This is a genomic window from Erythrobacter sp. AP23 (assembly GCF_001542855.1).
In the GTDB taxonomy this organism is placed as follows: Bacteria; Pseudomonadota; Alphaproteobacteria; order Sphingomonadales; family Sphingomonadaceae; genus Qipengyuania.
The window spans coordinates 165,672-275,394 of the sequence record NZ_LNBY01000015.1 but is presented as its reverse complement, the minus strand read 5'-3'; the positions used below and the strand labels follow the sequence as shown (position 1 = coordinate 275,394).

The following is a 109,723-nucleotide window of genomic DNA, read 5'->3' as shown; positions in this document are numbered from 1 at the left end:
AGCCGCGTTTACGGATTTTGGAAGCGATGGGAAGGCGCTTTTCGAGCAGCGCCCGCCGCAGATCAGCTCACCGCTTCGCGGCGCAGCTCGCGCGCCTTGGTGAGGATGATGTCTTCGAGCCTTTGCACGGTTGCCGCCTGTACCGGCGCATCCACCCACGTGCCGCTCTGGCTGACCTGGCGGCTGGCCGCCACGCGCAGCGCATCGGCGCGCAGGTCGGAATCGAGGATGGTGACGGTCATCTTGACCCGCTCGCCCGGATTGTTCGGGTTGGCGTACCAGTCGGTTACGATCACGCCGCCATTGCTGTCGACCTGCAGCAGCGGAGCGAAGCTGACCGCATCGAGCGCGGCGCGCCAGAGGTAGGAATTGACGCCGATCGTGGTGACCTGCGCTGCCGCGAGATCCGCCTCGGGACGCTCGCGACCGCCACACGCCGCAATGCCGAGCGATGCTGCAATCGCGACGGCGATGGTTGCTGGGCGGCGAAGATTTGCGAAAGCGCTCATGTCGGTCCTTGGTATCCTGCAGGGGTCTTGGCTCTATACTGCCTGCTCGCAGCGGAGCAAGGCAAAGGGCCATTCGCCCCGCACTCACCCCTTTTCGGGTGAATACGCGCTTAATCCGCCCGCGGGGGCGGTTGGCTCCGGCAAGTGCTTGTGGAAACTGCGCAACACTTTTCGCCAATTGCCACTGCAGCCTGTGGAAAAGCTGGTCAACCGATCAGGGAGTGCTAGTCTGATCGATGACAAGCAGGGACTCGGCAGCCTGCCCGGCAGGAGTCAGGAACCATTCACCGGCTTTCTGGCTTAAGAGTCCACGGTGAGAAGGAAAATCGGTTCGCGATGACACGTCCGGTCAAGAGTCAGGGTAAGGCGCGGTTCGTTCCCGCGGCGCTGGCTGCTGCCGGGCTCGCGCTGACCATTCCTGCGGCCGGTCTTGCCGTCGTCCAGACCAGCGCTGCGGCGGAGCTTCCGGAAACCGTTTCCTACCTTCCGTTCACTCCCGCCAAGGTCGACACGCAGCTCGCTGCGCGCGTCGCCGCCCTGATCGGCGAAGACGGCCTGCGTTTCACCCCGGCCAGCAAGTCGGCCCTCAACAAGGATCGTTCGGTCACTGTCGCGGTTCGGGTCAACGATGCCACGGCGCGGGCGATTTCGGTTCGTAGCGCGGTGGATTCGGTCGGCACCGCCAATTCCGGCGAGCGTATCCTCGCCATCAGCCCGACCAGCTACAATCTCGGCGTTGCGCGCGGCTATCAGAGCTTCGCCCAGCCCACCCGTCAGACCAATGTTTCGATCGGCCTGCGCGACATGGGCATGCCCGATCTGTCGACCTTCGCGCCCGATACCGACGAGAAGCCGGAGAAGCCGGGTCGCTTCGGCTCGCGCCTCTCGCTCGAGAACGAAGACAGGGCCGGCCGGTCTCCGCGCACTTTCGAAGGCTCGGGCAACCAGAGCGTCGATCTCAGCACCTCCTATCGCGTGGTGGGCAGTCTCAATCTGACCGCCGGGGTCCGTCTGTCGAAGGACAACAACCGTCTGGCACCGCTTACCGACGGGGTCGAAGACGATCAGGCCGTCTACGTCGGCACCCGCGTCAGCTTCTAAGACATATCCCGAGAATACGGTTGCGTCGGCGCCCCTTGCGGCGTTTTGGCTTGGCGCGTCTCGCCTTCATGTCCTAAGCCTGTGCCGACGCTACGGAAAGCTTGGGAGAATAGACTATGTCACGAGTTGCCATCGTAACCGGGGGCACGCGCGGAATCGGTCGCGCCATTTGCGAACGGCTGCGTGACGAACGCGGCTTCACGGTCGTCGCCAATTACGCCGGAAATGACGATGCGGCGAAAAAATTCACCGAAGAAACCGGCATTGCGACGACCAAGTTCGATGTCGGCGACTACAACGCCGTGCAGGATGCCTGCGGTAAGGTCGCGGAGGAGCACGGCCCTATCGAGGTGGTGGTCAACAATGCCGGCATCACACGCGACGGCACGCTGCTCAAGATGAGCTACGAGGATTGGGACGCGGTCATGCGCACCAATCTGGGCGGGTGCTTCAACATGGCAAAGGCGACCTTTGCCGGCATGAAAGAACGCGGCTGGGGCCGCATCATCAATATCGGTTCGATCAACGGCCAGGCGGGGCAGTACGGCCAGGTCAATTACGCCGCGGCGAAGAGCGGCATCCACGGCTTTACCAAGGCGCTGGCGCAGGAAGGCGCGCGCTTCGGGATCACCGTGAACGCCATCGCCCCCGGCTATATCGACACCGACATGGTCGCCGCCGTACCCGAGCCGGTCCTCGAGAAGATCGTCGCCAAGATCCCCGTCGGTCGCCTCGGCAAGGCCAGCGAAATCGCCCGCGGCGTGAGCTTCCTCGCGTCCGAACATGCCGAATTCGTCACCGGCTCGACGATGAGCATCAACGGCGGCCAACATATGTATTGACGGCAGCCGGGCACCTGCGCTGCGCGGGCGCCTGCGGTTGCCTTACTCGACCAGGATGCCGACGACTTTCCACGCTCCATCTTCCTGCTGGAGCGTGACCGTCTCGATGACCTCGTCCGTGCGGTTCGCGTAACGCGCGGTGAAGTGGACCTCCTGATAGCCGTATGGCGGCGCGTTGAGGTAGCGGACCGCGCGCAGTTCGCGCGAGACAAGTGCGCCGAGTGGGGCTTGCACCTGCTGTGCGGCGCTCGCCCAGCCCGACACGGTGTTGACATCGCGAAAGGCCTTGCCTGCCGCATCGAAACTGGCCTGCCAGTCCTGCGCATCGGTCAGGGCAAGCCAATCTCGCGCGGCCGCGACCACGGTCGCATCGCTCGCGGGCACGTCCACCGGCGCGCCCTGCCGTACGGGTTCGTCAAAGTGCGAAGCGAGAATAAGCCCGGCGGCAAACACAATCATCATGGCGAGAACTCCTGCAACGATGCGGCGGTTCAATCTTGCTGCCGCTTCCTGGCCATCCTCGCTCGCCGGAGTCCCGCTGGCATCCCCCAATTCGTCGTAGACAGAAAAATCGGGAGTGCCGCGCTCATGTTCCCAAACCAGCCGCGCGGCCTCGCGGCTGCTGGTCACCGCGAGCTTGCGCCGCGCGGCGCGAAGGCGTTCATTGATCGTATGCACCGAAAGCGCGAGCTCGCCCGCCATCGACTTCGCGTCATGGCCGCGAACCATCAGGCGCAGCGTCTCCTTCTCCTTTTCGGTCAGGTCGGCGTAGCCTTCGGGCCTGGTGGTGCGCGCTTCTGCCATGGACATCGCAGGGCTAGGCTGCGGACGGTGTGCCGGCCACCCCGAAAAATTCGTATCCGGAAGCTGCAAATATACCGATCGACGCACTTCGTCGATTGGGGGGTTCAGTTTGCGGATTCGCGGGGCTAGGAGCGCGCGCGATGCACATGCCCCCCTACCACCCCCCGAAAAAATATTCCGTCCGGATCGACGGACACCGCACCTCGATCAGCCTCGAACCCCTGTTCTGGGAAAAGCTCTGCACGGCCGCCACCGTGCGCGGGCAGTCGATCAATGCGCTGGTGGCCGAGATCGATGCCGAGCGTATCCGCGCCGAGACTCCGCCGGGCCTCGCAGGTGCGATCCGGATCTGGCTGGTCACGCACGAAAAGAGCGGCTGGATCGCTCCAGCCGCCCATCCGGACAGTCAGACTGTCTGATCAGTATTTCGCGGTCGCATCGCTCGCGGGGAAGGTCTCGTCGAGCGCTTCGTCGGTCGCGCTCATCGTGTCGCCTTCGGTCGCGGTTGCAGCCGCCCCCGCGTCGCGGAACTGGCCCTCGGGCTGGCCGTCGGCAAAGGCCACGCCGTTCCTGTCGATACGGTTCTTTTCGTAATAGCGATAGCCGGCGTAGCCGAGACCGCCGAGCACAAGCATCTTGAGTAACATATGCGGACTCCTTTCTTGCCGACCCAACGCCTGGGCCGCCGGAAAGGTCCGCAAATTGCCGCGTCAGTCGTCGCCCACGCGCTCGACGTCGGCACCGACCAGCTGCAGCTTTTCCTCAAGCCGCTCATAGCCGCGATCGAGGTGATAGAGGCGGCGAACGGTCGTCTCGCCCTTTGCCGCAAGGCCCGCGATCACCAGACTCATCGAGGCGCGCAAATCGGTCGCCATGACTTCGGCGCCGGTGAGTTCGACCGGGCCCCTGACCACCGCCGTGCGGCCCGTGGTCTCGATATCGGCACCCATGCGCGCCAGTTCGGGGACATGCATGAAGCGGTTCTCGAAAATCGTCTCCTTGAGCACGCTGGTGCCTTCGGCACGGGTCAGCAGGCTCATCAACTGCGCCTGCATGTCGGTAGCAAGGCCGGGGAAAGGCGCGGTGGTGAGGTTGTGCGCCTTGAGCCTGCCATTGGCCCTGACGTCGATCCCGGTCTTGTCGCTTTCGATTTCCACGCCGATGTTGCGCAGCGCGTGAATGGTCGAGCCCATGTCCTTCGCCTCGGCGCCTTCGAGCCGCACTTCCCCGCCCGTGATCGCTGCGGCGCAGGCATAGGAACCCGCTTCGATCCGGTCGGGCATCACACGATAGGTCGCGCCATGCAGCTTTTTCGCGCCGTGGATCGTAAGCTCGGACGTTCCGATCCCCTCGATTTCGGCGCCCATTGCCACCAGCAGGTTGCACAGATCGACGATTTCGGGCTCGCGCGCGGCATTGATCAGGCGGCTGGTGCCATTGCACAGCACCGCCGCCATCAGCGCATTTTCCGTTGCGCCGACCGAGACCACGGGAAAATCGAACTCTCCACCCGGCAGGCCTCCGTCGGGCGCAATGGCCTTCACATAGCCTTGGGCCAGTTCGATATGCGCGCCGAAAGCCTCCAGCGCCTTGAGATGAAGGTCGATCGGGCGGTTGCCGATCGCACAGCCGCCAGGCAACGACACCGTCGCCTCGCCCGTGCGCGCGAGCAGCGGGCCGAGAACGAGGATGGAAGCGCGCATCTTGCGCACGAGATCGTAGGGCGCGACCGAACTGGTGATCCGCATCGCTTCGAGCGTGACGTTGCGGCCGAACTCCTCGGGCCGCTTGCCCGGGATCGTATGGCTGACGCCGAATTGCGTCATCAGGTGCTGGAAACCGTCGATGTCTGCCAGGCGCGGGAGATTGCGCAAGGTCACCGCCTCTTCGGTCAGCAGCGCGCAGGGAATGAGCGTGAGCGCGGCGTTCTTCGCCCCCGAAATGGGAATCGTGCCCGACAGGCGCTTGCCGCCGCGAATGATCAGTTTGTCCATGGAAGTGTGCTTTACCCTTGGGCGCCCTGCTGGCAAGCGTCACGACAATGTCGTAACCCCCGCCGCGGGCGGTTTGTCGATTTGATCCTATGCACCCGCCGCACGAAAAGGCACGTGAGCACAGATGACTGCACATAAACCCATCAGGAAGGCCGTGTTTCCCGTGGCCGGGCTCGGCACGCGATTTCTTCCCGCAACCAAGGCGATCCCGAAGGAATTGCTGCCGATCGTCGACCGTCCGCTGATCCAGTATGCGGTAGACGAGGCGCGCGAGGCGGGGATCGAACAGATCATCTTCGTCACCGGGCGCGGCAAGACCGCGATCGTCGAGCATTTCGACATGGCCTTCGAGCTCGAAACCACGATGGAGGAACGCGGCAAGGACCTGTCCGTGCTCGATCCCACCCGCGCGACGCCGGGCGACATCATCACCGTGCGCCAGCAGGTCCCGCTCGGCCTCGGCCATGCGATCTGGTGCGCGCGCGCAATCGTGGGCGACGAGCCTTTCGCCATATTGCTGCCCGACGAGCTGATGATCGAGGCCAAGGGCGGCGGCACCGGCTGCATGAAGCAGATGGTCGAAGCATACAACGAGGTCGGCGGCAATCTCATCTCGGTGCTCGAAGTGCCCGAGGACGAGGTGTCGAACTATGGCGTCATCGCGCCGGGCGAGATCAGGAGCGATACGCTGACCGAGGTCACCGGCCTGGTCGAGAAGCCGCCGGTGGACGAGGCCCCGTCGAACAAGATCATCTCGGGCCGCTACATCCTGCAGCCCGAAGTGATGCGCGTGCTCGAGGACCAGGGAAAGGGCGCGGGGGGCGAGATCCAGCTTACCGACGCCATGGCGAAAATGATCGGCAACCAGGCCTTCCACGCGGTCACCTTCGCGGGCCGGCGCTTCGACTGCGGAAGCAAGACCGGCTTCGTCGAGGCGACGCTGGCGCTGGCGCTCGAGCGCGAGGACATGGGCGCCGAAGTGCGCGCGGTGATGGAGCGGCTGCTCGCCGGCTGATCGCCCCTGCGTAACCTTTCGGCGGCTTTGGTCGAACCGGTGACGGGAAGCATCGAGGCTTTCCATAGATCACTGGGAGACGAGAAATGAATTTTGCGAAACACGCAGCGCTGGCCGGCGCGGTCGCGGCCCTGGCCGCCTGCGGCGGGACCGCCGACGACAGCGCCGCCGATGGCGCCACCACCGCCCAGGGCGCACCGGCCGATCCCGAGCTGGTCGCCGCGGCGGAACAGGGCGAGATGGAGAAGTGCTACGGCGTGGCCAAGGCGGGCGAGAACGATTGCGCCGCGGGCCCCGGCACCAGCTGCGCGGGCACCTCGACCGTCGACTGGCAGGGCAATGCCTGGAAATATGTCGAGGCCGGCGACTGCGTCCCGATGGGCGGCTCGCTGACCGCAGTCGAGGACAACGACCCGCCGGTCCCCGCCTGACGCGGATATGAAAAAGGGGGCGCGGTGGGCGCCCCCTTTCCGTTCAAGCCGGCTCTGGTTCAACTGGCCAAGGCTTCGTCCTTTTCGCCAGCTTCGGCCTCGCTGTCAGCGGCTTCGGCTTCTTCGATCTGCTCGGCGATGTCGTCGAGCACCTCGGCAAGTCGCGGAGCATCCGCCTCGGCTGCCGCCGGGCCCTTGACCAGGCTGCCGAGCGAGGACCCGTCGAGGCCCAGCTCCTGCATCAGCCCGTCGAGCACTGGTGCCTGCGCCCGGTAGGCCAATGCGGCGCTCACCGCATCGGTCGCGAGATTGCCCGATCCGCCGCCAGCAGCCGCGCTGCCGTTGGCTGAAGCTTTGCCTCCGCCATTGGTAAGCCCGTCGACCTGGACGATCTTGATCGAATCGATCGCTTCCATCGGCTTTGCGCTCTCGCGGATGACCTCCGGCAGTACCTTGAGCAGCGCCATCTTGGTCTGCAGGCTGATCTGGTCCGAAGACAGGATATTCGCCGCCTCGTTGATCGCCTTCTGACCCGCAGCCTCGACTTCGAACCGGACCCGCGAGGCTTCGGCGCGCAGCTTCTCGGCCTCGGCCTCGCCCTGCGCCTCGAGACGCAGCGCTTCGGCGCGGTTGGATGCAGCCTCTTTTTCTGCCTCCGCCTCGACCTTGACGCCGATCGCGTCGCGCTCGGCCTGCTTGGTCGCCTCGATCAGTTCGATACGCTTCATGCGTTCCGCAATCTCGGTTTCGCGGCTTGTCGAAACCTGCTCTTCTGCGGCGACCGCCTTGGCGCGGGCTTCATCCGCTTCGGCCTTGGCCTGACTCTCTTCGCGGCTCTTGTTCTGCACCGCGATCTGCTGCTCCTGTCGGGCGATTTCGAGCGCTCGTTGCTGGTCGATCCGTGCTTCCTCGACGAGGCGGTCGGCCTCGATCTGCTGGGCATCGACCTGCTTTTTCGCCTCGATCCGCGCGGCGTCGGCCTCGCGGGTGCGTTCGGCCTGCTCGCGCGCGATTTCCGAGCTTTGCGCAGCACGGCGGACCTCGACCTCACGCTCCTGCGCAAGCCGAGCATATTCCTTGTCGCGCCCGATTTCGAAGCTGCGCGCGTCGGCTTCGAGATTTTTCGTTTCCATCTGCACGCGCGTGTCCTGCTCGATGTCGTTGCGCAGTTTCTTGCGTGCCTCGATCTGCTCGGTCAGCTTGGTCAGGCCCTCGGCGTCGAAGGCGTTGTTGGCGTTGAAATGCTCGATGCTGGTCTGGTCGAGGCCGGTCAGCGAGACAGATTCGAGTTCCAGCCCGTTCATCGCCAGATCGTTGGACGAAACCTGCTGCACCTTCTGGACGAAATCTGCCCGCTGTTCGTGCAGCTCGTTCATGCTCATGCCCGCCGCGACCGAGCGCAGCGCGTCGACGAATTTCCCTTCGACCAGGTCCTTGAGCATTTCCGGCTGCATCGTTCGCTGGCCAAGCGTCTGCGCGGCCATCGCGATCGAACTCGCATCTGGCTTCACCCGAACATAGAATTCCGCCTTCACGTCGATCCGCAGGCGGTCGAGCGTGATCAGCGCCTCGCCGTCGCGGCGGACGACCGAGAGCACCAGCGTGTTCATGTTGACGGGCATGGTTTCGTGGAAGACGGGCAGCACCAATGCACCGCCGTTCATCACCACCTTCTCGCCGCCGACACCGGTGCGCACGAAGGCGATTTCCTTCGACGCGCGGCGATAGAGCCGGGTGAGCGTGAAGGCGATGACGAGGAAAACGGCAAAGCCGCCTCCGGCCCAGATTGCGATTTCAGACAGGTTTTCCATTGCTTCTCCTTGGTTGTGAAATTTTGACTGCGCGTCAGCCTTGCGGCGAGAGGCGGCGCTCGGCGAGCGCGGTTGCGTAGAACTGGTTGGCTTCGCTGCGGACGAGCAACACCTCGTCACCCGCATGCAATTCCGACGATGCTTCGTGCGGTTCGACCATTACGTAATGCGCCTGGCCGTGGATGTCGTGCACACGGGCGCGGGCCGGCGAACCGGTGCGAGCGACGCCGTCGGTTATCGTGGCACGGCGCCCGAGCAGCGTGTCGGTCGAAACCGCACTCGTTTCGTCCTGCGGGAGGATCGCGCCCAGCGGGCGGGCCAGAACACCGGTCAGCGGCACAGAGGCCCCGGCTGCGAGCAACGCCGCCAGCCAGCGGTGAAGCGGGACCCCCGTGAGGCTTTCCGCCAGCGCCTGTGTCGACACGCCGATCGCGGCAAAGCCGAAGAGGAGCAGCGCCATCCAGATGGTCAACGGAACCCGGCCGATGCCCAACAGCGTGTACAGTCCGTCGAGCGCACCCGGCTGGATCGCCGCCTCTCCATCGACGCCAGCCGCCGGATCCACATCCGCGTCGCTGCAAAACAAGTCTCCAAGCCCCACCGCCTGAACTATCGCAAGCGCCACGACCAAGACGAACGCCACGGCAAACGGCATATTGTGTGCTTCAAATATCGACATGACCCCCCTTTTTCTTGGCTATAGAGCCATCGAAGAACACGCGCACCGCCTATAGGTCGGTCGCCCTGCGCTCCTACTTGCTCACATGCGCTTTTCTTAGCAAAAATTGCCGGATTTTGGCAGAAATATGCGACGAACCGAGTTCGATTTTCCTACTTGCGGTGCAACTGATAGCCCTCGATTTCCGCCATCCTCGTGCTCGGCGCACAGCGGACGGATAGGGTGCAGATAAAGCGCATCGAGCGCTGTCTACGGCAGTAAGGAGCAGGTCGGATCGAAAGTCACACTCTGACAGGCAGGCGTGGCGCCGCAGCCCCCAAAATCCACGGTGCCCGGCGGAAGGTCACGGTTTCCGGGAACGCGATTTGCGGTCCATTGTGCGGCCCTCGCCGGACCCGCGATCAGGCCGCGGTAAAGCGCAGCGGCAGCGTCTTCAGCCCGCCGACGAAGGTCGATTTGGACCGTGCGGGCTCGCCGGCCAGCTCGACGCTCTCGATCCGGTCGAGCAGCACTTCGAACAGGATGCGCATCTCCAGCCGCGCGAGGTGCAGGCCGAGGCACTGGTGCGCGCCCGCGCCGAAGGCGAGGTGGCGGTTGGGGCTGCGCGCGGCGTCGAAGCTGCGCGGATCGTCGAAATGGGCCGGGTCGTGATTGGCCGCGACATAGTTCATCATCAGCCAGTCACCCTTGGCGATGGCCTGACCGCCGACCTCGGTATCTTCTGCCGCGGTGCGCATGAAATGCTGCACCGGGGTGGTCCAGCGGATCGCTTCCTCGACGATACCGGGCAGCAGCGAGCGGTCGGCCTTCACGCGCGCCCACTGCTCGGGGTCCTGCGCCAGAGCAAGCATCGCGCCCGCGGTGCTGGCGCTGGTGGTATCGTGCCCGGCCGCGGCGACGATGATGTAATAGCCCATCATGTCGCGATCGTTCAGCGGCTCGCCATCGACCACGGCATTGGCGATGGTGCTGGCGACGTCTCCGGTGGGGTTGGCGCGCTTCTCGGCGGTGAGCTTTGCGAAATAGGCCTCGAAGTCCTTGACCGCCCCGGCCACGATCTGCGTGATCGCCTCGGGCGGCAGGTCCTTCATGCCCGACTGGTTGAGATCCTCGTCGCTGCCGCCGAACATCTGCTGGGTGAGCATCAGCATCCGCGGCTCGTCCTCTTCGGGCACGCCGAGGATCTGCATCACAACATGCAGCGGATAGGGCGCGGAGACGAGCTTGCAGAAGTCCACCTGCGGCCCGGCATCCACCATCCGCTGGACGGTCGCCTGTGCGATGCCCCTGATCTCGTCCTCGATGCCGCGCAGGTTCTTGGGCATGAACCACTCCTGCGTCAGCTTGCGATACTTCATGTGGATCGGCGCATCGAAGGTGACGAGGCTGGCGACCATATGCTCGCTGCCGCCGCTGAACTGCTTGGCGAATTCGAGCCCCTCGGTCAGGCTGAAGACCACCGAATGCGGGTTGTTGAGGAAGGTCGCATTGTCCTTCGACATGCGCATCACGTCGTCATAGCGCGTGACCAGCCAGAAGGGCGGATGGACGAGCGTGTCGTCGGGCTCGACCCAGGCGACGGGGGTCTCCTCGCGCAGCCGGTCGAAGATGTCGAGGATGCCGTCCCATTCGGCGTAGCTTTCCGGATCGATCACCGCGCGGGCGGTGTCGGGATCGAGGCGGGGCTTGTCCTGCGTCGCCATCACGCCTGCTCCGTCTCTTCCTCGGCCTTGCGCAGATACTCGTCGCGCAATTCGCGCTTGTAAAGCTTGCCATTCGCTTCGCGCGGCAATTGCGCGCGGAAGTCGAACAGCTTGGGCATCTTGATCTTGGCGAGGCTGGGGGCGAGGAAATCGCGCAGGTCGGCTTCGAGCGCTTCGCCCGCCTCGCCCATGTCCATCGGCTGGACAACCGCGACGACCTTCTCGCCGAAGTCGGGGCAGGGCGCGCCGATCACCGCGGCGTCCATCACCTTGTCATGGGTGACGAGCAGGTTCTCGATCTCCTGCGGGTAGATGTTGACCCCGCCCGAGATGATCATGTGGCTCTTGCGGTCGGTGAGGTAGAGATAGCCGTCCTCGTCGACATGGCCGATATCGCCCAGCGTCATCCAGCCCTTGGGATGCATCGCCTCGCGCGTCTTCTCGGGGTCGTTGTGATAGGTCGGAATGTTCTCGTTCTCGAAGAACAGCAGCCCGTCCTGCCCCGCCGGGAGCTCCTCGCCATTCTCGTCGCAGACATGCAGCGTGCCGTGGATCGCGCGGCCGACGCTACCGGGATGGGTCAGCCAGTCCTCGGCCTTGATCAGCGTCATGCCGATGCCTTCCGAGCCGGCGTAATACTCGTTGATGATCGGGCCCCACCACTCGATCATCTCGCGCTTGATCGGGACGGGGCACGGTGCCGCCGCGTGCAGCGCGCGCTTGTGGCTAGACAGATCGTATCGGGTGCGGACCTCCGGATCGAGCTTGAGCATACGCACGAAATGCGTCGGGACCCACTGACTGTCGGTGACCTTGTATTTCTCGATCGTCTGCAGCGCATGTTCGGGGTCGAACTTCTCCATCACCACCACGGTCCCGCCGAGCCGCTGCGCGGTGGTGCCCCAGCCGAGCGGCGCGGCGTGATAGAGCGGGGCGGGCGAGAGATAGACCATGCTGCCATCGGCGGGCATGCCCGCGCCCATGATCGCCAGCGCGACGAGCGGATTGGTGGCGAGGATATCGTCGTCCTCGGGCGGCGCGGGCTTGACGCCCTTGGGTCGGCCGGTGGTGCCCGAGGAATAGAGCATGTACTGGCCCGGCGCCTGGTCGGCGATCGGCTCGGCAGGCTGGGCGGCGAGCGCCGCCTCGTAATCCTCATCGCCCTCGCCGCCCACGATCAGCAGCGGCAGGTCGGCGCATTCGCCGCGGATGCCTTCGATCACTTCGGCGAACTTGGTCGTCGCGAGCAGAAACTTGGCGCCCGCATCCTTGAGGATGTAGCAAATCTCCGGCGCGGTCAGCCGGGTCGAGATCGGCACCATCATCGTGCCCGCGCGCTGCGATCCCCAGACCACCTGCAAATAATGCGCATTGTTTTCCATCAGCACTGCAAAATGGTCGCCGCGCTCCAGCCCGAGCGCACGCAGGAGCTGCGCGAAGCGGTTCGCATATTCGTCCATCTGGCCGAAAGTCACGGTCTCGCCGCTGCCGGCCATGATGATCGCAGGGTGATCGGGGCGCGTCCGCGCATGGGTGATGGGGTGCATCGGTCTGTCTCTCTCCTCTCCGGCGGTCCGTCATGGGTGCGAACTCGTCCGGTTTCGCAAAGAAACCTACCCAACCCACTCCTGCGGGCAAGAAAAAAGGCGGCGGGATCGCTCCCGCCGCCATTTTTGCAAAGCCCGAGGGGCCTATCGGCTCAGTTTTCGTCGCCGTCGCCCTGACCGCCTTCGCCGGTCGCTAGCGCGAATGCACGCTGCGCTTCCGATTCGACCATGTAGGGAACCGGGTTGACCGGCTTGCCGTCGATGCGGACTTCATAGTGGAGGTGCGGACCGGTCGAACGGCCGGTCGAACCGACGTAGCCGATGATGTCGCCCTTCTTCACGCGGGTGCCGGCTTCGACCGCAATGCGCGACATATGCGCGAAGCGGGTCTGCAAATTGGCGCCATGTTCGATCGAGACGTACTTGCCGTAGCTCGAGAACCACTGCGCCTTGCTGACATAGCCATCGGCGGTGGCGTAGATCGGCGTGCCGGTCGGCGCGGCGAGGTCGACGCCGTTATGCGCGCGGCGGCCACCCAGCACCGGATGCGTGCGCATGCCGTAATCGCTGGTGAGGACGGTGTTGTCGAGCGGCATGCGCGACGGCACCGAGACCCGGGCAGCAGCCGGAGTCGAGCGGTCGAGCTTGTCCCACTGCGCGAAAAGCTGCTGGAATTGCGCGTCGTCGCCGCCCTGGCCAGGCGTTGCGACCTTGCTCATGTCGATCGCGCCGACAGCGGCGGCATTGGTTTCCTGCGCCTGCACCGGTGCGGCGGCAATGCTGAAACCTGCCATAACTGTGAGAGCAAGCGTAGTGCGCTTGGAGATCATGCTAACCCGTCCATCCGGCGCTGTTTCGCGCCTTTCGATCCGTGGCGGAGACGGCGTCCCGTGCCGCTCGCGCCTTTTTCTGTCACTGCCGGAACCCCCCGGCGTCTCGTGAGTTTGGGTTAGCGGCGGAAATCTTAATCAAGCAATAGGCATGTAGAAGTCTCGCGGCAGACCGCCTGCGAAACGCGCCGAGTCGTTGAACGGCCCTTTCAGCCCTCCGCAAAAGTGCAGTTTTACGAGATTTTGCCACGATTCCCGTGGGTTCTCGCCACGCTCGGCACAGATCGTGTGAAAATGCTTTGACCCGGCCGCGACATGGTTAATCTCGTCGTCAAGGATTCGTTTTAGAATTTTCGCCCCGTTTTCATCACCTTGCGCCTGCACACGTTCCAACGTGGCTGGCGTGACATCGAGGCCGCGCGCTTCGAGGACCATGGGAACGATCGCGAGCCTTGCCGCAACGTCATGCGCGGTATCCCGCGCGGCGCTCCACAGCCCGTCGTGCGCAGGCAACGCCCCGTAGCGACTGTCGAGCGAATCGAGTTTGCGCGCGATCAGTGCGAAATGCATCGCCTCGTCGGCAGCCACCGCCAGAAAGTCCGCAACGAACGTCTTGCCCATCGATTCGCCGAAGCGCCCGGCCATGTCGAGTGCAAGGTCGATGGCGACGAATTCGATATGCGCGAGCGCATGCCACAGTGCGATCCGGTTGCGCGCGGAACCCATCTTGCCGCGCTTCGGCATTTGACTGGGCGGAAGAAGCTCGAGACCCTCAGGCAAGGCCGGACGATCGGGCATGGCCGCGTCGAACACGAAATCCAGCCGCCCGAGGCGCCAGTCGCGCGCCACCTGCCGCGCGGCGAAGACCTTGGCGGTCGGCTCCCCGGTCAGCAGCGCGTCGCGGATCGCAGCCGAAACCGAGCGACGTGGGGTGGTCATGCGGCGCGCGCGGCCTCCAACACTTCCTCGGCATGGCCCTTGACCTTCACCTTGGGCCAAACGCGCAGGATCGTGCCGTCCTCACCCAGCAGATAGCTCGTGCGGACCATGCCCATGAAGGTCTTGCCGTACATCTTCTTTTCGGTCCACACGCCCAGTTCGTCCGACAGCCCGCCTGCTTCCGAATCGGTGGCAAGGTCGACCGTGAGGTCGTGCTTGGCGATGAAGTTCTGGTGCTTCCTGGCCGAATCCTTGCTGACGCCAAGCAGGTAGGTGCCCGCCGCTTCGAACTCGGCTTTGAGCGCGGTGAAGTCCTTGGCTTCGGTGGTGCAGCCAGGCGTGTTGTCCTTGGGATAGAAGAAGATCACCGCCTTCTTCCCCGCAAGGTCCGCCTTGGTCACCTTGCCGCCATCGGGCGTTTCCATAGAAAAGTCGGGAAAGGCATCGCCTTCGCCATAGCTCCTAGTCATCAATCCACCTCCAGGGTTTCGCCGAATATGTCCTGCCACGCTACCGCGACAGCTCTGCGCGCCTCGTGCAATCGCTCGATCAGGCACGCATAGTCCGTGCACCCGCTCTGCCGCGCCAGCAAAGATGCGGCCGCCGCATTGGGCCGATCGAGATCGGGCGCAAGCAGGCGCGTACCCACGAGCAGACGGGTCATCAAGCCATGCGCCTCGATCAGGGCCGGCGGCAGGCGCCCCGCTTCGACCAGCCCGCCGATGGCCCGATCGAGATCGGGAGTCAGTGCGGTGCAATAGAGCAGCTGCAGGAAATGGACGAGGAACTCGATATCGACCAGCCCGCCGCGCAACAGCTTGGCGTCGAGCGGGCCCTTGGCGGGTTTGTGCGCTGCCATTTCGCCGCGCATTTTGAGAAGGCCGGCGCGCAGCCTATCGGAATCGCGCTCTCGGCCGAGGATCGACGCCACGACCTCGTCTACATCCTTGCGCGCCGCCTCGCTCCCTACCAGCACACGCGCGCGGGTCAGCGCCATGTGCTCCCACGTCCACGCATCTTCGCGCTGGTAACGCGCGAAACTCTCGACACTGACCGCCAGCGGTCCCTGATTGCCCTGCGGCCGTAAGCGTGTGTCGACTTCGTAAAGCGCGCCTTGCGCGGTCGGCACGCTGAGCGCGGCGGTGACGCGCTGTGCGAGCCGGTTGAAATAGAGCGTAGCGCCCAGTGGGCGATCACCGTCGGATTCGCCTTCATGGCTACCCGTGAAGAGGTAGATGATGTCGAGGTCGGAAGCGTGCGTGAGCACACCGCCACCCAGTCGTCCGAGGCCCAACACGACCAGCTCGCTTCCTGCGATACGTCCGTGCTTGGCGGCGAACTCTTCCTCCGCCGCCCCGACGGCTACCTGCAAAGCGGCCTCGGCCGTGCGCGACAGGCCTGCAGCGATCTCCAGTGGGTCGTGGGCGGCCTCGATGAGCTGGACCCCCAGGGCGAACCGGGTCTCGCTCGTCACGACGCGCAATCGGTCGAGCCGGGTCTCGTAATCATCACCCCGCTCGCGTCGCCCCATCTGCGCGGCAAGCGTCTCGACGCTGCCGGGCAGATCGAGCGCGGTCCGGTCGATCAGCGCGTCGAGCAGGTCCGGCTTGCGCGAGAGGTCCTCGGCAAGCGGCTGTGCAAGCGTCAGGCAATCGGCGATCAGCGTGAAAAGGCCGGGACGCGCCTCGAGCAGGCGAAACAGGTTGATCGCGCTGGGCAGGCGCGAAATGAGGCTTTCCCATCGCACCACGGCGGCATCCGGGTCGGGCGAACCGGCAATCGAGGCCAGCAGGTCGGGCCGGATCGCTTCGAATGCACCCAGCGCCGCGGTACTGCGAAGCGCCTGATACCGACCGCCCGTCCAGGCGTTGACGCGCTCGGCGAGGTCGGCGGAGATTTCAGGCGTCCCTTCGGAATCACCCATGACATGCGGCGCGCTCTTGGGGACCGATATGCGATCTTCGTCGAGCAGCGCATCGAAGCGCTCCGCGACAGGAAGGGCGAGCTCTTGCACATGCTCGACCAGCGCGGCTCCGTCGGAAAGGCCGTGCAATCGCGCGACATCGTCCAGAGCCTCGCCCGACGGCAGCGAATGCGTCTGCTTGTCGCCCACCATCTGCAGCCGGTGTTCGATTGTGCGCAGGCCGTCATAGCTTTCGCCCAGCGCCCGCGCGTCATCGTTCGATATCCGTCCCGTTGCTGCCAGCGCATCCAGCGCGGCACGCGTGCCGCGGACCCGCAGGGAGGGATCGCGCCCGCCATGGATCAGCTGATGCGTCTGCGCGAAGAATTCGATTTCGCGAATTCCGCCGCGTCCGAGCTTGAGGTTGTAGCCCGGTTCGGGAACGCCCGGTCCGCGCTGCTCGTCGCGAATGCGGTGGGTCAGGCGCCGCACTTCGTCGATGGCGCCGAAATCGAGGCTGCGGCGCCATACGAAAGGGCGGATGTGGTCGAGAAAAGCCTCGCCCGCGCCGATATCGCCCGCGCAGGCGCGCGCACGAATGAACGCGGCGCGTTCCCACGCCAGTGCCGAGCTTTCGTAGTGCGTGATCGCCGCATCGAGCGGGATCGCCAGCGGGCTGACTTCGGAGGCGGGGCGCAGCCGCAGGTCGACGCGAAAGACATAGCCTTCGCTGGTCACCTCCGAAAGCAGCCGTACCGTCTCGCGCGCATAGCGCTGCGCCGCCTCGCCCGGCTCGTCGCGGTCGCGGCGCGGCAGTGCATCGGGATCGTAAAGCAGGATCGGGTCGATGTCGGAGGAGTAGTTCAGTTCGCCCGCGCCGTGCTTGCCCAGCGCGAGGCCGATCAGGCCGCAAGGTTCCGCATCGGGCACGCGCTTGGCGATCGCGGCCGCGATCGCAGCGTGCAGCGCGCGGTCGGCGAAAGTCGACAGTTCGCGCATGACCTTGTCGAGGTCGAACGCGCCGGCAAGATCGCCCACCGCCAGCGCCAGCGCGAGCCCCAGCCGCTCGCGGCGAAGGGCGGTCGCGACGTCATCCGCATCGACCTGCTTGGCAAGACGCAATGCCGCCTCGCCCTCGCCCGCAGCCAGCCGTTCCGCCAAATCGGGCAATCGCTCCAACGCTCGCGCAAGGAACGGGGCATGCGCGCGGGCGCGGTCGATCGCTGAAGTCCAGTCGGCTGCCATCGCCTGCACCCCTGCCGCCACGAGGGCGAGCGTGCAAGCTTGCCCTTGCCCCGTCCAGCCGACTAGAAGCGCCCGCATATTCGCGAACACACCAGAGAGGATGTCCCCCGATGAAACGCCTCGCACTTGCCGCCTGTTCGGCACTGCTGCTCACCGCATGCCAGGATCTCGGCCAGGTCGACAACGGCGCGAACGCGCTCGACCTGCCCGATGTCGCTGACGGCACGATTTCCGAAGAGACCATGAAGCGCGTGACCGAAAGACTGTCCTCGGACGAGTTCGAAGGCCGCGCTCCCGGCACACCGGGCGGCGAGAAGACCATCGCCTATCTGATCGAGGAATTCGAAAAGGCCGGTCTCGAACCGGGCAACAATGGTAGCTGGGTGCAGGATGTCCCGCTGGTCGAGATCACCGGCAAGGAGTTCGCGCCGCTGACCATCTCGGGCGGCGATGGCGGCGACATGCAGCTCGCCTTTGCGACCGACTGGGTCGGCGTGACTTATCGCGAGGACGTCCGGACGGCGCTCGAAGACAGCGAGCTCGTTTTCGTCGGCTACGGCGTCAACGCGCCCGAGCGCGACTGGAACGATTACGAAGGCGTGGACATGACCGGCAAGACCGCGGTCATCCTCGTCAACGATCCCGACTATGGCACCGAAAGCCTCGAGGGTCCGTTCAACGGCAAGGCGATGACCTATTACGGCCGCTGGACTTACAAATATGAAGAGGCCGCACGCCAGGGGGCGGACGGCGCGATCATCATCCACGACACCGAACCGGCGAGCTATGGCTGGAACGTGGTCGAATCGAGCTGGTCGGGCCCGCAGGCCTATGCCTCGCGCGGCAACAACCCGCCGCCGATGACCAAGGTCAACGGCTGGGTGCAGAAGGAAAAGGCGCGCGAAATCCTCGCCGCCGCGGGTCAGGATCTCGACGAGCTGATGGCCGCCGCGCGCGAGCAGGATTTCGAGGCGGTGCCGCTCGGCCTCACCGCATCGACCAGCTTTCGCAACGACATCCGCACCTTCTCCTCGCAAAACGTGATCGCCATGCTGCCCGGCAGCGAACGGCCCGACGAATACGTCATGCATACAGCGCACTGGGATCACTTGGGTCGCTGCACGCCGGCACCAGATGGCGACGATATCTGCAACGGCGCGGTCGACAATGCGACCGGCACCGCGGCGCTGGTCGCCCTGGGCGCCGCGCATGTCGAAGCCGGCCCTGCCGACCGTACGCTCGTATTCCTCGCTGTGACGGCCGAGGAATCGGGGCTGCTGGGTGCGGAATACTATGCTGCCAACCCGGTCTTCCCGCTCAACAAGACGGTCGGCGGGATCAACATGGACGCCTTCCTGATGGCGGGCGCGGCACGCGACTTGACCGTGGTCGGCCCGGGCAAGTCGCAACTCGACCTGTTCCTCGACAAGGCGCTGATGAACGACAATCGCGTAACCACGCCCAACCCCAATCCCGAAGCAGGCTATTACTACCGCTCGGACCACTTCGCCTTCGCCAAGCGCGGCGTGCCGATGCTCTATCTCGACGGCGGCGAAGATCTGATCGAGGGCGGGCGCGAAGCGGGCGCGGCGGTTGCGGCCGACTATCGCGAGAACCGTTATCACGGTCCCAAGGACGAATACGATCCGAACTGGGACTGGTCGGGCGTGATGAGCGATCTGTCGCTGTTCTACCGCATCGGACGAATGCTCGCCGATTCGACCAGCTGGCCCAATTGGAACGAGGGCGACGAGTTCAAGGCCGTACGCGACGAGAATTGCGCCGAGGATGGCGCAGGCTGCGCACCCGCCTGACGCACGAAACGGAGAGCCGATCCATGCCTTTCGTGATGCCGCCCGAATGGGCGCCGCAGGACTGGCTGTGGATCGGCTTCCCGCACGATTCGAAAGAATGGCCCGAAATGCTCCCGCGCGCGCAGGAGCAGATCGCGGATTTCGCCAACGCAGTTGCCGAAAGCGGGCAGGAGGTCCGGCTGCTGGTACGCGACGCCGCCAACGAGGCGCGCGCACGGCAATTGGTGACAGGCGGCGTGAGGCTGGAGCGGCGCGTCTATGGCGATGTCTGGCTGCGCGACACGGGCCCGCTCGTCCTATGCGACGGCGAGGGCAACCGCGCGGCACGGCGCTTTGGTTTCAATGGCTGGGGCGGTAAATATCTGATGGAAGGGGACCAGACGGTGGGCGCCGAACTGGCCCAGGATGCCGGCCTGCCGCTCGAGGTGGCAGACTGGATCCTCGAAGGCGGGGCGATCGACGGCGACGGCACCGGTCTCGTCGTTACCACCGAGCAATGCCTGCTCAATCCCAACCGCAACCCGCAGCTGTCGCGCGAGAAAATCGAGGAGCGGCTGAAGCGCAACCTCGGCTTCACCCGCGTGCTATGGCTCGGCGAGGGGCTGATCAACGATCACACCGACGGCCATGTCGACAATCTCGCCCGCTTCGTTGCCGCGAACACGTTGTGCCTGCCGCGCGCGACGGGTAGCGGCGATCCCAATGCGGCGATCTACGCGGATGCCAAGCGGCGCGCCGAGGATGCGGGGGTCACGGTGAAGGAGATACCCTCACCCGGACTCGTCACCAGCGGCGACCATGTCGAGCCGGCCAGCTACGCCAATTTCGCGATCACCAGCCACCTCGTGGTGGTGCCGACCTTCGGCAGCCCGCATGACGACGAGGGTGTCGCAGCGATCGCCGAGCTCTTCCCCGGCCGCGCGACAATCGGTCTGCCGGGCGATGCGGTGCTGGCGGGCGGCGGCGGATTCCATTGCGCCAGCCAGCAAATGCCTTCTGCCGGCTGGCGCCCTTAACGCTTCATTAGGGATTGCAGTGGACAATGGGCGCATGGGCAAAACCATCGCTCTCGCCCGCTCCGAAAGCGCCGATCTCTCGGCTGCCAATGTCGCGCGCGCGCTGATCGTTACCTGCTGCGCCCTCGCACTCGTCCTCGCCGGACCGGTGCTGCCCTTCTAGGCGCCTTCTCGCGCAAGCGGGAATCTCAGGCAAACTCGCTGCAGTCCGACCGCGGCCCCCGCCGGCCCTGCGGGCAATCTGTCCTGGGCGGTCGGCTTGTCAGGCAGACTAAGGGCGGGGGCTCGGCGCGTTACTTGAGATCGGGCGGCGTGCCGGTATCCCTCAGCATTGCGATCGCCTCGTCGAGGCTCATCACCTTCTGCTCCTTTTCACCCAGCGTGCGGACCGCGACAGTGCCCTCCTCGGCCTCGCGCTTGCCGACCACCAGCAGGTGAGGGACCTTGGCGAGGCTGTGTTCGCGGACCTTGTAGTTGATCTTCTCGTTGCGAAGATCGCTTTCGACCCGAATGCCCGCGGCTTCCAGCCTGGCGACGGCGCCCTTCGCATAGTCGTCCGCATCGGAAACGATGGTCGCGACGACCGCTTGCGTCGGTGCGAGCCAGACGGGCAAGCGCCCGGCGAAATGCTCGATCAATATGCCGATGAAGCGCTCGTAGGAGCCGAAGATCGCGCGATGGAGCATGACGGGGCGATGCTTCTCGCCATCCTCACCGACATAGCTCGCATCGAGCCGTTCGGGCAGCACGCGGTCACCCTGGATCGTGCCGACCTGCCAGGTGCGGCCGATCGCATCGGTGAGGTGCCATTCGAGCTTGGGCGCGTAGAAGGCGCCTTCGCCGGGCAGCTCCTCCCAGCCATATTCGTCATTGTCCATCCCGGCTTCGCGGACCGCATCGCGCAGTTCCTGCTCGGCCCGGTCCCAGTCCTCGTCCGAGCCGAGGCGCTTCTCGGGACGCAGCGCCAGCTTTATCTCGTATTTGAAGGCGAAATCCGAATAAACTTCATCCGCCAGCTTGCAGAACGCGCGCACTTCCTCGACCACCTGCGCCTCGGTGCAGAAGATATGCGCATCGTCCTGCGTGAACTGGCGCACGCGCATCAGCCCGTGGAGCGCGCCATGCGGTTCGTTGCGGTGGCAGCAGCCCATCTCGCCCAGCCGGATCGGCAGGTCGCGATAGGAGGTGATGCCCTGCTTGAAGACCAGCACATGTGCCGGGCAGTTCATCGGCTTGATCGCCATCCAGTCGGCATCGTCGGCGATCTTGGGCGAGGCGGCCTCGTCCTCCGATTCCACATCGGGGACGATGTCGGGCACCGCGAACATGTTCTCGGCATATTTGCCCCAGTGGCCCGACTGGGTCCATTGGCGCACGTCCATCAGCTGCGGCGTCTTAATCTCGCGATAGCCGCCGCCGTCCATCTTGCGGCGCATATAGGCCTCAAGCTCGCGCCAGATGCGGTAGCCCTTGGGATGCCAGAAGACGCTGCCGTGTGCCTCTTCCTGCAGGTGGAACAGGTCCATCTCGCGGCCCAACTTGCGGTGGTCGCGCTTGGCGGCCTCTTCCAGCCGGTGCAGGTGGGCATTGAGTTGCTTCTTGTTGAGCCAGCCGGTGCCGTAAATACGCGTAAGCTGCGCATTGCGCTGGTCGCCGCGCCAATAGGCCCCGGCGACACGCATCAGCTTGAACGCCTGCGGATCGAGCTTGCCGGTTGAGGCAAGGTGCGGGCCGCGGCACATGTCGAGCCAATCCTCGCCCGACCAGTAGACCGTCAGCTCCTCGTCCTCGGGCAATTCCTTGGCCCACTCGGCCTTGAAGGTCTCGCCTTCGGCTTCCCACTTGTCGATCAACTGCTGGCGGCTCCAGACTTCGCGCCTGAGCGGCTTGTCGGCCTTGATGATCTCACGCATCTTCTCCTCGATCGCGGGTAGATCGTCCATGCTGAACGGCTCGCGCGTGTCGGGCGCCTTCACATCGTAGTAGAAGCCATCGTCGGTCGCCGGGCCGAAGGTAATTTGCGTACCGGGCCACAGCGCCTGCACCGCCTCGGCCAGCACATGCGCATAGTCGTGCCGCGCCAGTTCGAGCGCGTCCTCTTCGTCGCGGTTCGTGACCAGCGCCAGTTCGGCATCGCCTTCGAAAGGCCGATTGATGTCGCGCAGCTCGCCGTCGACTCGCGCAGCGATCGCGGCCTTGGCGAGGCCCGGGCCGATCGCCGCGGCCACATCGGCGGGCGTCGAGCCCTCTTCCATTTCGCGCACCGATCCATCGGGCAGGCTGATCTTAAGCAGTTCCGTCATGTCACTCGTCGTCCGTTTGCTTGACGCGCCCATGGCACAAGGGCGCGCATGCTTGAAGCGGCGTTCGAGGTAATTTCGATTTCGAGGGGACGCCGCGCCACCCGAAACCGGGTGGCGGCGGATGCGACTAAGCCGCGACCGACCGCCCCCGGATGCCCGGGGTGGTGGTAGTCGTGGTCGTAATCCGCATTTGCGTCATGACCTGCGAAGTAGCGCCGGTCGGTTAATTTCTCAACCCACGTCGAGCATGCGGTTCCCGGCGAGCGTGGTGACACGCTTGGTTGCGCTCACACTTGCGCCCTTTTCACGGACGCTCGACAGGAAGCGGAATTCGCACGAGGCGCTGCCCGGGGTCAGTTCGACCGCCATGTAGCCACGGCGCGAGCCGTCCATCCATTTGAGCTGGCGGTTGTGGGCCACGGTCTCGCGCTCGAGCCGGTCGCTGGCGATGTGCGAAGCATAGCTCTCCAGGCCGGGCGATGTAACGCTCTGGACGCCGAATTCGACGCCAACCCTCTCGCCCGCGTGGTCGAGATCGAAGGCCCAGGCATTGTGCGTGTCGCCCGCCAGGCTGACGAGGTTGGCATTCGCCTCGAGCGCGGCCTTGAACACGCGGTCGCGCGCAGCGGGATAGCCGTCCCAGGCATCCATGTTGAGCGGCAGTTCGGCGCGGCTCGCCATCGCCCCGGCGAGGATCCGCTGGCGGATGTAGTCGGGCAGGTCGCCCGGCAGCCCCTCGGCAAGGCTCGGCGCGGTGGCCAGATTGCCCATCAGCACCTGTTGGACCAGCACCTGCCACGGCTTGCCCGCACCGGCCGACCGTTTCAGGCCGCCCGACAGCCACGCCTGCTGCCGCATGCCGAGCAACTCGCGGCCGGTATCGCGATAATCGCCTTCGCGGAAAGCGATCAAGGCGGCCATGGCATCCTCGGCCGAAGTCTTGCCGGACAGGATATCGCCAAAGGAAAACTGTTCGGCGCGTGCGGTCAGCCGCGTTTCGAGCCGGAAGAGCGTGGCGAGATCGCCGACTTCGTAGGCGGCCCAGGGCTCGTCCGACACGGGCATCCATTCGCGATAGGCCTTGATCGCGGCGGCCTTGCGCACGGACCACTCGCCTTCGCTATCCGGCTGGTGGTTCTGCGCGCCGCCTTCCCACGAATCATTGGTGCTTTCGTGATCGTCCCAGCCCGAGATCATCGGGTACAATTGATGCAGCCGGCGCAGATCGGCATCCGCGCGATAGGTCGCGAAACGCAGCCGGTAATCGGCCAGGCTGACGGTCTCGCTCGCGGGGAACAGGATACGCCCCGGTTGGGCCTGTTCACTGGAGGGATAGGTGCCGGGGCCATATTCGTAGAAGTAATCGCCAAGGTGCAACACGCAGTCGAAATCGCCATCGGCGGCGGCGTGGGCATAGGCGTTGAACCAGCCGAAGCCGATGTTGGAGCAGGAGAATGTCGCCATGCGGAATTTCTCGGTCGCGCCGACCGGCAGCGTTTTCGTGCGGCCGATGTCCGAATGCGAACCGTCGGGCGCGGTGAAGCGGTAATAGTACCACCGCCCCGGCTCGAGCCCCTCGGCGAAGGCTTTAACACACCAGTCGTTCTCGGCGCTGGCCGAAACCGTGCCGCCCGCTAGCTGGCGGGCGAAGTCGAGCGATTCGCTGACCTCGAACTCGAGCGGCCTATCCTGCGCTCCGACGAAGCGTGTCCAAAGCAGCACCCGCGCCGGCCCAGGCTCGCCACTGGCGACACCATGCGTGAATCCGATCGCCCGGCCTTGCGCTGCGACCGGCACCCCGGCGGCGCCCAATCCCAGAAGCCCTCCCTTGAGCAACGTCCGGCGATCGAGCGCGGGCATGCGGGCGGCGGGCGGTTCGGTGGCGATCATAGTTGTCTCCTCTAACGCCGACATGCCTGCGCCCGATGACGGGGCGGTGACAAGCGAATTGCGGAACATGGAAAGCCTTTGCGTCTATTTGGAAAGCAAACTTGACATAAACGATCGTTTATGACAAATAACCTTTACATCAGGGAAAGGACCATTGCCATGTCAGCTAGAAAACAAGCGCTTTTTTGGGCGGGAGCGATGCTTGCCATCGCCGTGCTCGCGGTTCTCGATGTCGTCCCTCAGGAGGTCGCGCAATTCTCCGTTCTGGTGCTGCCTGTGCTCGCATGGCTGGGCATCATGCCGCGGAGCGGCTGTTGCGCGTTTTTGCAGAAAGGCTCGGCATGACCGAGGAGGCCAAATCCGCACTCACCCGCACGGTCCCTTTCTGGGCTGGGCTGACCTTTGCCGCATTCGGTGCGGTCGCGGGACTGGCGCTGAGCGACGCGATCAACAATGCGACCACGCTACTGCTGATGATAGTGCCCGCGGCGCTTTTCTTCCAGACCATGCGCGTCGCCAATCGTGGCGGCAGCTGCACCGGCAACCGCGAGGCGCAACGCCGCTATACCAAGCGCGTGGCACTGTTTACCTCGCTTTATCTCCTTGCGCTCGCGGTAATGACCATTGCCGACAAGAACGGCGTCGGTTTGCAGGCGGTGCGCGTGGTCCTCGCCACGCTCCCGGGCCTCGCGATAATCGGTGTATTCTGGGCGATCGGCAGGCTGATCGTCGAGGAGCGGGACGAGTTCCTGCGGATGCTCACCATTCGCCAGTCGCTGATCGCCACCGCGCTTGCGCTGAGCGCCGCGTCGGTCTGGGGCTTCCTCGAAACTGCCGACATCGTCGTTCACCTCGATGCCTATTGGTGGGCGGTGGTCTGGTTCGGCGGCATCGGCGTGGGAGCTGTCATGAACCGGATGAAATACGGTTCATGGGGGGCGATGTGAAAAACCGCCTCAAGGTCCTGCGCGCCGAGCGCGACTGGAGCCAGCAGGACCTCGCCACGCGCCTCGAGGTCTCGCGTCAGAGCGTCAACGCCATCGAGACCGGGCGCTACGACCCTTCGCTACCGCTCGCCTTTCGGATCGCGGATGTCTTCGGCCTCGCCATAGAAGAAATCTTTCTGCGCGAAGAATAGCGGTGCGGCGATTGACATGGCTCCTTCGATCCGTGAGCAACAGCCGCTCGGGTCGAAAGGGTTTTATTTCATGCACGGTATGCACGATAGGCAGGGCGCGGACAGTGCCTTCGTTTTCGAGGGCGATTGGCGCGAATTCGCCAGAATCGCGTTTCCCAACCTGCTGCTGACGATCGTTACGCTGGGAATTTACCGCTTCTGGGCGACCACCCGCGAGCGGCGCTACCTGTGGTCGCGCAGCCGCTTCGTCGACGAACAACTCGAATGGGCGGGCACGGGAATGGAGCTGTTTCTCGGTTTCGTGATGGTCTTCGTGCTGTTCGGCATTCCCTATTTCGGATTGAGCTTCGTCGCCCAGGCACTGATCGCGCGGGGCTACGAGGCATGGGGCGTGGCGCTCAGCTTCGGCGCGCTGATCGCGATCTTCTACCTGCTCGGCGTAGCCCGTTTCCGCGCGCTTCGTTACCGCCTGTCGCGCACCCGCTGGCGCGGCATTCGCGGCGGCAGCAACGACCAGGGTTTCGGATTCGGCCTGTCCTACATGTGGAAGACACTGGTCGGCTGGATCCCGCTCGGCCTGCTCGTTCCCTGGTCGATGACCAGCCTATGGAACGAGCGCTGGTCGAAAATGAGCTTCGGCCCCTTCGCGTTCGAAGCGAATGCCGAAGCCGGCGGCGTCTTCGGCCGTTTCCTGCTGTTCTATCTTGCGCCTTTCGTGCTGTTCGCGGGCGGGGTGATCATGGCCGGCATGGGCATGCTGGCAGGCTACGGTATCGGCGGCGAAGACGGCATGGCCGTGGGCGGAGTGCTGGGCATATTGGGCCTGATCCTGTTCTTCTATCTCGGCCTCGGCCTGATCGCGGTGGCTTTCTATGCCAAATTCTACCGCGAAGTGGTCGGCGCGACGCGCTGGCGCGATCTCGAATTCAGCTTCGAGGCCACCACGCTCGACTGGGTCAAGCTGCTGGTGGTCGATGCGCTGCTGGTTGTGTTTACATTGGGGATCGGGCTGATCTTCCTCTCCTACCGTCACTGGAAATTCTTCATGACGCATCTCGAGGCGAGGGGCGAAATCCTGCTCGACGAGCTGACCCAATCGGAAACGAAAACCGCCAGGCACGGCGAGGGCCTGCTCGACGCCTTCGACGTGGGCGCGATCTGAACGGATGGCAGACGCCTTCGCCATTGCCGCCGAATGGTACGACGGCACCAATGCGGTGCGCCATTCGGGCGAACTGGCGTGGGACGGCAGCGGCGGCTTCACGCTGGTAAGCCCGACCGCGCGCGACAGCTTCGCGGCAGCCGACCTGCGCTTCGGCGAGACCCGGCCGGGCCAGCGCGTCTACCGGCGAGAAAGCCTGCCCGGCTTCCGGCTGATCCTGCCCGAGGACGTACCTCCGGGCCTTGCCGCGCAGCTCCCCGCGAAGAGCGACTATGGCGCGTGGATCGACCGGCTCGGGCTGGGCAAGGCGGCGGCGATCTTCGGCGTAGCGAGCGCTGCCGCGGTGGCGCTGTTCCTGACCGCGCCCGACTGGCTCGGTCCGCGCATTCCGGCCGGCTGGGAACGCAATATTGGCGAGGCGATGGTCGGCGATTTCGGCGGGCGCATCTGCAACACGCCCGCCGGCGATGCTGCGCTCGCCAAGTTGCTCTCCAAGGTCGATCCGGCCGAGGAACGGGTGCGCGCCGGCATCGCCAATATCGACATGGTCAATGCGGTCGCGCTTCCGGGCGGGCAGGTGCTGTTGTTCGACGGGCTGGTGCAGCAGGCGGAAAGTCCGGAGGAGCTTGCCGGGGTACTGGGGCACGAAGTCGGCCATGTGCGCGAGCGGCACGTCATGACCGCGCTGCTGCGGCAATTCGGCCTCTCGATCCTGCTCGCGGGCGCCGATTCGGGCGTTACCAACTCCATCTTCGGGCTCGCTTCGATGGGCTATTCGCGCGAAGCCGAGCGCGAGGCCGATGAATATGCCCGGGCCCGCCTGAAGGAGAGCAACATCTCGCCGCTGGGCGCAGCAGGGTTCTTCGAGAGAATGTCGGAGGAATATGGCGACAACGCCGACGCACCGGCTCTGGCGGGCTGGTTGGCGAGCCATCCCTCTTCGGGCGAGCGCGCCGAAGCCTATCGCGACGCGGCCGACGATGGTGGGAATTACGCGCCGGTACTGACACCCGACGAGTTCGCCGCCCTCAAATCAATGTGCGAAGAAGATCCGGACGTCGAAGAATTCGACTTCTTCTAAGCCTTGCATTCGTGAGGCTGCGGGGCGACATCGAGCGCCATGTTCGACACCAAGCATTTCGAGCTGGCCGACGGGCGGCGCATCGCCTTTCGCCATAAACGCGGCACCGGCCCTGCGCTGGTGTTCCTGCCCGGCTACATGTCCGACATGGCGGGCGGCAAGGCGAGCGCGCTTTTCGACTGGGCCCGCGAACAGGGCCGCGCGTGCCTGCTGCTCGATTATTCGGGCTGCGGCGAAAGCGAGGGCGACTTCGCCGACGGCACCCTCTCGCGGTGGCGCGATGAGGTGCTCGCGCTGATCGATGAGACCATCGAGGGGCCGGTCATCGTCATCGGGTCTTCGATGGGCGGCTGGCTGATGCTGATGGTCGGTCTAGCGCTGGGCGAGCGGCTGGCGGGCATGGTCGGCATCGCCTCGGCTCCCGATTTCACCGAATGGGGCTATTCCGCAGCCGACAAGGCGACGCTTGCAGGCGGGGAAACCGTTTATGAAGACAATCCCTACGGACCCGATCCGACGCCCATGCATCCCGGCTTTTTCGCCGACGGTCAGGCACAGTTGCTGCTGGGAGGCCCGATCGCGATCGATGCACCCGTGCGGCTGATCCACGGCCAGCGCGATGCCGATGTGCCGTGGGAGATCAGCCTGCGCCTCGCCGAGCGCCTGCGTTCGGACGACGTACAGGTCGCGCTGGTAAAGGACGGCGACCATCGCCTGTCGCGCGAGCAGGATATCGCCCTGCTGCTGCGCACGATCGACGCGCTTTCGAAAGGCTCCGCATGATTGCCTCCACCCTTGCCCTGCTGCTGATGCAGGTCGGCCCCGACCCTTCGCGCAACGCCTTTCCCGGCATCCCCGAGGAACTGCGCGACCGGCCCGAGCGCCCGCGCGCCGTGCAGCCCCCTGCCATCGCCTCCGAAGCGGGCAGCAAGCTCGCCGAATGCGTCAACCTGGCGCGCGAGGATGCCGAGGCGGCAAGCGATTTCGCGCAGAATTGGCGCGAGACCGCCGCCAGCCAGCTGGAACTCGCCCAGTCCGCGCATTGCCTCGGCCTGGCACTTGTCCGGCAGGGAGACTTCGAAGGGGCACAGCGCGCCTTCGATTTGGCGACAGACGAAGTGCCTCCGGGCGCCCCCGCCTATCAGGCGCGGCTGGCGGCAATGTCGGGCAATGCGGCCATGGCGCAGGGCAAGCCCGCGATTGCCGAAATCGCCTTCAGCCGGGCGGTGAGTTTCGCCACCAGCGCCGCCGACGCCTCGCTCGCCGCCAGCGTTTCCATCGATCGCGCGCGCGCGCTGGTGGCCCTCGAGCGGAACGACGAGGCGGTCTCGGCGCTCGCGGGCGCCCGCGCCGGCGATCCCGGCAATGCGCGTGCCTGGCTGCTCTCGGCGACGCTGTCGCGCAGGCTCGAACGGCTCGGCGAGGCGCGCGAGCAGATCGCGCAGGCCGCGCTGCTTTCACCGCAGGATCCGGCGGTGGGACTGGAAGCGGGGGTGATCGCCGCGCTTGCGGGTCGCGAGGAAGAAGCGCGCCGAAGTTTCGAATCCGTCCTGCTGGTCGCACCGCAAAGCGCGGAGGCGAGGCGCGCGCGCGACTATCTGGAGCAACTCGCATCGTGACCGACTTTTCGGTGCTCGACCTCGTGCCGGTGCGCGAAGGCGGAACACTCGGTGAGGCATTCGACGCGGCGACAGCGCTGGCCGGAACCGCGGAGAAGACGGGTTGCAAGCGCTTCTGGGTGGCCGAGCACCACGCCATGGCGGGCATTGCGGGCGGCGCGACGTCGGTCGTGCTCGCACATATCGGCAATGCCACCTCGACCATCCGCATCGGCTCGGGCGGGATCATGCTGCCCAACCATACGCCGTTCCAGATCGCCGAGCAGTTCGGCACGCTCGATGCGCTGTTCCCCGGACGGATCGACCTCGGTCTCGGCCGCGCGCCGGGTGCGGGGCCCGAACTGCAGCGCGCACTGCGCAAGGATCTCCATCGTGCCGCCGAGATGTTCCCGCAGGACGTGGCCGAGCTGATCGCGCTGATGGCAGGCGAGACCGCGATCCATCCCACGCCCGGCCTCGGCGCGCGGCCCGAATTCTGGATGCTGGGTTCGAGCCTGTTCGGGGCCCGGCTCGCCGCCAGGCTCGGCCTGCCCTATGCCTTCGCCAGCCATTTCGCGCCCGACCATCTCGACTCCGCGCTGGAACTCTATCGCCGCGATTTCCAGCCTTCCGAACACTGCGAGAAACCGCATGTCATGGCGGCGATGAACCTGTTCGTCGGCGATACCGAGGAAGAGGCGGAATATCTCGCTACCTCGCAACTCCAGGCCTTCGTCGCGCTGCGAACCGGTACGCCCGGCAAGCTGCCCCCACCCGTGCGCGGATATCGCGAACAGCTCCCAGCACAGGCACAGGCCATGCTCGCCCATATCGGCCAGGCCAGCGCGATCGGCACGCCCCGTCAGGCCGCCGAGGCGGTGCAGGCCTTCATCGCGCGCACCGGGGCGGACGAGATCATATTCGGCGGGAGCATGTTCGACGCCGAGGCGCGATGCCTCTCGCTGGAGCTCGCGATGGAGGAGCTGGCCGGCTAGGCATGCCGTAGCGTCGATGAGCGACGCAGGCTCCGCATACGATTGCATTTTCTCTTGCGGATTGCCTTGCAGGGCGAGTCCAACGGGCCTAGGCGCAGCGCGCAGGTCGTGGCGCACACGACTCGGATATTTCGCGGCGCGGAAACGATCATGCGCCGCCAGGAGAGAGGCCCCGCATGGGTTCGAGAACTGCCGCCCTTCCCAAGAAGCTCCAGAACGCGATTACCGAAAGAATGCGGCTTTCGCTGCTGACCGGAGATACGCCGTTCGAGAAGGAACGTCTGGGCGATGCCGCGGCCTTCGTCGGTGAGCTGGCCGCGCAGCGCACGCTGGGCCGCTCGGCCATGGCGATCGAAAGCATCAGCGACGAGCGCCGCCTGACGCGGATCGCGATCATCAACGACGACATGCCGTTCCTCGTCGACTCGGTCGCCGCGACGATTGCCGCACTGGGCCTTTCGATCGACCGCCTGGTCCATCCCGTCATCCCGGTCGAGCGCGACGACGCGGGCAAGCTGATCGAGATTCCCGATGGCGATCCCGACGACGCCTATTGGGAATCGATGATCTACATCGAGGCTGCGCGCGTCGATGCGAAGACCCGCCGCCAGCTGCAGGAGTCGCTCAAGGAAACGCTCGCCGATGTCCGCGCGGCAGTCTCGGACTGGCCCAAGATGCAGGACGCGATGGCGGCAGACGCCAAACGGATCGCCGCTGCCGACAGCGAAGGTGCCGAACTGCTCGACTGGCTCAATTCGGGCATGCTCACCCAGCTCGGCCATGTAAAACGCTATCGCGACGGACGGCAGGAAGACGAGTTCGGTATTTGCCGCAAGAGCGCGGCGCAACTGCTCGCCGAGGCCTCCTATGAACGCGCCTTTGCCTGGTTCGAGGCCGATGGGGACCGTCGCCGCCCGTTAATCATCAAGGCCAATCGCCTCAGCAATGTTCATCGCCGCGTCCCGCTCGACCTGTTCATCATACCCGTCGGGGAACCGGGCAAGCCGGCCGCTCTTTCGGTCCATGCGGGGGTCTGGACCAGCGCCGCGCTGGCCGCCGCACCGCGCGCCGTGCCGCGCCTGCGCCGCGAACTCGAAACACTGCGCGAACGCCACGGCTTCGACGATACGGGTCATGCCGGAAAGGCCCTGGTCCACGCTTTGACCACGCTGCCGCACGACCTGCTGATCGGCTTCTCCGAAGGCGACGTCGAGCGCGTCGCGACCACCATGATGAGTCTGGTCGACCGCCCGCGCCCACGTCTCGCGCTGGTCGAGGCGCCGCTGGCGCGCCACCTCTTCGCCTTCGTCTGGCTGCCGCGCGACATGGTCGCAACGCAAGTCCGGCTCGAGATTCAGGCGTTGCTCGAAGAAGCCGCATCCGCGCGGCTGCTCGACTGGAGCCTCGAGGTCGAAGGAGGCAATCTCGCCACGATCCGCTTCGTCCTGGATATTCGCGATGGCGACAAGGCCCCCGACGAGGCCAGGCTCGAACAGCAGATGCAAACGCTGCTGCGCGGCTGGAGCGAAGCGGTCGAGGCCGAACTCGCGACGATCGAGGAGCCATCCCGCGCGGCGGGCCTCGCCATGCGTTTCGCCGACTCCTTCCCGACCGCCTTTCGCGGTCGCTATGGCCCGCGCGAAGCCGCGCTCGACATCGCGAGGTTGCATGATCTCGGTGCCAGCGCCGAAAACGACGACGTGGTGCGCGGAGCGCGGCTGTATTTCTGCGAGCGCGAACTGCCCGGCTGCCTGCGTCTCAAACTCTACCAGTCCGAAGGCAGCCTGCCACTGTCCGAAGGCGTGCCCGCGCTCGAGGATTTCGGATTCTACGTGCGCTCGGAAATGCCCACAGTGCTCGATGAGGGGCGGCTCGGAACGGTCCACGATTTCCTGCTCGACCTCAAGCCGGGCGCCGATCCCAAGGCGCTGATCGAGCGGTCGGACGCGATCGAAGAGGCGGTCGCCGCGGTGCTCAATGGCGAAGCGGAAAACGATCCTTTCAACCGGCTGGTGCCCGAGGCCGGGCTGGCCGCGCGTGAGGCCAACTGGCTGCGCGCCTTTTACCGTTACCTGCGCCAGGCGGGCATGGGCTTCACGATCTATACGGTCGTCGATGCGCTCGCCGCCGCGCCCGACGTGACCCGCGCGCTGATCGCGCTATTCACCGCACGCCACGATCCCGAGTTCGGCAGCGGACGCGAGAAGGCGATCGAGGAAGCGCGCAGCGCGATCAAGCGTGGCCTCTTCAAGGTCAAGGCGATCAACGACGACCGTTTGCTGCGCCTCTACAATTCGCTGATCGATGCGATCCTGCGCACAAATGCGTTCGCGCCCGCGGCCGCAGAGGCGCTCGCCTTCAAGATCGATTCGGCCAAGGTTCCGGGCCTGCCCAAGCCGATCCCCTATCGCGAAATCTTCGTCTATTCGCGCCGGGTCGAGGGCATCCATTTGCGCAGCGGCCCCGTGGCGCGCGGTGGCCTGCGCTGGTCCGACCGGCGGGACGATTTCCGCACCGAAATCCTCGGCCTGATGAAGGCGCAGCGGGTGAAGAACGCCGTGATCGTGCCGACCGGAGCGAAGGGCGGTTTCTATCCCAAACAATTGCCAAGCCCCGCGATCGACCGCGAAGGCTGGGCCGCCGAAGGGCGCGGCAGCTACGAAACATTCATCCGTACGCTGCTGTCGGTTACGGACAACATCGTGGACGACAAGGTCGTGCACCCGGACCAGGTCGTCATCACCGATGGCGAGGATCCCTATTTCGTCGTTGCCGCCGACAAGGGCACCGCGACCTTCTCCGACATTGCCAATGCGATCGCGCAGTCGAGGGACTTCTGGCTGGACGATGCCTTCGCGTCCGGCGGTTCGAAAGGCTACGACCACAAGGCCATGGGCATCACCGCCAAGGGGGCCTGGGTCAGCGTGCAGCGCCACTTCCTCGAATTGGGCGTGGACGTGCAGAGCGACAGCATCGAGGTCGTGGGATGCGGCGACATGTCGGGCGACGTCTTCGGCAATGGCATGCTTTTGTCGAAAGCGATCAAGCTCGTCGCCGCCTTCGACCACCGGCATATCTTCCTCGACCCCGACCCCGATCCGGCGGCCAGCTGGAAGGAGCGCAAGCGCCTGTTCGGCCTGCAGCGGTCGAGTTGGCAAGATTATGACGAGAAGCTCATCTCGAAGGGCGGCGGCGTATTCCCGCGCGATGCCAAGAGCATCAAGCTGTCCAAGGCGGTGCAGGCCAAGCTCGGCATCGAGCAAAGCGAGATCGAACCCGAGGCACTGATTTCGGCGATCCTGCGGGCGCCGGTCGACTTGATCTGGTTCGGCGGGATCGGCACCTACATCAAGGCCGCCCAGGAGAACAACGTCCAGGTGGGCGATCCCGCCAACGATGCGCTGCGCGTCGATGCGTGCGCAGTGCAGGCCAAGGTCATCGGCGAAGGTGCCAATCTCGGCATTACCCAGGCCGGCCGCATCGAATTCTCGCTCCACGGCGGCCGCTGCAACACCGACTTCATCGACAATTCGGCCGGCGTCGACTGCTCGGACAACGAGGTGAATATCAAAATCGCGCTGGCAGCCGCAAAGCGTTCGGGCAAGCTCAGCGAACGCAAGCGCGTCGCGCTGCTCGAATCGATGACCGACGAGGTCGCGCAGATCGTGCTGGAGGACAATCGCCTACAGGCGCTCGCGCTGTCCATCGCCGAACAGGGCGGCGCCGTAGCGGTGCCGCCCCAACTGCGGCTGATCGAGGCGCTCGAAGATCGCGGTGCGCTCGACCGCCAGACGGAGGGCCTGGCCTCGAGCGAAAACCTCGGGCGTCGCGCCTCCGACGGACAGGGCCTAACCCGTCCCGAACTGGCCGTGCTGCTGTCATCGACCAAGCTGGTTCTGCAGGATGCCATCGAGCAGAGCAGCCTGCCCGACGATCCCAGCGTCGCCGGCCTGCTGGTCGATTACTTCCCCTCGGCCATGCGCAAAAAGTTCAAGCAGCAGATCGAAACGCACCAGCTGCGCCGCGAAATCGTCGCCACCGCGCTGGCCAACCGCTTCGTCAATCGCATGGGCTTCGTCCATCCCTTCGAACTCGCGGAAGAAGAAGGCGTGGGTCTGGCCGATGTCACCGCCGCTTTCGTCGCGGCGGACCAGCTGTTCGGCGCGGGCGATTTGTGGGAGGAACTGGAGACGGCCGCGATGCCGGAGGATGTGCGCATCTACCTGTTCCGCCACACGGCAGGCGCACTGCGCAGCCAGATGGCGGACCTCATCCGAACCGGGATAAGCAGCGAACCTCCGAGCAAGATCATAGCCAGCCTGAAGGATCGCGTGGCACGGCTGATGACCGGATCGGAGGAGCTGCTGACCGCGGCGTCGATCCGGCAATCGGACAGGCTCAAGGCGGAATTCGTAGATATGGGCGCGCCCGAGAAACTCGCCGCGCGCGTCACGCATCTCTACCAGATCGACGGTGCGGTGGGGCTGGCCGCGCTCTCGCGCGCCGCCGAGATCGAGGTGCGCGCCCTGACCGCCGCCTTCACCGATTTGGGCGAGCGCATCGGGCTGGACTGGGCGCAGAGCACATCGGCGATGATGAACCCGTCGGACGTGTGGGAGCGTCTGCTGGTCGCCGGGCTCTCGCGCGATTTCCAGCAGATGCGATTGGAATTCTTGCGTCGGCTTTCACGTCGGAAGGGCGCCAAGAAAGACCCGATCGGCGCCGTTGCTGGATGGGCGGATGAACACGCCGCCGCAATCCGCCGATTCCGCGCCATGGTCGGCCGCGCGCAGGCGCAGAGCGAGGTCGCTCCGGCCATGCTGGCACAGGTCGCCAGCATGGCGCGCAACCTGCTCGCGCGTTAGCACTGTGCTTGACCGGCCGACGTTTTCGCGCCAGCCAGCGCGGCGATGGAACATTACGACGTCGTCATCGTGGGTTCGGGGCACGGCGGTGCCCAGGCCGCCATTGCCCTGAGGCAGAACGGCCACGAGGGATCGATCCTCATGGTCAGCCGAGACCGCAATCCGCCCTATGAACGCCCACCACTGTCGAAGGAATATCTCGCGGGCGACAAGCCCTTCGAGCGAATCCAGATCCGGCCCGAGCAGTTCTGGGCCGACAAGAACATCGAGCTGCGGCTGGGCCGCAATGTCAACGAGGTCGACCCGATCGCGCACGAGCTGGGCCTGTCGGACGACACGCGGATCACCTATCGCAAGCTGATCTGGGCAGGGGGCGGCGACGCGCGGCGCCTATCGTGCCCGGGCTGCGATCTTGCCGGGATCCACTACATCCGCTCGCGCCGCGATGTCGATACGCTCAGGGAGGAATTGGCCGCGGGTGCCCGGCGCGCGGTGATCGTCGGCGCCGGTTATATCGGCCTCGAAGCCGCCGCCGTGCTGCGCAAGCTGGGCTGCGCGGTCACGGTGGTGGAGATGCTCGACCGCGTGCTCGCGCGCGTGGCGGGCCCGGAACTGTCCGAATTCTATGCCGCCTACCACCGCGAGCAGGGCGTCGACCTGCGCCTGTCGACCGGCGTCGAGACGATCGAGGGCAAGGACGGCCGCGTCACCGGCGTGTTGACCGACAGCGGCGAGAAGATTGCCTGCGACGTCATTATCGCCGGCATCGGCATCGTGCCCGCGGTTGGCCCGCTCATCGCCGCGGGCGCGGCGGGATCGAACGGGGTCGATGTCGATGCCTACGGGCGAACCACGCTGGACGATATCTACGCCATCGGCGACTGTGCCAGCCACGCCAATCCTTACGCCGACAATGCGGTCATCCGGCTGGAATCGGTCCAGAATGCCAACGACATGGCGACCTGTGCGGCCAAGGCGATCATGGGCGACAAGCAGGATTACGACGCGGTGCCATGGTTCTGGTCGAACCAGTACGATCTGCGGCTGCAAACCGTGGGCATTGCGATCGGATACGATGCGACCGTGCTGCGCGGCGATCCGGCGGCGAAGAAATTCAGCGTGGTCTATCTGAAGGAAGGCTGCGTGATCGCGCTCGACTGCGTCAACAACACCAAGGACTATGTCCAGGGTCGCAAGCTGGTGATGGACCGCGCCGAGATCGATCCCGGCCTGCTTGCCGATGCAGAGGTCCAGCTCAAGGACATGCGCTGAGCCGCATCAGCGCCCATCGCGCGGCCTCGGCAACGGTCGGATCGGTGTCCTCGCACAGCACCGCGACCTTGGGTTTTAGCGTGGCCGAACCGCTGTTGCCCGCGGCATAGAGGCAGTTTCGCACAAAGCGATCGCGCCCGATCCGCTTGATCGGCGACCCGGAAAAGAACTGGCGGAACCCCGCGTCGTCGAACTGCAGGAATGCGGCGAGGTCGGGAGCGATGAGTTCCTCGCGCGGGGCGAGCTTGAGATGCCGGTGCGCGGTATCGGCGAACTTGTTCCACGGGCAGACCGCCAGGCAATCGTCGCAACCGTAGATGCGATTGCCCAAAGCTGTCCGGAACTCTTCCGGAATCGGCCCCTTGTGCTCGATCGTGAGGTAGGAAATGCAGCGCCGCGCATCGAGCTGGTAAGGCCGCGGGAAAGCATCGGTGGGGCAGGCGTCCTGGCACGCGCGGCAGTTTCCACAGCGATCGGCATGCGGTTCATCGGGAGCGAAATCGAGGGTGGAATAAATGGCGCCGAGGAACAGCCATGAGCCGTGCTCGCGGCTGACGAGATTGGTGTGTTTGCCCTGCCAGCCGATCCCCGCCGCCTCGCCCAGCGGCTTCTCCATCACCGGCGCAGTATCGACGAAGACCTTGAGCTCGCTGTCGGGCTCGCGCGCAATCAGCCAACGCGCCAGCGCCTTGAGCGCTTTCTTCACCACGTCGTGATAGTCGCGCCCATGGGCATAGACCGAAATGCGCGCCTTTTCCGGAGCCTCGTCCAGCGCCAGCGGATCGACATCGGGCGCGTAGCTCATGCCGAGTGCGATGACGCTCATCGCCTCGGGCCACAGCCCCTGCGGCGAAGCGCGCTGCACCTTGCGGTCCTCCATCCATTGCATCGAACCATGGCGACCCGCCCCGAGAAATTCCTCCAGCCGCGCGACGCGATGAGGGTCGGGAGTGGCAGGCGCGAAGCCGCAGGTGGCGAAACCGAGCCGCGCCGCCTCCTCGCGCAAGTCCGTCTGCAACCCAGAATTAACCACGCTTGCGTGTGCTCCCGTTCACTGCCAGCCGTTAGACATGCGCCCATGCTTACCGAGACCGGCACCATGACGCGACCCCACGCTTGCGGCCATGGTCCGCTCGCTATCGAGGCAAACGGGCTGGTCAAGCGCTTCGACGGCACGCTGGCGGTGGACGGCGTCGATATCGCCGTGCCCGAAGGCGCGATCTACGGCATCCTCGGCCCCAATGGCGCTGGCAAGACCACGACCTTGCGCATGCTGTTGGGCATTATCGATCCCGACGAAGGCGTTCGCCGCGTGTTAGGCAACGACCGTCCGCACGAGGTGGCCAAGTTGATCGGCTACCTTCCCGAGGAACGCGGCCTATACCCGGCCATGAAATGCGACGAAGCGATCGCCTTCATGGGTGCACTACGCGGGCTACCGCTCGATGAGGGCAAGGCGCGCGGGCGCAAGCTGCTCGAAGCCCATGGCCTGGGCCATGCGATCGACCGCCAGATCCGCCAGCTTTCCAAGGGCATGGCGCAGACCGTGCAATTGCTTGGAACGCTCGTCCACCGTCCGAAGCTGGTGGTGTTCGACGAACCTTTCAGCGGGCTGGACGCGATCAACCAGGGCAAGCTGGAGGTCATGATCCGCGAACTCGCAAAGACGGGCACGACGGTGATCTTCTCCACCCACGTCATCCATCATGCCGAGCGGCTGTGCGACGAGGTCGCCATCATTGCCGGGGGCAAGGTACCCTATGCCGGATCGGTCGATGCCGCGCGCGACCGCATCCCCGCGCAGGTGAGGCTGGAAACGCGCTCCAGCGAAGGTGCCTGGCGCGCGGCGCTCCCCAATGACGCACGCCATGACCGCAAGGGAGACGACAGCCATTTCTGGTGCTTCCCTGTCCCCGAGACCGGGATCGAGGCGCTGCTCAAGCGACTGATCGAGGGCGAGGCGGGAATTCTGTCGCTGTCGATCGAGCGCGCCGGTCTGCATGACGCATTCGTCGAGATCGCGGGCGCAGCGGCGGCCCGCGCGCTCGACGAGGATACCGCCGGAGGGGTAGGTCGATGAGCGACACTACCCGCCTGACGCGCTTCGAAGCCGCCCGGGTCGTCGCACGGCGTGATTTTCACGCAATCCTGTTCAGCCGCGCCTTCCTCTTCTTCCTGCTCGGACCGCTGTTTCCGATCCTGATCGGCGCGCTCGCGGGCGGAATCGGCGGACAGGTCCAGCGCGATGCGACCACTCGTCTGGTCGCGGTGGTCATGTCCGAAGCGGATGCCGAGGCGATGATCGAGGCGCGCGCCCGGCTCGCCCCGCAGGTCGGTCGCGCCTTGCCGGAACTCGCAATCTCACGGTCCTCCGCCCCGCCCGATAAGATCCTGCGCGAAACGGGCAGGAATTACGCTGCGGTCGTTACCGGAACGCTCGATGCACCCGAAATTACGGCGCCGCAGGAAGCGATCGCCATATGGAGCGGGCCGATCGCCATGATCGCCGCACATGCGGGTTCGAGCGAGGTGCAAGCCTATCCCGCCGTCGCGGGGCGTCCCGTCGCCACCAGCAGGGCTGCCGAGCGGAGCGACCGCATCCGTACCGCGCAGGCCGGCCAGCTCATCCTGTTCCTGCTGATGATGCTTCTCGCTGGCATGGTGCTGTCGAACCTGGTCGAGGAGAAGGCCAACAAGGTGATCGAGGTGCTTGCCGCGGCGATCCCGATGGATGCGGTGTTTCTCGGTAAGCTCGTCGCCATGCTGGGCGTCAGCTTCGTCGGCATCGCGGTCTGGGCCGTGGCGGGGGGCGCGATAGGACTGCTTGCCGGAAACGCGCTGCCGCAGCTGCCCGAGCCGGCGCTCGGCTGGCCGCTCTTCGTCGCATTCGGGATCGCCTATTTCGCCATGGGTTACCTCTTGCTCGGTTCGCTCTTCCTGACCATCGGCGGCATGGCGGCGACCGTCCGCGAGGTGCAGACGCTGTCGATGCCGGTGACCATGGCGCAATTGTTGGTGTTCTTCCTCGCGGCATCCTCGATCACCCGGCCGGGATCGCCCATCGAACTGTTCTCGGCCGTGTTTCCGCTATCCTCGCCCTTCGCCATGCTTGCGCGTGCGGCCCAATCGGAGGCGCTGTGGCCACATGCTCTGGCGCTGGCATGGCAGGCGCTATGCGTGTTTGCATTCGTGCGCGTCGGTGCAACGATCTTCCGCCGCCGCGTCATGAAATCGGGCAAGGCTGGGCGCGCAGTGAAAGGACATGTCGGTGAAACGAAGCCGGTCTGAATCGTCGCGTAGATTCCATCGCTATCGGGCGACGCGTACCAATTTGGGTAGCGATTTGAAACGCACTATTGACACGCCTGTCAGTTAGGGCAGGATGGCGGCATATGGAGAGAGCGACCGGACGGATTCGCTCCCGCGAGGAGAGAGACATGGCCACTGCTGCAATCGAACGCCCCAAATGCCGCACTTCGCCGACCGCCTACGAGGCGCTGAAGAAGCATTTCGAAGAGCATCCCGAGCACAAGCTCGACCATCCGCACAAATGGGACGTCAGCCGCAGCGACATCTACGCCGAGAATACCTGGCATCCGATCTTTCGCGAAATGCGCGAAGCAGGGCCGCTGCATTATATTCCCGATAGCCCCTACGGCCCCTATTGGGCCGTGGTGGGCCACAAGGCGATCCAGCATATCGAGGCGCTGCCCGACACTTTCTCCTCCAGCTGGGAACACGGCGGGATCACCATCCTGAACCGCCTGACCGAAGAGGAGCTGGCCGAAGCGGGGATCGAGGAACGGCGCGAACTGCCGATGTTCATCGCGATGGACCGCCCGGAGCACACCGGGCAGCGGCGCACCGTCGCGCCCAAGTTCACGCCCAGCGGCATGGCCGAGATGGAAGGCGAGATTCGCCAGCGCACCGGCGAACTGCTCGATTCGCTGCCGCGCGGCGAGAAGTTCGACTGGGTCGACAAGGTCTCGATCGAGCTCACCACCGGCATGCTCGCGATCCTGTTCGGCTTTCCCTGGGAGGACCGCCGCCTGCTGACCTTCTGGTCCGACTGGTCGGGCGACACCGAACTCGCCACCGTCCGCGATCTCGACGAGATGCGCTGGGGCTTCCTCCACGAGATGGCGGCATACTTCCAGTCGTTGTGGGCCGAGCGTACGCAGGACAAGGAGCCGGGTGACGATCTCATCTCGATGATGATCCACTCGGACGCGATGAACCAGATGAGCCCGCAGGAATTCATGGGCAATCTGATCCTGCTGATCGTGGGCGGCAACGACACAACCCGCAATTCGATGAGCGGGATCATCTACCAGCTCGACAAGAATCCCGATCAGCGCGAGCTGTTCGAACAGCAGCCCGACCTGATTCCGAACGCCGTGCAGGAAATCCTGCGCATGCAAACCCCACTGGCGCATATGCGCCGCACATGCGTGGAGGATACCGAGGTTTTCGGCCAGACGATCAAGAAGGGCGACAAGGTCGTGCTCTGGTACCTCTCCGCCAATCGCGACGAGGAAGTGTTCGAGAACCCCGACAAGCTCGACATCACGCGCGAGAACGCCCGGCGTCATATCGCCTTCGGTTACGGCATCCACCGCTGCGTCGGTGCGCGGCTGGCCGAACTGCAATTGCGCGTGCTGCTCGAAGAAATGCACAAGCGCCGCATGCGCGTGCGCGTCGTGGGCGAAGTCGAGCGGGTGCGGGCGAATTTCGTGCACGGCTTCCGCAAGCTCGAGGTCGAGGTCACCGAATTCTGACCCTTGCCGCGTAACCAATCGGTCCCTTCAAGCGTAGGTTCAGGCGTGGGGTATTATCGCTCCACGCCATGGGCCCACGCTTGATGACCGATGTTTCGCTCGACCGCCGCCGCCTGCTCGGCTGGATCGGTGCCTCCGCCAGCTTCGTCGCGCTCACGGCCTGCGGCTCGCGCGCGGCGGAGGCGAAGGATTTCCCGATCCGCCTGTCCGAGGCCGAGTGGCGCCAGCGACTGAGCGAGCAGGAATTCCATATCCTGCGCGAAGCGGGCACCGAGCGGCCCTATTCCTCGCCGCTAAACGACGAAAACCGCGCCGGCACCTTCGTCTGCGCGGGCTGCGGCAATGCGCTCTACAGTTCGCGGAGCAAATATGATTCGGGAACCGGTTGGCCAAGCTTCTGGCAGCCGGTCGACAAGGGCGCGGTGGGCACCAGCACCGATTTCAAGATCGGCTATCCGCGCACCGAGGTTCATTGCGCCGATTGCGGCGGACACCTCGGACACATCTTCAACGACGGCCCGAAACCGACCGGCAAGCGCCATTGCATCAACGGCGCGGCGATGGACTTCCGTCCGGCCTAACGGACGCGCCAGACTCGCAGATTGCCCTCATCGAGCCCCGGCACGGGGATCAGCCATGCAGGGGCGCGATCCCTCAGCAGGTTCGCCGCAAGTCCCTCGGGGGCACTGCGCGCATAGACCTGCGTGTCGGACATGCCTTTGCACAGGGCGATGTAATCCACCTCGCGCCGCGCGACGATCGCGTAGGCCGTGGCCGGATCGGAGCGAAATATCGCCAGCGTATCGGCCATCGCCTGCTCCGCACGGTGATGTCCGGTGGCGAGGACGCTATGCGGCGTGTGCGCCAGCATCGCCGGCCCCATGTCGAAGGGCATCGCGATCGTCCCACGCGCCAGCTCCGAAATCTTCGTAAAGTTTTCGGGTGCATAACAATTGTCCGCTCCAGCCGGAAGCGCAGCGCCGGCTCCCGGACCGGTCCGATCCGCGAGTATCAGCCTGTCGAACACCAGCGAAGGCATCAGGGCAAGCACCAGCGCACCGAGAATGGCGCTTTTCGCCCAAACCGCTTTCTCACGCTCGACACGCGCCAAAGCGGAAGCGATCAGCCAGCCAAGCGGAAGCGCGGCGAGCGCTCCGGCAAAGGCGAGTGAGCGCCAGGTCAGCATGCCGAAGCCGAGAGCCAGAACGATGAGAAGCCCATAGAGCGGCCAGATCCCGCCCCGCGAGCGGGCGAGGTAAAGGGCCGCGCCCAGCCCGACGATCAGCTGCACGAGAACCGGCGCGGCCAGGGCGAAATTCTGCTCCCAGATCGGTCGCCCCTCCATGACGAGAGCGTACCAATAGGTGCGCACATCGGGTGCGAGCGTGCCAAAGGGGCTGGCGAGACATTGCGGTGCTGCCACCGCGAAGCTTGCCACACCCAGCGCCCCGGCCAGCGCGAGCGGGGCCATTATGAAGAGTGGGCGCGCGGGGTCGAGCCGGACGACAAGCGGCACGGCTGCGGCGATGACGCCGAAGAGCAGCAAATGCGCCGGGCCTATCGCATCGCAATACTGGAGAAAGTTGGCTGGCCCCAGCGCGATCAGGAAGATCAGCGCCAAGCCGCTGGCGAAGCTCGCCAGGTAGAGCGCCAGCTGCGCGCGAGATCGGCGATCGGCCAGCCAGCGCATGGCGAACACCAGGCCAAAGGCCGCCGCCATGGTCATGACTTCGAGCGAGATCGATGTACCCACTGCCATGGCTGCACCCGCCAGCACCGGCCCTCTCCAACCAGCCCCTGCGACAAAGCCGGCTGCAGCCAGCGCGGCCATCGCGACCTGCCAGCCGTGATGATCGAGCACCCCCGGCTGCATCTGGCTCAGGACTGCCGGCAGGAGGCCGACCGCGATCGCGGCGAAACCGGCGGTGCGCAGGTCGAACAGCCGCGCCGCGCTCCAGCCGACGGCGGCCATGGTCAGCGCGAGCACGCCCAGCGGCACTATGATTTGCGCGGCGAGTTCCGCGCCCGCCTGCCCGAGGACAGGAGCGAGCAACGCGATCACGGCGAGGATCGGAAGGTCGACCAGCCGCGACCAGTGCATCGGCACCCCTTCCGGGGGCGAAATGCGGTATTGGCGCAGATCGAACCAGCCCTGGCCGGCAATCAGGTCGCGCACTTGTACCAGCCGCAGCGCATCGTCGCCGCGGATGGACTGGGAAGACAGCTGATCGAACGAGGCGATGAGCGAAATTCCCGCGACCAGCAGCCAAGCAAGCGCGATACGCAGCGCCAGCGCACGCCGGTCGACGGGGCGGCCGGCCATTTCAGCCAGGAACGGTTGCGGCGCGAAAGACGATGTGCCTGCGCATCAGCCACGTTGCGACAAAGCTGGCGCCGACCGCAACCAGCTTGGCAAGACGCGGATCGATCCCGATCGCCTCGCCAACCGCGACGATCGACGTCGTGATCGCGAGCCCCAGCAATGCCGATGTGACGAATAGCGCCTTCTGCCAGCTGCGGCGGCGCCCGTTCGCGGCGACGCTGTCGATGAAGACCGCGCGGCTGGACAGGAACCAATGCGTGAGAATGCCGAGCGCATAGCCGGTCGCCGCGGCGGGTACGGCACCCACTCCTGCGGCGAGAAGGGCCATGAATATGGCAATGTCGACGGCGAGAGCCCCGACGCTCGCAAGCAGGTAGCGCGGAAAGCGCCTATCCAGAAAGGGGGCGAGGATAATCCGCATGGCCCGGCGCCGCCTATGCCGCCCGGCGTCCGGGCTCGACCCGTTCGGGCACCTCGCGCAGCGATGCGAGAGCGGCGGCCTGGTCGGCGCTGACTTCGCGGCTGGGCAGCGCCTTATCCGTGCCCTCTTCGCCAGCCTCGTGATATTCGGCGTCTTCGTTGACGCACCAGGTATCGTAGACGCGCTCGCCCGCAAGGATGTTCTCGACCGTCAGCATCGCGGTCATCATCGCGTGGTCCTGGTTGTTGTAGCGGTGCATGCCGTTGCGCCCGACCAGATGCAGCGTCGGATGCTTGCTTTCCAACTCACGGCGCAGGGCATCGACATTGGCGGCATAGGACGCGTCATAGACCGGATAGGCCTTCTCCTGCCGGACCACGGCACCCGATCTGATCTTCTTGCGGTCGACGAGGCCGAGCACCTCCATCTCGTCGGTGGCCAGCGCGACGAGATCCTCGTCATCCATCGACCACAAGCCGTCACCCTCGAAGCAGAAATACTCGAGGCCCACGCAGGCCATGTCCGCATCCGGGACCATCTCGGGCGACCAGCTGCGGAAGTTCTGCACACGGCCGACCTTCACCTTGCTGTCGTGAATGTAGATCCAGTTGTCGGGGAACAGGTCCTCGCCCTCCACCATCAGGGCGACGGTAAGAAAGTCGCGATAGCCGAGCTCGCTGGCCTGAAACGCCGATTCCGGCAGCGGGTGCAGCCGCTTGGCAAGCTCGCGCATGGGCGCGGAACTGATCGCATGGCGGGCGCTGACCACGATATCGCCGTCGGGACCGCTCGCGCTCATGCGCCATCCCCCCCTCGCATCGGCGGTAAGCTGTTTCAGGCCGTGCCCCATGAAGAGGTGGCCGTGGCCGCTCGCAAGCACCTTGTCTCGCGCGGCTTCCCACATCATGCCCGGTCCGAGCCTCGGATAACGGAAGGTTTCGAGCAGAGTCTTGGTCGCCATGCCGTCATTGGGGGTCTTGTTGAGGCCGAGGCTGCGCTTGAGCCCGTCGATCACCGCGCTCCACAGGCTCAGCCCCTTGATGCGCTGCGCCGCCCAGTCGGCGCTCATCTCGTCGCAGGGCATGCCCCAGACCTTCTCGGTATAGGTCTTGAAGAAGATCGAATAGAGCTTGTGACCGAACTGATTGGTGGTCCAGTCCTCGAAGCTCTCCACGTCCTTCTTGGGAAACAGCCTGTAGCGCAGATAGCTGAGCATGCAGGCGATCGAGCGAAGCAGGCCCAGATTGGCGAGCGCTTCGAAGGCGCGCAGCGGATAGCTGTAGAACTTGCCTTCGTAATAGATGCGGCTCATCCGCGGCCGCTGGATGAAATCGTCCTCTCCGAGGATCTCGTTCCACAAATCGACGACCTGCTGGCTCTTCGAGAAAAAGCGGTGCCCGCCGATATCGAAGCGATAGCCTTCGTGCGCGACCGTGCGGCTGATTCCCCCGACATAGCTCGCATCCTTTTCGATGATGGCGACCGACTTGCCCTGCTTCGTCAGCAGATATGCCGCGGTCAGCCCCGCGGGCCCCGCGCCGATGACAGCAACGTCGACTGCAAGTTCCTGAGATGCGCAGGCCATGAGGTTCCCCCGGTTGATACCTCGCCGGGAGTGAAGGATAATGGTTAGGACTAGGTTAAGGGCGCGACCGATTGGCCTGGCCGGATCACATCTGGCCCTGAAGAAGGAAGGGGCATTGCACCTTCGCGGCCATCATGGCGAATTCGCGCAGGGCGAAAGTGTCTTCGAATACCAGGCCGTAATTGGCGTCCTTGCGCCAACGGACCTTGCAACGAATGTCGGGCAGATGCTCGCAGCTGATCGTCACGCGCTGGTCGATCGCGAAGACATCGTCGCATTCGATCCGCGCGCCCTGCTGGGATATATTGAGCGTGAAGGCCCTGGCCTTGCCGGACAAGGTCGATACCGTCAGCGGAAGCATGATGTTGAGCCGCAATGCGCGTTTGGGGAACTTCCAGTTCTCGTGGATCAGGCGTTCGACCTCGACCGGGCGGGCAAAGCGATAGCTGGCCTCGCAGCCCTCGCCGCGCACCAGCTCGAGTTCGTAGGTCTCCCCGTTCTGCAATTCCAGAGCGACCGCGGTGTCGGTCGGCAGCGGATGGAACGTGCGCACGGATACACCGGTTGCCGAGACGTCGCGAATGACACAGACGAATTCGCCCTGGCCGCAGACCAGCTTCGCCGAACGAATGAGCGAGGTGAAGCGCGGGGCGCCGCGCTGCTCGACATCGCCACCGGCGTCGTTGTCATTCCTGTCTACTCCGGTGCTGTAATCCATAGCCCCTTCGTGTCCCAAACAAGCGCAGCCTTACAATGACTGGCACACTGACCGTGCACCATACTCTGTTTGGTTTACGCTAATAGGCAGCTAGGGGTTAATGCCTAGGTAAGCAGGATCGGGTTTTTGCGCGACACCGCCGCGGCGCGGCTGGTGCGGGTGGTGGGACTCGAACCCACACGATCGCAAGATCAGGGGATTTTAAGTCCCCGGCGTCTACCATTCCGCCACACCCGCCTGCACCGCGCAGCCCTAGTCGCTGCCCGGCGGGTGGGCAATCGCCGATCTGGCGTTGGTATGGATAAGCTCAACCCTCGTTGAGGCGCTTGCGGATATCCTTGCCCGGCTTGAAATAGGGCACGCGCTTGGCCGGCACGTCGACGGTTTCGCCGGTGCGCGGATTGCGCCCCTTTCGCGCCTCGCGCTCGCGGGTGGAAAAGGCACCGAAACCGCGCAATTCTACGCGCCCGCCCTCGGTCAAACGCTGGGCTATTTCCTCGAAGAAAATGTCCACCACCTGCTCGACTTCCTCGGCCCGCAGCTCGGGATTGTCCTGTGCGAGGGCAGCAAGAAGTTCGGATCGGATCATTTGGCGTCTCCCGGCCGGTGCGGCCGCATTAAGTCGTTTCCACGATGCGCCCCTGCCGGAATTACGCTTTTGCGTCCGATTCCAACGCGATGACTGTGGCAGAAGCCGCAACCGCCCGCAAGCTCACAATTGTAAATTTACGCCATCGCGCTATGCGTCGGCGAGCAATTCGTGCGCAGAGACCCCCAGGCGGTCCATCCGCGCGCGGATTTCAGGCCATTCCTCGCGCAGGAACGCCTCGCGTTCGGAACGGCGCAGGCGATCGGCTGCGCCGCTGACGACATACATTCCGACCCCGCGCTGCACCTCGACCAGACCGTCGTTCTGGAACTGCTGGTAGGCTTTGGCCACGGTCAACGGGTTTGCGCCCTGTTCGGCAGCCAATGCGCGCACCGAAGGGAGCATCTCGCCTTCGGGATAGCGCCCGTCGATGATCGCGGCCGCGATCATGTCGCGCAGCTTGAGATAAACCGGCTTGGACTGGTTGCTCATGACAATTTCCCCGAGACAGACTGCATCAGTGCCATAATACAGCGCGGCGCGCAAGGCTCCCGAAGAGCCTCGTTCAGATGCGCGCAAGCCGGTCACGTGTGTAACTAATGCTTCACATGAGGCGCGAACCCGCTAGTGTGCGCGCTTCTTCGGGGAGGGCCGGCGCGAGCAGCGTGGCTCCGCACAGGAATCAAGGGAAACCGGTACAATATGGTCGAAGGCATGTTCTTCACATTCGACTCTGCGTTCGAAATGTGGACATTCAGGGTTGCAGTGGTCGCACTGGCAGCATTTCTCATCGGCGGCGTGGTGCTCATCACGCGCCCGCAGGAAGAGGTGATCGGGCACCCCAAGGGCCTGTTCCTCCTGTTCATGGCCGAAATGTGGGAGCGCTTTTCCTATTACGGCATGCGCGCGCTGCTGATCTTCTATCTCGTGCAGCACTGGCTGTTCTCGGACAGCGAAGCCTCGATCATCTACGGTGCCTATACCGCTCTCGTTTACATCACCCCGGTCGTGGGCGGCTATCTCGCCGACCAGTATATCGGGCAACGCAAAGCGGTGCTGTTCGGCGCGATCCTGCTGACCTTCGGCCACTTCTTCATGGCATTCGAGGGATCGGGCGGACAGGCCGACCCGATGATTAACGTGTTCTGGCTCGCGCTGGCGCTGATCATCGTGGGCTCGGGTTTCCTGAAGGCCAATATTTCGGTGATCGTCGGCCAGCTCTATTCGCGCACCGATGTGCGCCGCGACCCGGCCTACACCATTTTCTACATGGGCATTAACGTCGGTGCGGCGACCGCATCGATCATCTGCGGTTATCTCGGCCAGACCTATGGTTGGGAATACGGCTTCGGCCTCGCCGGCTTCGGCATGCTGCTCGGCCTCGTCTTCTTCGTGCTCGGCAAGCCGCTGCTGCTCGGCAAGGGCGAGCCAAAGGATCCCGCCAAGATCAGGGGCGCCAAGGAATGGGGCATTTACGGTGCGGGCCTCGCCATGGTGCTGCTGTGCTGGGCCGCGATCCAGTATCAGGAACTGGTCGGCTACGTGCTCGGCGCCTTCGGCGGCGGTCTCGTGCTCTACGTCCTGTTCACCGCGGTGACCAAGCTGCCGAGCCAGGAGCGTGACCGGATTTTCGCGGCGATGTTCCTGATCCTGACCTCGATCGTCTTCTGGGCGCTGTTCGAACAGGCGGGCTCCAGCCTCAACCTGTTCACCGATCGCCATGTCGACACGCAGGGCGTCAACGCTTCGATGTTCCAGTCGATCAACGCGATCTACATCGTGCTGCTCGCCCCGCTGTTCGCGATGCTGTGGCAGGGCCTTGCCCGCAAGGGTGCGGAACCTAGCACGCCGATGAAGTTCGGCCTCGCCGTAATCCAGGTGGGCCTCGGCTTCCTCGTGCTCGTGTGGGGCTCGGAAAGCGTCGGCATCAGCGTGCCGACTCCGGTGATCTTCATCTTCCTCATCTACCTGCTGCACACCACTGGCGAGCTGTGCCTCTCGCCCGTCGGCCTGTCGGCGATGAACCGCCTGAGCCCGGCGCATATGGCCTCGCTCATCATGGGCACCTGGTTCTTCGCTTCGGCCACGGGTAACTTCGCCGCCGGCCTGATCGCCGCCGCTACCGGCGCGGAAGGCGTCGGCGAGGAAGCGGGCAAGCAGGTCGTGCTCGACGTCTACTCGACCGTCGGCTGGTATGCCGTTGCGATCGGCGTGGGCGTGATGGTCATCAGCCCGCTGATCAAGAAGCTCATGCATCTCGACACGATCAGGGACGACAATCTCGACCACGACCTCGAGGGCCAGTCCGAAGCGGGCCTGGAAGCGCAGGAAGGCGGCATGCACCCGACCATCCGCGCCTGATCGCGATCGGGAGAATCGTCCGAACGGCGATCTCCTTCGACCAAATTGGATTGACCGGGCGGGCCGGGGCAGCGATGCTCCGGCCCGACTGCATTGGGGGTTCCATGAGAAAACACGTTGTGCTCGCCTGTGTCGCTGCCTTCGCAGTGGCTGGATGTTCCACCGCTGACGGGGGCGATGGTGTCGCCTCGGCTTCAACGCGGGACTGGACCGCGCCGGTCGGCGCGGATGGCCGAGAACCCTTCGCCTCGACCTACCGCCGCTATCCCGGCCGCCCAACCGCGCTGGTCGGCGCAACCGTCTACGACGGCAAGGGCGGGCGGATCGACAACGGCACGGTGCTGTTCCGCGACGGCGAAGTGGTCGCGGTGGGCGATGCGGCGCTCTCGACCGAGGGTTATGACCGGATCGACGCCAGCGGCAAGTTCGTCACTCCCGGCATTATCGACATCCATTCGCACCTCGGCGATTACCCTACCCCGAGTGTGGATGCTCATGCAGACGGCAACGAGATGACCGACCCGATGACGCCCGAGGTCTGGGCCGAACATTCGGTCTGGCCTCAGGACCCCGGCTTCACCCGCGCATTGGCGAATGGCGGCGTGACCGCGCTGCAGATCCTGCCCGGCTCGGCCAACCTCACGGGCGGGCGTTCGGTGACGCTCAAGAACGTCGCCGCGCGTACGGTGCAGGGGATGAAATTCCCCGGCGCGCCCTACGGCATGAAGATGGCCTGCGGCGAAAACCCCAAGCGCGTCTATGGCGGCAAGGGCCGGATGCCTTCGACCCGCATGGGCAATTTCGCAGTCAATCGCCAGATGTGGCTCGATGCGCAGGCCTATGACGGCGACAAGCGCGATCTCGGCAAGGAAACGCTGAAAGGCGTGCTCGACGGCGAAATCCTCGTCCACAACCACTGCTACCGCGCCGATGAAATGGCCCTGGTCATGGATATGGCCAAGGAGATGGGCTACGAGGTCACCGCCTTCCATCACGCGGTCGAAGCCTATAAAATCGGTGATTTGCTGCGCGAAAACGACGTGTGCAGCGCGATCTGGGCCGACTGGTACGGTTTCAAGATGGAAGCCTATGACGGCATCCTCGAAAATGCCGCTTTTCTCCAGCGCGAAGGCGCCTGCGTCGTCATCCACTCCGACGATGCCAACGGCATCCAGCGCCTCAACCAGGAAGCTGCCAAGGCGCAGGCTGCAGGCCGCCGCGTGGGAATAGACATTCCCGATGCCGAGGTCATCGGCTGGATCACGCTGAACCCCGCCAGGGCCATGGGTATCGATGCGATGACCGGCAGCCTCGAACCCGGCAAGATGGCCGACGTGGTATTGTGGAACGGCGACCCGCTGAGCGTCTATTCGCGGCCCGAGAAGGTCTGGATCGACGGCGCGCTGCTGTTCGATGCGATGGACCGCAAGCGGCGGCCGGTGAGCGATTTTGAGCTCGGCCAGCCGGGTGAAGGAGACGTGAAATGACGCGCGCGCTGAACGCCCTCGCCCTCGGCACCGCCAGCCTGCTGGCACTGGCCACCGCCAACCCGGCCGCGGCGCAGGACGTCGCGATCACCAATGCGACCGTGGTCACAGGTGACGGGTCCGAGCCCATCGATGGCGCGACCGTGGTCGTGCGCGGCGGTGAGGTCGTCGCTGCGGGCCGGGGCATCGCGGTGCCCGCGGGGATCCCGGTGCTCGACGGTACCGGCGCTTGGGTCACTCCCGGAATTTTCGCCACGGTCACGACGCTCGGCCTGTGGGACGTCGGCGCGGTGAGCCAGTCGAACGATACGCGCGCAGGCAATTCGCCCTTCAGCGCGGCGCTCGATGCCGCGCCGATCGTCAATCCGGCCTCGCAGCACGTTTCGATCCATCGCGCAGCCGGGGTTACCCGCGCCACCACCGTCACCATGCCGTCGAGTTCGATCTTCGGCGGGCAGGGTGCGGTCATCGACCTTGGTGCCGATCCGAACGCCGTCACCCGCCCACGGGCCTTTCAGGTCGTTGCGCTGGACGAATATGGCGCCCGGCTCGCCGGTGGCAGCCGCGCGGCGACACATGCGCTGTTCCGCAACGCGCTGCGCGAGGCGAGCACGCTCGGCACGCAAGCCCGCATTCCGGGAACGAGCACGCGTCGCGACATTCGCACGGGCGACGACGTTCCGCTCGATCCGCGCCTTGCCGGTCGCGACACGCAGCGCTCCGACGATGTATTGCTGACTCGCTTCGATGCGGCGGCACTCGTGCCGGTCGTGCGCGGGGAGCAGCCGCTCTACGTCTATGTCGAACGCGCTTCGGACATTCGCAGCACGCTGGCGTTGAAGGGCGAATTCCCCGATCTGGATCTCGTCCTTGTCGGAGCGAGCGAGGGATGGCTGGTCGCCAGCGAGATCGCCGCCGCCGGAGTGCCCGTAATCGCCGACGGGCTCGACGATCTGCCGCAGAATTTCGAGGAGCTGGGTTCGACGCAAAGCAATATCGGGCGGATGGTCAAGGCTGGCGTACGGGTCGCCATCAACGCTGCGGCGATGGAAAATCCGCGCAATCTCAACCAATATGCCGGCAATCTGGTCGCGCTCACCCGCGTGCCGGGTGCCGACGGGCTGAGCTGGGGCCAGGCTTTCGCCGCGATCAGTTCGGTACCGGCGGCAATCAGCGGCATGGACGGCCGCGCCGGCTTGCTTGCTCCCGGTGCGCTGGGGGATCTCGTGATATGGGACGACGACCCACTCGAGGTCGGATCGATGCCGCTGAAGGTGTTCATCGACGGCGTCGAGCAGCCGCTGGAGAACCACCAGAGCCGCCTGAGGGATCGCTATCTCGACCTCGATACGAGCGACCTGCCCAAGGCCTACGACTGGTAAGGCGCACCCCGGACGAGGACATGAAGGACATGCGTACCACCTTGCTCGCGCTTGGCGCGGCTGCCGCCGCGGTCGGATTCGCGACGCTTTCGGCGCAGGATCAGGTCGACCGATCGCAGGACATCGCCTGGATGAATGCGCAGCAGGCCTATCTGGCCGGACTTGGCCGGGAGGATGGCTGGCGCACGATGCCCGGCGGGCTCAAATGGCGTTATGTCGAATACGCCGGCAGCGAGGAAAGCCCCAGCGTCGAGGACAGGGTGACGGTGCACTATGCCGGGACCTTCATCGATGGCGAGACCTTCGATTCGTCCTTCGACCGGGGCGAACCCGCCACCTTTCCGCTTGGGCGGTTGATCAAGGCCTGGCAGATGGCGATCCCCGAGATGGGGGTGGGCGATACGATCGAAATCGCCGCGCCCGCAGACCTGGCCTATGGCCCGGCCGGAAAGGGCCCGATCCCGGGCGGGGCCACGCTGCTGTTCAAGGTCCAGCTGCTCGATATCGAACGCTCCGACTAACCCAGGCGAAGCAGCACCGCTTGCGTTGCGGTCACATTCTGCTATCCATGTTGACGCTGTAAACATGGGAGTGGGTCATGGATGACGCTCTGATTTCGTTGCTGGCCGCCTCGATCGCCTTCGTCGGCACACATTTCGCGCTCTCGCACCCGCTGCGCGCACCGCTCGTCGGCATTCTCGGTGCGACCGGCTTCATGGCGGTCTACAGCCTGATCGCGGCGGGTTGCATGGCGTGGATGTATTTCGCCTTCGTCGCGGCGCCTGCCGGGGGGCTCGCCACCAGCGGCGAAGTTGGCTGGATCGTCGCCACCGTCCTCACCCTGCCCGCGCTGGTGTTGTTTCTCGGTTCGTTGAAGGGCAATCCCGCGCTGCCGGCCCCCGGCGCCGAAAAGCTCGCTATGCAGAGGCCGAGGGGAGTTTTCGCGGTTACCCGCCACCCGATGATGTGGGGTTTCGCGCTCTGGGCCCTCTCGCACATCCTGCTGCTGTGGAGCTGGCGCACCATGATCGTTGCCGGTGCGATCCTCGTGCTCGCGCTGGTCGGCGCCCATATGCAGGACCGCAAGAAGGAAGCGCTGATGGGCGCTGCGTGGAAAGAGTGGGAAGCGAAGACCAGCTACTGGCCGCGTTGGGGGAAAATCTTCGGGGCCGGTCTGCTTCTGTGGGCCATCGCGATCGCGGCCTGGATCGGCATCAGCTACTGGCACGTGAGCGCGGCGGGAATTCCGGCAGGCGTGTTTCGCTGGCTGGGCTAGCCGCCCGCTGGCCGCGCGGCGACATCGTGCGTCATGCGCCCTTGAACACCGCCGCGCGTTTCTCGAGCAGCGCGTCGATCCCTTCCATGTGATCGCCGGTCAGATGCATCAGTGCCTGCGTATTGGCCGCCATTTCCAGTGCCGTGTCGTAGGAGACCGAGCGCCCCTGCCGCATCAGATTTTTCGCCTGGCGCAGCGCATGCGGCGGCATTGCCGCGACCTTCGCGGCCAAGGCGCGGGCCTCGTCCATCAGCGCCTCGCCCTCGACGATGCGGCTGACAAGGCCCCAGTCGAGCGCGGTCGGCGCATCGATCACATCGCCGGTATAGAACAGCTCCGCCGCGCGCGCCTCGCCGATGATGCGCGGGAGGATCCAGGTTCCGCCATCCCCCGGGATTATGCCCAGCTTGAGAAAGGTCACACCGAACTTCGCCCGATCACTCGCGATACGCATGTCGGCGAGGCATGCAAGGTCGCAGCCCAGCCCGATCGCCGGACCGTTCACCGCTGCGATAAGCGGCACGCGCAAGCCGTAGAGCGCGCGCAGAACCTTGTGGATGTTGTTGCGATAGCCGTCCGAAATCTCCGGCGCGGTGCCGCCGAATGTGCCCGTCCGCTCCTTCATCGCCTTGATGTCGCCGCCGGCGCTGAAGGCGCGCCCGGCGCCGGTCAGGATCACGCAGCGCACGTCCATGTCGGCATTGATTGCATCGCAGGCCGCCGCGAAGACATCGCCGTCGCCCTTCGCCCCCAGCGGGTTCATCGTCTCGGGCCGGTTGAGCGTCAGCGTGGTGACGTGGTCGGCAGTTTCGATCGTGAGCAGGCTCATTCGCGATGGTCCTCTTCGGTTTGCTGGGCCAGAAACGCAATCACGGCCTCTTCGGCGGCGTCATGCCATGCGAGATCGTGACCGTAACCCGAAAATATGCGCAGATACGCATCGGGATTCGCGGCGAGCAGTCGCTCGGCATGGATATGCGGAACCACGCTGTCCGCATCACCGTGAAGGATCAGGGTCGGAGCCCCGATCTCGCCGATCTTCTGCATGTTTTCGTATCGGTCGCGCAGGAGCAGTCCGGTCGGGAGCCAGCGGAACTTCTCCGCCGCAAGCTGCGACAGGCTCGCGAAGGGCGAAATCAGCACGAGCGCCGCAGGAGCGATCTCGCCCGCCATCTGGACCGCGACGCCCGATCCGATCGAGTTGCCGATCAGCACGAGGTTTCCCGGGTCGATGCCGCGCTCGGCCAGGAACGCGATTGCCGCCCTGCCGTCCCGATAGAGCCCTTCTTCGCTCGGCGAACCGGGATTGCCTCGATAACCGCGGTACTCCGCTGCCAGCACGCCATAGCCTTCGGGCACCAGCCGGTCGGTCGCCACGACGCTGGAGACCCAGTCTGCGCCATTGCCGTGGAAATAGACGATCGTCGGGAAGCCCGGCCGCGCGGCGCGATATCCGGCCTTCAGGTCGAGGCCGTCAGCGGTGGTGTAGGAAATTTCCTCGAAGCCGCCGGTAATGGGCAAAATCCCACGCGGAGCGGGATAGATGAGCGAACCCTGCGCCAGATAGAGCACGGCCACAAGCGCGAGATAAGCGACCGCGAATGTTGCCAGCGCGGTTGTCACGAAGCGCGCCAGCCGTTTGCCGATCAGGCCCGCGCCTCTTCGACGCCCGCGGAATTGTGCCGCAGCGCGCCCAGCACGGTGTCGACGATATGCGGCGCGTTGAGGCCGGCCTCGTCATACTGCTTGGCGGGCGCGTCCTGGTCCTGGAACATGTCGGGCAGGCGCATGGTTCGCACCTTCAACCCGCCGTCGGTAAGCCCGCTATCGCTGGCGAAGGTCAACACATGCGCACCGAGGCCGCCCACCGCGCCTTCCTCGATGGTCACCACGACTTCGTGGCTGCGCATCAGCTTTTCGATCAATTCGGTGTCGAGCGGCTTGGCGAAGCGCAGGTCGGCAACCGTGGTCGACAGGCCCTTGGCCTCGAGCTGGTCGGCGGCCTTCTTCGCCTCTTCGAGGCGCGCGCCGAGCGACAGGATCGCGACCTTGGACCCCTCACGTACGATCCGGCCCTTGCCTATCTCAAGCTTCTCGAGCGTCTCCGGGATCACGACGCCCGTGCCCGCGCCGCGCGGATAGCGAAAGGCGATCGGGCCATCGTCATGTTCGGCCGCCGTATAGGTCATATGCGCCAGCTCCGCCTCGTCGGCGGCGGCCATGACCACGAAATTGGGGAGCGTCGAGAGATAGGTAATGTCGAAGGCGCCTGCATGCGTGCAGCCGTCCGCGCCGACCAGCCCGGCACGGTCGATGGCGAAGCGCACGGGCAGGTTCTGGATCGCCACATCGTGCACCACCTGATCGTAGGCGCGCTGGAGGAAGGTAGAATAGATCGCCGCGAAGGGCCGCATGCCCTCCGCCGCGAGGCCCGCGGCAAAGGTCACGCCGTGCTGTTCGGCGATGCCGACATCGAAGGCCTTGTCGGGATGCGCCTTGGCGAATTTGTCGACACCCGTCCCGCTCGGCATGGCCGCGGTAATGGCGCAAATGCGCGGATCGTCGTTCGCCAGCCTGGCCAGCGTCTCGCCGAAGACGTTCTGATAGGCGGGGGGCCCGCCGGACGATTTCTTCTGTTCGCCGGTGACGACATCGAACTTGGCGACGCCGTGATATTTGTCCGCGCTGTTTTCGGCCGGGGCGTAACCCTTGCCCTTTTTGGTCACCACATGGATCAGCACCGGGCCCTGTTCGCTATCGCGGACATTTTCGAGCACCGGAATGAGATGGTCGAGATTGTGACCGTCGATCGGGCCGACGTAATAGAAGCCAAGCTCCTCGAAAAGAGTGCCGCCCGTAACCATGCCGCGGGCATATTCCTCGGCCTTTTCGAGGCCCGAGTGTACCTTGCGGCTGAGCTTTTTCGAGAGGCGCGAGGCAAGGCTGCGGAGGCCGAGATATTCGCTGCTCGAGACGGTGCGCGCGAGATAGGCCGACAGACCGCCCACCGGGGGCGCGATCGACATGTCGTTGTCGTTGAGGATGACGATCAGGCGATTGCCTGCCTGTTCGGCGTTGTTCATCGCCTCATAGGCCATGCCCGCGCTCATCGCGCCGTCGCCGATGACCGCGATGCCGCGACCCGCACGGCCCTGCATCTTGTTGGCCATGGCAAAGCCCAGCGCGGCCGAGATCGAGGTCGAGCTGTGCGCCGCGCCGAAGGGATCGTATTCGCTTTCTGCGCGCTTGGTGAAGCCCGACAATCCGCCGCCTTGGCGCAACGTGCGAATCCGGTCGCGACGGCCGGTGAGGATCTTGTGCGGATAGCACTGGTGGCCCACGTCCCACACGAGCTTGTCGGTCGGCGTGTCGAAAACATAATGGATCGCCGCAGTCAGCTCGACCACGCCCAGTCCGGAGCCGAGATGGCCGCCGGTGGTGCCGACCGCATCGATCATCTCGGCGCGCAGTTCGTCGGAAAGCTGGCGAAGCTGGTCCTGCTTCAGCTTGCGCAGGTCTTCGGGAGTATTGACCGTATCGAGCAACGGCGTCTTCGGGCGACTAGTCATGAGAGAATCTCTACACCCGTAAATCGCAACTGTCGATGAACGCTTTATCTATTGAAAAGAACGCTTCGGCGCTGCTCAGCGAGCGCAATCGTCGCACAAGCCACGCAATTCGACCACTGGGCGGACATCGATGAAGCCGGCGTCCCTGCCCGCTTCGCGCAGTGCGCCCGTGACGCGCTCGTCATCGATATGCGTGGCCGTTCCGCAATCGTCGCAGATCAGGAAAATGCAGTCGTGTCGGCAGCCCGGATGCGTATTGACCAGATAGGCGTTCGCGCTTTCGATCCGGTTGGCGAGGTTGGTGCGCACGAACAGGTCGAGGATGCGATAGACGCTGTTGGGCGCGACGCGCTTGCCTCGCGAGCGCGAGAGATTGTCGGCGATATCGTAGGCGCTGGCAGGCTTGTCGTGCTGGGCGAGTTCCTCGAACACCGACTGGCGCATGCCGGTCCACTGCTCGCCGCTGTCGGTCAGCGTGGCGCGCGCCGCCCGGATCAGGTCGTCGCCTTCATGTTCGGTATGCGCATGTGCGTGTGTGGCCATGCGGTAAGAGGTAGGATGCCACGCCCTCGCGCGCAAGCGCTAGCCCGGCTGGAAGTCCGCCGAATAGACGCCCGGATACATCGCCTTCAGCGCCTTCACCTTGGGCGCATCCCAGCGCACGATATAGCCGTGCCGCGGGTTCTTGAGCATGAAATCCTGATGGTAGGTCTCGGCCGGATAGAACGTCCGCGCCTTCTCGATCCTTGTGACGATCGGCTTCGACCAAAGTTTGGCGGCGCGCAATTGCTGCAGATAGGCCGCCGCGACCGCCGCCTGTTCGCGCGACTGCGGCACCAGCGCGCTGCGGTAATGCGCGCCGACGTCGGGGCCTTGACGATTGAGCTGGGTCGGATCGGCGACCACCGAGAAGAAGATGCGCAGCAACTGATCGTAGCGGATGACTGCGGGATCGTAGACCACCTTCACCGCCTCGGCATGGTCGGTAACGCCCGAGGAAACAAGCTTGTAATCGGCCTGCCGCCTCGTGCCGCCATGATAGCCCGAAACAGCGCTCTTCACGCCCCTTACATGGCTGAAAACGCCCTCGACGCCCCAGAAACAGCCGCCTGCGAAAATCGCGGTCTTGAGGCCTGCGCCTTCGTCGGCCACGCGCTTTGCCGCTGGCGCTGCGACCGCCTTCTCGGCCGCGATCGCCGGCTGCTGGCAGGCGGACACACCGAGCGCGAGCGCTGCGGCAGCCAGAGCGGCGGGCAGCCGCATCACAAGATCGAGGCGATGAGCTGCGGGACGGCGGCCAGAATGTCGCCGCCATTGGTCAGAAGGATGGCGATAGCTCCAGCACCGAATCCGATGCCGAAATTGCGATAGAGGTCGGGAGTGAAGAGGGTCATGATGGGTCTTTCGTCAGCCTTGCCGACGTGGTTACACACGCTGCCATTGCGACGTGCTTAATCGAATGGTTGTGATCGGTTCAGGCGATGAGCCGCCTTCAACGGTGTCTCAGTGGCGGAAGTGGCGCATCCCGGTAAAGACCATTGCGAGGCCCCTCTCGTCCGCCGCGGCAATCACTTCCTCGTCGCGGATCGATCCGCCCGGCTGGATGATCGCGGTGGCGCCTGCTTCCGCGGCGGCCAGCAGGCCGTCGGCGAAGGGGAAGAAGGCGTCGGATGCCACCGCGCTGCCCACGGTGCGGCTCTCCGCCCAACCGTATTTCTCGGCCGCCTCGGCAGCCTTCATTGCGGCGATGCGCGAGGAATCGCGGCGGTTCATCTGACCCGCGCCGATACCCGCGGTCGCACCGTCCTTGGCATAGACGATGGCGTTCGACTTGACGTGGCGCGCGACGGTCCAGGCGAACAGGCAGTCCTTCAGTTCCTGTTCGGTAGGCTCACGCTGGGTGACGACCTTGAGCTCGGCCTCGGTGATCGCGCCATTGTCGCGGGTCTGCACAAGCAGGCCGCCGGTGATCGGCTTGACCGCAAGCCCGCCGCGCCGAGGATCGGGCAGGTCGCCGGTCACCAGCAGACGCAGGTTCTTCTTCTTCGCGAAGGCCTCACGCGCCTCGTCGCTGACCGAAGGCGCGATGACGACTTCGGTAAAGATTCCGCAGATCGCGCGTGCGGTTTCGCCGTCAAGCTCGGTATTCACGGCGACGATCCCGCCGAAGGCCGAGACGCTGTCACAGGCGAGCGCCTCGTTCCAGGCCTCTAGCAGGGTCGAAGCCTGCGCCACGCCGCACGGGTTCGCGTGCTTGACGATGACCACCGCCGGACTGCCACCCCTGAATTCGGCGCACAGTTCGAGCGCGGCATCGGCATCGTTGTAATTGTTGTAGCTGAGTTCCTTGCCCTGGAGCTGTTCGGCCTGCGCGATGCCCTGCGCATGCGGGCCGGAGGGTGTGTAGAGCGCAGCCTTCTGATGCGGGTTCTCGCCATAGCGAAGTTCGACCGGCGCCTGGCCGTTGACCGCGAGGAAATCGGGAAACAGCTGCTGCTGGTCGGCGAAGGCGAACCACTGGCTGATCATCGAATCGTAAGCGGCGGTCGCGGCGAAGGCCTTCGCCGCGCATTTGCGGCGGAAGTCGAGCGACGTCGAGCCCGAGGCTTCGAGTTCACCCATGAGCGTTTCGTAATCCGCAGGATCGGTGACGATGGTGACGAACTGGTGGTTCTTTGCCGCGCTCCGGACCATCGAAGGACCGCCGATATCGATGTTCTCGATAATCTCGTCGCGCTCCGCGCCGCGCATGAAGGTCGCCTCGAACGGATAAAGATTGACCACTACCAGATCGATCGCGCCGATCGCATGTTCGTCCATCGCGGCGGCATGATCGGGATTGTCGCGCACGGCGAGCAGCCCGCCATGGACCATCGGGTGGAGCGTCTTCACACGGCCGTCCATCATCTCGGGGAAGCCGGTAAGGTCGGAGACGTCCTTCACCTCGAGACCCGCCTCGCGCAGCGCCTTGGCGGTGCCGCCAGTCGACACCAGCTCCACACCCTTCGCGGCCAGCGCCTTGCCCAGATCCACCAAGCCGGTCTTGTCGGACACCGAAAGCAGTGCCCGCTTGATCGCCACGTCGGTCATGAATTTCATCCCATGCGTTTGAGCAGCCAGGGGAAGCGACCCCCGCTGCGCGATGTCAGTCCTTCGACGACCAGCTGCTTGGTTGCGCGCGGGCGGCCCTGCCCGTCGACCCAGAGGCTGTCCTCGATTGCGATATGCGCCTCGCCGCTATCGCCTCCGAGCCGGAATTGCCAGTAGCTTCCGTCGGGCAGCGCCAACCCGGCACCGCGCTTGTCGTCCGACAGGCCCGCCTCGATCCCGTAACCGAGGTGGAAGCGGATCGCGAAGGCGATCTTGCCCCGCTTGCCCTGCCGCCCGGATGGTTCGAGCAATTCTTCGCCCGACAGGCCGGTGCCATCCGCCCCCAGCAGCAGCGTGCGGCGGTGGATCAGGCCGTATCGCGCGGCATAGCCATTGTGCGAGGCTTCAAGCCGCGCCGCGTCGCGGCCCTTCTGCTTGACCGTGGTGCGCGCGATATCGACTTCCTCGACACCCTTGCCGATCTGGCCCTTGATCAAAACTGCGGTCGAATTGGCATCATCGAGCACCAGCGTTGAATGCGCCGCCGTGCCGCGCAGCCCCTGCTCGATGCGCACGGGGACCATCCCGCCCGCCAGCTCGCCGCCGCCGCAGTTGACGATGATCCGCTGTTCGCCATGCGACAGTTCGAAGGCGAGCGTCGAGGCGCAGCCGTGGCGCGCATGCCGCGCGCGAGGCGGGGGCGCGGCATCGAGCACCAGTACCGCCTTGCCAGCATCGATCCGCTGGTAGCCCCAGTGCCTGCATTCCTTGCTCGGGCGCGCGCGGATCCCGCTTGCCGCGATCAGCGCGTCGACCCGCGCGGCAGAGGTCGCGCCAGCTCCCTGCCAGCTACCGAGCCCGCGATCGCCCATCCGCAGCGCCAGCAGCGGCGGCACGAGCAGGCCGAGCATGGTCTCGAGCGCGGGCGGCGGATCGCGATCGACCGCCTCGTAGCAGGCGCGCAGATCGACCAGCAGCGCGATCGCTTCCATTTGTGCAAGCGGGCTTCGCGAGAGCACGCCGCCATCCTCGCTCACCAATTCGCCCAATGCGCGAAGCAGACCCGCTTCTCCGAACAGGCGACGCGGACGACCATCGGGCAGCAACAGGCCGGCCGCGACAATTGCGCACCAGCCGGCGACCTGGCCCAATCGATCCTCGGCGCGGGCGACCTGTCGGTCGAGATAGCGCGCGGTGGCCTCCATCGCTTCCAGTGCTTGGCCGCGCAGCCTGGCATCGCCGCCCAGAAGCAGCGGCGCATGGACCAGCCAGCCGAGCAACCGCAGACCCGCGTACTCGACACTCCAGGCCGGACCTTTGGCCGGGACTGGATTGGCCTTCAGCCAGCGCGCCAGCAGCGTCTCGCCGATTGCGGCACATTCCTCGCGCGGGGCACAGGCGCCGAGATCGCGCAGCCAGGTGAAGCCGTGCACCATGCGCTGGACCGGCGCGGTCAGCGGGGCATTGCTTGCAAGTTCGATCCTGTCGACCGGCAGCTTGAGGCCATGGACGAGGAATTGTCCGGCGCGCAGCGCCATGCCTGCTACGCGTTCACCTCCGAGCGGGCTGGCGACTGTCGCCAGCAGGCGCGGCGCGGCGGGCTTGCGCAGGGGCGCCGCGAGGACCGATCCCGGCACGCCCAGCCGGTAGGCCCAGCGCACCATGCTGTCGACGGCCCCCGCGCGCGGCGGCTGAAAATCCGCGAGCGCCAGCGCGCGGGCGGGCTCCAGCGGAAGCGCTTCGGGCAATGGCGGCTCCTTGTCCACCAGCGGCTCATCCATGCCCTTCAGCGGCAGAGCGGGCGCGGCCTCGTCCTCGCGAGCGCCGCCTTCCGCGCGCAGGAGGGTGCGCGCGCCGTGGCTCACTTCTGCCCTTTCAACGCGGCGATATTCGCCGCGTACCGCCCTGGCCCGCCCTTGAAAGTGGCCGAGCCCGCGACCAGCACATCCGCTCCCGCATCGACGCACAGCCGTGCGGTTTCGGCATTGACGCCGCCATCGACCTCGAGATGGATCGGCTTGCCCAGCGCATCGATGCGCTTGCGGATCGCTTCGATCTTCTTGAGCTGCGAATGGATGAAGCTCTGCCCGCCGAAGCCGGGATTGACGCTCATCACCAGTACGAGATCGGCATCTTCCAGGATATAGTCGAGCGCCTCTACCGACGTTCCGGGATTGAGCACAACGCCCGCTTTCTTGCCGAGATTCGCGATCGCCTGCAGCGTGCGATGAATATGCGGCCCCGCCTCGGGGTGGACCGTGATGATGTCCGCACCGGCCTCGGCGAAAGCCTCCAGATAGGGATCGACCGGCGCGATCATCAAATGGACGTCGAAGGGCTTTTCGGTATGCGGGCGCAGCGCCTTCACCACCGCCGGGCCGATGGTGATATTGGGCACGTAGTGGCCGTCCATCACATCGACATGGATCCAGTCCGCCCCGGCATCGTCGATCGCGCGCACCTCTTCGCCCAGCGCGGCGAAATCGGCGGACAGGATGGAGGGAGATATCATCGGGATGGTCATGCGGGGCTGAGACCTTGGATCGCGGGTGAGCCTCGGCCAGCCCTACGCGCGCGAAAGGAGGGTTAACAAGCGATGCGCGGGGCCTTTTCCACATGGAGCATGCGCGAGCGGGCCGGCCGGGCCCCTAAGAACAACAGCCTGTTTGATTGATGCGCAGGCCCGAAATTCAGCCGCAATTCAGCGCAATTCGCTAAACAAACCCAAAATAGCGGGCTATGCGTCCCTTTACCCGGTGCCGAAGCACCGTTTCACCAGAATTCGACGATGGATATCATTTATGGATCGCAAGACACTGACCGCCGTCGGCATCGCCGGGCTTGCCCTGGCCGGGCTTGCCGCGCCTGCCCCGGCCGATGCGCAATATCGCCAGAAAATCACCCATGACGCCAGCAAATGCGCTGCCGGCGGCGGACCTGCCGTGTGGGTGACTATTTACGACATCAAGGAAAGCACAGGCACGATTCGGGTGCAAAGCTATCGCGGCACCAAGGAAGACTGGCTTGAGAAGGGCCGGTGGATCTACCGCATGGAGGCCCCCGCCAAAGCCGGATCGATGACCTTCTGCATGCCGCTGCCCGCGCCCGGAACCTACGGTATTGCTGTGCGCCACGACGTCAACGGCAACGGCAAGACGGATATCTTCTCCGATGGCGGGGCGATGTCGAACAATCCCAGCATCAACATCTTCAACCTCGGCAAGCCGAGCTACAAGAAGACCGCCTTCGAAGTCGGTTCGGGCGTGAAAACCATGTCGATCCGGATGCGCTATCGCTGAGCGCGGCGTTTGCGCCACAGCTCGACGAGCGCTCCCGGCGCCGCGAGCAGCGGGTGCCTGGCGCGAAACGGTGTGACCTCCAGCGCGATGCCCGTGTGCCGGTGGAGCTTCCACGCGGCATAATCGGCCGCTCCGTCGAATGTCGTGGTCGCCTTGGCAAGCCGCAACAGGTTGAGCGGCTTGCCCAGCCGCGCCCGGCTGCGCCACCAAGCGAGAATGCGGCGACGCTCGGGATCGACAAGTGCGGGCTCCAGCACGTCGCCCCGTCGCTCGAAAGGGATACCGGCCGCTTCCCATGCTAGCGGCAGCAGGCCATCGAAGTGATCCGCATTCACCTCGAGAATGGCGTTCTCGCGCCCCGGCTTCTCGATCCGGAATTCGGCCTGGTAGGTCGCGCGGAACAGCGCGCGCCAATAGTCGTCCGCAGTGCCGCTTGCAGGGCCGACGGCCGCTGCCAGGCGCCCGGCCGTGATGGCCGCGGCGCCGAGTGCCTCGACCACCCGCGTTCGCGCGCCGTCATCGGCCTGCCAGATCAGCGCCGAGGGCTGGACGAAGCGCGCCCAGATCGTCGTATCGCGCGATCCCCCGCGCGCCGCCTTTGCAAATTGCGTCAGCGACATGGTGGCGATCTTGGCGCGTAACCGCTCCCCACTGTAGTCCCATTCGCGATAGCTGACGCGCGGCCAAATCCGCTCGCGCTGCGGCCCGGGCAGCAGGACGTAGAAATCGAGCACCCCTTCCAGCGAGCCGGTCCGCAGGTTCGACCCATAGAACAGCACGGCCAGCGCACCCGCTTCTTCGCCGAGCTTGCGCGCATAGGCCGCGACCTCGCTGCGCACCGGCCGGTCGAGCGCGGTGTCGAGACGTTGCGCGAGCGCGGTCGTCACACGCTGATGAAGGTCAGCTCGGGTCCCTGTTCGATCCGATAGCGTCCGGCAGGAAAGGCCTCGCCGTCGAGAATGACCGGCTCGGCCACGTCGATCGCCACGGCATCGGCATCGAGCTGGTGGAACCCCGCCTCGGCCAGCCAGCGCGGGCGCCAGCCCATGAAGATGGCAGGCAATGCGGCCAACAGGCGCCGCCGCGGACGGTCGAGGACCGCGACCTTGAGACCCGGGCGCGGGGCGCCGAACAGCTGGATTCCCATGGGCATGCGTTCGAGCGTGGAGGCGAGCATCACGCTGCGCCGTGCAGGGTCGCCATGCTTGGACCGCGGCAGAGGGGCGCCGCCCGGCAGATAACGCAGGTCCATCTGCGTGCCGCGCCGCCACTTGTTCCCATTGGTACCGAAGAGCGCCTGGAGCACGCCCCATGCCCCCGTCGCGCCGACGGCAAGGCTGTTGAAAAAGCCCAGCGAGTGTGCCTCCTGGCCGGCCTCGATGCCGAGCGTAAAAGCCCCGGCCCCGAAGATGAAGCCCAGCATGGCGGGATCGTCCTCATCGACCCGGCTGACCGCGAGCGGGCGGCGGAGGATTCGGCGACCCGAGGCATAGGCCTTGAGCGCGGCTTCGAGCGACCAGTCGGCGGGCGCGCCGAGATCGACATTGAGCGCATTGGTCTTGCCCTTGGGTAGCACGGCGATTGCGGGCCAGCGGTCGGCGAATACTGCCTGCCCCATCGTCAGCACGTCACGAACCGTGCCGTCGCCACCGTTGATAATCAGGAAATCGATGCCCTCGCGCGCGAAGCCGGCCAATGCGTGGGCGATTTCGTCGCGGGTGCGCGGCTGGGCGACCATGGCGTTGTCGGCACCGGCGCACGCGAGGTCCTGGCCTTTGTTGCGGTGGCTGCGCGGGTTGTAGATGATTCCGATGCGAGGTTCGGGGACGCGGCGGGCACGGTATATCGAACGGCGCAGGGGCACCGTAGCGGCGCTTTGCCGCTGCGACAGGCTGTCGAAATTGTAGATTACCCGATCCATGAAACCTATGCCTTAATCGCCGACGCCGGCGCATATCTAGGGAATTTTCGTCAAATTGTAATAGCGTCGCAATGCATTCTTCGTTGGGGACGCCCAATGGATACGTCTAACAGAAAAATTTCGGCACCCGGACGAACAGAAAGGATGGGCTCGGCCACTCTCAATCGGGAGAGCCGGCGCGGGCACTTGCCGGAGCCGGCATGCAGGCGAAACCGGGCCGCTCCCGCGCAATCGCGTAAGCTCTCCCCGCGGGCAGGACTTCGAGATCATCCGGCATCATCCGGTCACCGCATCGAGTACCTCGCCGATGACCGCATAGACCCTGTCGAGTTGCGCGGCGGTGATGCAATAGGGCGGCATCACATAGACGGTGTTGCCCAGCGGCCGCAGCAGCACGTCCCGTTCGCGGAACATAGCCAGCATGCGCGGCGCGAGGCCGGACAGATAACCGTCCGCCTCGCCCACATCGAAGGCGGCGATGGTGCCCATCTGACGGGGCTGGCGCACCGCCGGGTGTCGCGCCAGCTCTGCCAGCCGCTCGTCCTGTCGCGCCGCCAGCGCCGCTATCCGCTCCGCCACCGGCTCCGCGCGCCAGATGGCGAGATTGGCATTGGCCGCCGCGCAGGCGATGGGGTTGGCGGTGTAGCTGGAGGAGTGGAAGAACATCCGCGCCCGGTCGCTGCTGCAATGCGCTTCGAAGATCGGCTCGCTCGCGATGGTCACCGCCAGTGGCACCGCACCCCCGGTCAGCCCCTTGGACAGGCACAATATGTCGGGCTCGATCCCCGCCTGTTCGCAGGCCAGCAGCGTTCCGGTGCGGCCCCAGCCGGTCATCACCTCGTCGGCGATGAACAGCGTGCCGTGCGCCGCGCAGATGCGGCGCATTTCGGCCAGCGTGCCCGCATCATACACCAGCATGCCGCCCGCGCCGAGCACCAGAGGTTCGACGATGAAGGCCGCCGCGCCCCCCGCGCAGGCCCGCTCCAGCGCGTCGAGCGTAGCCTGCTCGGCCCCTGCTTGCGGGAACGGAATCGAGGTAACGTCGAACAGCAGCGGCTCATAGGCGCGGTTGAACGCCCCGCGTGCGCCGACCGACATGGTGCCGATGGTATCGCCATGATAGCCATTGTCCATCACCACGATCCGCTCGCGCGGCTCGCCGCGGTTGCGCCAGTAGCCCAGCGCCATCTTGAGCGCGACCTCGACACTGGTCGAGCCGGAATCGGAGAAGAACACACGCGTAAGACCCGGGGGCATCATGGCGCGCAGGCCGGTCGCAAGCTCTTCCGCGGGCTGATGCGTCCAGCCAGCGAAGATGATCTGGTCGAGCCGGCTCGCCTGCTCGGCTATCGCTGCGGCAAGCCTTGGGTGCGAATGTCCGTGCGTCGTCACCCACCAGGACGAGATCGCATCGATCACCTGTGCCCCGTCCTCGGTATGGAGCACGGCACCCTCGGCGCGCGCGACTTTGGGGATGGGTTCGCCCAGCCCGTGCTGCGTGAAGGGATGCCAGATGGGTGATTCGCTCATGCAAAGGCCCCAAGGTCGAAATTGTCGGCGAAGGCGGCTGCGAGGCTGTCCGCGTCGAGAGGGTCGAGCAGTGGCAGGCGGCCGAGCCGAGCGACCTTACCGATCGCGCAGATGGTCGCCTCGCTATCCTCCTGCGCCTCGCCGACGAAGGCCATGCCGATGATCGGCACACCGCGCTTGCGCAGAGCTTCGATCGTCAGCAGGCTGTGGTTGATCGTACCGAGCGCGGTGCGGGCAACCACCACGACAGGCGCGCGCCATTGCGCGAAGAGATCGGCATAGAGCAGCTCGCACGTGATCGGCACCAACGCCCCGCCCGCGCCTTCGACAACCAGCGGCCCCTCGACCTCCGGCAGCACAAGCCGCGCGGGATCGATCGCGACGCTGTCCAGCTCTGCGGCTCGATGCGGCGAACAGGGCGTCGTCAGGCGATAGGCTTCGGGCAGGATATGCGCCTCGGGCACGCCCAACGCGGCGACGCGCGCAGCGTCGCTGCCATCCTCCAGCCCCGCCTGGACGGGTTTCCAATACTTTGCATCGAGCGCAGCGGCGAGCCCAGCGGCAAATACCGTCTTGCCGACATCGGTATCGGTTCCGGTCACCACGATCGTGCGATTCACAGGATATCCTCCAGAGCATCGCCGAGCGCGGCCACGGCCGCCTCGTCGGTATTGAGCGTGAGCGAGATGCGCAGCCGCGCGGTCCCGGCGGGGACCGTGGGCGGACGAATGCCGCGTATGTCGAAGCCCCGCGCCTGCAGCGCGGCGGCGATTTCCATGGTGCGGGCATCCTCGCCGATGAGGATCGGCTGGATCTGCGAGCCGCTGGGCGCGATGCCGAGATGGCCGAGAGTCCGTTCGGCCGCTTCGACCAGCTTTGCCAGCCGTGCGCGGCGGTCATCGGCGGCGGCGGCGATATCGAGCGCGGCATATGCGACCGCGGCCATCAGCGGCGAGGGCGCGGTCGAGAAGATGAAGCCGCGCCCGCGATTGACCAGGAAATCGCGGACGATCGGCGGGCCCATCACCAGTGCGCCTTCGCAGCCCAGCGCCTTGCCGCAGGTCGCCAGCACGATGGCATTGTCCTGCCCGTGCAGCCCAGCCGCAAGCCCGCGCCCGTGTGGCCCGAACACGCCCACCGCATGCGCTTCGTCGACCAGCAGCATCGCTCCTTCGCGCCGCGCCAGCTCGGCAAATTCCGCCACCGGGGCGCGATCGCCATCCATGCTGTAGAGGGTTTCGAAGGCGATCCATGGCGTGCCGCGCCCACCATCCGCGCGCCACGCGGCAATGCCATCGGCGGCGGCATCGACGTCGTTATGCGCAAAGGCTCTGGACGGCGCGCGCGACAGGCGCATGCCCTCATGCGCGCTGGCATGGACCAGCGCATCGTGAAGGACGAGGTCGCCCTTTTGCGGCAGCGTCGCAAAGATCAGGCTGTTGGCGGCATAGCCCGAGCCGAGGAACAGGGCGGAGGGGGCCTCGAAGAATGCCGCTGCCCGCTCTTCCAGCGCTTCATGCTCGGCGCAATTGCCGCGCAGCAGCCGCGATCCGCCCGAGCCGAGAGCAACCCCGCGCTCGAGCGCCGCGACAGCCGCTTCGCGCAATGCGGACGCTCCGGCCAGTGCCAGATAGTCGTTGGACGAGAAGTCACGTCCCTGGGCCAACGCCAGCATCCGGCGGCGGCCGGCCTGCGAAAGGCGGTCGAGATCGTGCTGGTAGAAATCGGGTAATTTCACGACCGGCACCGTCTAGGTCCCCGCCGGCGATTTGCAACTGTGTAGCGGGCAAATCGCACGAGGCGATGCGGAACATCCTGCCCTTGGCGCACCCGAGAGGATTCGAACCTCTGGCCTCTGCCTTCGGAGGGCAGCGCTCTATCCAGCTGAGCTACGGGTGCATGTCGGGCCTTTCGGCGAAGGGGGCGCTTAGCAAAGCGCGTCCGCGCTCGCCAGCCTTAAAACGACCCAGCGGAACTGGCGAGAACCGCGTTAGGTCTTTCGCAAGACTGGCGGCGTATCCGTGGCAGCCATGAGCGCGATGTCCCACCCTTTCGACCTGGCCCAGGCCACGATGCTCCCGCCCGCCGAGACCGGCCCGCGCGACGCCCCGGACAGCACCGTACTGGCCGAGCAGTGGCAAGCCGTTCACGAAGCAGCCGCTGCCGTGGGCAATCTCGCCCAGCTCGGCAGGGAGCCACTGTCGTCGCAGATAGCCGAGCTGCCGCAGCGTGCCGCGCAAAAGGGTGGCCGGAGCTATGAGTTGGCGGCGCGGGGGATCGACGATCTCGCCGCCGTGATGCAACCGGGATTGCGGGCGCTTCTTTCGCTGACCGCCGAGGGACAGGACACGACCGCGGCCGCGCTCACGCTGTGGCGCGAGTTCCACACTGCGCGCAGGGCGATCGTCGACCTCGTCGACGCGGCGTAGCGCCGGAAGGCCGATAGCGACCGGATCGGCGGTCTTTCGCGCACCCCGCATGAGCGCGACGTGCCGGGGGTTTGGCCTTGACCGTGTTCGCACTCTGTTCCATTCGAGCCGCATGACGGATTCGGTAACGGAAGCGCAGACGGCAGCCTTGGTCGCACGGGGCATCGCGCGTCTCTTTGCGCGCAACGACGTCTGGTGTCTTTCTGAGATGCCGCTGCGCAATGGACGGCGCGCGGATCTGATGGGGGTCGATCCCAAGGGCCGCGTGATCATCGTCGAGATCAAGGTCCAGCGCGGCGACCTCTTGGGCGACGGCAAATGGCCCGACTATCTCGACTATTGCGACCGTTTCTACTGGGGCGTGCCGCCGGGGCTCGATCGCGATCCGCTCGAGGGGGAAGCCTATCGCCCCGAATGCTGCGGCATCATCGTAGCCGATGGTTATGACGGCCAAATCGTGCGTCCGGCACCGCTGACGCCGCTTGCCGCCGCGCGCCGCAAGGTCGAGGTCGAACGTCTCGCGCGCACCGCGCTGCGCCGCGGGACCGTGGCGCTCGATCCACACTGCGCGCCGTGGGGCACGCCCGAATAGCATTTGCCGGTTTTCCCTTTGCGCGCGGCGGACTAGGGTCGACGCACGATGTGGACCGCCATCATCCTTTCCGCGGCTGCGATGACCGCGATCGTGGCCATGCGCTATCTCGCCTCGAGCGGGATCTTCGCCGCGCTCACCAACCGCGTGCGACCGGGCTATCATGCGCAGCTCGGGCCGCAGATCCGCCGCGAGATCGGATGGTCGCTGGCGTCGGCGGCGATCTACGGCATCCCCGCGGGCGTGGTCGCCTGGGGGTGGCAGGAGCGCGGCTGGACGTTGATATATACCGAGTGGGATGCCTATCCGCTGTGGTACCTCGCTCTCGCGCCGCTGCTCTACCTGCTGGCGCACGACACATGGTTCTACTGGACGCACCGAGTGATGCATCGCCCCAAGCTGTTCCGGACGATGCATGCGGTGCACCACGCCAGCCGCCCGCCGACCGCCTGGGCGGCGATGAGCTTCCACCCCTGGGAAGCGATCACCGGCGCGGTGGTCATCCCCGCGCTCGTCTTCCTCGTCCCGATCCATGTCGCCATGCTCGGTGTCGTGCTGCTGGTGATGACGGTGATGGGCGTGACCAACCATATGGGCTGGGAGATCTTTCCCCGGGCCCTGGTTCATTCCAAGTTAGGCAACTGGCTGATAACCGCCAGCCACCACCAGCGTCATCATGAAGAGTACAGATGCAATTACGGTCTCTATTTCCGCTTCTGGGATCGCGTATGCGGGACGGATCGCGGCCTCAGCCCCAACGCCTGAGCCGCGCGGCTGCGCTGGCGCTGTTGCCGCTTGGCGGCATGCTGGCGGCTGCAGTCCCGCTACCCGGAAAGGGCGCGACCATCACTGTCACGGTCACCGAACTGCGCAATGCCAAGGGCATCGTGCGCGCCTGCATGACCATGGACGAGGACAAGTTTCCGCGATGCCGCGGCGTGGCGGGCGCACATGGCGCAACCGCGCGAGCACGCGAGGGCGGCGTGTCCTTCACCTTCGAGGGCGTTCAGCCCGGTCGCTACGCCATTGCCCTGCTTCATGACGAGAACGGCAACGGCAAGGCCGATCGCGCACTGGGCATGATGCCCAAGGAAGGGTTCGGTTTTTCGCGCGACGCCAAGGTCCGGATGGGCCCGCCCAAATTCTCCGACGCGGCCTTCGATATCGGCGCCGAGGACCGCGCATTGGCGATCCGGATGCGGTACATGCTTTAGCACGATCCACCCCGCGGCAATGGTTAATCCACTTAACCGGATGTTTACCACGCGGGCCTCATACGGCTGTCGAATGAGCAGAATTCTTCGGGAGCCCATATAGTGATCGACAGGCTAGGCGGCTTTTTCGGCTCGCGCGACGCGGAGGAGGATTTCGACGACGAACACGTCGAGGAATCCGACGCCGATATCGAGCCGCCGCATTCGCCGGTGGGCCAGGACGAGCGCCGAATGCAGGTGCGCGCCTACAATCACTGGGCAAGCCAACTGGGCGACCTCAACTTCCCGCATATCGACGATCTCGAACCCGGCGCGCTCGAGGATTTCGGCCCCTATTCGCTGCTGCTCGACCTGTCCGACGACATCGAAGATCCCAGGGTCGGCTTCGTCGGCACGGAATTGGCAGCCGAATGCGGGCACGATGATTCGCTCAAGCGGCTCTCCCGCGTGCCCGGCCGCTCCGTCCTGAGCCGCATCACCGACCACTATATGCAGATCCTCGCCAATCAGGCGCCGATCGGTTTCGAGGCGGAATTCGTCAACGAGCACGGCGCAACGGTGCTCTATCGCGGCATCCTCCTGCCCTATTCGAGCGACAATGCGACGATCGATTTCATCTATGGCGTGATCAACTGGAAGCAGATGGCCGACCAGCAAACCGCCGACGCGCTGCTGCTGGAACTCGACCATGCGCTGGACATCCCTTCCGGCGACGAGGCCGAAGACGAAGCGGCGATCGAGACCGCCGAGACGCTCACCAATGGCGTACGTGGCCAGTATGGCGAAGACGTGCTCGAACTCGGGAACGAGAACATGATGGACAATCACGCACCCGGCATGCTGCCGGAGCCTGCCTTCGGCACGGCGGATGAGGACGAGGACGAGAACGCATTTACCGAACCGGCCGCGCGAGCTGCGCTATCTCCGCGGGTCGATGCGCTCGGCAATCCGGTCGGCGGGCCTCATGCGGGCGGCGATAGCGGCGCACGGGACGAAGACGATTTCGACGGCGGCCTGAAGACTGCCGCCGATTACGGCCTGCCGGAATGGGACGAGGACGAAGAAACCGACGAGGATGTCGACGATGTCGTCGACCCGCTCGCCGATGACAGCGCTACGAGCGGCCTCGTCGCACTCGTCAATCGCGGCGACCGCACCAAGAAGAGTGTGGATCTATCGGCCGCGCAGGGGATGCCGGCCATGCCGCAAGCCCATGAAGCCGGCGATGACCCGCTACCCGCAAGGATGCCGCAGGCCTATGAGGTCCCCGCGGAACCCCCTGTCGAACCGGATGCGCAGAGCGCCGCGGACGATACCGAGTTCGCCATCGTCGCCGAAGACGATGCGCCCGCCGCAGTCGAAGACGGCACGCCGGAAACCGAGCCGCCGGTCGAAGCGTTCGCTGCCGATGCAGTGGACTCTGCCTACATCGGCGCCTCGCCCGAGGGCCTCTACGATTGCCTTGCCGCCGCGCGCCAGATGGCGCAGGCTGCGCAGAGCACCGAGGATCGTAGCCGCAAAGCGCTCTACGCCGCGGTCGGGCGGGCCTACGATTTCAGTCTCGAAGCGCAGGACGCGCCCGAGGACTTCGACGAACTGGTGGCAGAACATGGCCTGACCGTTCAGGATCGCGCGCCGATGACGCCGGTGGTCAAGCTGGTATTCGGCACCGATTACGACAAGACGCGGATCACCGAATATGCCGCGGTGCTGATGCACGCGCACCGCGTGGGCGTCGAACGCGGCAGGCTGGCGGCCTTCCTGCGCGAGGCCGAAGGCGGCCTGAAGGGCGTAGTCCAGGCCGAACGCAAGGCGCGCAAGGAGGAACAGGGCAAGCCGGTCGACACCAAGAAGGCCGTGCGCCCCGCCCTCGCAGAGAAGCTGCGCGCGCTCGAAACGCTTTCCTTGGCCGAGCTAGAAGAGGACGGCGCGGAATTCGCGCTCGTGATGGTTCGCCGCACGCCCGAGGGAGAACTGGAAGTCATCGGCGAAGTGCCCGAGAATATTCCCCTGGTCGAACGCGCAGCACGCAAGCTGCTCGGCTAAAACGACAAACCCGATAATTCGCTTGTCGCCTGCGTGCCGGATTGGCTAGCGCGGAGGCGATGCCGTTCCTGCCCACCGCGCCCGTCCGTATCCAGCCCTATTTCGGTTATCGGAACCGCGAGCGCCTGCGTATCACCGCACGCGCCTTGCGATCGCGCGTGGGCACGTTCGAGAAGCGAGGGAAATGGCGCGCGGCCAAGACCATGCTCGGCCAGTTCGCCAGCCATGAAGTCGCCGAATTCCCGGTCGAACTCGAGATTGCGCGGCCCGGGATCGCCAACCGCCGGCATCGGGGTCTGACCGACGAGGAAGGGTTCGTCCATTTCGATATCCGGCTCGAACCCGACTGGGGCTATGACGAGCAACCAGCGTGGGAGACGGTGACGTTCCATTGGTCGGCGGGCGAGGGACAACAGTGCCTCGACGCACATGTGCTCGCGCCCGGAAGCGATACCGGCCTGGCGGTCATTTCCGATATCGACGACACGATAGTCGAGACGGGCATCACCGGGGATTTCCGCAAGGTCGTGCGCAACTGGCGGCGCGTCCTGATGCAGATGCCCGAAGAACGCATCATCGTGCCGGGCGCGGACGTGTTCTACAATGCGTTGGGCGGCGGCGAGGTACTGGCCCTGGGCGAAGGCCATGCAGGCGAAAGCCAGCCGGCGACGCACCGGCCCTTCTTCTATGTCTCCTCCAGCCCGTGGAACCTGTTCAGCTATCTCGTCACCTATATCCGCGGGCGCGGCTTGCCTTTGGGCCCGATCTTTCTGCGCGACTGGGGCCTCAATCGGGCGACCTTCGGTTCAGAGAGCCATGGCGCACACAAACGCGCGGCGATCGACGGCATTCTCGCCGCCTATCCGGAACTCAAATTCGCGCTGATCGGCGACGACAGCCAGGGCGATCTGACTGCCTTTGCCGATGTCGCGCTGGATAATCCGGGGCGCGTGCGCGCGATCTTCATCCGCAAGGTCGGCGAGCGGATGAGCCCGGAGGAGTTGACCGCAAAGGCGAAGCTCAAAGCTGCGAACGTGCCATTGTGGGTGGGAGACCGCTACGATACGGGTCACGAGTTTCTCGCCTCGATCGGCCTGCTGACCGATGACGAGGCGAGAGCCATCGTCGAAACGGTCGAGCAAACCGATCCGAGACGGGCGGTGTGAGGCGGGCGATGAAGATCCTCGCAGGCCTCGCCGTCATCCTCTTGCTGGCGGGCGCAGCACTGCTGCTTGCCATTCGCAACAACGGCCCCGCCGTACTCGACGCCATAGACCGGCTGACCGGGGGGACTCGCGGCGTGACGCTCGTGGCCAAGACGCCTTATGGCACGCACCCGGCGCAGAAGCTGCGCATCTATTCGCCTCGGAATGCGGACGCACCGCTTCCCGTCCTGCTCTTCGTCCATGGGGGCAGCTGGCGCTGGGGCGATCCCGACGATTACAACTTCATCGCCCGTTCGCTTGCGCCCGAAGGCTTTCTCGTCGTGCTCGCTGGCTACCGGCTCGGCGAGGACGGTCGCTATCCCGCCATGCTCGAAGACACCGCCGCAGCCATTGTCGAGACCGCGCGCCTTGCCCCACGCTATGGCGGCGATCCCGCACGGATCGTCCTCGCCGGCCATTCGGCGGGCGCCTACAATGTCGTGCAGGTCGCGCTCGAAGATCGGTGGCTGGCCTCAAGCGGCGTGGTCCCCAGCGGGGTGATCGGCCTTGCCGGGCCTTACGACTTCTACCCCTTCGACAGCGAGTCGACCCGCGCCGGCTTCGGCTCGGTTGGAGCCGGGGCGGAAAGCCAGCCCGTCAACCACGCCCGATCCGATGCGCCGCCCATGCTGCTGCTCCACGGCGAGCGGGACACGCTGGTCAAACCGCGCAATACGCGCGCCCTCGCCCGCACTCTGGCAAAGGAGGGCGCGCCGGTCGAAGCGCTCTATTACGAGAATCTCGACCACAACGCTCCGCTCGTATCGCTGGCCAGCCCCTGGCGCGGTTCGCGCGATGTCCACGATGCAGTGGTCGCATTCGCGCGGCGCGTGACCGAGGTTTCAGTTCCGGTTCAGGCCGAAACGCCTTAGGCTGTCCGCCAATGCGCCTCATAGCCCGCCTGCTCGCTTTCCTTGCCGCCGCCATGCTCGCGGCGCAGCCGGTCGCCGCCCAGTCAATCCTGCGCGATGCCGAGACCGAAGCCTTCCTCGATGAAATTTCGGCTCCGCTTATCGAGGCGGCGGGGCTGGAGCCCGAAAATGTCGATATCGTCCTCGTCAACGATCGCTCGATCAATGCCTTCGTCGCGGGCGGGCAGATTGTCTATATCCATTCGGGCCTGATCGAAGCGGCCGATACCGCCGAGGAAGTCCAGGGCGTGATCGCACACGAGCTGGGCCACATTACCGGCGGACACATATTGCGCTATGGCGAGGGCATCGCCTCCGCGACCAGGATCTCGTTGCTCTCGATGCTTGCCGGGATCGGTGCCGCGTTGGCCGGTGCGGGCGAAGCGGCCATGGGCGTCATGGCGCTGGGCCAGCAGGCCGCGATCGGACAGTTCCTGGCCTTCAGCCGCACGCAGGAATCCTCCGCCGATTTTGCAGGTGCCGAATACCTTTCGAAGGCGGGCATTTCCGGCCGGGGCTCGCTGACCTTTTTCGGCAAGCTGCTTAATCGCGAATATCGCTATGGCTACAGCCAGAGCGACGAGGCGGGCTATTATCGCACGCATCCGCTTTCGGGCGACCGTATCTCCGCGCTGCGCGAAGTCTATGAGAAGGACCCCGCCTGGGATGCGCCCCCCAATGCGCGCAACCAGGCCAATTTCGAACGCGTCAAGGCCAAGCTGACCGGCTATATCGCCAAGCCGTCGGCTACGCTGCGCGACTATCCCGAAACCGACCAGACGGTGCCCGCGCTCTATGCCCGCGCCTATGCCTATCACCAGAATGCACGGGTGGATCGCGCGCTCGAAGCGGCCGACGCGCTGATCGCGAAGGATCCCCAGGATCCCTATTTCCTCGAGCTCAAGGGACAGGTGCTGCTCGAATCGGGGCGCCCGGGCGAAGCGCTCGACCCGCTGCGCCGCGCCACCGCGCTGACCAATGCCGAACCGCTCATTGCCAGCATGTTCGGCCATGCGCTGGTCGCGACCGAGGACCCGGCGAATTACGAAGAGGCCGAGCGCGTGCTGCGCGCCGCCGTGGGCCGCGACCGGCGCAATCCCTTTGCCTGGTACCAGCTTGGCGTCGTCTACGCCGCGCGTGGCGACACCGCCCGCGCGCGCCTGGCCACCGCCGAACAACAGGTGATGAGCGGACAGTACGCGCTCGCCTTGCGCAGTGCGCAGGCGGCCGAGGGCGGGCTGGATCGCGGCACGCCCGACTGGATTCGTGCGCAGGACATCGGCATGCAGGCGCGTGCGCTGCTCGAGCGGCAGTGCGAAATGGAACGCGGGCGCAATTGCGCACCGGGCTGACACACGGATTAAAACGATCATGAAGAACTATCTGATGACCGCGCTGATCGCGCTGGTGTTCGGCTTTGCCGGGGCCGGCCTGTGGTCGGTTTCGGGGCTCGGCAATGGCCAGACACGCGACTTTCTGCTCGCCAATCCGCAAATCCTGCCCGAGATGGCCGAGGCCTATCAACGCGGCGAGGCGCGCGATCGGCTGGCGCAGGTCTCGGACGAGGTGACCCAACCCTTCGCGGGCGCGGTGCTTGGCAATCCGGAAGGGTCGAAGGTGCTGGTCAAGTTCACCGATTACGGCTGCACCTATTGCCGCCAGTCGGTCGAGGGGATCGACGAACTGATCGCGGGCGATCCCGAGCTCAAGGTGGTCGTGCGCGAATGGCCGATTTTCGAAGGTAGCGAGCAGGCCGCACGCATGGCGCTAGCAGCGGCTAAACAGGGCAAGTATCCCGCCTTCTACCACGCTATGTTCGAGCAGGGTACGCCGAGCGAGGCAGGGATCGAACGTGCAGCGCGGATTGCCGGGCTCGACATGAGCGCCGCGCAGGCCTTTGCACGATCGGATGAGGCGACTGCGGAGCTGGCCAAGACCATGGCCTTTGCCCGCACGCTGCAATTCACCGGCACGCCGAGCTGGATCGCGGGCGGTGAGGTGATCGAGGGGTTGGTACCCGCCGAAAGGCTTGCCGAAGCGCTCGACGCCGATACCTAGGCGCCTATTCCTCTTCCATTGCCTTGGCATACATCGAGGCCAGCGGCTTGGCCATGACGCGGCGCACCATCGGTTCGAAGAATTCGAGCGGCTCGCTGTCGTAATCGGGGTCGAAGGCCGCCTGATCGTACTTCTCGCAAAATTCTCGGCACGCCTCGAAATGCGGGTGGTCGGCGAACTTGTCGCGCGCATTCTGGTCCATGCCGAGGAAATGGAAATAGTAATAGCCCTGAAAGGCGCCGTGGTTCTGGCAGATCCAGTGGATCTCCTCGGTGACGAAAGGCTTGATGATCGAGGCGGCGACTTCGGGATGGTTGTAGCTGCCCAGCGTGTCGCCGATGTCATGGAGCAAGGCCATCACGACATATTGCTCGTCGCGCCCGTCGCGATCCGCGCGCGTCGCGGTCTGCAGCGAATGTTCGAGCCGGTCGACCGGGAAACCGCCGAAATCGCCGTCGAGCAGTCTGAGATGATCGAGCACGCGATCGGGCAGGCCCTTGGCAAAAGCGCGGTATTCCTCGCCGATGATCGCCCAGTCTTCGGCGGTGCCTTCCTTCATCTCGCGAAACTTCGCGCGTTCGGCGACCGCATGTTCGATATTTTCCTGCACGCCCATCGCGTCTCTCCCTCGCTTCGGCTGTCGGTTGCACTCTAGCGACTGGCGCAGTTCGTCGCAATTGCGCTAGGGGATGCAGCACATGGCCGTGTTGCCCATCCAACCCACGCCGTTCTTCGCCAACAAGAACCAGGCGTTCTGGAACCTCCAGCTGGCCGGCTGGGGCGGGGCGATGATGCTGCGCGCGATGTCGGCTCTGGCGAACGGCCAGCCACCCGACCGCCTCGTTATCATCCTTATCGCGACGATCACCGGCTTTTCGATCAGCCTGATCCTCGCGGTAATCTACGGCCGGCTGATCAGGCAGAGACCGCTCGTGACATGGGGGGCGACGGCATCGGTCCTTGCCGTGGCGACCGGGGTCTACGCCTTCATCGACAGCTGGGTGCTCGATGTCGCCGGCGCGACTTCGGGCACTGCCAGCTTCGCCAATCTGTTCGTCGGCATCTATTTCATCGATCTGACGCTGCTCGGCGCCTGGTCGGCGCTGTATTACGCGATCAACTTCTTCCTCCAGGTGGAAGAGCAGGCCGACCGGCTCGAACGGCTCGAGGCACAGGCTACCAGTGCCCAGCTGGCCATGCTGCGCTACCAGCTCAATCCGCATTTCCTGTTCAACACGCTCAATTCGATCAGCACGCTGGTGCTCTTAAAGCAAAGCGAGACCGCCAATGCCATGCTCACCCGGCTCTCGAGCTTCCTGCGCCACACGCTGGTAACGCAGCCCGGCGGCAAGGTGACGGTTGCGCAGGAAGTCGAGACCTTGCAGCTCTATCTCGGTATCGAGCAGATGCGCTTCGAGGATCGGTTGCGGTCGAGTTTCCGGGTTGAGCCCGAGGCCGCCAAGGCGAAGCTGCCCGCCATGTTGTTGCAGCCGCTGGTCGAGAATGCGATCAAATACGGCGTCAGCCCGCTGGAAGAAGGCGCGGAAATCGCGATCGTCGCCCAGGTCGTCGGCCCCCGGCTGCGCGTGACCGTGTCCGATACCGGTCCGGGAATGACGACCGACGATATCGAGGACGGCCTGCCAGCGGTCCGCCCCACCAATGCCCGGCGCGATTCGACCGGCGTCGGACTTGCCAATATCCGCGACCGGCTGGCGCAGGCCTATGGCGAGGAACATCGTTTCGAGATCCGCTCGCCCGAAAGCGGCGGTTTTTCCGTATTGATCGAACTGCCCTATGAAACCGAGGAGGCCGAAGCGTTAAGCGCAGCGCAAGCCGCGCCGGCGCAGGCCTCCCTACCCCAGAAACCCGCGGCTTCCCCGGCCGTTATACCCTCACACACACCCCCGAAAGCACACCAGGCAACATGACTATCCGGACCATCCTCGTCGACGACGAGAAGCTCGCCATCCAGGGCCTCCAGCTGCGCCTCGAACCATTCGAGGACGTCGAGATCATCGAAACCTGCCAGAACGGGCGCGAAGCGATCCGCGCGATCAAGACGCAAAAGCCCGACCTTGTCTTCCTCGACATCCAGATGCCCGGTTTCGACGGCTTCAGCGTGGTGCAGGGGGTGATGGAAATCGACCCACCGCTGTTCGTCTTCGTCACCGCCTTCCAGGAGCATGCGATCCGCGCCTTCGAGGCGAATGCGGTCAACTACCTGATGAAGCCGGTCGATGAGGACAAGCTCGCCGATACGATCGAACGTGTGCGCCAACGCCTCGCGGAGAAGAAATCGACCGAAGAGGCCGAAAAGCTCAAGAGCGTGCTGTCCGAAGTCGCTCCGGAAGCGGCCGAAAACCTCGCCGCCGAGGACGCCGAGGCCACCAGCCGCTACGAAAAGCTCATCAACGTCAAGGATCGCGGCCAGATCTTCCGTGTCGAGACCGATACGATCGAGCATATCGAGGCCGCCGGCGACTACATGTGCATTTATACCGGCGACAATTCGCTGATCCTGCGCGAGACGATGAAGGATCTCGAACGCCGCCTCGACCCGCGCAAGTTCCAGCGCGTACACCGCTCGACCATCGTCAACCTCGACCAGGTCCGCCAGGTCAAGCCGCACACCAATGGGGAGTGCTTCCTCGTGCTGGACAGCGGCGCGGAGGTGAAGGTCAGCCGCAGCTACCGCGACGTCGTGGCGCGCTTCGTTCACTGAGTTTTCGTTTCCGCACCCGCATCCGCGGGCGCGTCCTCGCTAGACGTGCAGCAAGCTGCACCCGCTGCGGGCGGCCGGTCGGCCTAGCCTCGCCTCGGCTCGGAACTGGAGATAACCGATGGGGTTCGCGCTGGAAGGCTTCGATCTCGACCAATTCGTTCGCGACACGCTTGCTGAGGACCTCGGCGAGGGGCTGCCAGGCGGTGGGCGTGACGTCACTAGCGAAAGCGTCATTCCCGCCGATGCGCGCTTCGCAGGGGTGATGGACACGCGCGATGCGATCCATGTGGCGGGGCTGCCGGTGGCGGAAGCGTTCTTCCACGCGCTCGATCCCCACATGGAGATCGACATCCTCGTCGCGGAAGGCGCCAGCGTCCCGGCGGGCACCGACCTCATGCGGATGAAAGGCAATGCGCGCGGTATGCTGACCGCGGAGCGCAGCGCGCTCAATACCGTCCAGCACCTCTCGGGCATAGCCACGATGGTCGCCGAATATGTCCGCGCAATGGACAATCCGGACTGTACATTGCTCGATACGCGCAAGACCATTCCCGGCCTGCGCATGCTCGAGAAATACGCCGTGCGCATGGGCGGGGGATCGAACCACCGCATGGGGTTGTGGGACGCCGCGATGATCAAGGATAATCACGTCCTGGTCGCCGGATCTGTGGGCGAAGCGGTGCGCCGCGCGGTCGAGGCGGGCGTGCAGGATATCATCTGCGAGGTCGACCGGATCGATCAGATCGAGCCCGCGCTGGAGGCAGGCGCCACGCGGCTGCTGCTCGACAATATGGCGCCAGAGACCCTGCGCGAGGCGGTGGCGATGGTCGCCGGACGCGTGCCCACCGAGGCGAGCGGCGGAATCAATCTCGACACCATCAAGGCAAAGGCCGCAACCGGCGTCGATTACGTGTCGGTCGGTCGCCTCACCCAGAGCGCGCCCGCTTCCGATATCGGTCTCGACTTTACGCCCCTGTAATTTGCGGGCATTCCCCGCTCGATCAGAGGGAGGAATTGCAATGCGTCCGGTTTCCATCATTTGGTTCGAGCGCCTGTTTCTGCTCAGCATCGCGCTGGCACTGGTCAGCAGCGTGGTTCAGTACGACGCGCTTCTCGCGCAGATACAGAGCGACCCGGCCTTTGCGCGGATGGGCTGGGGTGGCGGCTTTCTGATCGGCGTATTGGCGCTGAGCGCGCTGATCCCCCTGCTGCTGTGGTACTTCATCGCCCGCCGTGCGAGCAATCTGGCCAAGTGGCTTCTCGTGGCGCTGATCGTCGTCGGGCTGTTCTTCGTGAACTTCGATTTCGCGACCATGTGGGCACCCGGCAATCTGGCGAGCATTCTGGTCACCTTGATGCAGATCGCCGCAGTGGCCCTGCTGTTTCGGCCCGACGCGCGCGCCTGGCTCGGCAGCAGCGGCGACAGGCATGTGGCGCCCTAGGCATCTTTCGACGCTCGTTCTGGCGGGCACGCTTTGCCACGCAGGCCCGCTGGCCGCGCAGCACTATCAGTGCAGCCCGCCGCGGGCGGTTCAGGTCCCGCAGGTTCGGCCCGATGCGCCGCCACGCCGGCTGCCGGTAACGGGCTATACGCTTGCGCTGAGCTGGAGCCCGGAATTCTGCAAGCCGCGCAAGGGCCAGCGCCGTCATGCGCGCCAATGCGGCGGGCAAGCGGGCATGTTCGGCCTCGTGGTCCATGGATTGTGGCCCGCCAGCGGGCACAGCTGGCCGCAATGGTGCCCGATATCGCGAGCGCCGCTGCCGCGCGAGGTCGCCGCGAACATGTGCATCTCTCCCTCGGCGGCGCTGATCGCGCGCCAGTGGGCCAAGCACGGCGCCTGCATGACACGGAAACCCGCCACCTATCTCAAGGTCACACGGGTCCTGTGGGAGGGCCTGCGCATCCCCGATCTCGATCGCATCAGCCGCGAGGACGGCCTCACCGCCGGCACGATCCGCACGCGCTTCGTCGATGCCAATCCCGGCTGGATGCGCGAGGCCGTAGGCGTCAAACTGAATGCACGCGGCTGGCTCGAAGAACTGCGCCTGTGCTACGACAAACGCTTCATGCCGACAGAGTGTAACCGATCACGGTTCGGCGCGCAGGATGAGGCCGAGGCGAAAATCTGGCGGGGGCTTTGATCAGGACTGTCGGTGCCTGAAGGCGGGTTGAAAGCCGGCACTCGGCCCGATCGATCCGACTTTCCCATTTGGGCCCGGAAGCGGACTTTCCGACTTTTCTCGCCGTATCCTGAAAAGCGGTCTTTCCGCTAGCGACCGCGATTGCGGACATGACCTTAGCGGATATAGTTGCCTGATGCCTCAAGCTTCGCCGTCCCTTCCTCCCCAAGAACCAGCTTTGCTGGAGGAGGACGAAGCAAATTTTATTCGGGAAACGATCAAGCGCTTCTACGGCGATGACGCGGTGATCCGCAATTACGGCCCGAACCCAGATCGATTGGAGCTTCACGTTGAGGCGAACGTTGGCCGGGACATGAGACTTTACGATTGTCTTGGGGTTCTGTTCACTCGAATTGAGCGCCCATCAATTTCTCTGGAGGTGACGAAGCGTGGAAGCAAAGTTCATGGCCCATCCAAAATCGCTTATCGCCAAGGCGTAATTGTCTAACGTCCACTTTCCACCCGCTATCAGACATAGCTCTTGTCCGCCGGCAGTGGTTGCCCGCCAGGTCGGTTTCGAGCATTTGTAGGCAATCTCCAACGTCTGGAATGGGGCACAAGATGGACCCAAAATGGGCATGCCCGCATTCAGGGTTGCAAGCGGACATGCAGCTCACCGCCGCTCTCTGAAAAACTCTCGCAGCAAATCCGCCGCCTTCGCCTCGCCCATGCCCGCATAGACTTCCGGGCGGTGAAGGCATTGCGGCTGGTCGAAAACCCGTGCGCCGTGTTCGACAGCGCCGCCCTTTGGATCGCTGGCGGCGTAATAGAGCTTGCCGATACGCGCGTGGACGATGGCGCCGGCGCACATGGCGCAGGGTTCGAGAGTGACCCACAGCTCGCATTCTGTGAGGCGTTCCTCGCCCAGCGCCTCGGAGGCGCGGCGAATCGCCAGGATTTCGGCATGGGCGGTCGGATCGCATGTCTCGCGCGGGGCATTGTGCGCCTCGGCAATTACCTCGCCGCCGCGGGTTACCACCGCCCCAACCGGCACTTCACCCCCAGCCGCCGAGTCCTCCGCCAGCTCGAGCGCGCGTTTCATCGGTTGCGGGAGGGTCCAGAACGACATACCAGCGCCTCGCTAGCCCGCGGTATGCGGGGGCGCAACGTGCTTGACGATTCGCACCCTCGCCGCTATGCGCGCCGCTTTCCGGGACAAGAACGGACCCACGCTGCTCCAGCGCAGCACGGGGAAGCTCGCCCGCCCATTCGAACGAGAGACGTATCATGTCGCGCATTTGCGAACTCACCGGCAAGGGCCGCCAGGTCGGTCACAATGTGAGCCACGCCAACAACAAGACCAAGCGGGTCTTCCTGCCGAACCTGCAGAACGTCACGCTGATGAGCGAGAAGCTCGATCGCAGCTTCAAGTTCCGCGTGTCGACCCAGGGCCTGCGTTCGGTCGAGCACAATGGCGGTCTCGACAACTGGCTGCTCAAGACCAGCGACGACAAACTGTCGGCCAATGCGCTCAAGGTGAAGCGCGAGCTGAAGAAGGCGAACGCGGCTTCCGCGTGAGGTGAACGGGCGCCCCGGCGCCGCAACCGACGCACCGGTTCGAAGGGCGCGCGAGGTTACTCGCGCGCCTTTTCGCGTTGGTCCCAGCGCAGCTTGAGCAGCAAGGTACGCTGGATCGACATGAAATTGTCGTCCGAGATGAGCCACACATGCGTTCCGTCGGCATCGCGGGTCAGCGCGATACCCTCGTAATTGTCCTGCGGGATGGCAGGGCCGAATTCGGTCAACAGCGCGGCAGCAATCGTCCCGTCGGCCGCATGCCGGTCGACATCGACTTCGGCGATCGCGCTTTCGAAGACGGGGGGTATACCCCAGCTCACGCGCCGCAGCAGGACCAGCGCCTTGCCGCCCTCGACCGGCGTCGCATCGACCGGACGGTAGCTTGCGGGTATCGCGATGCGCAACTCCTCCGGCGCGCGTTCCTCGATCGGGTCGCCGGCAAATAACAGTGCGCGATGCCCGGGCTCGCGCCAGCGCTGAGGACGCTCTTCGATCACCAGGAAGCGCCCATCGGCCAGCCGGGCAAGCGATTCGGCCCCCGAATTGGCACCCCAATAGCGCATTGCGGCAGGGCGGACCTCCTCATCCGGCTTCAGATCCGCGTCGAAGCGCACGATCGACTCGCGAAATTCGAAGCCTCCCCACACGGTGCTGCTCACCGGATCGATCGCCAGCGATTCGAGATCGCGCCCCAGCTTGTAGCTGGTCTCGTTCTCGCCAAGCCGGCTGAGCTCGCCAGGCGCAGAGCTGCGGTCGGGCCGCTCGAACACAAGCTTGCGCCCGGTATCGCTACCCGCGAGGAACCGCATGCCGTCCAGCGCGACGAGCGCCGAAAGCCCGCCAAACTGCACCCGGTCGCCGGTCAGTTCCCACGCTGCGACGAGGGCGAAGGGGCCTGATCGCTGGAAATCCTGGTCCAGGGGTTCGATCGCCACCGCTCGATGGAAGTTTCGCGGCAATTCGGGATCGCGCAGCCATGTCCCCGGTGCGAGCGCACCGGCAAGCATAAGGGCGAGGAGGAGACGCTTGGGGCGCATGGACGGATCGCTCTCTTGGCGGCGCCGGCGGACGCGTCAAGCGCTCAGCGCATGGGCCCGGTGAAGAGCAGCGGATCGAGCCGGGCGTTACGCCACTTGAGGCTCCAGTGGAGATGCGGGCCGGTGGCACGGCCGGAGGAGCCGATATTGCCGATATGCTGGCCCTGACGCACCCGCTCCCCCTCGCGGACATAGAGCTGCGAGGAATGCAGGAAAGCGCTGTTCAGGCCCTGCCCGTGGTCGATAATCAGCAGCTTGCCCTCGAGGCTGAAATCCTGCGCGGCCAGCACTACCACCCCATCGGCCGGGGCGACGTAGGGCACCCCGTGTCCGGGTGCGATATCGATGCCCGAATGATAGCTGCCGGGTTCACCGCGATAGATGCGTTGCGAGCCGAATCGGCCCGAGATGCGGCCGGTTACCGGCCAGATGAAATCCTGTCGCCAGCCTTCGGCGCCTGTCTCTTTCAACCGCGCATTCCAGATCGCGTCGAGCTCGGGCTGGCGACGACGCATGAAGGCCGCGCTCGAGCTGCCCGGCCTGCGCGCGACATTGACATGTTCGATCTCCCAATCGCGCGGAGCGACGGTCAGCGGGCTTGCGATGGTTCGCCCGTCCGCCAGCCGTGCGGTGAGCGTCACCGCGCGCGGCGAATCGCGGTCGAAGGCAGCGAAGAACCGGCCGTTTGCGTCGAAGGAGAGTTTCTCGTCGCCCAGCATCGCTTCGCTCGTTCCGCCTGGCACGACGCCACGAATCCAGCCGCCCTGTTCGAGCTCTCCCGCAAAGGTGAAGACTGCCGGGCGCGATGGAGCCGGCGTGGGCGTCGGTGTCGGCGTCGACGGCGGGGCCGGCGCGGCGCGCACCGGCTGCACGACCTGCGCGGCGGGCGGCGGTGGCGGAGCTTGGGGCTCTGCTGCCGGGACACAGGCCGTCGCGAAGATGAAGAGCGGCGCGACCCCCGCCGGCTTCACGGCGCCAGTCGCTCGGTGGCCAGCTTGGCGCTGGCATAGGCCTCCTGGTGCTCGACCGACCAGTAGCGCAGTTCCTCAAGTGGAATGGGCACCCCGCTCATCGCACAGAACACGTGGTTGCCCGCGCGCAAAACGCGAAAACCCGAAGGGCCATATTGCAGCTTGGCCTCGCCATTGGACGGGGCGGAATTCTTGTTCATCAGCATAGCGCCATCCCTAGCATTTGCGCGTCATCCGAACAAATCGTCCTGCTTGGACCCGGTTCCGGATTTGCGCGGTTTGCGGCGCGGCGCGGGAGGGGATGGAATCCCGCCGGTCGCGACATCGAGTTCGCCGTCGCGGAATTTGAGCGTCAGCGTGGTTTCCTGTGCCGCTGCGGCCTTGTCGGTGATGGTGCGCCCATCGGGGCCGGTGACGCGGACATAGCCGCGCGCCAAAGGGCGGTCGGGATGGAGCTGCTCGGCCAGCCGCGCCAGCGCCGCTAGCCGCTCGCGCCGCTCGGCCAGCGGGCGCTCGACCAGCGCGGGGGCCAGCTTCTGCCCCGCCAGTGCGCGCTGCGCCTCGCGCAGATTGCGCTCGAGAATGGCAGGCGCCAGCCGCAGGTTCGACAGCTTTTCACGCCCCTGCGCCGCGCGGTCGCGCAAACCCCTGCGCAAGCGTTCAGCGAGGTCGTCCAGCCGCTGCGCATGCGGTTCGAGCAACGCCTCGCGCCTGGGCAGCCGGTCGGTGCGCGCCTGCAGGCGTTCGCGACCCAATTGCACGGGCCGCAGGATCGCGCGTTTCTTGCGCGCTTCGAAATCTGCCAGCGTCGCGGCGAGTTCGGTGCGCACCGGCACGGCGATCTCGGCCGCGGCGGTCGGTGTGGGTGCGCGGCGGTCGGCGGCGTAATCGGCCAGCGTGGTATCGGTCTCGTGCCCGACCGCGCTGATGGTTGGGATGGGACAGTCGGCGATCGCGCGGACCACGACCTCCTCGTTGAAGCTCCACAGATCCTCGATCGAGCCGCCGCCGCGCGCAACGATTACGAGGTCGGGCCGGTCGGAGTGGCCTTCGGGCAGCGCGGAAAAGCCGCGCACCGCGCCGGCCACCTGCTCCGCCGCGCCCTGCCCCTGCACCAGCACCGGCCACACGATCACGCGGCTGGGAAAGCGATCCGCCAGCCGGTGGAGGATGTCGCGGATGACTGCCCCGGTAGGCGAGGTGACCACGCCGATGGTGCGAGGAAGGAATGGGAGGGGCTTTTTCCTCTCCTGTGCGAAGAGACCCTCGGCCTGCAACCGCGCGCGGGTCTTTTCGAGCAGCGCCAGCAGCGCGCCCTCACCCGCCAGCTCCATCCGCTCGATCACGATCTGGTATTTCGACCGTCCGGGATAGGTAGTGAGCTTGCCGCTGGCGACCACTTCCAGCCCGTCCTCGGGCGTGAACGGCAGGCGGCCCGTATTGCCGCGCCACATCACCCCGTCGAGCACCGCCTTCTCGTCCTTGAGCGCGCAATACATATGCCCGCTCGCCGCGCGCTTCACCCCCGACAATTCGCCGCGCAGACGCACGAAACCGAAACGGTCCTCCACCGTGCGCTTCAGCGCCTGCGAAATTTCGCTCACGGTCAGCGGCTCGGCGTTGTCGCCCGCACGACCCTTCGCTACCAAGCTGGCATCTTCGCCATTGGACGGGAAATCGCTTGCCATGAATATCCTTTTGCTTGGCTCGGGCGGGCGCGAGCATGCGTTAGCCTGGAAGCTGGCGCAATCGCCGCTGTGCGACAAGCTGTGGGCGGCGCCAGGCAATCCGGGCATCGCACAGGAGGCCGAATGCGTTTCGCTGGATGAGGACGATCATGGCGCGGTGGTCGATTTCTGCAAGGACAACGCCATCGGTCTCGTCGTGATCGGCCCCGAGGCGCCGTTGGTCGACGGCCTGGCAGATACGCTGCGTGCGGCGGGCATCGACACTTTCGGCCCCTCGAAACAGGCGGCGCAGCTCGAAGGCAGCAAGGGTTTCACCAAGGAGCTGTGCCAGCGCGCAAATATTCCGACGGCACGTTATGAACGCTGCACCTCTTTGGAGGCCGCCTGGGGCGCGCTCAAGAAATTCGACCCGCCCTTCGTGCTCAAGGCCGACGGTCTTGCCGCGGGCAAGGGCGTGGTCATCGCCGAGACGCGCAAAGAGGCGCAGCACGCGCTCGACGAAATGTTCGACGGCAGGTTCGGCAGCGCGGGCAGCGAAGTGGTGATCGAGCAGTTCCTGATGGGGGAGGAAGCGAGCTTCTTCGCGCTGACCGACGGCACGGCGATCGTCCCCATCGGCACCGCGCAGGACCACAAGCGCGTGGGCGAAGGGGACAGGGGGCCCAACACCGGCGGGATGGGCGCCTATTCGCCCGCCCCGGTGCTGAGCGAGGCGCTGCGCGAGCAGGTGATGCGCGCAATCGTCGAGCCGACGGTCCGCACCATGGCCGCCGAGGGCACGCCCTATTCGGGCGTGCTCTATGCCGGGCTGATGCTGACCAAGGACGGCCCACAGCTGATCGAATACAATGCGCGATTCGGCGATCCGGAATGCCAGGTGCTGATGATGCGGCTCGAGAGCGATCTCGTCGAACTGATGCAGGCCTGCGCGCAAGGCACGCTGGGCGAGGTCGCCGCACCGGTCCTGTCGGACGATTTCGCGCTCACCGTGGTGATGGCCGCCGAGGGCTATCCCGGCACGCCGAAAAAGGGCGGCACGATCGATCTGGGCGAGGCCGAGGCGAACGGTGCAAAGGTCTTCCATGCCGGCACGAAGCTGGACGGCGACACGCTGACCAGCAGCGGTGGCCGCGTGCTCAACGTGACCGCGCGCGGCGCCAGCGCCACCGAAGCGCAGGCCAGGGCCTATGCGGCGGTCGACGCGATTGATTTCGCGGACGGTTTCTGCCGAAGGGATATCGGCCAGCGCGAGGTAAGGCGGGAACAGGGATAGGCGCGGCGGCTTGCGACCCGCTCGCGGGCGATGTGGTTTAGAAAACGATCCTTCAAAGCGGACATCGCCTTCTTGGACGATGATACCCGCTCGATCCGGCGCGTCCGCAAAGTTTCGGAGACTGGACCCCGGTCAATTACGTAGTCGGTCGAGTTTGCGGACCTTATACACTTGGTTATCGATGGCTCCCGGGTTCGCCCAACCTACGGGAACACCACGGTTGGAGATGTCGAGATGACGTGGTCACGGAGGAACTTTCTCGCAGCAGGCTGTGCCGGCGTGACTGCAACCTGGTTGGGCGGCTGCAGCGGCAGCGGCATGGAAACCTACGATGATACTGCGCGAGCCCTTCGTGCTCCGCTTCCCGCCGATGCCAAACCGGAAGATTTTGTCCGCTTCGCGTCACTGGCCCCGAATTCGCACAACACGCAGCCTTGGAAATTCAGGCTGGGCGATGACGCGGTCGACATACTGCCCGACCTGAGCCGCAGCTGCCCTGTCGTAGACCCAGATGACCACCATGTCTTCGTGTCTCTGGGTTGCGCGGCGGAAAACCTGCTGATTGCCGGAAATGCCCGAGGCCGACCCGGAGAAGTGTCGGCCAATCCGGCGGGCAAGGCGTCTTCGATCGCGGTCGCGTTGGGGAACGGCGCCATTTCCGACCGAGAGCTTTGCGATGCGATACCGCTGCGCCAGTCGACCCGCTCGGACTATGACGGCCAGCCGCTCTCGACGGAGGACTTGCGTAGGTTGGGTCGAGCGGCTGCCATGCCGGGCGTGGAAACGTTGTTCATCACCGACCGGGCGAAGATGGACGGCGTGCTCGATTATGTGATTGCAGGGAACAGCGTGCAATGCGACGATCCAGCTTTCGTCGAGGAACTGAAGGACTGGATCAGGTTCAACCCTGAAGCGGCGCTTGCAACGAAAGATGGCCTCTTCACCGCCTGTTCGGGCAACCCGACTTCCCCGAGCTGGCTCGGGAGCCTGATGTTCGACCTCTTTTTCTCCAAGGAATCGGAAAACGAGAAGTATGCCGGGCATGTGAACAGCTCGGCCGGTATCGTGATTTTTGTTGCCGACCGGGACGATGAGGAAGGTTGGATCAATGTCGGGCGCAGCTTTCAGCGCTTTGCGCTGCAAGCGACCGCGCTCGGCATTCGGCACGCCCATCTCAATATGCCCATCGAAGTGGCGGATATCCGACCCGAGTTCGCCAGTTGGCTTGGTATTCCGGACAGGCGCCCGGATCTCGTGATCCGGTTCGGCAAGGCGCCAGCGCTTCCGATGTCGCTCAGGCGGCCGATCGCCGAAGTGCTGGCTTAGGAGGCCGAGAATGATCAACGCCGCCATCCTTTACTACTCGCGAACGGGCACGACGCAGGCGGTCGCCAGGATACTGGGACGAGAGCTCGATATCCAGCCGATGAAGATCGAATGCCCTCGCTACGACGGAGGATGGTTTCAGTATCTTCTTGCTGGATACGACAGCGTTCGGGGTCGTCTACCCGAGATCCAGACCCCACCGGCGTCGTGGTCTGGCGACGACGTTCTCCTTCTGGGCGCACCCATCTGGACGAGCTATCCCGCATTGCCGCTGCGATCTTTTCTGGAGAGCAAACCTGCCCTGCCTCGGCACGTCGCCCTGTTTCTTACTCACGGCGGACATTCACCGCCACAAAAGGCGATCGATCTCGTCTCCGATCTGCTGCCGCACCCACTGTTGGCGTCGCTGGGCTTGCAACAGGAGCAGGTCCGCCAGCAAGAATGCGACGAGCAAATCGCGGGATTTCTTCGCGAACTGAAACAGGCAGGCGGAGCTTGATCTTCCGAAAGGCCGGGGTGATTCGAGGGCGCGCTGGTTTGCTCACCCCAGCTTTTCGGCCACCAGCGCCTTCAGATCCGCCTCGCTTCGTGCGCCGTAGTGCGAGATGATCTCGGCGGCGCAGATCGAACCCATGCGCAGGCTGGTTTCCAGCCCCAAGCCCCGCGCATGGCCTGTAAGGAATCCGGAAGCGAAAAGATCGCCAGCGCCGGTGGTGTCGACCACCTTTTCCACCGGCTCGGCGGCGACTTCGGCACGCTGGCCGTTCGCGATGCCGACCGCGCCCTTGGCGCTGCGGGTCGCGACGAGCACGGGGACGTTGTCCTTTATCATCGCGAGGCCGGCTTCGAAATCGTCGGTGCCGGTCAGCGTCGCCAGCTCGTGTTCGTTGACGAAGAGGATGTCGATCTGGCCCTCTTCGATCAGCGCACGGAAATCGTCGCCGTGGCGTTCGATCACGAAGCTCTCGGATGCGGTGAAGGCGACCTTGCGGCCGGCCTTGCGGGCCACCTCGATTGCCCGGCGCATCGCGCTGCGCGGTTCCTCGGGGTCCCAGAGGTAACCTTCGAGGTAGAGAATGCCCGCGCTGGCGATCAGCTCGTCGTCGAGCGCGGCGGGTGGGAGAAACTGGCTCGCGCCGAGGAAGGTGTTCATGGTCCGCTCGCCATCGGGCGTCACGAAGATCAGGCAGCGCGCGGTAGCAGGCTGGCCTTCGCGTGCAGCGGTGTCGAAATCGATACCCACCGCGCGGATGTCGTGGCTGAAAACGTCGCCCAGCTGGTCCTTCGCCACTTGGCCGACAAAGGCGCATTGCGCGCCCAGCGCACTCATCCCTGCCAGCGTGTTGGCCGCCGAACCGCCGGAAATTTCCCTGGCCGGGCCCATCGCCTCGTACAGCCGACGCGCGCCGTCCTCGTCGACCAGCGTCATGCCACCCTTGTTGAGCTCGAGTTCGGCGATCAACTCGTCGTCGCAAGGGGCCATTACGTCGACGATGGCATTTCCGATGGCGATTACGTCGTAGCGGGGTTCGGTCATATGTGCTCCGGGGGAGGTGAATTCATTGCGTCGGGCGCCGTTAGCCGTTCGTCGCGACGAGGCCAAGGGCGGCGTTGACTTGCGAGGGGGTGGCGCGCATCCCGCGAGATGCATGTTGTCGTTGCCCGCCGCCCTCGCCCTCTCGCTGCGCCAGCTCGGCGACCCGGCAATTTTGAAAGTATTGCTCAAGACCGCATTGATCACGCTCGCGATTTTCGCCGCAGGTGGCGCAGCGCTTTATGTCGGAGTGGAGCGTGTCATCGCCGCCGTCACCAGTGCCGACACCTTCGGCCTGGGCGCGCTGGTCGCCGTGGCAGGAATGATCCTGGCGGGCTGGTTTCTGTTTCGCGTGGTGGCGCTGTTCGTGCTGCAGTTCTTCGCCGAGGACGTGGTGCGCGCGGTCGAGGCGCGGCATTATCCCGGTGCATCGCATACGGTGCGCGACATCCCGCTGGCAGAGGAAGCAGGCAACGCGCTGCGCTCGCTGCTGCGAACCGTGCTCGCCAATGCCGCCGCGCTGCCGGTGGCAGCAGCCCTGCTGGTGACCGGCATCGGGGTGGCTGCGGTCTTCTGGGCCGTAAACGCCTATCTGATCGGACGCGAATTGCGCGACATGGTGTGGCTGCGGCACCGCGCGGACGCGGCCGAGATCGCCCCGATCGGCGGTCTAAAACGCTTCCTCCTCGGCGGCGTGGTCGTGGCGCTGCTCGCAATACCTTTCGTCAATCTGATTGCGCCGATAATAGGCGCCGCCAGCGCGACGCATCTCGTCCATCGCGCGCGTGAGAAAGATCTGCATGCGTAAATCCGTCCTGTTCCTCCTGCCCTTGCTCGGCGCCTGCACTACCGTGCCGGCGAGCGGACCATCTGTACCGCCGGTCTCGCGGCCCGGCGCCTCGCCTCCACCGCAGGAAGTACGCGTTGCGCCGAGCACTCAAGGATTTCGTGCGCCGCGCGTGATGAACGTTCCAGGCCTGGAAGGCGTGATCGGGAGCAATGAGACTGCGCTCGCCAATCTGTTCGGGCCGCCCCGCCTGAGCGTGACCGAGGGAGATGCGAAGAAGCTGCAGTTTACCGGTGAAGCCTGCGTGCTCGATGTCTATCTCTACCCGCTCGAGCCGCGCGGCGAGCCGAGCGCGACCTATGTCGATGCCCGCCGCGCGAGCGACGGGCTCGATGTCGACCGCGCGGCCTGTGTGGCTGCGCTAAAGCGCTGAGCCCCCCCGAGGGTCAGACCATGAAGCTTTCGCCGCAGCCGCAAGCACCCTTGGCATTGGGGTTCTCGAAAACGAAGCCGGCGGTGAAATCGTCTTCCACCCAGTCCATCGTGCTGCCGATGAGGTAGAGCACACTCGCGCCGTCGATGTAGAAAATGCCCCCGGGCGTCTCGATCTTCTCGTCGAACTTGGCTTCCTCGGTGACGTAATCGACCGAATAGGCGAGGCCGGAGCAGCCACGACGCGGGGTAGACAGCTTGACGCCGATCGCATCCTCGGGCGCCTTCGCCATGAGATCGGCGACGCGCTGCTCGGCCGCCTTGGTCAGGACGACGGCGGCCTTTGGTGCGGGGCGGGTCTTGGTATCGCTCATCACAGCATCCCCAGCTCGAGGCGCGCCTCGTCGGTCATCTTGTCCGGGCCCCAGGGCGGGTCCCAGACCAGATTGACTTCGGCGTCGCGTACACCGGGCACGCTGGCGGCACGCAGTTCGACCTCGCCCGGCATGGTTTCGGCCACCGGGCAATGCGGCGTGGTCAGCGTCATCGTGACGGTGACATCGCTCTCGTCATCGACCTCGACGCCGTAGATCAGTCCGAGATCGTAAATGTTCACCGGGATTTCCGGATCGTAGATTTCCTTGAGCGCGGCAACGACCGCTTCGTAGAGATCGCCGCCCGGCGCGCCAGCAGGCACGTTTTCCGGCTTTTTCTGCAGGAAGCCTTCGAGGTAGTCGCGCTTGCGCTCCATCGTCTCGCGCGGGGTTTCCTCCATGTCGACGGCGTCCTCGACTCGGGCGCGCGGCGGCTTCGCAGGCATAGCGTCGGCAGGCGAGGGGGCTGCGATGAAATCGGTGTCGTTTTTCGTTTCTTCGCTCATCCGAAGATCCTCTGGGTCCGTTCGATGCCGCGCATGAGGGCGGCGATGTCGCTTTCGTCGGAATAGAGCCCGAAGCTCGCGCGGGCGGTGGCAGGGACGCCGAGATGGTCCATCAGCGGCTGCGCACAGTGGTGGCCGGCGCGGATCGCGACATTCTCTTCATCCAATATGGTGCCGAGATCGTGCGGGTGAACCCCTTGAATCGCGAAGCTGACGATGCCGGCACTTTCGTCGGGTCCGAACAGCGTGACCGAGTTGAGCGAGCGCAACTCGTCGCGCAGCTGACGGGCGAGACCGCTTTCGTGCTCGAAGAGCCTGGCCGGCCCCAGCGCATCGACATAGTCGATCGCCGCATGCAGTGCGATCGCCTCGGTGATCATCGGCGTGCCGGCCTCGAAACGCTGCGGCGGCGGAGCATAGGTGGTCTTCTCGAAGGTGACGCGATCGATCATTGCCCCGCCGCCCTGCCAGGGGGGCATGACATCGAGGATGTCTTCGCGCGCCCACAGCACGCCGATGCCGGTAGGCCCGTAGATCTTGTGGCCCGAGAAGGCGTAGAAGTCGCAATCGAGCGCCGCCATGTCGAGCGCCATGCGCGGTGCCGCCTGGCAGCCGTCGAGCATGATCTTGGCGCCCACCGAATGTGCGAGGTCCGCCGCCGCGCGTGCGTCGAGCACGCTGCCGAGCACGTTCGAGACATGCGCGAGGGACACGAGCTTCGTCTTCGGCGTCAGCAGCGATTCGAGCGCGACGAGGTCGATGCGGCCGTCCTCGGTCAGCGGGCAGACGTCGATCCGGGCGCCGGTGCGTTCGGCCAGCAATTGCCAGGGGACGATGTTCGAATGATGCTCGAGCGTCGAAAGGACGATGCGATCGCCTTCGCCGAGATTCGCCATGCCCCAGCTGGAGGCGACGAGATTGATCGCCTCGGTCGCGCCGCGCACGAAGATAACCTCATTCTCGGACCCCGCACCGATGAATTCGGCCACGCGGCGGCGCGCCGCTTCGTAGCCCAGCGTCATCTGCGCGCTGCGGGAATAGACACCGCGATGGACGGTGGCGTAATCCTTGCCGAGGGCGCGCGACATCGCATCGATCACCGCCTGCGGCTTCTGCGCCGAAGCGGCCGTATCGAGGTAATGCCACGGCTGTCCGTCGGCGGTGACGAGGCCGGGAAACTCCGCTTTCAGGCCTTTCGAGCGGGTGAGGGCGACTGCTTCGTTCACAGCGCCTTGTCCACCTTGTCGAGCGCAACCTGCATCATCGCCTCGCGCGCATCGTCATCGTCGAGCGCGACCAGCGCATCGCCGAGGAAAGCCTGCACCAGCAGGCGGCGGGCGAGATCGGGCGACAGGCCGCGCGCAGCCATGTAGAACCGCGCGTTCTCGTCCATCTGGCCGACGCTGGCGCCGTGGGCGCATTTCACGTCGTCGGCGAAGATCTCGAGCTGCGGCACCGCGTTCACGCTCGCGCCCTTTTCGAGCAGCAGGCCCTTGAAGTCCTGCGCCGCGTCGGTTTTCTGCGCATCGCGCACCACGTCGATATTGCCGAGGAAATTGCCCGTTCCATGGCCCCAATGGACGCTGCGGACGGTCTGGTTGCTGGTCGCCTCGGGCGCGACATGGACCGTGCGGGTGACGAATTCGCGAACCGTCTCGCGTCCGCCCACGGTGATCCCGCCAAGCTCGAAATGCGCGCCCTTGTGCAGCGTCACTTCCACCTCGAGCCGCACGTATTCGGCCGAGGCGAGCACCGCGAACAGCTCGCAGGTCGCGCCTTCGCCGACGGTCACACGCCAGCGATGCAGTTCGGTGGGCCTCGTGTTTTCGCCATCGGCGATCACCAGCGTCTCGCGAGTGGTTTCGCCCGCTGCGATATCGATCTCGCGCCAGTCGTCTAGCGCTTCGCCCTGCAGCCGCTCGACCGCGGAATAGCGCCAGGCTTCCTCGCGCCGTGTTGGAAGTTCAGCAGCTTCAGGCATTGGCAGTCTCTGGGGCCATCACCGCGTCGTAGCCTTCGTTCTCGAGCTCGACCGCGAGTTCGGGCCCGCCGGTGCGCACGATGCGTCCTTTCGACAGGATCGAGACCTTGTCGGGCTTCACCACTTCGAGCAGGCGTTGGTAGTGGGTGATCAGCAGCACGCCCTTGGCCGGGTCGCGCATGATCGCATTGATGCCTTCGCCCACCACGCGCAGCGCGTCGATGTCGAGGCCGCTGTCGGTTTCGTCGAGCACGGCGAATTGCGGATCGAGTATGCCCATCTGGACCATCTCGGCGCGCTTCTTCTCGCCGCCGGAGAAGCCGACATTGACGTGCCGCTTGAGCATTTCTGGGTCGAGCTTGAGCAGCGCGGATTTTTCCTTGGCGAGCTTCAGGAATTCGCCGCCGGTCAGCGGTTCTTCGCCCCGCGCCTTGCGTTGCGAGTTGAGCGCTTCGCGGAGGAACTGCAGGTTGGAGACGCCGGGGATTTCGACCGGATACTGGAAGCCCAGGAACAGGCCGGCGGCGGCGCGCTCGTGTGGTTCGAGGTCGAGCAGGTTCTGGCCGTTGAACTCGACCGAACCCTGCGTGACCTCGTAGCCAGGCCGTCCGCCCAGCACATAGGCGAGCGTCGATTTGCCAGCGCCGTTGGGGCCCATGATCGCATGGACTTCGCCCGCAGGCACTTCGAGCGTGAGCCCGTTCAGAATTGTCTTGCCGTCGATTTCGGCATGGAGATTGTCGATTTTCAGCATGATGCGATTTCCAGATTGTCGTCGCCCCGGACCTGATCCGGGGCCGGTGCTGTCTTGAGCGCAGCGCCAGAAAAAAAAGCACTATCCCGGATCAAGTCCGGGATGACGGGAAAAGAGGGGGGGCGCGTCATTGGCGGTCTCGCTGCCCTCGTTGCGGGCGACTGCGCCTGGGCGTCGATCCATATTTCGATTGGTGTTCGCGGCGCGCGGCCTGCTTGTCGCGGTAGCGCGCGTTCATGGCGGCGAAGATCGGCTGCATCGCGGCCTCGACATCCTCGAGGATGGTCGCGGCAGGGATGCGGAAAACCTCGATGCCGACGCTGGCGAGACTCTTGTCGCGGCGCTTGGCCACGCGATCGTCCTGCCCCTCCTCGTCGATCGCAATGGCAAGACCCAGCGGGTGCGACACGAAATCGAGGATCGCCGAGCCGACCACCGTGTGGCGGGTGAACTTGTACTTGCCGAAATCTTCCCTGGCGAAGCGCGCCGCAAGCGCCTTGTGCGCCGGGCTCGCATGCCGCCGCAAATAGCGCGCGCGCTCGTGAATCGCGTCGAGCCGCTTCTCCGAAATCTCCCACCCGCGGCCCTTCTTCTTGAGCGCGGGGGTGTCGTCGGCGGTTTCGCTGGGATCACGAAGCTGGAGGGTTTTGCGGTCAGTCATGGGGAGCCACCATGAGCAGTTCGGGATCAAACTCTTGTCGAATCATTTGGCCATCACCGCGAATATGAACGCACCTAACGCGAGATATCTCGCTCACGACGGTCCAATGAATTTTCTCGACCGTCATCTTTGGTCCGCCCGATCGCAACATCACGACATCGCCCTTGCGCATCACCCCACACTCCCCTCGAGCGAGATCGCCAGAAGCTTCTGCGCTTCGACCGCAAACTCCATCGGCAGCTCTTTCAGCACATCCTTCGCGAAGCCGTTGACGATCAGCGCCATCGCTTCCTCGTCGTCGAGGCCGCGCTGCATGGCGTAGAACAGCTGGTCGTCGCTGATCTTGCTGGTGGTCGCCTCGTGCTCGATCTGCGCGCCGGGGTTCTTCACCTCGATATAGGGCACGGTGTGCGCGCCGCACTGGTCGCCGATCAGCAGCGAATCACATTCGGTGCGGTTGCGCACGCCGTCGGCATTCGCCGCCACGCGCACCAGCCCGCGATAGGTGTTGTTCGACTTGCCCGCCGAAATGCCCTTGGAAATGATCGTCGAGCGGCTGCCGCGCCCGTTGTGGATCATCTTGGTGCCCGTATCGGCCTGCTGGTAATTGTTGGTCACCGCGACCGAGTAGAATTCGCCCACGCTGTCTTCGCCATTGAGCACGCAGGACGGGTACTTCCACGTCACCGCGCTGCCGGTTTCGACCTGCGTCCAGCTGATCTTGCTGCGCGCGCCCTGGCACAGGCCGCGCTTGGTGACGAAATTATAGATCCCGCCGACGCCCTCCGAATTGCCCGGATACCAGTTCTGCACGGTCGAATATTTGATCTCGGCATCTTCGAGCGCGACCAGTTCGACCACCGCGGCATGGAGCTGGTTCTCGTCGCGCATCGGCGCGGTGCAGCCTTCCAGGTAACTGACATGGCTGCCCGGTTCGGCGACGATCAACGTGCGTTCGAACTGGCCTGTGTTCTCGGCGTTGATGCGGAAATAGGTGGAGAGCTCCATCGGACAGCGCACGCCCTTCGGCACGTAGACGAAGGTGCCGTCCGAAAAGACCGCACTGTTCAACGTGGCGAAGAAATTGTCGTGCTGCGGCACGACTTTGCCGAGCCACTTCTTCACCAGCTCGGGGTGCTCCTTGATCGCCTCGCTGATCGACAAGAAGATGACGCCGGCCTTCTTGAGTTCCTCGCGGAAGGTGGTGGCAACCGAAACGCTGTCGAACACGGCATCGACCGCGACCTTGCGTGCGCCCTCGACCCCGGCGAGCACTTCCTGCTCCGCCACGGGAATGCCGAGCTTGTCGTAGACCGCCTTGATTTCCGGATCGAGCTCGTCGAGCGACTTGAGCTTCTCTTTCTTCTTCGGCGCCGCGTAATAATAGGCGTCCTGGTAATCGATCGCGGGATAGCCGAGCTTGGCCCAGTCGGGCTCTTCCATCTCCTGCCACAGGCGGAAGGCCTTGAGGCGCCATTCGAGCATCCACTCAGGCTCGCCCTTCTTGGCGCTGATAAAGCGGACGGTGTCTTCGGTCAGACCCTTTTCGGCGAACTCGGTTTCGATCTCCGCCGACCAGCCGTGTTCGTATTCGGCGGCCTTTTCGGCGGCTTCCTTCGCTTCGGCGTCCATTTCGGGTTTGGTCTGGATGTCGATTTCTTCGCTCATGCAATCTCTCTTGTCCGGGCGAGCTGGGTCAGCGGAATCGCCGCCAGCGCGCCGCGCAACGCTTCATTCACGACCGGCCAGTGCGGCTTGACCGTACAGTCATGCTCGACCGAACATTCGGTCCCCTCGATGCAGGCGGTCAGTGCGATGGGCCCCTCGACCGCCTCGACGATATCGGCGAGCGTGATCGCCGCCGCCGGGCGGGCCAGCTGCAACCCGCCCCCCGCGCCGCGAGTCGAACGCAGCAGGCCGGCCGCCGACAGCTTGCTGACCAGCTTCTGTACCGTCGGCACTGGAAGGCCCGTCTCCGCCGCCAATTCCGCCGCGCTGGTCCTGCCGTCCCCGCAATGGCGCGAGGCGGCACACATGGCGACGACCGCATAATCGGCAAGGTTCGAAAGTCTCATCTCACGGGCACATGGCTTAATCGGACCAAATCGATCCGATTACCCAGTTAGGCGCCCGTATCAGGTGTTTCAACGGAAAACACCTTGTTGCGAGTCGTTTGCAATCAGGCCTTGTCGAGCCCGTCCCGCCCGAGCTGCTCCGCTTCGCCGGAGCCGAACAGATCGACCGCGCTGTATCCGTCGGGGCCGAGCATTTCGTTGATCGGTAATCCCGCATCGGGCTGCAGACGCTTCGGGGTGCGGCCGGTGAAGAACCGGATCTCCTTGATGAGATGCGCCTGATCGTAGAACGCTTCGCGGATTTCGGCCTCGATCTCCTCGGGAAGGTCGGGGATGGAAAGCAGGGTTGCAGCGCGCACCGCCCGATATCGGCGCACCAACCTTACGGGCGACTGGCCGAAAAACTGTGCGACCAGTCGCTGCGACTGTCGCTTCGAATAGGGCAGTCGCTCATAGAGCTCGTCCAGATCGGGCTTGAACGAGCTCGACAGCCATTCGAGCGTTCGATCTATCACGGTGAGATGCTGTTCCGGCAGCTTCGACAATCCACGCCGAACGATGCCAGCCATGGAATCGAGCACAGACGTGTCGTCAAGCTCGCCATTGCGCCAGCGCGGTGCGAGACTTGCAAATTCCTCTGCGAGTCCGTCGGGAAGAACCGTTTCCGGCTGGAGGAAACAATCGTGATAATCGTGCACTGAAAGGCCTGACAGCGCCGCCCAGCCGCGGAAATTGAGCGAGACGCCGAAAACTTTGGCAGGCCCGCTGACGCTGAAGTGGCGCGCCTGGCATAAGGGCGCGACAAACAAAGCGTCGCCGGTTTCCGAAATCTCTCCCGGATCGAATTGCATGCGGCCGACACCGCGACCGAACATGACCATCTGGCCCGAATAGGCAGGAAGAACATCGTCCATCTGGGAGTCGGGGCTTCGCCAGATGTAGAGCGAATTGAGGTAGGGCGCGAGATCGGAAGGCGCTGCTACAAACTCGAAAGAATGCGACGTTTCGTCACCCTGCGGACCCGACAAACCCCTGTTCCGATCATTATTTTGCCCAACAAATTGTATAAATACGCCAAAATCCTCGCAATCGCAATCGGGTTGCGAAAAGATCTTCTCCGGCATTGCGCATGGAACGAAAAAAAGGGGCGGCCCGTGAAGGCCCCCCCTTTGAAGTCGAGAACTCGTTGCAGATTTGCTCCGAGCCCTTCGGGTCGCGGGAATCTGTTAGGACGAGTCTGTGACAATTGATTGTATGCAAGCGACAGGGTGCCGAATCGATTGACTTTTTCTTGAATTGCCGCCCGGCGGACTGGTGAACGCCGGATTTCGGATGCATCTCGACAGGCTGCGCCGGAGGCGGCATGGCGCGCGCCATGCTGTTCGACCTCGCCCGGCCCGCCCTGTTTGCGCTCGACCCGGAGCGTGCCCATCGCCTGACGGTAAAGGCGCTTTCGATCTCGCCACAGGCCGGTGCGCAAGAGCCCGGGCCGCTCGCGATCGATGTCGCGGGAATCGCTTTTCCCAATCCGCTCGGCATGGCGGCGGGTTTCGACAAGGATGCCGAAGTACCCGACCAATTGCTCGGCCTCGGCTTCGGCTTCGTCGAGGTCGGTTCGATCACTCCGCGCCCGCAAGCCGGCAACCCCAAGCCGCGCCTGTTCCGGCTGATCGAAGACCGGGCGGTCATTAATCGCATGGGGTTCAACAATGCCGGTGCGCAGGTCGCACGGACCCGGCTCGCTCGGCGGGCAGCGCGCGGTGGCATCGTCGGCATCAATATCGGCGCCAACAAGGACAGCGAGGATCGCACGGCCGACTATGCGACGATGACGCGGATCATGGCGCCGCTGGCATCCTACCTTGCGGTCAATATTTCGAGCCCCAATACGCCGGGCCTGCGTGCTCTGCAGGACGAAGGTGCGCTGTCGGGTCTGCTCGATGCCGTCCTCGAGGCGCGTGGAGCAGACGGGCCGCCGGTTTTTCTGAAGGTCGCGCCCGACCTGGAACCGGCCGATATCGACGCCATCGCGCGGATCGCGCTCGACAAACAGCTAGGCGCCCTGATCGTTTCGAACACCACGATTTCCAGGCCCGCGCTTAAGTCCTGCCATGCAAGCGAAACCGGCGGATTGTCCGGCGAGCCTCTGCGCGATCTTGCCCAGCAGAGGTTGCGCGATTTCCGCGCGGCGACCGGCGGCGGCATTCCGCTGGTGGGCGTTGGCGGGATTGCCAGCGCCGATGATGCCTGGGCACGCATCCTCGCCGGCGCGAGCCTCGTCCAGCTCTACAGCGCGATGGTGTACGAAGGCCCGGGCCTGCCGCGCCGGATATTGCGGGGCCTTGAGAAACTGATGCGCCGCGATGGCTTCGGCTCGATTGCCGAAGCGGTTGGAACCGAATAGGCATGCGGCGCATGACCAGGCCTCTTACCGCATCGCTGTCGGCGCTCGCCTTAGTCGGCTGCACTGTCACTCCCCCACTCGCCACTGCGCCCGAACAATCCGCGCCCGCATTTACCGGGGCGGTCTCGGCAGCCGATCCACGCGCGCAAGCCGCCGGCGAGGAAATGCTCGCGCGCGGGGGAAGCGCGACCGACGCGGCCCTAGCGGTGATGTTGGCATTGACCGTCGTCGAGCCGCAGAGCTCGGGCATCGGCGGAGGGGGCTTCCTGGTGCGCGGAACGGCGGACGGGGCGGTCGCTACGTACGATGGCCGCGAAACCGCACCGGCCGGAGCGACTCCCGAATGGTTCCTCGATGCAAACGGCGAGTTGCCGCCCTATATCGAATCGGTCCGCAGCGGGCTTTCGGTTGGAGTGCCCGGCAATATCGCGCTGGCCGCGAAGGCCCACGCCGCGCATGGCAAGCTTGCGTGGGCGACCCTGTTCGAACCCGCAATCCGCTTGGCCCGCGAAGGCTTCGCGATGAATCCGCGTCTCAACGGAATGCTTGAGCGCGCCAAGAACCGCTCCGCGCACTCCGCCGAAGCGCGGGCCATGTTCTTCGATGCGACGGGCAAACCGCTCCCCGTGGGAACGCTCGTTACCAACGAGCGGCTGGCGCGGACGTTCGAAGCGATTGCCCAGGCGGGGCCCTCGGCATTCTATTCCGGAGATCTTGCGCGCGAAATCGCCGCCACCGTTGCCGCCGACACGCCGCGCGATGGTGCGATGACCTATACCGACATCACCGACTACAGTGCCAAGACACGCGATGCGGTGTGCGGAACCTATCGTGCCTATCGGGTCTGCACCATGGGTCCGCCGACCTCGGGCGGGGTCGCGGTGCTGCAAATTCTCGGCCAGCTCGAGCGGTTCGATCTAACAGCGCTCGGGGCCGAAAACCCGGTCACCTGGCACCTTTTCGTCGAATCGCAGCGCCTCGCCTATGCCGATCGCGAGCTCTATCTGGCGGATAGCGACTACGTGTCGGTACCGGTCGCGGGATTGATCGATCCCGACTACCTTGCCGAGCGGAGCGCCCTGATCGCCGATGACGGCCGGCTAGCCGAGGTCGAGGCCGGGACGCCGGTCGGGGCTCCCGCTGCGCTGGCCGACGGCGACGAACCCGAAGAGAAAGGCACATCGCACTTCGCGGTCGTCGATGCGGACGACACCATGGTGAGCTACACCTCCACCATCGAGGGGCCGTTCGGTTCGGGGCTGATGGCCGGGGGCTTCTTTCTCAACAACGAGCTGACCGATTTCAGCCGCTCGCCGGTCGTCGACGGCAGGCTCGTCGCCAACCGGGTCGAAGGCGGCAAGCGTCCGCGCAGCTCGATGGCGCCCACCATCGTCTGGGATCCCGCGGGCAGGCCGTTCCTCGCAGTCGGAGCGGCGGGCGGCGGCACCATCCCGGTCCAGACCGCGCGAAGCATCATCGGAGCGATCGACTTCGGCCTTTCCGCCGAGGACATTCTCGGCCTGCCTTTCATCATGGCATTCGGCGACCGCGTGCTGCTCGAAAAGGGTACCTGGCTCGAAGCGCAGGCCGACGCGTTCAAGGCCCTGGGCCATGCCGAAATCATCCCGCGCGCAGCGCCGGTAAAGGGCGGCGCGGTCCTGCGCACGCCGGACGGATGGCAAAGCGCCCGCGACCCACGACTCGCGGGTCAGATCGAAAGCCCCTGATCCGTGCAGCCACCTGCTTGCCGTTGCGCGGCGAGCGGCTTAAGCCGTCGCAAGCATAAGGTCGCATAAGATAAGAACTGCTGAGGAGCCTGCCCGTGCTGACGGATATCGATTCCGCCAACAATCTGGTCGAACTTTTTCTGAAACGCGCCGGGGAGAAAGGTGACCGCCCATTCCTCGGCGCCAAGATCGACGGCAGCTGGCAAACGATCAGCTGGAACGAAGCGGCGGAACGGGTGTGCCTGCTTGCCGAAAACCTGCGCTCGCTGGGGCTCAAGGAAGGTGACCGGGTATGCCTGGTATCGGAAAACCGGCCCGAATGGTGCATCGCCGATCTCGCGATCATGGCGGCAGGCTGCATTACCGTGCCTGCCTACGTCACCAATACCGAACGCGACCACGTCCATATTCTCGACAATTCGGGCGCCAAGGCGGTCATCGTCTCTACCGAAAAGCTACTGCGGCCGCTGCACGGCGCGTTGCAGGCTTCGGGCGTAGCGGAGCATGTCATCGGTATCGACGATCTGCATCGCCAGCAATCGGGAAGCTTTACCTTTCACAACTGGGACAAGGTTCTCGAGGGGGATGCGGCTGCCGCGCGCGCGGCAGTCGAGCAACGCATTGCCGGGATCGGGCGCGGCGATACCGCCTGCATCATCTACACCAGCGGTACCGGTGGAGCACCGCGGGGCGTGCTGCAGCACCATGGCGCAATCCTGTGCAATGTCGCCGGTGCAGCGGAAATCCTGATCGAGGATTTCGGCATTGCCGACGACGAACGCTTCCTCTCCTTCCTCCCGCTGAGCCATGCCTATGAACACACCGGCGGGCAATTCCTGCCAATCAGCGTGGGTGCGCAGATCTACTATTCCGAAGGGCTCGAAAAGCTCGCCAGCAATATCGAGGAAACGCGGCCGACCATCATGGTCGTCGTCCCGCGGCTGTTCGAGGTGCTGCGCACGCGGATCATGAAGCAGGTGCAAAAGCAGGGCGGCCTGGCGGAAAAGCTGATGAACACCGCGCTCGAAGTGGGTGAGCGCCGCGCTGCCGGCGAGCCGAAATTCGGCGACGGACTCAAGGACTTCGCCGTGGGGCGCCTGTTGAAGCCCAAGATCCGCCAACGCTTCGGAGGAAGGATCAAGGCGATGGTGTCGGGCGGCGCGCCGCTCAACCCCGATGTCGGCATCTTCTTCGAATCGATGGGTCTGACCATGCTGCAGGGCTACGGCCAGACCGAAGCCGGCCCGGTGATCAGCTGCAACCGCCCCACCGCCGGTATTGCCATGCATTCGGTCGGCCCGGCCATGCGCGGGGTGGATATCAAGATCGCCGAGGACGGCGAGATCCTCGTCCGCGGCGAGCTTGTGATGCACGGCTATTGGCAGAACGAGAGCGAGACCGCGCGCACGATCAAGGACGGCTGGCTGCATACCGGCGATATCGGCCACCTCGACGATAAGGGCCGGATCGTCATCACCGACCGCAAGAAGGACATGATCGTAAACGACAAGGGCGACAACATCGCCCCGCAAAAGGTCGAGGGCATGCTGACGCTGCAGCCCGAAATCGGTCAGGCGATGGTGGCTGGCGACAAGAAACCCTATATCGTCGGCCTCATCGTGCCCGATGCCGAATGGACGCTCGAATGGTGCCGCGAACAGGGCAAGCAGTTCGATTGCAAGAAGGTCCAGGAACTACCCGAATTCCGCAACGCCATCCGCGCCGCGGTCGACCGGGTGAACAAGGATCTTTCGGTGGTCGAGAAGGTCCGCCAGTTCACCTTCGCCGACGAGCCCTTCACTATCGAGAACGAGGAAATGACCCCCTCGATGAAAATCCGCCGCCACAAGATCAAGGGCCGCTACGGCGAGCGGCTCGATGGACTGTACCGTAGCTAATGCTGGAAGAGCTCCTGGTTTTGGTGGTCGTCTTCGGCACCTGCGTGCTTCTTGTGGACCAAATCCGGCGATTGATCGCCCATGTTTCTTTGAACCGCACGCTCCGTGAAGCGCTGAAGCAGGCGCCGGAGCATGTTCCCGCGCTTCTCGATAAGGTTGAACAACGCCCACTCTTTCCCTTGGCCCTTGGAGGGTGGGTTTTCCTTGCTGGCGCGGCAGCCATAGGTGGGCTTATGCTCGTGTATGGCGAGGCAGATGAAAGTGAGCTCTGGACGGTTTGCGCTGGGCTTGGACTTATTGGCGTCGCCCTGCTCGCCTGGTCTCGCTACAACGCGCGGCGAACCAGCGCGCTTGTGGACTCCATGGACTAGGCCGCCACTTCCTCGATAAACTCGGGGTAGAAGCTCGGAGCGCGGTCGCTCCAGCCGGGGGCGGTTGCGGCAGCTTCGCTGAGCGACTGGAGCAGCATCTTGCGGCGTTCCGGCCGAATTTGCGGCAGGGCGGCAGCGGCGCAGAAGGCGCTGGGAAGCCACGGGCGGACATCGGCGGAGATCAGGCGCTCGTAGAGGAAGCGGAAAGCGGAAAAGCTGTCGATGCGTTCCTGCGCAAGGTCGAAGGCGGCGACGCGGGTAAGCTTGCCGACGAAGCCTTCGACGCTGTCGAAGCCCGATTGTTCGGGGATCGACTGGCGCAGCGCTTTCAGTTCCTGATAGGCGACATACTGGCTGCGGATCGCGGCGTTTTCGCTCGCGTTACGCCCCCAGATGCGAAAGGCATCGCAGCGGCCGAGACCGATATCGAGGCTGCGGCGGATATAGCGCTGCTCGGCGGCGGTCAGTCCGGCGAACTCGCGCATTTCGGCGATAGTGATCGATGCGGTACCCGTTACGGCCATGATCGGCACTCCCTAGCTACGACGCCGAGTGTCACCGAATATGGTTAACAAGCGGTAAGCCGGGGCAAGGCTCACCATGTCGCACCGGTCTTCGTTCCGTTCGGACTGTCGTATGGAGAACGGACGAGAGGTGGCGATATGAAGACCCGGCCGATCACCCCGCCCAATCTCGCCGGCCCTTACGCTGCGCCCTCCCGACCGTCAGATGAGGCCCGCCAGCGGGCTGCTCGGATCGGCATATTTGCGCGTGGCCATGCGCCCCGCAAGATAGGCATCGCGTCCAGCCTCTACCGCCAGTTTCATCGCGCGCGCCATGCGGATCGGATCCTTAGCCTCGGCAATGGCGGTGTTCATCAGCACGCCGTCGCAGCCCAGCTCCATCGCCACTGCCGCATCGCTGGCGGTGCCCACGCCGGCATCGACCAGCACCGGAACGTTTGCACCCTCCTTGATCAGACGAATAGTCACGCGGTTCTGAATGCCCAGACCCGAACCGATCGGCGCGCCCAGCGGCATGACCGCAACTGCGCCCGCATCCTCGAGTTGCTTGGCGGCGATCGGATCGTCGACGCAATAGACCATCGGCAGGAAGCCTTCCCTGGCCAAAGTCTCGGTCGCGGTGAGCGTTTCGCGCATGTCGGGATAGAGCGTCTTCGCTTCGCCCAGCACCTCGAGCTTCACGAGGTCCCATCCGCCCGCCTCACGCGCCAACCGGAGCGTCCGGATCGCATCTTCGGCCGTGAAGCAGCCGGCGGTGTTGGGCAGGTAGGTGACCTTCTTGGGATCGATGTAGTCGGTCAGCATCGGGGCCTTGGGATCGCTGACATTGACCCGGCGTACCGCAACGGTAACGATCTCCGCTCCAGACGCCTCGAGCGCGGCGGCGTTCTGCTCGAAATCCTTGTACTTGCCGGTGCCGACGATCAGGCGGCTCTTGAAGCTACGCCCTGCCACCGACCAGCTGTCCTCATCCTGCCCGCCACCGACGAAATGGACGATCTCGAGCGTATCGCCTTCCGATACCCGATGTTCGGCCAGTTCGCTGCGCGGCGCAATGGTACCATTGTGCTCGACCGCGACCTTGGCGGGATCGAGATCGAGTTCGCGAACGAGTTCGGCAACGGTGGTGGCGGCAGTGCGGCGGCTTTCGCCGTTTACGGTGAGGACAATCATGCCGCCCGACTTAGTCGCCGCAGCGCTCCTTGCAAGCGGCGGAATGCACATGGCGCAGGTTGAGGATGTGCCCGAGCGAGACGAGCGCAACACCGATGATGGTGAGGACCGCCTCCTTATAGCCGTGCGGCACCGCCAAGGCACCACCCATGAAGGTGAGCCCCGTCATGGCAATCACGAAAGGTGTCGCCATGCGGTGGCGCAGCGCACCCCAACCGATCGCGACCGCTGCGATCAGCGTCGCCAGAACAAGGCCGAACCGATGGATTTCGGGTGAAAGGAAGAGTTCGCCGCCGATCCCAAGGCCCGATACGAGCACGATCGAGAGCAGGCAGTGCACAGCGCATGCGCCCGACAGGAATATCCCCGCACGGTCGAGCCTCCGACGAATCGGCGAGATGGGGCGTTGCAACATGACATCGCAGTTATGTTATGGTGTATCCTCTTTCAAGCGAAACCGTGAAATGCCTTATGTTCGATTCGATTGCAGCAAGCGGTCCGCTGCTTGCTGCATTTGCACTTGCGTTGCGCATTTGCGGCAACCAGAGACAGGCGCATGTCTGAAAATAGCAAGCAGGCGCGGCCGATCGCCCTGGCCAATTGGCTCTATTTCGTCGCCGCAATGGTCCTCCTGATGGTTGCCGTGGGCGGGATCACCCGCCTCACCGAGAGCGGCCTCTCGATTACTGAATGGAAACCGATCACAGGTGCCATCCCGCCACTTTCCGAAAGCGCGTGGCAGGCCGAGTTCGAACTCTACAAGGCAACGGGCGAATATCAGAACGTGACCGGGCCCGCCGGGATGGACCTGGCGGCCTTCAAGTTCATCTTCTTCTGGGAATGGTTTCACCGACTGCTCGGCCGGCTCATCGGCCTCGCATTTGCCGTGCCGCTGGCATGGTTCTGGATCAAAGGCGCCATTCCGGCCGGATACAAGTGGCGCCTGCTCGCGCTGCTGGCGCTCGGCGGACTGCAGGGAGTGTTCGGCTGGTTCATGGTGCGCAGCGGCCTGTCGAGCACCATGACCGACGTGAGCCATTTCTGGTTGTCGATTCACCTGCTTACTGCGCTGTTCACGCTCGGCGGCCTGGTCTGGACCGCGTTGGACCTCAGGCAGCTGGCCAATGCGAAGAGCGCACCGGCACGCTGGACGGCTACGGCCGGTTGGGTCGGGGCGATCCTTTTCATCCAGCTCTTGCTGGGTGCATGGGTAGCCGGGCTAAACGCAGGGCTCGCATCCGATACCTGGCCGCTGATGCAAGGCCGCTTCGTTCCCGAGTTCGATCAGTCGCTCGGATTTCTCTGGGCGCTGACCCACGATCCATACCTGCTCCACTTCCTGCATCGCTGGTGGGCATGGATCGCGGTGATAGCGCTGGTGGTGATGGCGCGGCAGGTGAAACCGCATGTGCGCATGGCATCGATTGCGATCCACTCGGCGTTCGGGACGCAGATTATCCTCGGCATCGCGACCGTATGGACCGGTGTGGCGCTGTGGGTCGCAGTTGCGCACCAGATCGTCGGCGCCCTGCTGGTGGCGAGCTTCGCCTGGGGCGCGCACATACTGGGCCGCCGGCTATGACCGCGCTGATCTATTGCCCCTTTCCGGACGCGGAAAGCGCCGGGAGAGTCGGGCGCGCTCTCATCGAGGAGGGCCTTGTCGCCTGCATCAATATCGGTGCGCCGATACGCTCGATCTTCGCGTGGGATGGCCGGATGGACGAGGGCGAAGAAATCCCCTGCCTGCTGAAGACCTCCAGCGAAGCGCTCGATCGCGCGGTCGCCCGTCTCGAAACCTTGCACCCTTATGAAGCGCCCGCAATAATGGGTTGGCATTGCGATGCTGCGGGGGCGGCAACGAGAGAATGGCTTGGCGCACTTTAGCGCCTAGGACGGGGGAACCATGACAGCAAGCGGTCGCCGGGGCGCGCTCAAATACATGGGCGCGATCGTCGTATTGCCAACCTTGGCCCTTGCGGGACCTGTCGGGGCGACCGGGCGAATCGTCATCCCGGCGCGACAGTTCATCCTGCGACGCGAGCTCGAACGCGGACTGGCGGGCGGCGCCAGCCTGATCGTCACACGCGAGTGGAAAGGGCAGTTCGAGGCCGGTCCGCGCGGTACGCGGGTTACCGGCGAGCAGATCGCCTCGACGGTTGCCGCACCCGATCATCTCGAACCTATCGCCGCAATCGAACGCGAGCGGCGCGATGCGGGCCCCTTCCCGGCCTTGCTCGATAGTGCCGGTCGCCTGATCGGCAGCCGGACACAGCAGGCGGAAGGCAAGGCAGCCGCGGTCCGAACGGCAATTGCGATACTCGAACAAGCGGGCAAGTCCGCAAAGGATCTGCGGCAGGCAAAGCAGTTTCTTTCGCGGCTCGCCGAGTCGGCGGGGGCGTTCATCAGCGCCGTTCCGGCGGACCTGTTCTTTCCGGTGGTGGGTGAAGCACATGACGTCCGGACGCTGGAGCTACCGGGCGGGATGGTTGGCGAGGTATCGGTCTGGCTCGCCTCCCGGTCGGGAGCCGGCGG

General features: G+C 65.0%; 111 protein-coding genes and 2 tRNA genes (1 of these 113 running past the window's edge). 56 read left to right on the top strand and 57 right to left on the bottom strand.

Features of this window, described 5'->3' with window-relative positions:
• Positions 1-62: 62 nt before the first annotated feature.
• Positions 63-509, bottom strand: a complete 447-nt coding sequence (locus tag ASS64_RS08130) for a DUF3576 domain-containing protein (RefSeq protein ID WP_067692463.1) — start codon at positions 507-509, stop codon at positions 63-65.
• 336 nt (positions 510-845) lie between these two features.
• Between ASS64_RS08130 and ASS64_RS08120 the strand changes: the two genes are divergently transcribed.
• Both ASS64_RS08120 and phbB read left to right on the top strand, forming a co-directional pair.
• A complete protein-coding gene (locus tag ASS64_RS08120) occupies positions 846-1,610 on the top strand; it encodes a hypothetical protein (protein WP_067692457.1) in 765 nt (254 codons plus the stop codon).
• A gap of 116 nt (positions 1,611-1,726) precedes the next feature.
• The gene (gene phbB / locus ASS64_RS08115; protein ID WP_067692454.1) at positions 1,727-2,452 is read left to right on the top strand and encodes an acetoacetyl-CoA reductase; all 726 of its coding nucleotides are present in this window, start codon (positions 1,727-1,729) and stop codon (positions 2,450-2,452) included.
• Positions 2,453-2,494: 42 nt separating this feature from the next.
• Here the strand turns inward: phbB and ASS64_RS08110 are convergent, their stop codons facing one another.
• A complete protein-coding gene (locus tag ASS64_RS08110) occupies positions 2,495-3,256 on the bottom strand; it encodes a DUF4019 domain-containing protein (protein WP_067693124.1) in 762 nt (253 codons plus the stop codon).
• A 140-nt stretch (positions 3,257-3,396) separates the two neighbouring features.
• Here ASS64_RS08110 and ASS64_RS08105 point away from each other — a divergent pair, with 140 nt between their 5' ends.
• Positions 3,397-3,675 carry a ribbon-helix-helix domain-containing protein gene (locus ASS64_RS08105; RefSeq protein ID WP_369815365.1) on the top strand — a complete coding sequence of 93 codons (279 nt, stop codon included), beginning with the start codon at positions 3,397-3,399 and terminating at the stop codon, positions 3,673-3,675.
• Here ASS64_RS08105 and ASS64_RS08100 read toward each other — a convergent pair whose 3' ends face one another.
• On the bottom strand, positions 3,676-3,903 hold the full coding sequence (locus ASS64_RS08100; protein ID WP_067692451.1) for a hypothetical protein: 228 nt from the start codon (positions 3,901-3,903) through the stop codon (positions 3,676-3,678).
• A 63-nt stretch (positions 3,904-3,966) separates the two neighbouring features.
• Positions 3,967-5,250: a UDP-N-acetylglucosamine 1-carboxyvinyltransferase gene (gene murA, locus ASS64_RS08095; RefSeq protein WP_067692448.1), complete on the bottom strand. Its 1,284-nt coding sequence runs from the start codon at positions 5,248-5,250 to the stop codon at positions 3,967-3,969.
• Between the two features lie 124 nt (positions 5,251-5,374).
• On the opposite strand from murA, the gene galU reads away from it, so the two are divergent.
• Together galU and ASS64_RS16810 are read left to right on the top strand one after the other, a co-directional pair.
• Positions 5,375-6,265, top strand: coding sequence for a UTP--glucose-1-phosphate uridylyltransferase GalU (gene galU, locus ASS64_RS08090; protein WP_067692445.1), 891 nt, complete (start codon positions 5,375-5,377; stop codon positions 6,263-6,265).
• Between the two features lie 86 nt (positions 6,266-6,351).
• Positions 6,352-6,696: a DUF2282 domain-containing protein gene (locus ASS64_RS16810; RefSeq protein ID WP_083508241.1), complete on the top strand. Its 345-nt coding sequence runs from the start codon at positions 6,352-6,354 to the stop codon at positions 6,694-6,696.
• Positions 6,697-6,755: 59 nt separating this feature from the next.
• On the opposite strand, the gene ASS64_RS08080 is transcribed toward ASS64_RS16810, so the two are convergent.
• From ASS64_RS08080 to glnE, 8 genes are all read right to left on the bottom strand, one after another.
• Positions 6,756-8,507 (bottom strand): flotillin family protein, encoded by a 1,752-nt coding sequence (locus ASS64_RS08080; RefSeq protein ID WP_067692442.1) that lies wholly within the window; start codon positions 8,505-8,507, stop codon positions 6,756-6,758.
• 34 nt (positions 8,508-8,541) lie between these two features.
• Positions 8,542-9,186 (bottom strand): YqiJ family protein, encoded by a 645-nt coding sequence (locus tag ASS64_RS08075; protein ID WP_067692439.1) that lies wholly within the window; start codon positions 9,184-9,186, stop codon positions 8,542-8,544.
• 401 nt (positions 9,187-9,587) lie between these two features.
• Positions 9,588-10,889: a cytochrome P450 gene (locus ASS64_RS08070; protein ID WP_067692435.1), complete on the bottom strand. Its 1,302-nt coding sequence runs from the start codon at positions 10,887-10,889 to the stop codon at positions 9,588-9,590.
• The gene (locus tag ASS64_RS08065; protein ID WP_067692432.1) at positions 10,889-12,436 is read right to left on the bottom strand and encodes an acyl-CoA synthetase; all 1,548 of its coding nucleotides are present in this window, start codon (positions 12,434-12,436) and stop codon (positions 10,889-10,891) included. The genes ASS64_RS08070 and ASS64_RS08065 overlap by 1 nt, the downstream gene beginning before the upstream one ends.
• 152 nt (positions 12,437-12,588) lie before the next feature.
• Entirely contained in the window at positions 12,589-13,230 is a 642-nt protein-coding gene (locus ASS64_RS08060) for a M23 family metallopeptidase (protein WP_067692420.1), read from the bottom strand.
• A gap of 174 nt (positions 13,231-13,404) precedes the next feature.
• Positions 13,405-14,205, bottom strand: coding sequence for a ferritin-like domain-containing protein (locus tag ASS64_RS08055; protein ID WP_067692417.1), 801 nt, complete (start codon positions 14,203-14,205; stop codon positions 13,405-13,407).
• Positions 14,202-14,675 carry a peroxiredoxin gene (locus tag ASS64_RS08050; RefSeq protein WP_067692414.1) on the bottom strand — a complete coding sequence of 158 codons (474 nt, stop codon included), beginning with the start codon at positions 14,673-14,675 and terminating at the stop codon, positions 14,202-14,204. The genes ASS64_RS08055 and ASS64_RS08050 overlap by 4 nt, the downstream gene beginning before the upstream one ends.
• Positions 14,675-17,353, bottom strand: a complete 2,679-nt coding sequence (gene glnE, locus ASS64_RS08045) for a bifunctional [glutamate--ammonia ligase]-adenylyl-L-tyrosine phosphorylase/[glutamate--ammonia-ligase] adenylyltransferase (RefSeq protein ID WP_067692411.1) — start codon at positions 17,351-17,353, stop codon at positions 14,675-14,677. The genes ASS64_RS08050 and glnE overlap by 1 nt, the downstream gene beginning before the upstream one ends.
• 110 nt (positions 17,354-17,463) lie before the next feature.
• On the opposite strand from glnE, the gene ASS64_RS08040 reads away from it, so the two are divergent.
• From ASS64_RS08040 to ASS64_RS17055, 3 genes are read left to right on the top strand one after another with little or no spacing between them, the layout of a single operon-like run.
• Positions 17,464-19,167 (top strand): M28 family metallopeptidase, encoded by a 1,704-nt coding sequence (locus tag ASS64_RS08040; protein WP_067692408.1) that lies wholly within the window; start codon positions 17,464-17,466, stop codon positions 19,165-19,167.
• Positions 19,168-19,190: 23 nt separating this feature from the next.
• Entirely contained in the window at positions 19,191-20,183 is a 993-nt protein-coding gene (locus tag ASS64_RS08035) for an agmatine deiminase family protein (RefSeq protein WP_083508268.1), read from the top strand.
• A 34-nt stretch (positions 20,184-20,217) separates the two neighbouring features.
• Positions 20,218-20,346 carry a hypothetical protein gene (locus ASS64_RS17055; protein WP_255356024.1) on the top strand — a complete coding sequence of 43 codons (129 nt, stop codon included), beginning with the start codon at positions 20,218-20,220 and terminating at the stop codon, positions 20,344-20,346.
• A 130-nt stretch (positions 20,347-20,476) separates the two neighbouring features.
• Here ASS64_RS17055 and thrS read toward each other — a convergent pair whose 3' ends face one another.
• A complete protein-coding gene (thrS, locus tag ASS64_RS08030; RefSeq protein WP_067692405.1) occupies positions 20,477-22,486 on the bottom strand; it encodes a threonine--tRNA ligase in 2,010 nt (669 codons plus the stop codon).
• A 231-nt stretch (positions 22,487-22,717) separates the two neighbouring features.
• Positions 22,718-24,376 carry an alkaline phosphatase gene (locus ASS64_RS08025; protein ID WP_067692402.1) on the bottom strand — a complete coding sequence of 553 codons (1,659 nt, stop codon included), beginning with the start codon at positions 24,374-24,376 and terminating at the stop codon, positions 22,718-22,720.
• Positions 24,377-24,496: 120 nt separating this feature from the next.
• On the opposite strand from ASS64_RS08025, the gene ASS64_RS08020 reads away from it, so the two are divergent.
• The 10 genes from ASS64_RS08020 (at position 24,497) to ASS64_RS07975 (ending at position 36,487) form a co-directional block, all read left to right on the top strand.
• Complete coding sequence (locus ASS64_RS08020) at positions 24,497-24,721, top strand: hypothetical protein (RefSeq protein ID WP_067692399.1); 225 nt, start codon at positions 24,497-24,499, stop codon at positions 24,719-24,721.
• On the top strand, positions 24,718-25,323 hold the full coding sequence (locus ASS64_RS08015) for a hypothetical protein (protein ID WP_067692396.1): 606 nt from the start codon (positions 24,718-24,720) through the stop codon (positions 25,321-25,323). Before ASS64_RS08020 ends, ASS64_RS08015 begins: the two co-directional genes overlap by 4 nt.
• Positions 25,320-25,514: a helix-turn-helix transcriptional regulator gene (locus ASS64_RS08010; RefSeq protein WP_067693113.1), complete on the top strand. Its 195-nt coding sequence runs from the start codon at positions 25,320-25,322 to the stop codon at positions 25,512-25,514. Before ASS64_RS08015 ends, ASS64_RS08010 begins: the two co-directional genes overlap by 4 nt.
• 79 nt (positions 25,515-25,593) lie before the next feature.
• Complete coding sequence (locus tag ASS64_RS08005; protein WP_067693110.1) at positions 25,594-26,676, top strand: YjgN family protein; 1,083 nt, start codon at positions 25,594-25,596, stop codon at positions 26,674-26,676.
• Between the two features lie 4 nt (positions 26,677-26,680).
• Positions 26,681-27,757 carry a M48 family metallopeptidase gene (locus tag ASS64_RS08000; RefSeq protein ID WP_067692393.1) on the top strand — a complete coding sequence of 359 codons (1,077 nt, stop codon included), beginning with the start codon at positions 26,681-26,683 and terminating at the stop codon, positions 27,755-27,757.
• Between the two features lie 39 nt (positions 27,758-27,796).
• Complete coding sequence (locus tag ASS64_RS07995) at positions 27,797-28,540, top strand: alpha/beta hydrolase (protein WP_067692390.1); 744 nt, start codon at positions 27,797-27,799, stop codon at positions 28,538-28,540.
• Positions 28,537-29,376 (top strand): tetratricopeptide repeat protein, encoded by an 840-nt coding sequence (locus ASS64_RS07990; protein ID WP_067692386.1) that lies wholly within the window; start codon positions 28,537-28,539, stop codon positions 29,374-29,376. The genes ASS64_RS07995 and ASS64_RS07990 overlap by 4 nt, the downstream gene beginning before the upstream one ends.
• Positions 29,373-30,350, top strand: coding sequence for an LLM class flavin-dependent oxidoreductase (locus ASS64_RS07985; protein ID WP_067692384.1), 978 nt, complete (start codon positions 29,373-29,375; stop codon positions 30,348-30,350). The genes ASS64_RS07990 and ASS64_RS07985 overlap by 4 nt, the downstream gene beginning before the upstream one ends.
• Positions 30,351-30,526: 176 nt before the next feature.
• A complete protein-coding gene (locus ASS64_RS07980) occupies positions 30,527-35,215 on the top strand; it encodes an NAD-glutamate dehydrogenase domain-containing protein (RefSeq protein ID WP_067692381.1) in 4,689 nt (1,562 codons plus the stop codon).
• A 45-nt stretch (positions 35,216-35,260) separates the two neighbouring features.
• A complete protein-coding gene (locus ASS64_RS07975; protein ID WP_067692379.1) occupies positions 35,261-36,487 on the top strand; it encodes an NAD(P)/FAD-dependent oxidoreductase in 1,227 nt (408 codons plus the stop codon).
• On the opposite strand, the gene queG is transcribed toward ASS64_RS07975, so the two are convergent.
• A complete protein-coding gene (gene queG, locus ASS64_RS07970; protein WP_067692377.1) occupies positions 36,471-37,520 on the bottom strand; it encodes a tRNA epoxyqueuosine(34) reductase QueG in 1,050 nt (349 codons plus the stop codon). The genes ASS64_RS07975 and queG overlap by 17 nt on opposite strands.
• Before the next feature lie 66 nt (positions 37,521-37,586).
• Here queG and ASS64_RS07965 point away from each other — a divergent pair, with 66 nt between their 5' ends.
• The 4 genes from ASS64_RS07965 to msrB all read left to right on the top strand — a co-directional run bounded on the left by ASS64_RS07965 (position 37,587) and on the right by msrB (position 41,846).
• Positions 37,587-38,567, top strand: a complete 981-nt coding sequence (locus ASS64_RS07965) for an ABC transporter ATP-binding protein (RefSeq protein WP_067693107.1) — start codon at positions 37,587-37,589, stop codon at positions 38,565-38,567.
• Positions 38,564-39,775, top strand: a complete 1,212-nt coding sequence (locus ASS64_RS07960) for an ABC transporter permease (protein WP_067692374.1) — start codon at positions 38,564-38,566, stop codon at positions 39,773-39,775. The genes ASS64_RS07965 and ASS64_RS07960 overlap by 4 nt, the downstream gene beginning before the upstream one ends.
• Before the next feature lie 149 nt (positions 39,776-39,924).
• A complete protein-coding gene (locus ASS64_RS07955) occupies positions 39,925-41,265 on the top strand; it encodes a cytochrome P450 (protein WP_067692371.1) in 1,341 nt (446 codons plus the stop codon).
• Positions 41,266-41,348: 83 nt separating this feature from the next.
• Positions 41,349-41,846, top strand: a complete 498-nt coding sequence (gene msrB / locus ASS64_RS07950; protein WP_067692368.1) for a peptide-methionine (R)-S-oxide reductase MsrB — start codon at positions 41,349-41,351, stop codon at positions 41,844-41,846.
• On the opposite strand, the gene ASS64_RS07945 is transcribed toward msrB, so the two are convergent.
• The 7 genes from ASS64_RS07945 to ASS64_RS07915 form a co-directional block, all read right to left on the bottom strand.
• Positions 41,843-43,588 carry a hypothetical protein gene (locus ASS64_RS07945; protein ID WP_067692365.1) on the bottom strand — a complete coding sequence of 582 codons (1,746 nt, stop codon included), beginning with the start codon at positions 43,586-43,588 and terminating at the stop codon, positions 41,843-41,845. The genes msrB and ASS64_RS07945 overlap by 4 nt on opposite strands.
• Before the next feature lies 1 nt (position 43,589).
• Positions 43,590-44,009: a GtrA family protein gene (locus ASS64_RS07940; protein ID WP_067692362.1), complete on the bottom strand. Its 420-nt coding sequence runs from the start codon at positions 44,007-44,009 to the stop codon at positions 43,590-43,592.
• Positions 44,010-44,022: 13 nt separating this feature from the next.
• Complete coding sequence (locus ASS64_RS07935) at positions 44,023-45,594, bottom strand: NAD(P)/FAD-dependent oxidoreductase (RefSeq protein ID WP_067692359.1); 1,572 nt, start codon at positions 45,592-45,594, stop codon at positions 44,023-44,025.
• An 85-nt stretch (positions 45,595-45,679) separates the two neighbouring features.
• Entirely contained in the window at positions 45,680-46,312 is a 633-nt protein-coding gene (locus ASS64_RS07930) for a PilZ domain-containing protein (protein WP_067692356.1), read from the bottom strand.
• Between the two features lie 151 nt (positions 46,313-46,463).
• Positions 46,464-46,549, bottom strand: a tRNA-Leu gene (locus tag ASS64_RS07925).
• Positions 46,550-46,619: 70 nt separating this feature from the next.
• Entirely contained in the window at positions 46,620-46,901 is a 282-nt protein-coding gene (locus tag ASS64_RS07920) for an integration host factor subunit beta (protein ID WP_067692353.1), read from the bottom strand.
• 150 nt (positions 46,902-47,051) lie between these two features.
• A complete protein-coding gene (locus tag ASS64_RS07915; RefSeq protein ID WP_067693104.1) occupies positions 47,052-47,393 on the bottom strand; it encodes a GntR family transcriptional regulator in 342 nt (113 codons plus the stop codon).
• A 210-nt stretch (positions 47,394-47,603) separates the two neighbouring features.
• On the opposite strand from ASS64_RS07915, the gene ASS64_RS07910 reads away from it, so the two are divergent.
• The 5 genes from ASS64_RS07910 to ASS64_RS07890 all read left to right on the top strand — a co-directional run bounded on the left by ASS64_RS07910 (position 47,604) and on the right by ASS64_RS07890 (position 53,407).
• Positions 47,604-49,262: a peptide MFS transporter gene (locus ASS64_RS07910; RefSeq protein ID WP_083508239.1), complete on the top strand. Its 1,659-nt coding sequence runs from the start codon at positions 47,604-47,606 to the stop codon at positions 49,260-49,262.
• A 104-nt stretch (positions 49,263-49,366) separates the two neighbouring features.
• Complete coding sequence (locus ASS64_RS07905; protein WP_067692350.1) at positions 49,367-50,749, top strand: amidohydrolase; 1,383 nt, start codon at positions 49,367-49,369, stop codon at positions 50,747-50,749.
• Complete coding sequence (locus tag ASS64_RS07900; RefSeq protein WP_067692347.1) at positions 50,746-52,131, top strand: amidohydrolase family protein; 1,386 nt, start codon at positions 50,746-50,748, stop codon at positions 52,129-52,131. Before ASS64_RS07905 ends, ASS64_RS07900 begins: the two co-directional genes overlap by 4 nt.
• A gap of 29 nt (positions 52,132-52,160) precedes the next feature.
• Positions 52,161-52,652 carry an FKBP-type peptidyl-prolyl cis-trans isomerase gene (locus ASS64_RS07895; protein WP_067693096.1) on the top strand — a complete coding sequence of 164 codons (492 nt, stop codon included), beginning with the start codon at positions 52,161-52,163 and terminating at the stop codon, positions 52,650-52,652.
• Positions 52,653-52,729: 77 nt separating this feature from the next.
• Positions 52,730-53,407, top strand: a complete 678-nt coding sequence (locus ASS64_RS07890) for an NnrU family protein (protein ID WP_067692344.1) — start codon at positions 52,730-52,732, stop codon at positions 53,405-53,407.
• 31 nt (positions 53,408-53,438) lie between these two features.
• Here the strand turns inward: ASS64_RS07890 and ASS64_RS07885 are convergent, their stop codons facing one another.
• The 9 genes from ASS64_RS07885 to rpe form a co-directional block, all read right to left on the bottom strand.
• Complete coding sequence (locus ASS64_RS07885) at positions 53,439-54,236, bottom strand: crotonase/enoyl-CoA hydratase family protein (protein ID WP_067692341.1); 798 nt, start codon at positions 54,234-54,236, stop codon at positions 53,439-53,441.
• Positions 54,233-55,030, bottom strand: a complete 798-nt coding sequence (locus ASS64_RS07880; RefSeq protein WP_067692338.1) for an alpha/beta hydrolase — start codon at positions 55,028-55,030, stop codon at positions 54,233-54,235. The genes ASS64_RS07885 and ASS64_RS07880 overlap by 4 nt, the downstream gene beginning before the upstream one ends.
• A 23-nt stretch (positions 55,031-55,053) precedes the next feature.
• Positions 55,054-56,976: a 1-deoxy-D-xylulose-5-phosphate synthase gene (gene dxs / locus ASS64_RS07875; protein ID WP_067692335.1), complete on the bottom strand. Its 1,923-nt coding sequence runs from the start codon at positions 56,974-56,976 to the stop codon at positions 55,054-55,056.
• 75 nt (positions 56,977-57,051) lie between these two features.
• Positions 57,052-57,519 carry a Fur family transcriptional regulator gene (locus ASS64_RS07870; RefSeq protein WP_067692332.1) on the bottom strand — a complete coding sequence of 156 codons (468 nt, stop codon included), beginning with the start codon at positions 57,517-57,519 and terminating at the stop codon, positions 57,052-57,054.
• Between the two features lie 39 nt (positions 57,520-57,558).
• Positions 57,559-58,239, bottom strand: coding sequence for a peptide-methionine (S)-S-oxide reductase MsrA (msrA, locus tag ASS64_RS07865; RefSeq protein WP_067693091.1), 681 nt, complete (start codon positions 58,237-58,239; stop codon positions 57,559-57,561).
• Positions 58,239-58,370, bottom strand: a complete 132-nt coding sequence (locus ASS64_RS17050) for a hypothetical protein (protein WP_255356022.1) — start codon at positions 58,368-58,370, stop codon at positions 58,239-58,241. Before ASS64_RS17050 ends, msrA begins: the two co-directional genes overlap by 1 nt.
• A 109-nt stretch (positions 58,371-58,479) precedes the next feature.
• Positions 58,480-60,066, bottom strand: a complete 1,587-nt coding sequence (gene purH / locus ASS64_RS07860) for a bifunctional phosphoribosylaminoimidazolecarboxamide formyltransferase/IMP cyclohydrolase (protein ID WP_067693089.1) — start codon at positions 60,064-60,066, stop codon at positions 58,480-58,482.
• Between the two features lie 5 nt (positions 60,067-60,071).
• Positions 60,072-61,931, bottom strand: coding sequence for a heparinase II/III family protein (locus ASS64_RS07855; RefSeq protein ID WP_067692329.1), 1,860 nt, complete (start codon positions 61,929-61,931; stop codon positions 60,072-60,074).
• Positions 61,928-62,590: a ribulose-phosphate 3-epimerase gene (gene rpe, locus ASS64_RS07850; protein WP_067692325.1), complete on the bottom strand. Its 663-nt coding sequence runs from the start codon at positions 62,588-62,590 to the stop codon at positions 61,928-61,930. The genes ASS64_RS07855 and rpe overlap by 4 nt, the downstream gene beginning before the upstream one ends.
• A gap of 277 nt (positions 62,591-62,867) precedes the next feature.
• On the opposite strand from rpe, the gene ASS64_RS07845 reads away from it, so the two are divergent.
• The gene (locus ASS64_RS07845; protein WP_067692322.1) at positions 62,868-63,365 is read left to right on the top strand and encodes a DUF2141 domain-containing protein; all 498 of its coding nucleotides are present in this window, start codon (positions 62,868-62,870) and stop codon (positions 63,363-63,365) included.
• Here ASS64_RS07845 and ASS64_RS07840 read toward each other — a convergent pair.
• The 6 genes from ASS64_RS07840 to ASS64_RS07815 all read right to left on the bottom strand — a co-directional run bounded on the left by ASS64_RS07840 (position 63,356) and on the right by ASS64_RS07815 (position 68,715).
• The gene (locus tag ASS64_RS07840) at positions 63,356-64,252 is read right to left on the bottom strand and encodes a hypothetical protein (protein ID WP_067692318.1); all 897 of its coding nucleotides are present in this window, start codon (positions 64,250-64,252) and stop codon (positions 63,356-63,358) included. The two genes, ASS64_RS07845 and ASS64_RS07840, sit on opposite strands and share 10 nt — an antisense overlap.
• Positions 64,249-65,286: a diacylglycerol kinase family protein gene (locus tag ASS64_RS07835; RefSeq protein ID WP_067692316.1), complete on the bottom strand. Its 1,038-nt coding sequence runs from the start codon at positions 65,284-65,286 to the stop codon at positions 64,249-64,251. Before ASS64_RS07835 ends, ASS64_RS07840 begins: the two co-directional genes overlap by 4 nt.
• Positions 65,287-65,562: 276 nt before the next feature.
• Entirely contained in the window at positions 65,563-66,816 is a 1,254-nt protein-coding gene (locus ASS64_RS07830) for an adenosylmethionine--8-amino-7-oxononanoate transaminase (RefSeq protein WP_067692312.1), read from the bottom strand.
• A complete protein-coding gene (gene bioD, locus ASS64_RS07825) occupies positions 66,813-67,436 on the bottom strand; it encodes a dethiobiotin synthase (RefSeq protein WP_067692309.1) in 624 nt (207 codons plus the stop codon). The genes ASS64_RS07830 and bioD overlap by 4 nt, the downstream gene beginning before the upstream one ends.
• The gene (locus tag ASS64_RS07820; protein ID WP_067693085.1) at positions 67,433-68,554 is read right to left on the bottom strand and encodes an 8-amino-7-oxononanoate synthase; all 1,122 of its coding nucleotides are present in this window, start codon (positions 68,552-68,554) and stop codon (positions 67,433-67,435) included. The genes bioD and ASS64_RS07820 overlap by 4 nt, the downstream gene beginning before the upstream one ends.
• A gap of 84 nt (positions 68,555-68,638) precedes the next feature.
• Positions 68,639-68,715, bottom strand: a tRNA-Arg gene (locus tag ASS64_RS07815).
• A 140-nt stretch (positions 68,716-68,855) separates the two neighbouring features.
• Between ASS64_RS07815 and ASS64_RS07810 the strand changes: the two genes are divergently transcribed.
• From ASS64_RS07810 to ASS64_RS07770, 9 genes are all read left to right on the top strand, one after another.
• A complete protein-coding gene (locus ASS64_RS07810) occupies positions 68,856-69,245 on the top strand; it encodes a hypothetical protein (RefSeq protein WP_157075113.1) in 390 nt (129 codons plus the stop codon).
• 112 nt (positions 69,246-69,357) lie between these two features.
• Complete coding sequence (locus ASS64_RS07805) at positions 69,358-69,837, top strand: MmcB family DNA repair protein (RefSeq protein ID WP_067692303.1); 480 nt, start codon at positions 69,358-69,360, stop codon at positions 69,835-69,837.
• Positions 69,838-69,885: 48 nt separating this feature from the next.
• A complete protein-coding gene (locus ASS64_RS07800) occupies positions 69,886-70,602 on the top strand; it encodes a sterol desaturase family protein (protein ID WP_067692300.1) in 717 nt (238 codons plus the stop codon).
• The gene (locus ASS64_RS07795; RefSeq protein ID WP_157075112.1) at positions 70,566-71,051 is read left to right on the top strand and encodes a DUF2141 domain-containing protein; all 486 of its coding nucleotides are present in this window, start codon (positions 70,566-70,568) and stop codon (positions 71,049-71,051) included. The genes ASS64_RS07800 and ASS64_RS07795 overlap by 37 nt, the downstream gene beginning before the upstream one ends.
• Before the next feature lie 102 nt (positions 71,052-71,153).
• On the top strand, positions 71,154-73,097 hold the full coding sequence (locus ASS64_RS07790; RefSeq protein ID WP_067692297.1) for a hypothetical protein: 1,944 nt from the start codon (positions 71,154-71,156) through the stop codon (positions 73,095-73,097).
• A gap of 59 nt (positions 73,098-73,156) precedes the next feature.
• Positions 73,157-74,263, top strand: a complete 1,107-nt coding sequence (locus ASS64_RS07785) for a phosphatase domain-containing protein (protein ID WP_067692294.1) — start codon at positions 73,157-73,159, stop codon at positions 74,261-74,263.
• A gap of 8 nt (positions 74,264-74,271) precedes the next feature.
• Positions 74,272-75,174 (top strand): alpha/beta hydrolase, encoded by a 903-nt coding sequence (locus tag ASS64_RS07780; RefSeq protein ID WP_067692291.1) that lies wholly within the window; start codon positions 74,272-74,274, stop codon positions 75,172-75,174.
• Positions 75,175-75,185: 11 nt separating this feature from the next.
• On the top strand, positions 75,186-76,565 hold the full coding sequence (locus tag ASS64_RS07775; protein ID WP_067692288.1) for a M48 family metalloprotease: 1,380 nt from the start codon (positions 75,186-75,188) through the stop codon (positions 76,563-76,565).
• A gap of 19 nt (positions 76,566-76,584) precedes the next feature.
• Positions 76,585-77,271 (top strand): DsbA family protein, encoded by a 687-nt coding sequence (locus tag ASS64_RS07770; RefSeq protein ID WP_067692285.1) that lies wholly within the window; start codon positions 76,585-76,587, stop codon positions 77,269-77,271.
• Between the two features lie 4 nt (positions 77,272-77,275).
• On the opposite strand, the gene ASS64_RS07765 is transcribed toward ASS64_RS07770, so the two are convergent.
• Positions 77,276-77,887 carry an HD domain-containing protein gene (locus ASS64_RS07765; RefSeq protein ID WP_067692282.1) on the bottom strand — a complete coding sequence of 204 codons (612 nt, stop codon included), beginning with the start codon at positions 77,885-77,887 and terminating at the stop codon, positions 77,276-77,278.
• An 82-nt stretch (positions 77,888-77,969) separates the two neighbouring features.
• On the opposite strand from ASS64_RS07765, the gene ASS64_RS07760 reads away from it, so the two are divergent.
• The 6 genes from ASS64_RS07760 (at position 77,970) to ASS64_RS16665 (ending at position 82,625) form a co-directional block, all read left to right on the top strand.
• Positions 77,970-79,202 carry a sensor histidine kinase gene (locus ASS64_RS07760; RefSeq protein WP_067692279.1) on the top strand — a complete coding sequence of 411 codons (1,233 nt, stop codon included), beginning with the start codon at positions 77,970-77,972 and terminating at the stop codon, positions 79,200-79,202.
• Positions 79,199-79,996: a LytTR family DNA-binding domain-containing protein gene (locus ASS64_RS07755; protein WP_067692277.1), complete on the top strand. Its 798-nt coding sequence runs from the start codon at positions 79,199-79,201 to the stop codon at positions 79,994-79,996. The genes ASS64_RS07760 and ASS64_RS07755 overlap by 4 nt, the downstream gene beginning before the upstream one ends.
• A gap of 118 nt (positions 79,997-80,114) precedes the next feature.
• On the top strand, positions 80,115-80,975 hold the full coding sequence (gene nadC / locus ASS64_RS07750) for a carboxylating nicotinate-nucleotide diphosphorylase (protein ID WP_067692275.1): 861 nt from the start codon (positions 80,115-80,117) through the stop codon (positions 80,973-80,975).
• 40 nt (positions 80,976-81,015) lie between these two features.
• Positions 81,016-81,438: a hypothetical protein gene (locus ASS64_RS07745; RefSeq protein WP_067692272.1), complete on the top strand. Its 423-nt coding sequence runs from the start codon at positions 81,016-81,018 to the stop codon at positions 81,436-81,438.
• Positions 81,425-82,138: a ribonuclease T gene (locus ASS64_RS07740; protein WP_067692268.1), complete on the top strand. Its 714-nt coding sequence runs from the start codon at positions 81,425-81,427 to the stop codon at positions 82,136-82,138. Before ASS64_RS07745 ends, ASS64_RS07740 begins: the two co-directional genes overlap by 14 nt.
• A 175-nt stretch (positions 82,139-82,313) precedes the next feature.
• Positions 82,314-82,625, top strand: coding sequence for a hypothetical protein (locus ASS64_RS16665; protein WP_157075111.1), 312 nt, complete (start codon positions 82,314-82,316; stop codon positions 82,623-82,625).
• Between the two features lie 165 nt (positions 82,626-82,790).
• Here ASS64_RS16665 and ASS64_RS07735 read toward each other — a convergent pair whose 3' ends face one another.
• The gene (locus ASS64_RS07735; protein ID WP_067692265.1) at positions 82,791-83,246 is read right to left on the bottom strand and encodes a nucleoside deaminase; all 456 of its coding nucleotides are present in this window, start codon (positions 83,244-83,246) and stop codon (positions 82,791-82,793) included.
• Between the two features lie 158 nt (positions 83,247-83,404).
• On the opposite strand from ASS64_RS07735, the gene rpmB reads away from it, so the two are divergent.
• Positions 83,405-83,695, top strand: a complete 291-nt coding sequence (gene rpmB / locus ASS64_RS07730; RefSeq protein ID WP_067692262.1) for a 50S ribosomal protein L28 — start codon at positions 83,405-83,407, stop codon at positions 83,693-83,695.
• A gap of 56 nt (positions 83,696-83,751) precedes the next feature.
• Here rpmB and ASS64_RS07725 read toward each other — a convergent pair whose 3' ends face one another.
• The 4 genes from ASS64_RS07725 to xseA are packed head-to-tail and all read right to left on the bottom strand — an operon-like array spanning position 83,752 to position 87,391.
• Positions 83,752-84,732 (bottom strand): esterase-like activity of phytase family protein, encoded by a 981-nt coding sequence (locus ASS64_RS07725; protein ID WP_083508237.1) that lies wholly within the window; start codon positions 84,730-84,732, stop codon positions 83,752-83,754.
• Between the two features lie 44 nt (positions 84,733-84,776).
• Positions 84,777-85,703: a M23 family metallopeptidase gene (locus ASS64_RS07720; protein ID WP_083508236.1), complete on the bottom strand. Its 927-nt coding sequence runs from the start codon at positions 85,701-85,703 to the stop codon at positions 84,777-84,779.
• Positions 85,700-85,909 carry a DUF2093 domain-containing protein gene (locus ASS64_RS07715; protein WP_067692256.1) on the bottom strand — a complete coding sequence of 70 codons (210 nt, stop codon included), beginning with the start codon at positions 85,907-85,909 and terminating at the stop codon, positions 85,700-85,702. Before ASS64_RS07715 ends, ASS64_RS07720 begins: the two co-directional genes overlap by 4 nt.
• Before the next feature lie 24 nt (positions 85,910-85,933).
• Positions 85,934-87,391: an exodeoxyribonuclease VII large subunit gene (xseA, locus tag ASS64_RS07710; protein ID WP_067692253.1), complete on the bottom strand. Its 1,458-nt coding sequence runs from the start codon at positions 87,389-87,391 to the stop codon at positions 85,934-85,936.
• On the opposite strand from xseA, the gene purD reads away from it, so the two are divergent.
• The 3 genes from purD to ASS64_RS07695 all read left to right on the top strand — a co-directional run bounded on the left by purD (position 87,390) and on the right by ASS64_RS07695 (position 90,489).
• The gene (gene purD, locus ASS64_RS07705) at positions 87,390-88,664 is read left to right on the top strand and encodes a phosphoribosylamine--glycine ligase (protein WP_067692250.1); all 1,275 of its coding nucleotides are present in this window, start codon (positions 87,390-87,392) and stop codon (positions 88,662-88,664) included. The genes xseA and purD overlap by 2 nt on opposite strands.
• A gap of 279 nt (positions 88,665-88,943) precedes the next feature.
• Positions 88,944-89,990, top strand: a complete 1,047-nt coding sequence (locus tag ASS64_RS07700) for a nitroreductase family protein (RefSeq protein ID WP_198147678.1) — start codon at positions 88,944-88,946, stop codon at positions 89,988-89,990.
• Between the two features lie 10 nt (positions 89,991-90,000).
• Positions 90,001-90,489, top strand: a complete 489-nt coding sequence (locus ASS64_RS07695; RefSeq protein WP_067692243.1) for a hypothetical protein — start codon at positions 90,001-90,003, stop codon at positions 90,487-90,489.
• Positions 90,490-90,531: 42 nt separating this feature from the next.
• On the opposite strand, the gene ASS64_RS07690 is transcribed toward ASS64_RS07695, so the two are convergent.
• A complete protein-coding gene (locus ASS64_RS07690) occupies positions 90,532-91,527 on the bottom strand; it encodes an adenosine kinase (protein ID WP_067692240.1) in 996 nt (331 codons plus the stop codon).
• A 112-nt stretch (positions 91,528-91,639) separates the two neighbouring features.
• Here ASS64_RS07690 and ASS64_RS07685 point away from each other — a divergent pair, with 112 nt between their 5' ends.
• Positions 91,640-92,332, top strand: a complete 693-nt coding sequence (locus tag ASS64_RS07685) for an EI24 domain-containing protein (protein WP_067692237.1) — start codon at positions 91,640-91,642, stop codon at positions 92,330-92,332.
• A complete protein-coding gene (locus ASS64_RS07680; RefSeq protein WP_067692234.1) occupies positions 92,325-92,744 on the top strand; it encodes a hypothetical protein in 420 nt (139 codons plus the stop codon). The genes ASS64_RS07685 and ASS64_RS07680 overlap by 8 nt, the downstream gene beginning before the upstream one ends.
• Positions 92,745-92,757: 13 nt before the next feature.
• On the opposite strand, the gene ASS64_RS07675 is transcribed toward ASS64_RS07680, so the two are convergent.
• The 10 genes from ASS64_RS07675 to ASS64_RS07630 all read right to left on the bottom strand — a co-directional run bounded on the left by ASS64_RS07675 (position 92,758) and on the right by ASS64_RS07630 (position 100,008).
• Positions 92,758-93,117, bottom strand: a complete 360-nt coding sequence (locus tag ASS64_RS07675; RefSeq protein ID WP_067692231.1) for an iron-sulfur cluster assembly accessory protein — start codon at positions 93,115-93,117, stop codon at positions 92,758-92,760.
• Positions 93,117-93,623 carry an SUF system Fe-S cluster assembly protein gene (locus tag ASS64_RS07670; RefSeq protein WP_067692228.1) on the bottom strand — a complete coding sequence of 169 codons (507 nt, stop codon included), beginning with the start codon at positions 93,621-93,623 and terminating at the stop codon, positions 93,117-93,119. The genes ASS64_RS07675 and ASS64_RS07670 overlap by 1 nt, the downstream gene beginning before the upstream one ends.
• Positions 93,620-94,849, bottom strand: coding sequence for a cysteine desulfurase (locus ASS64_RS07665; RefSeq protein WP_067692225.1), 1,230 nt, complete (start codon positions 94,847-94,849; stop codon positions 93,620-93,622). Before ASS64_RS07665 ends, ASS64_RS07670 begins: the two co-directional genes overlap by 4 nt.
• The gene (locus tag ASS64_RS07660; protein WP_067692222.1) at positions 94,846-95,604 is read right to left on the bottom strand and encodes a SufD family Fe-S cluster assembly protein; all 759 of its coding nucleotides are present in this window, start codon (positions 95,602-95,604) and stop codon (positions 94,846-94,848) included. Before ASS64_RS07660 ends, ASS64_RS07665 begins: the two co-directional genes overlap by 4 nt.
• On the bottom strand, positions 95,597-96,358 hold the full coding sequence (gene sufC, locus ASS64_RS07655; RefSeq protein ID WP_067692219.1) for a Fe-S cluster assembly ATPase SufC: 762 nt from the start codon (positions 96,356-96,358) through the stop codon (positions 95,597-95,599). Before sufC ends, ASS64_RS07660 begins: the two co-directional genes overlap by 8 nt.
• Before the next feature lie 127 nt (positions 96,359-96,485).
• Entirely contained in the window at positions 96,486-97,019 is a 534-nt protein-coding gene (locus ASS64_RS07650) for a DUF559 domain-containing protein (RefSeq protein ID WP_067692216.1), read from the bottom strand.
• Positions 97,012-97,191, bottom strand: coding sequence for a DUF2158 domain-containing protein (locus ASS64_RS17110; protein ID WP_067692213.1), 180 nt, complete (start codon positions 97,189-97,191; stop codon positions 97,012-97,014). Before ASS64_RS17110 ends, ASS64_RS07650 begins: the two co-directional genes overlap by 8 nt.
• Positions 97,191-98,687 (bottom strand): Fe-S cluster assembly protein SufB, encoded by a 1,497-nt coding sequence (sufB, locus tag ASS64_RS07640; RefSeq protein ID WP_067692210.1) that lies wholly within the window; start codon positions 98,685-98,687, stop codon positions 97,191-97,193. Before sufB ends, ASS64_RS17110 begins: the two co-directional genes overlap by 1 nt.
• Positions 98,684-99,094: an SUF system Fe-S cluster assembly regulator gene (locus tag ASS64_RS07635; RefSeq protein WP_067692207.1), complete on the bottom strand. Its 411-nt coding sequence runs from the start codon at positions 99,092-99,094 to the stop codon at positions 98,684-98,686. The genes sufB and ASS64_RS07635 overlap by 4 nt, the downstream gene beginning before the upstream one ends.
• Before the next feature lie 104 nt (positions 99,095-99,198).
• Positions 99,199-100,008 (bottom strand): helix-turn-helix domain-containing protein, encoded by an 810-nt coding sequence (locus ASS64_RS07630; RefSeq protein WP_198147677.1) that lies wholly within the window; start codon positions 100,006-100,008, stop codon positions 99,199-99,201.
• 461 nt (positions 100,009-100,469) lie between these two features.
• On the opposite strand from ASS64_RS07630, the gene ASS64_RS07625 reads away from it, so the two are divergent.
• The 4 genes from ASS64_RS07625 to ASS64_RS07610 all read left to right on the top strand — a co-directional run bounded on the left by ASS64_RS07625 (position 100,470) and on the right by ASS64_RS07610 (position 105,494).
• A complete protein-coding gene (locus ASS64_RS07625) occupies positions 100,470-101,498 on the top strand; it encodes a quinone-dependent dihydroorotate dehydrogenase (RefSeq protein WP_198147684.1) in 1,029 nt (342 codons plus the stop codon).
• Between the two features lie 11 nt (positions 101,499-101,509).
• Complete coding sequence (gene ggt, locus ASS64_RS07620; RefSeq protein ID WP_067693077.1) at positions 101,510-103,225, top strand: gamma-glutamyltransferase; 1,716 nt, start codon at positions 101,510-101,512, stop codon at positions 103,223-103,225.
• A gap of 95 nt (positions 103,226-103,320) precedes the next feature.
• Positions 103,321-105,123, top strand: coding sequence for a long-chain fatty acid--CoA ligase (locus tag ASS64_RS07615; RefSeq protein WP_067692198.1), 1,803 nt, complete (start codon positions 103,321-103,323; stop codon positions 105,121-105,123).
• Complete coding sequence (locus ASS64_RS07610; protein WP_067692196.1) at positions 105,123-105,494, top strand: PrgI family protein; 372 nt, start codon at positions 105,123-105,125, stop codon at positions 105,492-105,494. The genes ASS64_RS07615 and ASS64_RS07610 overlap by 1 nt, the downstream gene beginning before the upstream one ends.
• Here ASS64_RS07610 and ASS64_RS07605 read toward each other — a convergent pair.
• The 3 genes from ASS64_RS07605 to ASS64_RS07595 form a co-directional block, all read right to left on the bottom strand.
• Positions 105,491-106,018, bottom strand: coding sequence for a hypothetical protein (locus ASS64_RS07605; RefSeq protein WP_067693073.1), 528 nt, complete (start codon positions 106,016-106,018; stop codon positions 105,491-105,493). The genes ASS64_RS07610 and ASS64_RS07605 overlap by 4 nt on opposite strands.
• A gap of 201 nt (positions 106,019-106,219) precedes the next feature.
• Positions 106,220-107,191 (bottom strand): sulfur carrier protein ThiS, encoded by a 972-nt coding sequence (gene thiS, locus ASS64_RS07600; protein ID WP_083508235.1) that lies wholly within the window; start codon positions 107,189-107,191, stop codon positions 106,220-106,222.
• 10 nt (positions 107,192-107,201) lie between these two features.
• A complete protein-coding gene (locus ASS64_RS07595) occupies positions 107,202-107,606 on the bottom strand; it encodes a MerC domain-containing protein (RefSeq protein WP_067692194.1) in 405 nt (134 codons plus the stop codon).
• Positions 107,607-107,747: 141 nt separating this feature from the next.
• Here ASS64_RS07595 and ASS64_RS07590 point away from each other — a divergent pair, with 141 nt between their 5' ends.
• The 3 genes in view from ASS64_RS07590 to ASS64_RS07580 are tightly spaced (at most 19 nt apart) and all read left to right on the top strand, a layout consistent with a single transcriptional unit that may run on beyond the window.
• Positions 107,748-108,773, top strand: a complete 1,026-nt coding sequence (locus ASS64_RS07590; protein ID WP_067692192.1) for a COX15/CtaA family protein — start codon at positions 107,748-107,750, stop codon at positions 108,771-108,773.
• Positions 108,770-109,075 (top strand): divalent-cation tolerance protein CutA, encoded by a 306-nt coding sequence (gene cutA / locus ASS64_RS07585; protein WP_067692189.1) that lies wholly within the window; start codon positions 108,770-108,772, stop codon positions 109,073-109,075. Before ASS64_RS07590 ends, cutA begins: the two co-directional genes overlap by 4 nt.
• Positions 109,076-109,094: 19 nt before the next feature.
• Positions 109,095-109,723: the 5' portion of a hypothetical protein gene (locus ASS64_RS07580; RefSeq protein ID WP_067692186.1), read on the top strand. Its footprint extends 91 nt past the window's final position; 629 of the gene's 720 nt are visible here — the first part of the coding sequence; the start codon lies at positions 109,095-109,097; its stop codon lies beyond the right edge, outside the window.

Excerpts from the sequence above, each read along its gene's own strand:
- ASS64_RS07955 (WP_067692371.1), top strand. The coding sequence starts at position 39,925 with ATGGCCACTGCTGCAATCGAACGCCCCAAATGCCGCACTTCGCCGACC.
- ASS64_RS07965 (WP_067693107.1), top strand. The coding sequence starts at position 37,587 with ATGACGCGACCCCACGCTTGCGGCCATGGTCCGCTCGCTATCGAGGCA.
- ASS64_RS08050 (WP_067692414.1), bottom strand. The coding sequence starts at position 14,675 with ATGACTAGGAGCTATGGCGAAGGCGATGCCTTTCCCGACTTTTCTATG.
- glnE (WP_067692411.1), bottom strand. The coding sequence starts at position 17,353 with ATGGCAGCCGACTGGACTTCAGCGATCGACCGCGCCCGCGCGCATGCC.
- ASS64_RS07770 (WP_067692285.1), top strand. The coding sequence starts at position 76,585 with ATGAAGAACTATCTGATGACCGCGCTGATCGCGCTGGTGTTCGGCTTT.
- ASS64_RS07755 (WP_067692277.1), top strand. The coding sequence starts at position 79,199 with ATGACTATCCGGACCATCCTCGTCGACGACGAGAAGCTCGCCATCCAG.
- ASS64_RS07625 (WP_198147684.1), top strand. The coding sequence starts at position 100,470 with ATGCTGTTCGACCTCGCCCGGCCCGCCCTGTTTGCGCTCGACCCGGAG.
- ASS64_RS07980 (WP_067692381.1), top strand. The coding sequence starts at position 30,527 with ATGGGTTCGAGAACTGCCGCCCTTCCCAAGAAGCTCCAGAACGCGATT.
- ASS64_RS07715 (WP_067692256.1), bottom strand. The coding sequence starts at position 85,909 with ATGCTGATGAACAAGAATTCCGCCCCGTCCAATGGCGAGGCCAAGCTG.
- ASS64_RS08020 (WP_067692399.1), top strand. The coding sequence starts at position 24,497 with ATGACAAATAACCTTTACATCAGGGAAAGGACCATTGCCATGTCAGCT.
- ASS64_RS17050 (WP_255356022.1), bottom strand. The coding sequence starts at position 58,370 with ATGACCCTCTTCACTCCCGACCTCTATCGCAATTTCGGCATCGGATTC.
- ASS64_RS07900 (WP_067692347.1), top strand. The coding sequence starts at position 50,746 with ATGACGCGCGCGCTGAACGCCCTCGCCCTCGGCACCGCCAGCCTGCTG.
- ASS64_RS07930 (WP_067692356.1), bottom strand. The coding sequence starts at position 46,312 with ATGGATTACAGCACCGGAGTAGACAGGAATGACAACGACGCCGGTGGC.
- ASS64_RS08025 (WP_067692402.1), bottom strand. The coding sequence starts at position 24,376 with ATGATCGCCACCGAACCGCCCGCCGCCCGCATGCCCGCGCTCGATCGC.
- galU (WP_067692445.1), top strand. The coding sequence starts at position 5,375 with ATGACTGCACATAAACCCATCAGGAAGGCCGTGTTTCCCGTGGCCGGG.
- ASS64_RS08105 (WP_369815365.1), top strand. The coding sequence starts at position 3,397 with ATGCACATGCCCCCCTACCACCCCCCGAAAAAATATTCCGTCCGGATC.
- ASS64_RS07890 (WP_067692344.1), top strand. The coding sequence starts at position 52,730 with ATGGATGACGCTCTGATTTCGTTGCTGGCCGCCTCGATCGCCTTCGTC.
- ASS64_RS07990 (WP_067692386.1), top strand. The coding sequence starts at position 28,537 with ATGATTGCCTCCACCCTTGCCCTGCTGCTGATGCAGGTCGGCCCCGAC.
- thrS (WP_067692405.1), bottom strand. The coding sequence starts at position 22,486 with ATGACGGAACTGCTTAAGATCAGCCTGCCCGATGGATCGGTGCGCGAA.
- ASS64_RS08000 (WP_067692393.1), top strand. The coding sequence starts at position 26,681 with ATGGCAGACGCCTTCGCCATTGCCGCCGAATGGTACGACGGCACCAAT.
- ASS64_RS08070 (WP_067692435.1), bottom strand. The coding sequence starts at position 10,889 with ATGGCGACGCAGGACAAGCCCCGCCTCGATCCCGACACCGCCCGCGCG.
- ggt (WP_067693077.1), top strand. The coding sequence starts at position 101,510 with ATGACCAGGCCTCTTACCGCATCGCTGTCGGCGCTCGCCTTAGTCGGC.
- ASS64_RS08055 (WP_067692417.1), bottom strand. The coding sequence starts at position 14,205 with ATGACCACCCCACGTCGCTCGGTTTCGGCTGCGATCCGCGACGCGCTG.
- ASS64_RS07895 (WP_067693096.1), top strand. The coding sequence starts at position 52,161 with ATGCGTACCACCTTGCTCGCGCTTGGCGCGGCTGCCGCCGCGGTCGGA.
- ASS64_RS07810 (WP_157075113.1), top strand. The coding sequence starts at position 68,856 with ATGTCCCACCCTTTCGACCTGGCCCAGGCCACGATGCTCCCGCCCGCC.
- ASS64_RS07835 (WP_067692316.1), bottom strand. The coding sequence starts at position 65,286 with ATGGATCGGGTAATCTACAATTTCGACAGCCTGTCGCAGCGGCAAAGC.
- ASS64_RS07630 (WP_198147677.1), bottom strand. The coding sequence starts at position 100,008 with ATGGACGATGTTCTTCCTGCCTATTCGGGCCAGATGGTCATGTTCGGT.
- ASS64_RS07960 (WP_067692374.1), top strand. The coding sequence starts at position 38,564 with ATGAGCGACACTACCCGCCTGACGCGCTTCGAAGCCGCCCGGGTCGTC.
- ASS64_RS08080 (WP_067692442.1), bottom strand. The coding sequence starts at position 8,507 with ATGGAAAACCTGTCTGAAATCGCAATCTGGGCCGGAGGCGGCTTTGCC.
- ASS64_RS07945 (WP_067692365.1), bottom strand. The coding sequence starts at position 43,588 with ATGGCCGGCCGCCCCGTCGACCGGCGTGCGCTGGCGCTGCGTATCGCG.
- ASS64_RS07680 (WP_067692234.1), top strand. The coding sequence starts at position 92,325 with ATGCGTAAATCCGTCCTGTTCCTCCTGCCCTTGCTCGGCGCCTGCACT.
- ASS64_RS07915 (WP_067693104.1), bottom strand. The coding sequence starts at position 47,393 with ATGAGCAACCAGTCCAAGCCGGTTTATCTCAAGCTGCGCGACATGATC.
- ASS64_RS07610 (WP_067692196.1), top strand. The coding sequence starts at position 105,123 with ATGCTGGAAGAGCTCCTGGTTTTGGTGGTCGTCTTCGGCACCTGCGTG.
- sufC (WP_067692219.1), bottom strand. The coding sequence starts at position 96,358 with ATGCTGAAAATCGACAATCTCCATGCCGAAATCGACGGCAAGACAATT.
- ASS64_RS08130 (WP_067692463.1), bottom strand. The coding sequence starts at position 509 with ATGAGCGCTTTCGCAAATCTTCGCCGCCCAGCAACCATCGCCGTCGCG.
- ASS64_RS07670 (WP_067692228.1), bottom strand. The coding sequence starts at position 93,623 with ATGAGCGAAGAAACGAAAAACGACACCGATTTCATCGCAGCCCCCTCG.
- nadC (WP_067692275.1), top strand. The coding sequence starts at position 80,115 with ATGGGGTTCGCGCTGGAAGGCTTCGATCTCGACCAATTCGTTCGCGAC.
- rpmB (WP_067692262.1), top strand. The coding sequence starts at position 83,405 with ATGTCGCGCATTTGCGAACTCACCGGCAAGGGCCGCCAGGTCGGTCAC.
- ASS64_RS07995 (WP_067692390.1), top strand. The coding sequence starts at position 27,797 with ATGTTCGACACCAAGCATTTCGAGCTGGCCGACGGGCGGCGCATCGCC.
- ASS64_RS07740 (WP_067692268.1), top strand. The coding sequence starts at position 81,425 with ATGTGGCGCCCTAGGCATCTTTCGACGCTCGTTCTGGCGGGCACGCTT.
- ASS64_RS07830 (WP_067692312.1), bottom strand. The coding sequence starts at position 66,816 with ATGAGCGAATCACCCATCTGGCATCCCTTCACGCAGCACGGGCTGGGC.
- msrB (WP_067692368.1), top strand. The coding sequence starts at position 41,349 with ATGACCGATGTTTCGCTCGACCGCCGCCGCCTGCTCGGCTGGATCGGT.
- ASS64_RS07785 (WP_067692294.1), top strand. The coding sequence starts at position 73,157 with ATGCCGTTCCTGCCCACCGCGCCCGTCCGTATCCAGCCCTATTTCGGT.
- ASS64_RS08005 (WP_067693110.1), top strand. The coding sequence starts at position 25,594 with ATGCACGATAGGCAGGGCGCGGACAGTGCCTTCGTTTTCGAGGGCGAT.
- ASS64_RS07845 (WP_067692322.1), top strand. The coding sequence starts at position 62,868 with ATGGATCGCAAGACACTGACCGCCGTCGGCATCGCCGGGCTTGCCCTG.
- ASS64_RS07735 (WP_067692265.1), bottom strand. The coding sequence starts at position 83,246 with ATGTCGTTCTGGACCCTCCCGCAACCGATGAAACGCGCGCTCGAGCTG.
- ASS64_RS07975 (WP_067692379.1), top strand. The coding sequence starts at position 35,261 with ATGGAACATTACGACGTCGTCATCGTGGGTTCGGGGCACGGCGGTGCC.
- ASS64_RS07760 (WP_067692279.1), top strand. The coding sequence starts at position 77,970 with ATGGCCGTGTTGCCCATCCAACCCACGCCGTTCTTCGCCAACAAGAAC.
- ASS64_RS07870 (WP_067692332.1), bottom strand. The coding sequence starts at position 57,519 with ATGGCCACACACGCACATGCGCATACCGAACATGAAGGCGACGACCTG.
- ASS64_RS16810 (WP_083508241.1), top strand. The coding sequence starts at position 6,352 with ATGAATTTTGCGAAACACGCAGCGCTGGCCGGCGCGGTCGCGGCCCTG.
- ASS64_RS07595 (WP_067692194.1), bottom strand. The coding sequence starts at position 107,606 with ATGTTGCAACGCCCCATCTCGCCGATTCGTCGGAGGCTCGACCGTGCG.
- ASS64_RS16665 (WP_157075111.1), top strand. The coding sequence starts at position 82,314 with ATGCCTCAAGCTTCGCCGTCCCTTCCTCCCCAAGAACCAGCTTTGCTG.
- ASS64_RS07725 (WP_083508237.1), bottom strand. The coding sequence starts at position 84,732 with ATGCGCCCCAAGCGTCTCCTCCTCGCCCTTATGCTTGCCGGTGCGCTC.
- ASS64_RS07775 (WP_067692288.1), top strand. The coding sequence starts at position 75,186 with ATGCGCCTCATAGCCCGCCTGCTCGCTTTCCTTGCCGCCGCCATGCTC.
- ASS64_RS07675 (WP_067692231.1), bottom strand. The coding sequence starts at position 93,117 with ATGAGCGATACCAAGACCCGCCCCGCACCAAAGGCCGCCGTCGTCCTG.
- ASS64_RS07690 (WP_067692240.1), bottom strand. The coding sequence starts at position 91,527 with ATGACCGAACCCCGCTACGACGTAATCGCCATCGGAAATGCCATCGTC.
- ASS64_RS07780 (WP_067692291.1), top strand. The coding sequence starts at position 74,272 with ATGAAGATCCTCGCAGGCCTCGCCGTCATCCTCTTGCTGGCGGGCGCA.
- ASS64_RS08015 (WP_067692396.1), top strand. The coding sequence starts at position 24,718 with ATGACCGAGGAGGCCAAATCCGCACTCACCCGCACGGTCCCTTTCTGG.
- ASS64_RS17055 (WP_255356024.1), top strand. The coding sequence starts at position 20,218 with ATGGGCAAAACCATCGCTCTCGCCCGCTCCGAAAGCGCCGATCTCTCG.
- ASS64_RS07800 (WP_067692300.1), top strand. The coding sequence starts at position 69,886 with ATGTGGACCGCCATCATCCTTTCCGCGGCTGCGATGACCGCGATCGTG.
- ASS64_RS07745 (WP_067692272.1), top strand. The coding sequence starts at position 81,016 with ATGCGTCCGGTTTCCATCATTTGGTTCGAGCGCCTGTTTCTGCTCAGC.
- rpe (WP_067692325.1), bottom strand. The coding sequence starts at position 62,590 with ATGACCATCCCGATGATATCTCCCTCCATCCTGTCCGCCGATTTCGCC.
- ASS64_RS07590 (WP_067692192.1), top strand. The coding sequence starts at position 107,748 with ATGTCTGAAAATAGCAAGCAGGCGCGGCCGATCGCCCTGGCCAATTGG.
- ASS64_RS08060 (WP_067692420.1), bottom strand. The coding sequence starts at position 13,230 with ATGGCAGGTTTCAGCATTGCCGCCGCACCGGTGCAGGCGCAGGAAACC.
- murA (WP_067692448.1), bottom strand. The coding sequence starts at position 5,250 with ATGGACAAACTGATCATTCGCGGCGGCAAGCGCCTGTCGGGCACGATT.
- ASS64_RS07635 (WP_067692207.1), bottom strand. The coding sequence starts at position 99,094 with ATGAGACTTTCGAACCTTGCCGATTATGCGGTCGTCGCCATGTGTGCC.
- ASS64_RS07940 (WP_067692362.1), bottom strand. The coding sequence starts at position 44,009 with ATGCGGATTATCCTCGCCCCCTTTCTGGATAGGCGCTTTCCGCGCTAC.
- ASS64_RS08110 (WP_067693124.1), bottom strand. The coding sequence starts at position 3,256 with ATGGCAGAAGCGCGCACCACCAGGCCCGAAGGCTACGCCGACCTGACC.
- ASS64_RS07805 (WP_067692303.1), top strand. The coding sequence starts at position 69,358 with ATGACGGATTCGGTAACGGAAGCGCAGACGGCAGCCTTGGTCGCACGG.
- ASS64_RS07935 (WP_067692359.1), bottom strand. The coding sequence starts at position 45,594 with ATGGCCTGCGCATCTCAGGAACTTGCAGTCGACGTTGCTGTCATCGGC.
- sufB (WP_067692210.1), bottom strand. The coding sequence starts at position 98,687 with ATGAGCGAAGAAATCGACATCCAGACCAAACCCGAAATGGACGCCGAA.
- ASS64_RS17110 (WP_067692213.1), bottom strand. The coding sequence starts at position 97,191 with ATGCGCAAGGGCGATGTCGTGATGTTGCGATCGGGCGGACCAAAGATG.
- msrA (WP_067693091.1), bottom strand. The coding sequence starts at position 58,239 with ATGCGGCTGCCCGCCGCTCTGGCTGCCGCAGCGCTCGCGCTCGGTGTG.
- ASS64_RS07910 (WP_083508239.1), top strand. The coding sequence starts at position 47,604 with ATGGTCGAAGGCATGTTCTTCACATTCGACTCTGCGTTCGAAATGTGG.
- cutA (WP_067692189.1), top strand. The coding sequence starts at position 108,770 with ATGACCGCGCTGATCTATTGCCCCTTTCCGGACGCGGAAAGCGCCGGG.
- thiS (WP_083508235.1), bottom strand. The coding sequence starts at position 107,191 with ATGATTGTCCTCACCGTAAACGGCGAAAGCCGCCGCACTGCCGCCACC.
- purH (WP_067693089.1), bottom strand. The coding sequence starts at position 60,066 with ATGACCGACGTGGCGATCAAGCGGGCACTGCTTTCGGTGTCCGACAAG.
- dxs (WP_067692335.1), bottom strand. The coding sequence starts at position 56,976 with ATGACTAGTCGCCCGAAGACGCCGTTGCTCGATACGGTCAATACTCCC.
- ASS64_RS07920 (WP_067692353.1), bottom strand. The coding sequence starts at position 46,901 with ATGATCCGATCCGAACTTCTTGCTGCCCTCGCACAGGACAATCCCGAG.
- ASS64_RS07685 (WP_067692237.1), top strand. The coding sequence starts at position 91,640 with ATGTTGTCGTTGCCCGCCGCCCTCGCCCTCTCGCTGCGCCAGCTCGGC.
- ASS64_RS07650 (WP_067692216.1), bottom strand. The coding sequence starts at position 97,019 with ATGACTGACCGCAAAACCCTCCAGCTTCGTGATCCCAGCGAAACCGCC.
- xseA (WP_067692253.1), bottom strand. The coding sequence starts at position 87,391 with ATGGCAAGCGATTTCCCGTCCAATGGCGAAGATGCCAGCTTGGTAGCG.
- ASS64_RS07695 (WP_067692243.1), top strand. The coding sequence starts at position 90,001 with ATGATCAACGCCGCCATCCTTTACTACTCGCGAACGGGCACGACGCAG.
- ASS64_RS08065 (WP_067692432.1), bottom strand. The coding sequence starts at position 12,436 with ATGCACCCCATCACCCATGCGCGGACGCGCCCCGATCACCCTGCGATC.
- ASS64_RS08100 (WP_067692451.1), bottom strand. The coding sequence starts at position 3,903 with ATGTTACTCAAGATGCTTGTGCTCGGCGGTCTCGGCTACGCCGGCTAT.
- ASS64_RS07765 (WP_067692282.1), bottom strand. The coding sequence starts at position 77,887 with ATGGGCGTGCAGGAAAATATCGAACATGCGGTCGCCGAACGCGCGAAG.
- purD (WP_067692250.1), top strand. The coding sequence starts at position 87,390 with ATGAATATCCTTTTGCTTGGCTCGGGCGGGCGCGAGCATGCGTTAGCC.
- ASS64_RS07795 (WP_157075112.1), top strand. The coding sequence starts at position 70,566 with ATGCGGGACGGATCGCGGCCTCAGCCCCAACGCCTGAGCCGCGCGGCT.
- ASS64_RS07905 (WP_067692350.1), top strand. The coding sequence starts at position 49,367 with ATGAGAAAACACGTTGTGCTCGCCTGTGTCGCTGCCTTCGCAGTGGCT.
- ASS64_RS08075 (WP_067692439.1), bottom strand. The coding sequence starts at position 9,186 with ATGTCGATATTTGAAGCACACAATATGCCGTTTGCCGTGGCGTTCGTC.
- ASS64_RS08040 (WP_067692408.1), top strand. The coding sequence starts at position 17,464 with ATGAAACGCCTCGCACTTGCCGCCTGTTCGGCACTGCTGCTCACCGCA.
- ASS64_RS08120 (WP_067692457.1), top strand. The coding sequence starts at position 846 with ATGACACGTCCGGTCAAGAGTCAGGGTAAGGCGCGGTTCGTTCCCGCG.
- phbB (WP_067692454.1), top strand. The coding sequence starts at position 1,727 with ATGTCACGAGTTGCCATCGTAACCGGGGGCACGCGCGGAATCGGTCGC.
- ASS64_RS08035 (WP_083508268.1), top strand. The coding sequence starts at position 19,191 with ATGCCTTTCGTGATGCCGCCCGAATGGGCGCCGCAGGACTGGCTGTGG.
- ASS64_RS07660 (WP_067692222.1), bottom strand. The coding sequence starts at position 95,604 with ATGCCTGAAGCTGCTGAACTTCCAACACGGCGCGAGGAAGCCTGGCGC.
- ASS64_RS07605 (WP_067693073.1), bottom strand. The coding sequence starts at position 106,018 with ATGGCCGTAACGGGTACCGCATCGATCACTATCGCCGAAATGCGCGAG.
- ASS64_RS07885 (WP_067692341.1), bottom strand. The coding sequence starts at position 54,236 with ATGAGCCTGCTCACGATCGAAACTGCCGACCACGTCACCACGCTGACG.